Annotated in this window: 112 protein-coding genes and 5 pseudogenes (1 of these 117 cut by a window edge); 54 read left to right on the top strand and 63 right to left on the bottom strand. The window is 59.7% G+C overall.

From position 1 onward, the window contains the following. The 4 genes from GB927_RS25430 to GB927_RS25415 form a co-directional block, all read right to left on the bottom strand. Positions 1–655, bottom strand: partial view of an efflux RND transporter permease subunit gene (locus tag GB927_RS25430; RefSeq protein WP_256120017.1) — the beginning only. Its footprint begins 2,519 nt before the window's first position; 655 of the gene's 3,174 nt are visible here — the first part of the coding sequence; the start codon lies at positions 653–655; the stop codon falls past the left edge of the window. Beyond that, on the bottom strand, positions 652–2,058 hold the full coding sequence (locus GB927_RS25425; RefSeq protein WP_256120016.1) for an efflux RND transporter periplasmic adaptor subunit: 1,407 nt from the start codon (positions 2,056–2,058) through the stop codon (positions 652–654). Before GB927_RS25425 ends, GB927_RS25430 begins: the two co-directional genes overlap by 4 nt. After that, on the bottom strand, positions 2,055–2,456 hold the full coding sequence (locus GB927_RS25420; protein ID WP_439655529.1) for a FixH family protein: 402 nt from the start codon (positions 2,454–2,456) through the stop codon (positions 2,055–2,057). The genes GB927_RS25425 and GB927_RS25420 overlap by 4 nt, the downstream gene beginning before the upstream one ends. 93 nt (positions 2,457–2,549) lie before the next feature. Next, entirely contained in the window at positions 2,550–2,918 is a 369-nt protein-coding gene (locus GB927_RS25415) for a hypothetical protein (protein ID WP_256120015.1), read from the bottom strand. Between the two features lie 151 nt (positions 2,919–3,069). On the opposite strand from GB927_RS25415, the gene GB927_RS25410 reads away from it, so the two are divergent. The 4 genes from GB927_RS25410 (at position 3,070) to cueR (ending at position 8,295) form a co-directional block, all read left to right on the top strand. Then, positions 3,070–3,270: a heavy-metal-associated domain-containing protein gene (locus tag GB927_RS25410; protein ID WP_256120014.1), complete on the top strand. Its 201-nt coding sequence runs from the start codon at positions 3,070–3,072 to the stop codon at positions 3,268–3,270. Positions 3,271–3,797: 527 nt separating this feature from the next. Then, positions 3,798–5,048: an acyltransferase family protein gene (locus GB927_RS25405; protein ID WP_439655528.1), complete on the top strand. Its 1,251-nt coding sequence runs from the start codon at positions 3,798–3,800 to the stop codon at positions 5,046–5,048. Between the two features lie 283 nt (positions 5,049–5,331). Continuing rightward, the gene (locus GB927_RS25400; RefSeq protein ID WP_256120012.1) at positions 5,332–7,809 is read left to right on the top strand and encodes a heavy metal translocating P-type ATPase; all 2,478 of its coding nucleotides are present in this window, start codon (positions 5,332–5,334) and stop codon (positions 7,807–7,809) included. A gap of 45 nt (positions 7,810–7,854) precedes the next feature. Further along, the gene (cueR, locus tag GB927_RS25395) at positions 7,855–8,295 is read left to right on the top strand and encodes a Cu(I)-responsive transcriptional regulator (protein WP_256120011.1); all 441 of its coding nucleotides are present in this window, start codon (positions 7,855–7,857) and stop codon (positions 8,293–8,295) included. Between the two features lie 46 nt (positions 8,296–8,341). On the opposite strand, the gene GB927_RS25390 is transcribed toward cueR, so the two are convergent. Next, complete coding sequence (locus GB927_RS25390; protein ID WP_256120010.1) at positions 8,342–8,905, bottom strand: cytochrome c; 564 nt, start codon at positions 8,903–8,905, stop codon at positions 8,342–8,344. 800 nt (positions 8,906–9,705) lie between these two features. Here GB927_RS25390 and GB927_RS25385 point away from each other — a divergent pair. The 5 genes from GB927_RS25385 to GB927_RS25365 all read left to right on the top strand — a co-directional run bounded on the left by GB927_RS25385 (position 9,706) and on the right by GB927_RS25365 (position 15,297). Then, the gene (locus GB927_RS25385) at positions 9,706–11,169 is read left to right on the top strand and encodes a multicopper oxidase family protein (RefSeq protein WP_256120086.1); all 1,464 of its coding nucleotides are present in this window, start codon (positions 9,706–9,708) and stop codon (positions 11,167–11,169) included. 12 nt (positions 11,170–11,181) lie between these two features. Next, entirely contained in the window at positions 11,182–13,401 is a 2,220-nt protein-coding gene (locus tag GB927_RS25380) for a copper-transporting P-type ATPase (RefSeq protein ID WP_256120009.1), read from the top strand. Between the two features lie 457 nt (positions 13,402–13,858). Further along, the gene (gene dmeF, locus GB927_RS25375; RefSeq protein ID WP_256120008.1) at positions 13,859–14,803 is read left to right on the top strand and encodes a CDF family Co(II)/Ni(II) efflux transporter DmeF; all 945 of its coding nucleotides are present in this window, start codon (positions 13,859–13,861) and stop codon (positions 14,801–14,803) included. A gap of 30 nt (positions 14,804–14,833) precedes the next feature. Further along, the gene (locus GB927_RS25370; RefSeq protein WP_256120007.1) at positions 14,834–15,109 is read left to right on the top strand and encodes a metal/formaldehyde-sensitive transcriptional repressor; all 276 of its coding nucleotides are present in this window, start codon (positions 14,834–14,836) and stop codon (positions 15,107–15,109) included. Positions 15,110–15,117: 8 nt separating this feature from the next. Continuing rightward, positions 15,118–15,297 carry a DUF1289 domain-containing protein gene (locus GB927_RS25365; protein WP_256120006.1) on the top strand — a complete coding sequence of 60 codons (180 nt, stop codon included), beginning with the start codon at positions 15,118–15,120 and terminating at the stop codon, positions 15,295–15,297. Between the two features lie 274 nt (positions 15,298–15,571). Here the strand turns inward: GB927_RS25365 and GB927_RS25360 are convergent, their stop codons facing one another. The 4 genes from GB927_RS25360 to GB927_RS25345 all read right to left on the bottom strand — a co-directional run bounded on the left by GB927_RS25360 (position 15,572) and on the right by GB927_RS25345 (position 18,749). Then, complete coding sequence (locus GB927_RS25360) at positions 15,572–15,904, bottom strand: four-helix bundle copper-binding protein (protein WP_256120005.1); 333 nt, start codon at positions 15,902–15,904, stop codon at positions 15,572–15,574. Beyond that, positions 15,904–16,326, bottom strand: a complete 423-nt coding sequence (locus GB927_RS25355) for a DUF305 domain-containing protein (protein WP_256120004.1) — start codon at positions 16,324–16,326, stop codon at positions 15,904–15,906. Before GB927_RS25355 ends, GB927_RS25360 begins: the two co-directional genes overlap by 1 nt. Positions 16,327–16,720: 394 nt before the next feature. Further along, a complete protein-coding gene (locus GB927_RS25350; protein ID WP_256120003.1) occupies positions 16,721–18,085 on the bottom strand; it encodes a sensor histidine kinase in 1,365 nt (454 codons plus the stop codon). After that, a complete protein-coding gene (locus GB927_RS25345; protein ID WP_256120002.1) occupies positions 18,072–18,749 on the bottom strand; it encodes a winged helix-turn-helix domain-containing protein in 678 nt (225 codons plus the stop codon). Before GB927_RS25345 ends, GB927_RS25350 begins: the two co-directional genes overlap by 14 nt. A 197-nt stretch (positions 18,750–18,946) precedes the next feature. Between GB927_RS25345 and GB927_RS25340 the strand changes: the two genes are divergently transcribed. The 7 genes from GB927_RS25340 (at position 18,947) to GB927_RS25310 (ending at position 23,717) form a co-directional block, all read left to right on the top strand. Further along, on the top strand, positions 18,947–19,219 hold the full coding sequence (locus tag GB927_RS25340) for a hypothetical protein (protein WP_256120001.1): 273 nt from the start codon (positions 18,947–18,949) through the stop codon (positions 19,217–19,219). A gap of 122 nt (positions 19,220–19,341) precedes the next feature. Then, on the top strand, positions 19,342–19,767 hold the full coding sequence (locus tag GB927_RS25335; RefSeq protein ID WP_256120000.1) for a hypothetical protein: 426 nt from the start codon (positions 19,342–19,344) through the stop codon (positions 19,765–19,767). A gap of 87 nt (positions 19,768–19,854) precedes the next feature. Then, entirely contained in the window at positions 19,855–20,076 is a 222-nt protein-coding gene (locus GB927_RS25330; protein WP_256119999.1) for a hypothetical protein, read from the top strand. After that, complete coding sequence (locus GB927_RS25325) at positions 20,076–21,536, top strand: TolC family protein (RefSeq protein ID WP_256119998.1); 1,461 nt, start codon at positions 20,076–20,078, stop codon at positions 21,534–21,536. The genes GB927_RS25330 and GB927_RS25325 overlap by 1 nt, the downstream gene beginning before the upstream one ends. A 14-nt stretch (positions 21,537–21,550) precedes the next feature. Next, the gene (locus GB927_RS25320) at positions 21,551–22,909 is read left to right on the top strand and encodes a multicopper oxidase family protein (RefSeq protein WP_256119997.1); all 1,359 of its coding nucleotides are present in this window, start codon (positions 21,551–21,553) and stop codon (positions 22,907–22,909) included. A 29-nt stretch (positions 22,910–22,938) separates the two neighbouring features. After that, positions 22,939–23,415 (top strand): cupredoxin domain-containing protein, encoded by a 477-nt coding sequence (locus GB927_RS25315; protein ID WP_050747124.1) that lies wholly within the window; start codon positions 22,939–22,941, stop codon positions 23,413–23,415. A gap of 17 nt (positions 23,416–23,432) precedes the next feature. Continuing rightward, positions 23,433–23,717, top strand: coding sequence for a copper-binding protein (locus GB927_RS25310; RefSeq protein ID WP_256119996.1), 285 nt, complete (start codon positions 23,433–23,435; stop codon positions 23,715–23,717). A gap of 92 nt (positions 23,718–23,809) precedes the next feature. Here the strand turns inward: GB927_RS25310 and GB927_RS25305 are convergent, their stop codons facing one another. Beyond that, complete coding sequence (locus GB927_RS25305; protein ID WP_256119995.1) at positions 23,810–24,181, bottom strand: hypothetical protein; 372 nt, start codon at positions 24,179–24,181, stop codon at positions 23,810–23,812. 78 nt (positions 24,182–24,259) lie between these two features. On the opposite strand from GB927_RS25305, the gene GB927_RS25300 reads away from it, so the two are divergent. Continuing rightward, positions 24,260–24,475, top strand: coding sequence for a twin-arginine translocase TatA/TatE family subunit (locus tag GB927_RS25300; protein WP_256119994.1), 216 nt, complete (start codon positions 24,260–24,262; stop codon positions 24,473–24,475). 393 nt (positions 24,476–24,868) lie between these two features. Here GB927_RS25300 and GB927_RS25295 read toward each other — a convergent pair whose 3' ends face one another. After that, complete coding sequence (locus GB927_RS25295) at positions 24,869–27,844, bottom strand: Tn3 family transposase (RefSeq protein WP_256119993.1); 2,976 nt, start codon at positions 27,842–27,844, stop codon at positions 24,869–24,871. Between the two features lie 155 nt (positions 27,845–27,999). Between GB927_RS25295 and GB927_RS25290 the strand changes: the two genes are divergently transcribed. The 4 genes and pseudogenes from GB927_RS25290 to GB927_RS25275 all read left to right on the top strand — a co-directional run bounded on the left by GB927_RS25290 (position 28,000) and on the right by GB927_RS25275 (position 30,995). After that, a complete protein-coding gene (locus GB927_RS25290; RefSeq protein WP_006473461.1) occupies positions 28,000–28,593 on the top strand; it encodes a recombinase family protein in 594 nt (197 codons plus the stop codon). Positions 28,594–28,613: 20 nt separating this feature from the next. Further along, positions 28,614–28,919, top strand: coding sequence for an ArsR/SmtB family transcription factor (locus GB927_RS25285; RefSeq protein WP_369431717.1), 306 nt, complete (start codon positions 28,614–28,616; stop codon positions 28,917–28,919). After that, positions 28,912–30,129 (top strand): arsenite efflux MFS transporter ArsK, encoded by a 1,218-nt coding sequence (gene arsK / locus GB927_RS25280; RefSeq protein ID WP_256119992.1) that lies wholly within the window; start codon positions 28,912–28,914, stop codon positions 30,127–30,129. Before GB927_RS25285 ends, arsK begins: the two co-directional genes overlap by 8 nt. Positions 30,130–30,201: 72 nt before the next feature. Continuing rightward, positions 30,202–30,995: pseudogene (locus tag GB927_RS25275) on the top strand (TSUP family transporter). On the opposite strand, the gene arsH reads toward GB927_RS25275, so the two are convergent. From arsH to phnD, 10 genes are all read right to left on the bottom strand, one after another. Next, positions 30,996–31,772, bottom strand: a complete 777-nt coding sequence (gene arsH, locus GB927_RS25270; RefSeq protein ID WP_234189481.1) for an arsenical resistance protein ArsH — start codon at positions 31,770–31,772, stop codon at positions 30,996–30,998. It lies immediately after the preceding pseudogene. After that, positions 31,699–32,124 (bottom strand): arsenate reductase (glutaredoxin), encoded by a 426-nt coding sequence (gene arsC, locus GB927_RS25265; RefSeq protein WP_234189480.1) that lies wholly within the window; start codon positions 32,122–32,124, stop codon positions 31,699–31,701. Before arsC ends, arsH begins: the two co-directional genes overlap by 74 nt. 3 nt (positions 32,125–32,127) lie before the next feature. Then, positions 32,128–33,186 (bottom strand): ACR3 family arsenite efflux transporter, encoded by a 1,059-nt coding sequence (gene arsB / locus GB927_RS25260; protein WP_234189479.1) that lies wholly within the window; start codon positions 33,184–33,186, stop codon positions 32,128–32,130. Then, complete coding sequence (locus tag GB927_RS25255) at positions 33,186–33,713, bottom strand: arsenate reductase ArsC (RefSeq protein WP_234189478.1); 528 nt, start codon at positions 33,711–33,713, stop codon at positions 33,186–33,188. The genes arsB and GB927_RS25255 overlap by 1 nt, the downstream gene beginning before the upstream one ends. 15 nt (positions 33,714–33,728) lie before the next feature. Then, positions 33,729–34,169 carry a GNAT family N-acetyltransferase gene (locus tag GB927_RS25250; protein ID WP_256119991.1) on the bottom strand — a complete coding sequence of 147 codons (441 nt, stop codon included), beginning with the start codon at positions 34,167–34,169 and terminating at the stop codon, positions 33,729–33,731. Beyond that, positions 34,166–34,525 (bottom strand): ArsR/SmtB family transcription factor, encoded by a 360-nt coding sequence (locus tag GB927_RS25245; RefSeq protein ID WP_003518832.1) that lies wholly within the window; start codon positions 34,523–34,525, stop codon positions 34,166–34,168. Before GB927_RS25245 ends, GB927_RS25250 begins: the two co-directional genes overlap by 4 nt. Positions 34,526–34,669: 144 nt before the next feature. Next, on the bottom strand, positions 34,670–35,488 hold the full coding sequence (gene phnE, locus GB927_RS25240) for a phosphonate ABC transporter, permease protein PhnE (protein WP_234189476.1): 819 nt from the start codon (positions 35,486–35,488) through the stop codon (positions 34,670–34,672). After that, positions 35,488–36,303: a phosphonate ABC transporter, permease protein PhnE gene (gene phnE / locus GB927_RS25235; RefSeq protein WP_234189474.1), complete on the bottom strand. Its 816-nt coding sequence runs from the start codon at positions 36,301–36,303 to the stop codon at positions 35,488–35,490. The genes phnE (GB927_RS25240) and phnE (GB927_RS25235) overlap by 1 nt, the downstream gene beginning before the upstream one ends. Next, a complete protein-coding gene (gene phnC, locus GB927_RS25230; protein ID WP_256119990.1) occupies positions 36,303–37,142 on the bottom strand; it encodes a phosphonate ABC transporter ATP-binding protein in 840 nt (279 codons plus the stop codon). Before phnC ends, phnE (GB927_RS25235) begins: the two co-directional genes overlap by 1 nt. A 74-nt stretch (positions 37,143–37,216) precedes the next feature. After that, the gene (phnD, locus tag GB927_RS25225) at positions 37,217–38,170 is read right to left on the bottom strand and encodes a phosphate/phosphite/phosphonate ABC transporter substrate-binding protein (protein WP_046802475.1); all 954 of its coding nucleotides are present in this window, start codon (positions 38,168–38,170) and stop codon (positions 37,217–37,219) included. A 156-nt stretch (positions 38,171–38,326) separates the two neighbouring features. Between phnD and GB927_RS25220 the strand changes: the two genes are divergently transcribed. Further along, the gene (locus GB927_RS25220) at positions 38,327–39,148 is read left to right on the top strand and encodes a metalloregulator ArsR/SmtB family transcription factor (RefSeq protein WP_052760298.1); all 822 of its coding nucleotides are present in this window, start codon (positions 38,327–38,329) and stop codon (positions 39,146–39,148) included. A 6-nt stretch (positions 39,149–39,154) separates the two neighbouring features. Here GB927_RS25220 and GB927_RS25215 read toward each other — a convergent pair whose 3' ends face one another. From GB927_RS25215 to GB927_RS25190, 6 genes are read right to left on the bottom strand one after another with little or no spacing between them, the layout of a single operon-like run. Further along, a complete protein-coding gene (locus GB927_RS25215; RefSeq protein WP_046802477.1) occupies positions 39,155–39,817 on the bottom strand; it encodes a winged helix-turn-helix domain-containing protein in 663 nt (220 codons plus the stop codon). Between the two features lie 5 nt (positions 39,818–39,822). Further along, entirely contained in the window at positions 39,823–40,524 is a 702-nt protein-coding gene (gene phoU, locus GB927_RS25210; protein ID WP_046802478.1) for a phosphate signaling complex protein PhoU, read from the bottom strand. Positions 40,525–40,533: 9 nt separating this feature from the next. After that, complete coding sequence (gene pstB, locus GB927_RS25205; RefSeq protein WP_082129097.1) at positions 40,534–41,376, bottom strand: phosphate ABC transporter ATP-binding protein PstB; 843 nt, start codon at positions 41,374–41,376, stop codon at positions 40,534–40,536. 17 nt (positions 41,377–41,393) lie between these two features. Further along, entirely contained in the window at positions 41,394–42,341 is a 948-nt protein-coding gene (gene pstA / locus GB927_RS25200) for a phosphate ABC transporter permease PstA (protein ID WP_046802479.1), read from the bottom strand. Further along, positions 42,341–43,264, bottom strand: coding sequence for a phosphate ABC transporter permease subunit PstC (gene pstC / locus GB927_RS25195; protein ID WP_046802480.1), 924 nt, complete (start codon positions 43,262–43,264; stop codon positions 42,341–42,343). Before pstC ends, pstA begins: the two co-directional genes overlap by 1 nt. Before the next feature lie 55 nt (positions 43,265–43,319). Next, complete coding sequence (locus tag GB927_RS25190) at positions 43,320–44,417, bottom strand: PstS family phosphate ABC transporter substrate-binding protein (RefSeq protein ID WP_256119989.1); 1,098 nt, start codon at positions 44,415–44,417, stop codon at positions 43,320–43,322. A 303-nt stretch (positions 44,418–44,720) separates the two neighbouring features. Between GB927_RS25190 and phoB the strand changes: the two genes are divergently transcribed. The 9 genes from phoB to GB927_RS25145 all read left to right on the top strand — a co-directional run bounded on the left by phoB (position 44,721) and on the right by GB927_RS25145 (position 55,596). Next, on the top strand, positions 44,721–45,413 hold the full coding sequence (gene phoB, locus GB927_RS25185; protein WP_046802482.1) for a phosphate regulon transcriptional regulator PhoB: 693 nt from the start codon (positions 44,721–44,723) through the stop codon (positions 45,411–45,413). 239 nt (positions 45,414–45,652) lie between these two features. Next, positions 45,653–46,513 carry a periplasmic arsenite-binding protein AioX gene (gene aioX / locus GB927_RS25180; RefSeq protein WP_046802483.1) on the top strand — a complete coding sequence of 287 codons (861 nt, stop codon included), beginning with the start codon at positions 45,653–45,655 and terminating at the stop codon, positions 46,511–46,513. After that, positions 46,510–47,976, top strand: coding sequence for an arsenic sensor histidine kinase AioS (gene aioS, locus GB927_RS25175; protein ID WP_094542224.1), 1,467 nt, complete (start codon positions 46,510–46,512; stop codon positions 47,974–47,976). The genes aioX and aioS overlap by 4 nt, the downstream gene beginning before the upstream one ends. After that, a complete protein-coding gene (gene aioR / locus GB927_RS25170) occupies positions 47,966–49,294 on the top strand; it encodes an arsenic response regulator transcription factor AioR (RefSeq protein WP_256119988.1) in 1,329 nt (442 codons plus the stop codon). The genes aioS and aioR overlap by 11 nt, the downstream gene beginning before the upstream one ends. Before the next feature lie 155 nt (positions 49,295–49,449). Beyond that, positions 49,450–49,959: an arsenate reductase (azurin) small subunit gene (locus tag GB927_RS25165; RefSeq protein WP_094542222.1), complete on the top strand. Its 510-nt coding sequence runs from the start codon at positions 49,450–49,452 to the stop codon at positions 49,957–49,959. A gap of 12 nt (positions 49,960–49,971) precedes the next feature. Next, positions 49,972–52,509, top strand: a complete 2,538-nt coding sequence (locus tag GB927_RS25160; protein ID WP_094542221.1) for an arsenate reductase (azurin) large subunit — start codon at positions 49,972–49,974, stop codon at positions 52,507–52,509. 91 nt (positions 52,510–52,600) lie between these two features. Next, positions 52,601–52,984 (top strand): c-type cytochrome, encoded by a 384-nt coding sequence (locus tag GB927_RS25155; protein ID WP_094542220.1) that lies wholly within the window; start codon positions 52,601–52,603, stop codon positions 52,982–52,984. A gap of 77 nt (positions 52,985–53,061) precedes the next feature. Further along, positions 53,062–54,360: a molybdopterin molybdotransferase MoeA gene (locus GB927_RS25150; RefSeq protein WP_094542219.1), complete on the top strand. Its 1,299-nt coding sequence runs from the start codon at positions 53,062–53,064 to the stop codon at positions 54,358–54,360. A 786-nt stretch (positions 54,361–55,146) separates the two neighbouring features. Continuing rightward, a complete protein-coding gene (locus GB927_RS25145; protein ID WP_256119987.1) occupies positions 55,147–55,596 on the top strand; it encodes a hypothetical protein in 450 nt (149 codons plus the stop codon). 216 nt (positions 55,597–55,812) lie between these two features. Here GB927_RS25145 and GB927_RS25140 read toward each other — a convergent pair whose 3' ends face one another. From GB927_RS25140 to GB927_RS25105, 8 genes are all read right to left on the bottom strand, one after another. Continuing rightward, positions 55,813–56,058, bottom strand: a complete 246-nt coding sequence (locus tag GB927_RS25140) for a hypothetical protein (RefSeq protein WP_256119986.1) — start codon at positions 56,056–56,058, stop codon at positions 55,813–55,815. Positions 56,059–56,142: 84 nt separating this feature from the next. Further along, complete coding sequence (locus tag GB927_RS25135) at positions 56,143–57,153, bottom strand: Gfo/Idh/MocA family protein (protein ID WP_256119985.1); 1,011 nt, start codon at positions 57,151–57,153, stop codon at positions 56,143–56,145. Positions 57,154–57,181: 28 nt separating this feature from the next. Beyond that, positions 57,182–58,645, bottom strand: coding sequence for an aldehyde dehydrogenase family protein (locus GB927_RS25130; protein WP_256119984.1), 1,464 nt, complete (start codon positions 58,643–58,645; stop codon positions 57,182–57,184). 36 nt (positions 58,646–58,681) lie between these two features. After that, complete coding sequence (locus GB927_RS25125; protein WP_256119983.1) at positions 58,682–59,677, bottom strand: ABC transporter permease; 996 nt, start codon at positions 59,675–59,677, stop codon at positions 58,682–58,684. A gap of 2 nt (positions 59,678–59,679) precedes the next feature. Beyond that, a complete protein-coding gene (locus tag GB927_RS25120; protein ID WP_256119982.1) occupies positions 59,680–60,591 on the bottom strand; it encodes a tetratricopeptide repeat protein in 912 nt (303 codons plus the stop codon). Continuing rightward, on the bottom strand, positions 60,584–61,546 hold the full coding sequence (locus tag GB927_RS25115; RefSeq protein ID WP_256119981.1) for an ABC transporter permease: 963 nt from the start codon (positions 61,544–61,546) through the stop codon (positions 60,584–60,586). Before GB927_RS25115 ends, GB927_RS25120 begins: the two co-directional genes overlap by 8 nt. Beyond that, positions 61,543–63,132, bottom strand: a complete 1,590-nt coding sequence (locus tag GB927_RS25110) for a sugar ABC transporter ATP-binding protein (RefSeq protein WP_256119980.1) — start codon at positions 63,130–63,132, stop codon at positions 61,543–61,545. The genes GB927_RS25115 and GB927_RS25110 overlap by 4 nt, the downstream gene beginning before the upstream one ends. Positions 63,133–63,204: 72 nt before the next feature. Continuing rightward, positions 63,205–64,173, bottom strand: a complete 969-nt coding sequence (locus GB927_RS25105) for a substrate-binding domain-containing protein (protein WP_256119979.1) — start codon at positions 64,171–64,173, stop codon at positions 63,205–63,207. 215 nt (positions 64,174–64,388) lie between these two features. On the opposite strand from GB927_RS25105, the gene GB927_RS25100 reads away from it, so the two are divergent. From GB927_RS25100 to GB927_RS25045, 12 genes are all read left to right on the top strand, one after another. Then, positions 64,389–65,483 carry a substrate-binding domain-containing protein gene (locus tag GB927_RS25100; protein ID WP_256119978.1) on the top strand — a complete coding sequence of 365 codons (1,095 nt, stop codon included), beginning with the start codon at positions 64,389–64,391 and terminating at the stop codon, positions 65,481–65,483. Between the two features lie 65 nt (positions 65,484–65,548). Further along, on the top strand, positions 65,549–67,099 hold the full coding sequence (locus tag GB927_RS25095) for a sugar ABC transporter ATP-binding protein (protein ID WP_256119977.1): 1,551 nt from the start codon (positions 65,549–65,551) through the stop codon (positions 67,097–67,099). Further along, the gene (locus tag GB927_RS25090; protein WP_256119976.1) at positions 67,096–68,061 is read left to right on the top strand and encodes an ABC transporter permease; all 966 of its coding nucleotides are present in this window, start codon (positions 67,096–67,098) and stop codon (positions 68,059–68,061) included. The genes GB927_RS25095 and GB927_RS25090 overlap by 4 nt, the downstream gene beginning before the upstream one ends. Then, positions 68,061–69,026, top strand: a complete 966-nt coding sequence (locus GB927_RS25085; RefSeq protein ID WP_256119975.1) for an ABC transporter permease — start codon at positions 68,061–68,063, stop codon at positions 69,024–69,026. The genes GB927_RS25090 and GB927_RS25085 overlap by 1 nt, the downstream gene beginning before the upstream one ends. A 68-nt stretch (positions 69,027–69,094) precedes the next feature. Further along, the gene (locus GB927_RS25080) at positions 69,095–69,661 is read left to right on the top strand and encodes a DUF1349 domain-containing protein (RefSeq protein WP_256120084.1); all 567 of its coding nucleotides are present in this window, start codon (positions 69,095–69,097) and stop codon (positions 69,659–69,661) included. A 264-nt stretch (positions 69,662–69,925) separates the two neighbouring features. Beyond that, positions 69,926–71,065: an ABC transporter substrate-binding protein gene (locus tag GB927_RS25075; RefSeq protein ID WP_256119974.1), complete on the top strand. Its 1,140-nt coding sequence runs from the start codon at positions 69,926–69,928 to the stop codon at positions 71,063–71,065. 69 nt (positions 71,066–71,134) lie between these two features. Then, on the top strand, positions 71,135–72,016 hold the full coding sequence (locus tag GB927_RS25070) for an ABC transporter permease (protein ID WP_256119973.1): 882 nt from the start codon (positions 71,135–71,137) through the stop codon (positions 72,014–72,016). After that, on the top strand, positions 72,017–72,805 hold the full coding sequence (locus GB927_RS25065; protein WP_256119972.1) for an ABC transporter permease: 789 nt from the start codon (positions 72,017–72,019) through the stop codon (positions 72,803–72,805). Between the two features lie 12 nt (positions 72,806–72,817). Beyond that, on the top strand, positions 72,818–73,903 hold the full coding sequence (locus tag GB927_RS25060; RefSeq protein ID WP_256119971.1) for an ABC transporter ATP-binding protein: 1,086 nt from the start codon (positions 72,818–72,820) through the stop codon (positions 73,901–73,903). After that, positions 73,900–74,595 carry a GntR family transcriptional regulator gene (locus tag GB927_RS25055; RefSeq protein ID WP_256119970.1) on the top strand — a complete coding sequence of 232 codons (696 nt, stop codon included), beginning with the start codon at positions 73,900–73,902 and terminating at the stop codon, positions 74,593–74,595. The genes GB927_RS25060 and GB927_RS25055 overlap by 4 nt, the downstream gene beginning before the upstream one ends. Positions 74,596–74,649: 54 nt before the next feature. After that, positions 74,650–75,678: a proline racemase family protein gene (locus GB927_RS25050; protein WP_256119969.1), complete on the top strand. Its 1,029-nt coding sequence runs from the start codon at positions 74,650–74,652 to the stop codon at positions 75,676–75,678. Positions 75,679–75,882: 204 nt separating this feature from the next. Then, positions 75,883–76,566: a GntR family transcriptional regulator gene (locus tag GB927_RS25045; RefSeq protein ID WP_256119968.1), complete on the top strand. Its 684-nt coding sequence runs from the start codon at positions 75,883–75,885 to the stop codon at positions 76,564–76,566. Positions 76,567–76,624: 58 nt separating this feature from the next. Here the strand turns inward: GB927_RS25045 and GB927_RS25040 are convergent, their stop codons facing one another. The 4 genes from GB927_RS25040 to GB927_RS25025 form a co-directional block, all read right to left on the bottom strand. Beyond that, complete coding sequence (locus GB927_RS25040; RefSeq protein WP_256119967.1) at positions 76,625–78,271, bottom strand: choline dehydrogenase; 1,647 nt, start codon at positions 78,269–78,271, stop codon at positions 76,625–76,627. 215 nt (positions 78,272–78,486) lie between these two features. Continuing rightward, positions 78,487–79,794, bottom strand: coding sequence for a glucoamylase family protein (locus GB927_RS25035; RefSeq protein WP_256119966.1), 1,308 nt, complete (start codon positions 79,792–79,794; stop codon positions 78,487–78,489). Beyond that, positions 79,791–80,792 carry a 4-hydroxyproline epimerase gene (locus GB927_RS25030; protein ID WP_256119965.1) on the bottom strand — a complete coding sequence of 334 codons (1,002 nt, stop codon included), beginning with the start codon at positions 80,790–80,792 and terminating at the stop codon, positions 79,791–79,793. Before GB927_RS25030 ends, GB927_RS25035 begins: the two co-directional genes overlap by 4 nt. Next, positions 80,764–82,053, bottom strand: coding sequence for an NAD(P)/FAD-dependent oxidoreductase (locus GB927_RS25025; protein ID WP_256119964.1), 1,290 nt, complete (start codon positions 82,051–82,053; stop codon positions 80,764–80,766). The genes GB927_RS25030 and GB927_RS25025 overlap by 29 nt, the downstream gene beginning before the upstream one ends. Before the next feature lie 199 nt (positions 82,054–82,252). Here GB927_RS25025 and GB927_RS25020 point away from each other — a divergent pair, with 199 nt between their 5' ends. From GB927_RS25020 to GB927_RS25010, 3 genes and pseudogenes are all read left to right on the top strand, one after another. Beyond that, positions 82,253–83,161 (top strand): dihydrodipicolinate synthase family protein, encoded by a 909-nt coding sequence (locus GB927_RS25020; RefSeq protein WP_256119963.1) that lies wholly within the window; start codon positions 82,253–82,255, stop codon positions 83,159–83,161. 96 nt (positions 83,162–83,257) lie between these two features. Then, positions 83,258–84,826 carry an aldehyde dehydrogenase (NADP(+)) gene (locus tag GB927_RS25015; RefSeq protein WP_256119962.1) on the top strand — a complete coding sequence of 523 codons (1,569 nt, stop codon included), beginning with the start codon at positions 83,258–83,260 and terminating at the stop codon, positions 84,824–84,826. Between the two features lie 58 nt (positions 84,827–84,884). Next, positions 84,885–85,722, top strand: a pseudogene (locus GB927_RS25010) (IS5 family transposase). Positions 85,723–85,872: 150 nt separating this feature from the next. Here GB927_RS25010 and GB927_RS25005 read toward each other — a convergent pair. Both GB927_RS25005 and GB927_RS25000 read right to left on the bottom strand, forming a co-directional pair. Beyond that, positions 85,873–86,046, bottom strand: a pseudogene (locus tag GB927_RS25005) (DNA polymerase ligase N-terminal domain-containing protein); the annotation flags it as partial. Between the two features lie 83 nt (positions 86,047–86,129). Then, a complete protein-coding gene (locus tag GB927_RS25000) occupies positions 86,130–86,426 on the bottom strand; it encodes a hypothetical protein (protein ID WP_256119961.1) in 297 nt (98 codons plus the stop codon). A 180-nt stretch (positions 86,427–86,606) separates the two neighbouring features. Here GB927_RS25000 and GB927_RS24995 point away from each other — a divergent pair. Together GB927_RS24995 and GB927_RS24990 are read left to right on the top strand one after the other, a co-directional pair. Continuing rightward, positions 86,607–86,747 (top strand): annotated as a pseudogene (locus GB927_RS24995) (cold-shock protein); the annotation flags it as partial. A 302-nt stretch (positions 86,748–87,049) separates the two neighbouring features. Beyond that, the gene (locus tag GB927_RS24990) at positions 87,050–87,550 is read left to right on the top strand and encodes a hypothetical protein (RefSeq protein WP_256119960.1); all 501 of its coding nucleotides are present in this window, start codon (positions 87,050–87,052) and stop codon (positions 87,548–87,550) included. Positions 87,551–87,573: 23 nt separating this feature from the next. On the opposite strand, the gene GB927_RS24985 is transcribed toward GB927_RS24990, so the two are convergent. Together GB927_RS24985 and GB927_RS24980 are read right to left on the bottom strand one after the other, a co-directional pair. Continuing rightward, positions 87,574–87,780, bottom strand: a complete 207-nt coding sequence (locus GB927_RS24985) for a hypothetical protein (RefSeq protein WP_256119959.1) — start codon at positions 87,778–87,780, stop codon at positions 87,574–87,576. Between the two features lie 30 nt (positions 87,781–87,810). Beyond that, positions 87,811–88,062 (bottom strand): hypothetical protein, encoded by a 252-nt coding sequence (locus tag GB927_RS24980; protein ID WP_256119958.1) that lies wholly within the window; start codon positions 88,060–88,062, stop codon positions 87,811–87,813. A gap of 148 nt (positions 88,063–88,210) precedes the next feature. Between GB927_RS24980 and GB927_RS24975 the strand changes: the two genes are divergently transcribed. Next, positions 88,211–88,339, top strand: coding sequence for a hypothetical protein (locus tag GB927_RS24975; RefSeq protein ID WP_256119957.1), 129 nt, complete (start codon positions 88,211–88,213; stop codon positions 88,337–88,339). A 28-nt stretch (positions 88,340–88,367) separates the two neighbouring features. Here the strand turns inward: GB927_RS24975 and GB927_RS24970 are convergent, their stop codons facing one another. The 19 genes from GB927_RS24970 to GB927_RS24880 form a co-directional block, all read right to left on the bottom strand. Continuing rightward, positions 88,368–88,565, bottom strand: coding sequence for a hypothetical protein (locus tag GB927_RS24970; RefSeq protein WP_256119956.1), 198 nt, complete (start codon positions 88,563–88,565; stop codon positions 88,368–88,370). A 70-nt stretch (positions 88,566–88,635) separates the two neighbouring features. Continuing rightward, the gene (locus tag GB927_RS24965) at positions 88,636–89,601 is read right to left on the bottom strand and encodes a YihY/virulence factor BrkB family protein (RefSeq protein WP_256119955.1); all 966 of its coding nucleotides are present in this window, start codon (positions 89,599–89,601) and stop codon (positions 88,636–88,638) included. 385 nt (positions 89,602–89,986) lie between these two features. After that, positions 89,987–91,048, bottom strand: a complete 1,062-nt coding sequence (locus tag GB927_RS24960) for a LacI family DNA-binding transcriptional regulator (RefSeq protein ID WP_256119954.1) — start codon at positions 91,046–91,048, stop codon at positions 89,987–89,989. An 89-nt stretch (positions 91,049–91,137) separates the two neighbouring features. Further along, positions 91,138–92,019, bottom strand: a complete 882-nt coding sequence (locus tag GB927_RS24955; protein ID WP_256119953.1) for a PfkB family carbohydrate kinase — start codon at positions 92,017–92,019, stop codon at positions 91,138–91,140. Positions 92,020–92,026: 7 nt separating this feature from the next. Continuing rightward, positions 92,027–92,533: an SIS domain-containing protein gene (locus GB927_RS24950; protein ID WP_256119952.1), complete on the bottom strand. Its 507-nt coding sequence runs from the start codon at positions 92,531–92,533 to the stop codon at positions 92,027–92,029. Further along, positions 92,518–93,177, bottom strand: coding sequence for an orotidine 5'-phosphate decarboxylase / HUMPS family protein (locus GB927_RS24945; protein WP_256119951.1), 660 nt, complete (start codon positions 93,175–93,177; stop codon positions 92,518–92,520). Before GB927_RS24945 ends, GB927_RS24950 begins: the two co-directional genes overlap by 16 nt. 11 nt (positions 93,178–93,188) lie before the next feature. Beyond that, complete coding sequence (locus GB927_RS24940; protein WP_256119950.1) at positions 93,189–93,938, bottom strand: ATP-binding cassette domain-containing protein; 750 nt, start codon at positions 93,936–93,938, stop codon at positions 93,189–93,191. After that, a complete protein-coding gene (locus tag GB927_RS24935; protein ID WP_256119949.1) occupies positions 93,935–94,939 on the bottom strand; it encodes an ABC transporter permease in 1,005 nt (334 codons plus the stop codon). Before GB927_RS24935 ends, GB927_RS24940 begins: the two co-directional genes overlap by 4 nt. Before the next feature lie 28 nt (positions 94,940–94,967). Beyond that, complete coding sequence (locus GB927_RS24930; protein ID WP_256119948.1) at positions 94,968–95,927, bottom strand: ABC transporter substrate-binding protein; 960 nt, start codon at positions 95,925–95,927, stop codon at positions 94,968–94,970. A 249-nt stretch (positions 95,928–96,176) separates the two neighbouring features. Further along, complete coding sequence (locus GB927_RS24925; RefSeq protein WP_256119947.1) at positions 96,177–97,124, bottom strand: ROK family protein; 948 nt, start codon at positions 97,122–97,124, stop codon at positions 96,177–96,179. Positions 97,125–97,133: 9 nt separating this feature from the next. Continuing rightward, positions 97,134–97,841, bottom strand: a complete 708-nt coding sequence (locus GB927_RS24920; RefSeq protein WP_256119946.1) for a ribulose-phosphate 3-epimerase — start codon at positions 97,839–97,841, stop codon at positions 97,134–97,136. A 1-nt stretch (position 97,842) separates the two neighbouring features. Next, positions 97,843–98,646: an alpha/beta fold hydrolase gene (locus tag GB927_RS24915; RefSeq protein WP_256119945.1), complete on the bottom strand. Its 804-nt coding sequence runs from the start codon at positions 98,644–98,646 to the stop codon at positions 97,843–97,845. After that, positions 98,643–99,482 carry a sugar phosphate isomerase/epimerase family protein gene (locus GB927_RS24910; protein WP_256119944.1) on the bottom strand — a complete coding sequence of 280 codons (840 nt, stop codon included), beginning with the start codon at positions 99,480–99,482 and terminating at the stop codon, positions 98,643–98,645. Before GB927_RS24910 ends, GB927_RS24915 begins: the two co-directional genes overlap by 4 nt. Then, positions 99,482–100,555: a Gfo/Idh/MocA family protein gene (locus GB927_RS24905; protein WP_256119943.1), complete on the bottom strand. Its 1,074-nt coding sequence runs from the start codon at positions 100,553–100,555 to the stop codon at positions 99,482–99,484. Before GB927_RS24905 ends, GB927_RS24910 begins: the two co-directional genes overlap by 1 nt. 50 nt (positions 100,556–100,605) lie before the next feature. Further along, a complete protein-coding gene (locus tag GB927_RS24900) occupies positions 100,606–101,643 on the bottom strand; it encodes a hydroxyacid dehydrogenase (protein WP_256119941.1) in 1,038 nt (345 codons plus the stop codon). 12 nt (positions 101,644–101,655) lie between these two features. Next, a complete protein-coding gene (locus GB927_RS24895) occupies positions 101,656–102,780 on the bottom strand; it encodes a Gfo/Idh/MocA family protein (RefSeq protein ID WP_256119940.1) in 1,125 nt (374 codons plus the stop codon). 66 nt (positions 102,781–102,846) lie between these two features. Further along, a complete protein-coding gene (locus GB927_RS24890; RefSeq protein WP_256119939.1) occupies positions 102,847–103,863 on the bottom strand; it encodes a sugar-binding protein in 1,017 nt (338 codons plus the stop codon). Between the two features lie 87 nt (positions 103,864–103,950). Beyond that, positions 103,951–104,931: an ABC transporter permease gene (locus GB927_RS24885; protein WP_369431720.1), complete on the bottom strand. Its 981-nt coding sequence runs from the start codon at positions 104,929–104,931 to the stop codon at positions 103,951–103,953. Between the two features lie 39 nt (positions 104,932–104,970). Next, the gene (locus GB927_RS24880) at positions 104,971–105,714 is read right to left on the bottom strand and encodes an ATP-binding cassette domain-containing protein (protein ID WP_256119937.1); all 744 of its coding nucleotides are present in this window, start codon (positions 105,712–105,714) and stop codon (positions 104,971–104,973) included. 287 nt (positions 105,715–106,001) lie between these two features. Here GB927_RS24880 and GB927_RS24875 point away from each other — a divergent pair, with 287 nt between their 5' ends. The 4 genes and pseudogenes from GB927_RS24875 (at position 106,002) to GB927_RS24860 (ending at position 111,682) form a co-directional block, all read left to right on the top strand. After that, positions 106,002–107,201 carry an ROK family transcriptional regulator gene (locus tag GB927_RS24875; protein WP_256119936.1) on the top strand — a complete coding sequence of 400 codons (1,200 nt, stop codon included), beginning with the start codon at positions 106,002–106,004 and terminating at the stop codon, positions 107,199–107,201. A 764-nt stretch (positions 107,202–107,965) separates the two neighbouring features. Next, positions 107,966–109,462, top strand: coding sequence for an IS21 family transposase (gene istA / locus GB927_RS24870; protein ID WP_256119935.1), 1,497 nt, complete (start codon positions 107,966–107,968; stop codon positions 109,460–109,462). Further along, a pseudogene (gene istB, locus GB927_RS24865) lies at positions 109,459–110,217 on the top strand (IS21-like element helper ATPase IstB). The gene istA and the pseudogene istB overlap by 4 nt, the downstream one beginning before the upstream one ends. A 409-nt stretch (positions 110,218–110,626) precedes the next feature. Beyond that, positions 110,627–111,682 carry a Fic family protein gene (locus GB927_RS24860; RefSeq protein WP_256119934.1) on the top strand — a complete coding sequence of 352 codons (1,056 nt, stop codon included), beginning with the start codon at positions 110,627–110,629 and terminating at the stop codon, positions 111,680–111,682. A 211-nt stretch (positions 111,683–111,893) separates the two neighbouring features. Here the strand turns inward: GB927_RS24860 and GB927_RS24855 are convergent. Beyond that, positions 111,894–112,993, bottom strand: a protein-coding gene (locus GB927_RS24855; protein WP_256119933.1) for an IS3 family transposase whose coding sequence is annotated in 2 segments (ribosomal slippage) — positions 111,894–112,741 and positions 112,741–112,993 — 1,101 coding nt in all. Because the reading frame shifts where the segments join, the coding sequence is not laid out codon by codon here. On the opposite strand from GB927_RS24855, the gene GB927_RS24850 reads away from it, so the two are divergent. Further along, entirely contained in the window at positions 112,985–113,263 is a 279-nt protein-coding gene (locus GB927_RS24850) for a lipocalin family protein (RefSeq protein WP_256119932.1), read from the top strand. The two genes, GB927_RS24855 and GB927_RS24850, sit on opposite strands and share 9 nt — an antisense overlap. Positions 113,264–113,539 lie beyond the last annotated feature (276 nt).

Here is a 113,539-nt window from a genome sequence, read left to right as displayed (position 1 = left end):
TTCGCCCACCGACGTCGCGGTTGCTCGAACGCACGGCATTGGCGATGTCTTCGAGCGACACGCCCTGCGCCTTGAGCCTGATGGGATCGACCACGATTGAATACTGCTTCACGAAGCCGCCGACACTCGCCACCTCGGCAACACCCTCCGTCTTTGAGACGGCGAAGCGCACCGCCCAATCCTGAAGCGATCGCAGCTCCGCGAGCGACAGCTCCTTGGCGACGACCGCATACTGGTAAACCCAGCCGACGCCCGTGGCATCCGGCCCGAGGGTCGGCGTGACGCCCTCCGGCAACCGGCTTGCCGCGGCGTTCAGATATTCGAGCACCCGGCTGCGCGCCCAGTAGGGATCGGTCCCGTCTTCGAAGATCACATAGACGAACGAGACACCGAAGAACGAGAAGCCGCGCACGACCTTTGACTTCGGCACTGTCAGCATCGAGGTCGTCAGGGGATAGGTGACCTGGTCCTCGACCACCTGCGGCGCCTGACCTGGATAGTCCGTGAAAACGATCACCTGGACATCCGAGAGGTCGGGGATTGCGTCAAGCGGCAGGGAGCGCAGCGAATAGAGACCCCCGGCGACGGCGAGCGCCGCGCCGACGATGACAAGAAGCAGGTTGCGGGCCGACCACGCGATGAGGTTGGCGATCATGGTTTTACCTCCCCAGCCGTCATGGCGTTGAGGGCGGAGGTCAGGTTGCTTTCGGCGTCGAGCAGGAAGTTGGCCGCGACGACGACACGCTCGCCGACCTTGATCCCGTCCGTGATCGCGATTTCCGTGTTCCCGCGCAGTCCCGGTTTAACCTCGCGCGGCTCGAAGCGACCGTCACCGAGATCGACGAACACGATCTGCCGGTCGCCGGTGTCTATGACGGCGGTTTCCGGCACGCTCACAACCGGGGTCGGCGATCCGCTCTCGATTTCGACTTCCGCCAGCATATTCGCCAGCAGCACGCCGTCCGGGTTAGCGAGCTCGACGCGGACCTTGGCCGTGCGGGTTTCGCTGCGGAGTTCGGGATAGACGAGCGAGACTTCGCCGACGAACTGCTTGCCGGGCAGGCTGCGAACAGAGACAATTGCCTTTGCTCCTTCGCGTACCGCGTCGAGCTGGCTTTCGGGCACGTCGGCGACGACCCAGATTCCGGACGTATCGGCGATGCGGAACAACGGCTGCCCGGCGCTTGCCATCATGCCCGGCGTGGCCAGCCGTTCGAGGATCACGCCCGACACCGGGGTTTCGAACGTGATCCTGTCGGGCACTTTCCGGCTCTGGCGCATGGCGTCGATGACGTTGGTGGAGAGCCCGTAGTTTCTAAGCTTCAGTGCGCCGCCTTTGTTCGCCGTATCCTGCCCGAACACAAGCTCGGCTCCGGCTGCGGCGATGTCCTTCGAATAGAACTGAAATAGCGGTTCGCCCATTTGCACCTTGTCGCCCGTGGTGACGTCGGACACAGCCTCGATGAAGGCGTCGGTTCGCATGGTCACCACGCTGACACGGCGCTCGTCGAGCGTGACGGTACCTGGCACCCGGATCGTGCGCGAGATCGGCTTGAGCTTCGCCTCCACCGACCTGACGCCCGTCCGTTGCAGTTTGCCAGGCGAAACCTTGACGATTCCACCGTCAACGGCCTCGCCCTCAAACACCGGGATGTAATCCATCCCCATGGAATCTTTCTTGGGCACCTTCGAGGTGTCCGGCAGGCCCATTGGGTTCCGGTAGTACAGCACCTTGCGGATGCTGTTCACGGCGGCGGTTGCCTTGTCATTGAACCCTCCGAGGTCGTCGTAATTCACGTCCTCGCTTTGACGAACCTCAAGGAACGACCGGCCATCTGATGTTTGCTTCGGACCGGCGGAATATTCCGGCACCCCATCTGGGTGCCGGAAATAGATCACTTTGCCCGTTGCCTGCCTCTTTACAGGCGGCGACCCTGCGCTTGCCGAAACAAAACGTTCGACGTGCTCTCGCCCAATGCCGTTTATGCCGGCCGCATAGGTCCCGGCCCCGACGGCGATCAACACCGTCGAGGCGAAAAGGAATCTGCCGAGTCTCATGGCTTCGCCTGCAGAACCAGCTCGCCTTGCACCGTCTCTGGCTCACCTTGGACCTTTAGGGCCAGTCTAAATCGCCACCCTCCTTCCATGGAGAGGTTGGCCTTGAAGCGATAGACGCCAGGTTCTTTGGAGGGCAGCGGGTCCAATGTAGTGGTCATGGCCTCCATCCCCTCAGGGGCCATGTCGAGGCGGGTGGCGAAAATGACGGCATCGGACACGGGTTTGCCGGTCCGTTTATCTTTGAGGAGAACGGTTAGCACCGCCTCAGGACCCTGGGCCACTGACGTCTCAGCCAGATGGAACTCATAGTCCGCCGACCCAGCCGAGACGGTGTGAGGAAGAAGCGAGACGAAAAGAACAGCTGTCAGCAGCCGCATAGTGTGTGGGATGGTTTTCATTGATATCTCACCGGAGCACGCAGCAAGCGTCGCTCATGCGTTCACATTCAGGCAGATCGCAAGAACCTGCCTCATACGGAGAAGCCTGTGAGATTACGCCTTTGGCGGGCGAGCGGGTGGTTCAGCGATAGTTGATAGAAGGTCGGTATCGCTGGGGAGCGAGAACGTCAGGTTCCGCATGGTGACGAGAACCTTCCAATCAGCATTGGAGCCGAAATTCCCGACGAGGCTGGTCGAGCAGATCAAAGCGAGCAGGCATGGTTTGCCGCAATCAATCTTTTTGATCGGTTGCTCGTCTGGACAGCACGGCATGGCTGCGTCGCCATCCATCTCCATTGCTATCTGCGCGCTAGCACCGGGAGTCATCGCGGCCATTGCCATGCCGATGGTGGCTGGGGCGAAGAGAAGCCCCAATACAGCGAACAGCAGAAATACGCGCCGGAGCGCAGCGATGACAACCATATGCAGATTCTGTCACAGAGTGCGTTCGCTGTGAAGTAGGCTATTCCACGAACGGGCGCGACGGAGTAACGCGCAAAAATTTTCCAGCCTCTTGACCCTCCCATCGTTGGAAGCCCCACATTCCGACAGTCAATGCAATTGGAGACCTCCAATGATTAAGTTCGATGTTCCCGACATGACGTGCGACCACTGCGTGGGCTCAGTCGACAAAGCGATAAAGGCAGTTGATCCCGACGCAATCGCCAAAATCGATCTCGGCACGAGGACAGTGACGATAGAAACCAGCGTTGCCCCGGAGGTGATCAGCGCATCGATCACTGACGCGGGTTATACGCCGTCACTCTCGAATTGATCGATTGGACGAGTTGCGTCGACCCCGCAGCTCGTCTTCATCCTGGCGCGAGGGCTTTGCCACGACCGGCGGCAAGAAAAAATTTCGGCAAGGTGGCCAGTTGATTCCGCCCCATCGTCCGCGTTCAAAACGCCGGGCCCGGCCGAACATTGTCCGTAAAGCAAAGCGTGGTCTGGCAGTGATAGGTATCTTCGCAGCGTGTGTGATCGCTACCTTGGTCGCCCTGCATGCGCTTGTGACACGGTGACTGTTGGTTTGGTGCTCTGTTTACAGTTGCCGTGATCGCTGATCGACCTGCTCCGGCAGTCAGATGTTCGGTGGAAATGTCGCGCCGAGTAGGTTAACCGCCACTCCGCACGCTACCGCCAAGCCCACGGCGCTCGAACAGCTGACTAAAATTTAACGAAAAATTTAGCTTAATACTGTGGAAAAATTACCGCTTCTTCCGATGTCGAAAATACAAGCTAAGGTTTTGCTACCCGCCCATGGAGGCGCTGACTTGCTGTACACCCCTGAGTAAGAACACGATGGCCTCTAATTCCAGAGCGGACTTCGCTCATTCTATTTCTACGCAGAACTCTCCAGGCGATACGGCGATAAGCATACGCTCACGAGCAATCGGGCCGGACGTCCTGCGGGCGGTCGCGATACTTCTCGTAATGCTGGTACACCTTCCTGTGGAGGCGACACCGTCGTTTCTCCTTGGCGTCCGAACCTACGGGTGGTTGGGTGTTGACGTCTTCTTCGTATTGAGCGGATTCCTGATAGGAATCCAGATGTTCAAGGAGCTCTCTCGAACGGGTCGTTTGGACATCAAGTCGTTTTACATTCGTCGCGCAATCCGCATCTTTCCAGCTTTCTTCACTGTCCTAGGCCTGTATGCGCTTTTTCCCGTTCTGCGCGATGCGCCGACAATGCAGCCGTTTTGGAGCTTCGCCACATTTACGGTGAACTTCAACTTTGATCCACGTGTCGGGAGAGCCTTTTCCCAGGTGTGGTCCCTCTGTGTCGAGGAGCACTTCTATCTAATTTTGCCCCTCCTGGTCGTATTGCTGCATCGTCGGATCAACACAAAACAGGCGCTGGTGGCTGGGGCCGCCGCAATTATCGCCGGCATGATACTCCGGTACACACTTTGGGAAACACAGGTCGCCGTGCTCGTGGAAACCGGAAACTTCAGAGATGCTTTCTCTGTGTATCTGAGGGATGTGTACTATCCCACATACACACGACTTGATGGCCTTCTGTTCGGCGTGACCCTTGCCGGTCTTCGACACTTTTATGCCGACGCGTACCGGCGCTACGCGCCACCGAAGGTGGCGTTGCCTTTAGGAATCACTTTCGTCGCGACTTCCCTGGTCCTGTTCTCGCTACGCGGCCCTCTCGAAGGCGCGAACCTGTTCCTCGTATTCCAAGCGCAGCTGGGTGCAGTCGTCGGATTTCCGCTTGTCTCCCTGGGCATTGCCCTCATTCTAGGAGCTATGCTTGATCTGGACGACGTCATGGCGAGATGGCCATTTCCAGGCACGGCTTCCATCGCAACGTTGGCGTACAGCCTCTATCTCTCCCACAAGTCGGTTTACCACATAGACCGTGTCCTTTTTGGAGAGGAGAACCTGCAAGGAAATTTGGGCTTCCTCATCTATATCGCGACGAGCTTCGCGGTTGCAGCAACGCTTTGGTATTGTGTGGAGAGGACGTTCCTTTTGATCCGGGATCGCGTCATGCGACCGGGGTCTACCGACAGGAGCCAACTTTCGAAGCCGCAGTCATCTTAACGGGCACTGCGAGAAGCCATCCCTCTTGTCAGCGTGAAGCCAATCTCAGGATCGTAACGGGACGTTCAGTTGGCTACGAGACGGGCGGTCGAGCCGCCAATGATCGCCGGACATCGCGAGAATTACATGCTGGCACGTCCAAGGAAGCTGGCTGATCCAGAATCGATCCAAAACGGTCGGGAACGGCTCCATTGGTCAAGGGACCAATTTCTCAAAGAAACCCTTGACCTTACCATCTTTGGAAGCTTTACCTATCTATGCAGTTAGGAAAAGGATTCCTTCGATGACTGCGATTTCAAAGATTACACCAGCCTCTCCGCTACCCGTCTTCACCGATTTTGGCATCGAAGGAATGACATGTGCATCCTGCGTTCTGCGCGTGGAAAAGGCTATTGCCGCCGTGCCGGGCGTCGCATCAGCGAACGTGAACCTGGCCACGGAACGAGCGACCGTCCAGTTCACGGGCGCAGCGAAGACCCAGGCGGTCGTATCAGCGATTGAACGGGCTGGTTATGAGCCCAAACTTGTCGTCCAGGAATTCGGTGTAGAAGGAATGACGTGCGCGTCCTGCGTGGCACGCGTGGAGAAGGCCTTGAAAGCGGTACCCGGTGTGGTCGATGCCACTGTCAACCTGGCCACCGAAAGGGCGACTGTTCGCGCAGCAGGTGCTGCCGACATGGTCGCCTTGGAGGCTGCGGTTCAGAAGGCTGGGTATGAAATCCGCCGCATGCATCAAGCTGCGGTTACCGACGACGCTGAAGATCGTCGTGGTGAAGAAATCAAAAAGCTGAAATCCCTTACCATCTTCTCAGCGGCCCTGACCCTCCCGTTGTTTCTGCTGGAGATGGGGTCCCACTTCATTCCCGGCGTTCACGAGCTGATCATGAACACCATTGGCATGCGGAACAATCTGTATCTGCAGTTTGCCTTGGCGAGCATCGTGCTCTTTGGACCCGGCCTGCGGTTTTTCCGAAAGGGCGTGCCGAACCTAATCCGCTGGACCCCGGACATGAACTCGTTGGTCGTTCTGGGGACGACGGCAGCATGGCTCTATTCTGTCGTGGCCACCTTTTTCCCCGGTCTGCTGCCAGCGGGTACGGCCAATGTCTACTACGAAGCTGCGGCTGTCATCGTTACCCTCATCCTGCTGGGCCGGTTCCTGGAAGCCCGCGCGAAAGGTAAAACCAGCCAGGCAATCAAACGGCTGGTCGGACTGCAAGCGAAAACAGCCTTTGTCTCGCGTGGCGACGAATTCGCGGAGACCGAGATCACTGACGTTGTCGTCGGTGACGTCATCCGCATCCGGCCGGGTGAGAAAGTGCCCGTCGATGGTGTTGTCGTCGATGGGAGTTCCTATGTCGACGAGTCCATGATCACAGGCGAACCTGTACCGGTCGAGAAGACCACCGAAAGTGGGGTGGTCGGAGGGACCATCAACAAGGCCGGCTCCTTCACTTTTAAAGCGACCAAGGTCGGCGGGGACACCCTTCTGGCGCAGATCATCAAAATGGTTGAAGCGGCACAAGGATCGAAGCTTCCGATTCAAGCTCTGGTCGACAAAGTGACCGGATGGTTCGTCCCCGCCGTCATTCTGGCGACAGTTCTCACCTTTGCGGCATGGTATGTGCTCGGCCCCGCGCCTGCGTTGAGCTTTGCATTGGTGAACGCCGTCGCCGTGCTGATCATCGCCTGCCCGTGTGCCATGGGCCTCGCGACACCGACATCGATCATGGTCGGCACTGGGCGCGCTGCCGAGCTTGGAATTCTGTTCAGGAAGGGCGAAGCGCTTCAGAGCCTTCGTGAAGCCGATGTCGTTGCGCTCGATAAAACTGGTACGCTGACGAAGGGGCGACCGGAATTGACGAATCTGATCGTTCAAGATGGGTTCACCCGGCAGGAGGTTCTTGGGCTCATCGCCAGTCTCGAAGCCCTGTCTGAGCATCCGATTGCGGAAGCGATTGTGTCCGCGGCAAAAGAAGAAGGTATCGGCTCACAACCGGTATTTGCGTTCCAGGCTACCCCTGGGCTCGGAATTGAAGGCACGGTGAATGATCGCAAGGTCCTTGTTGGCGCGGATCGTGCTTTGCGGAAGGCGGGTGTCGATCTATCAGGCGTGAGCGACAAGGCTGCTAGTTTGGGCGATGAAGGGAAATCTCCCCTGTACGCTGCCATCGACGGCGAGTTGGCTGCGGTCATTGCGGTGTCCGATCCCATCAAGGACACAACTCCGGCTGCTATCAAGGCGCTGCATGCCTTGGGCTTGCAAGTCGCTATGATAACCGGCGACAACAAGCGCACCGCCAACGCCATCGCTCGCCAACTCGGCATCGACGAGGTGGTCGCCGAGGTCCTGCCCGAAGGAAAGGTAGATGCGGTCAAGCGCTTGCGCACCGGGAACCGCAAGGTTGCCTTCATCGGCGACGGCATCAACGATGCTCCTGCCCTCACGGAAGCAGATGTGGGTCTGGCGGTCGGCACTGGCACCGACATCGCAATCGAGAGTGCGGACGTGGTGCTGATGTCTGGCGATCTGAACGGCGTGCCGAAAGCTATCGCTCTCAGCAAGGCAACGATCCGGAACATCAAGCAGAACCTGTTCTGGGCTTTCGCCTATAACGTCAGCTTGATCCCTGTCGCTGCGGGAGTGCTGTACCCGGTCAATGGCACGCTGATGTCGCCGATTTTCGCGGCTGCCGCTATGGCGATGTCCAGCGTCTTTGTCCTCGGCAACGCGCTGCGCCTTCGCTCGGTTAATCCGTAATTTTAGGGTTGCCTACGGGCAGCCCCCTCAACAAGGAGACAAAAAATGAACATCGGAGAAGCGTCCAGGGCGAGCGGCGTCTCGTCCAAAATGATCCGCTACTACGAGCAGATCAAGCTAATCGCACCCGCCCACCGTTCGGAGTCCAGCTATCGGACCTACAGCGAGAACGACATTCACACCCTGAAGTTCATCCGCAGGGCCCGGGACCTGGGGTTCTCAGTCGAGCAGATGAAGACCCTCCTCACCCTCTGGCGCGATAAATCCCGCAGCAGCGCGGATGTCAAAGCCATTGCGCTTGAACATGTTGCCGAGCTTGAGAGGAAGGCTGCAGCTATCCAGGCGATGTCCAGAACACTCAAGCACCTGGCGCACAATTGCCATGGTGACGAGCGGCCCGACTGTCCGATCATCGACGAAATCGCCAAAGCCCCCGACAACGATCTTCCAGGAATCGACGCCAAGTTCGGTGTTCACGCGATTTGACGACGGGCATCCGAATGAGGGTTGTCGGCTCCTCAAAGAAGTCGCGCTACTTCGCGCGGAATTTCGAGTGGCACGACGTGCAGGTCTGCAACATCATATGAAATGCATGTTCCGCCGACATCGCGGATGCATCGATCTTTTTCCGGGAACCTAGAATGCCACCTTCCATCGGCTCACCTTCGCTCATCCGCATATCGTCCGTCATCGCGTTCGGGTGTTCGTCAGCAGCCTTCTCCAAGACCTCTGCATAGGTTTTGAGATCGGCAGCCAGCTTTTCAAACCGACCATGATCGGTCGCGAGTGCCTCGGTTACTTTCGAGCCTTCTGCGGCTCCGATCACGCCGAAATGATTGGTCAATCGCTCACCCGCCCGCTCGATAACCGTCCTCGCCGCTTCTCCGAAGGTAGCCGACGAATACGTATCGGGTGCCTTGAACATCGCGGCAATGGTTTTCGCCGCCACCGCAATTTCCTTCATGTCCCGCTGGCGATTGACGACAACGCTGCCCACGCCGGCTGCGGCATCCACAAGCGTGACGCAGAGCACAAGCACAGCGACAGTGCCCAGACATCGCGACATGCGGCTCACTTTCGGGATATTTTTTACCATGTATGCCTGTACCCCAACGCTCAGTTAAATCGTGAATTGAAATAGACCAGTGCCATAGCGGTTGCCATGCCCTTGAAATTGCGGGGACTTGCTACGCCATCATCGCGGGGAAATCTTGTCCAAGAGTTCACTTGGCGAGCTGTTAGAGGTTTTTAACCGAACGGAATTCTAGCCGCTGGATCGCCCTGTGTATAATCGAACAGTGGATCACGTCAGGGGCCTGCGGCGAGACGGAGATGAAACGCAACTCCAAAAACCCCTTGACCTTTCCACCGTTGGAAGGGGCAGCATCACTCTACGAGCACGGTGTTGACAGAGATCAATGTCGGCAAGGCTTGAACGAGTAACGTTCGATGCGGCGAAGGCGAGTTGAGCAATGAGCTGGTGTGACAAGAGATCGGACTTCTGGAGGGTTGTGGTAGCTCTGATCGCCGCCGCAATCTTCCTAAGCGCGCCTGCTTCGCACGCCGCCATTCATACGTGTGACAGCGCACATAGTTCAACCGTCGTGCATGAGCAGGATCACCACCATGCGGTGTCGTCTAATGATGCGCTCAATGACAAGACTTGCTGCAGCTCCGCTTGTCCAGTCTGCTCTACGACAATCGCCGATTCACTCCCAGAGATAAGAGCGCCGTTTTCCGCTCGCCCACAAATACATTGGCTGGTGCGCCTTTCAGGGCATGTCCCCTCACCTGGGTTTGAACCCCCTCGATCTGTTGCCTGACGGCCTCGTGCCGATGCGCGGCACAATCATCAACAACATGGTCGGCATGCCGACCGAGATCGAGAGAGACACCATGCATCGTCGACATTTTTTGAAAACGCTGGCCATCGGCGCAGCGGCAATTTCACCACTGGGTGCCGCCGTCGCCCGAGCCAGCGCACCCGTGACCGACTTGATTATCAGAAAACGTGTCCTTGAAGTGAACGGTAAGCCTGCAACCGTGTTCGGGCTCACGAACCGCAACGGCGGAGCAGGACTCGTCCTGGACGCGGAAACACAGTTCAATGTCCGCCTCCTCAATGAAACAGCAGAGGAAACCTTGATCCACTGGCATGGGCTAACGCCGCCATGGAGCATGGATGGAGTTCCTGACAATCCTGCGACCCTTTTGAACGCGAAAGAAACCAGACTGTACGATTTCCCCGTTGGCAACGGCGGCACCCACTGGATGCATGCCCACACGCTTCAGGAACAGAGCCTTTTGGCGGCACCTTTGATTGTACGAACCGCCGGAGATCGGGCAACTGACGCACAGGAAGTGGTGGTCCTCCTCCATGATTTTTCGTTCAAATCGCCCGAAGAGTTGTTGGCGGGTCTTCAGTCTGAAGGGTCTGGCCATGGCATGCCGATGGATCACGGCGACATGTCGACCATACTGACGAGCCAGCATGCCGGTCACCAGATGCCGGTGGGTGGTGATGCGGCCACGGCGATGCCGACGAGGGACATGCAGACCATGGACTTCAACGACATCGAATACGACGCCTATCTCGCCAACGACCGGACCCTTGATGATCCCGAGGTCGTTCAGGTAGAGAAAGGTGGCCGAGTCCGACTGCGCATCATCAATGGTGCCACAGCGACGGCTTTCACCATCGACACAGGCTCCGTCGACGGTGAGCTGATTGCGGTCGACGGAATCAATATCGTCCCAATCGTCGGACGTCGCTTCCCTGTTTTTATGGGCCAGCGCGTCGATGTCAGAGTGAAACTGCCCGCCGGACCGGGCACCTTTCCCATTCTGGCCCTGCGCGAAGGAGCTCAGGAACGAACAGGCATCGTCCTTGCCACCGCCGACGCCCAATTGGGCAAAATCGATGCCCTGGGCACGGAAAAGGGCCCGGTCCTTGACCTCGCATTGGAGAAGCAGTTCGTTAGCCTGACGCCGCTGGCGGTCCGCCCCCCTGATCGTCACTACGCTTTGATGCTCACTGGCGACATGGCGAAGTACACTTGGCAGATCGGAGAGTCGGAGCCGCTGAATGTCGCCAAGGGGCAGCGAGTACAGATATCGATGCACAACATGTCGATGATGGCCCATCCTATGCACCTACATGGTCACCATTTTCAGGTCGTGGAAATCAATGGAGAGAAACTGACAGGCGCGGTGCGCGACACTGTGGTCCTTCCGCCCATGACCCAGGTTACCATCGAATTCGATGCGAAAAACCAGGGTCGCTGGCCGCTGCATTGCCACCACCTCTACCATATGGCGACGGGCATGATGTCGTTCGTCACCTATGACGGCGCAATCTAACGGGAGGCTGACATGACGAGCGAACATCGTGGGCATGCCCACCATCGACACGAGCATGGCCACGATCACTCATCGAACGTGGTTCCATTGAAGCCTGCAACGTCCATCGATGCAGCCGAGGGTGTCGTCTACACCTGCCCGATGCATCCCCAAGTTCGTCAGCCAGGGCCGGGGAACTGCCCAATCTGCGGCATGGCTCTGGAACCGGAAACGCCGGAGGTCGCGACGGGGCCAAGCGCCGAACTGATCGACATGACACGCAGATTCTGGATCGGTTTAATCCTGTCTGTGCCGGTACTTATTCTGGAAATGGGCGGGCACCTGACGAACCTGCACATGGTGCTCGGGCCACAGACCTCGAACTGGGTCCAGCTGGTTTTGGCAACACCGGTGGTTCTTTGGGCCGGCTGGCCATTCTTTGAACGAGGTTGGCAGTCCGTCATCACCCGCCACCTAAACATGTTTACGCTCATCGCCATGGGCACCGGCGTCGCCTGGATTTACAGCGTGGTTGCGACGATCATGCCAGGTATCTTCCCGGAAACGTTTCGCTCAAGCGAGGGTGCAGTCGCCGTTTATTTCGAGGCGGCGGCGGTGATCACGGTTCTCGTGTTGCTTGGCCAGGTACTGGAGCTTCGGGCGCGGGAACAGACCGGGGGTGCTATACGTGCGCTTCTCGATCTGGCTCCAAAGACCGCAAGGCGCGTCAATGATGACGGTAGCGACGAGGATATTGGCCTCGACGCCGTATCGGTCGGAGACCGCTTGCGTGTTCGGCCAGGTGAAAAGGTCCCGGTCGATGGTGCCCTTCTGGAAGGTCGCAGCTCCATCGACGAGTCCATGATAACCGGCGAATCGATGCCGGTTACAAAGGAAGTTGGTTCAAAGTTGATCGGGGGCACGATGAACCAGACCGGTGGCTTCATCATGGAGGCCGGTAAGGTCGGCAAGGACACCATGCTTTCCCAGATCGTGAAAATGGTTGCCGAGGCTCAGCGTTCGCGGGCTCCTATCCAGCGTCTGGCAGACGAAGTTTCCGGGTGGTTCGTGCCGGTAGTCATCGCCGTGGCAATCATCTCCTTTTTTGTTTGGTTCTTCATTGGCCCTGAGCCGCGCTTCGCCCATGGGCTTGTTGCAGCTGTCGCAGTTTTGATTATCGCCTGCCCGTGCGCGCTCGGCCTTGCTACACCCATGTCGATTATGGTCGGCGTTGGCCGAGGTGCTGGGCTTGGTGTCCTGATCAAGAACGCGGAGGCACTTGAGCGGTTCGAAAAGGTCAATACGCTAGTAGTCGATAAAACCGGAACCCTAACCGAGGGTCGGCCAAAATTAACCGCCATCGTTCCGCGTGACGGCGTCTCCGAAACTGACCTTCTCCAGACGGCGGCGACGCTTGAAAGGTCGAGCGAACACCCGCTCGCCCTTGCTATTGTCAACGCGGCGACAGAACGCGGAATTGCCGTTGGGGATGCTCAGGACTTTGACAGCCCGGTGGGCAAGGGCGTGACGGGGGTCGTCAATGGCAAAAAGCTAGTCCTCGGCAGCCACCGGATCATGGAAGAAAACAGTATCGACGTATCCTCGGTCACAGTTCAGGCCGAAGAACTGCGAAACGAGGGCGCAACGGTCATCTTCATGGCTGCCGATGGGCATGTCGAGGGATTGTTTGCTATCGCCGACCCCGTGAAGGTGACAACCCCGGAAGCCGTCAAGGCCCTTGTCGCGGAAGGGGTCAGGGTGGTGATGCTAACTGGCGACAACAAGACGACGGCGCTTGCGGTGTCACGTCGTCTGGGGATTTCGGAAGTAGAGGCAGAGGTGCTTCCCGAAGACAAAAGCAAGATTGTTTCCCGACTGAGAAGCGAGGGCAAAATCGTTGCCATGGCGGGCGACGGTGTCAACGATGCTCCTGCCCTGGCAGCTGCCGACGTTGGCATCGCCATGGGTACCGGTACCGACGTTGCTATCGAAAGTGCTGGTGTCACCCTGCTGAAAGGCGACCTACAGGGAATTGTACGTGCCCGTCAGCTCAGCCGAGCAACGATGGCAAACATTCGCCAAAACCTGTTCTTCGCCTTTATCTACAACGCGGCGGGTGTGCCAGTGGCAGCCGGTATTCTATACCCGTCTTTCGGGCTGCTCTTGTCTCCGATCATCGCAGCGGCAGCCATGGCGCTGTCGTCGGTGAGCGTAATTGGCAACTCGCTCAGGCTTAGAAGCACGGCCCTGTAATGGCCCACCCTTCCTACGGGTCGCGCGCTCGTTGCGCGCGCTTCCATCTGGAATTTGCATCGCTTTCACCCATCTTAGCTGCGGCTCGGCAGCATGCGGCAAAATCGCGCTCCTCGCCGCGATCCCGGCGTATGCAGTAATCTTGATATTACAACGAAGGCGGATGTTTCACTCCGGATCATGGTGCTCCAGCTTGTCCGAGGCCTGACTGGCAAACCCGGAAAGATAGGCTTTTCCTCCTCGGGCGGCCAAATTTCCAGGTGGAGGTGAAAGCAAGGCGATAGGCGTTTTTTAACGCCCACTACGCGGCTGAGCATTCAGTCTCGCTGCGGGACACCCACGTTTCCAAGCGTCGGACAGACGCTGTGATTTTCGTGACCTAGACGTTTATGGGAAGGATTGCCAAAATTGAGCAATATGGTATACCCCCCTATATTAATATGATGGAGCTACAGTGATGAATTCATTCCACGGGCACAACCATGGCCGCTCGCTCGACGCCACCCATGAGCATTTCTTCCTCGGCGACAACCACGCGCGGAACGAACGGCGCACGTGGCTCGTGATCGCGATCACGGCGACCATGATGGTGGTGGAGATCGTCGCCGGCAACATGTTCGGATCGATGGCTCTCACGGCGGATGGCTGGCATATGTCCACCCACGCCGCTGCCCTCCTCATCGCGGCACTGGCCTATCTCTATGCCCGCAAACACGCCGACAACCGTCGCTTTTCATTTGGTACCGGCAAGCTCGGAGACCTCGCAGGCTTTGCAAGTGCTGTGGTGCTGGCGCTGATTGCGCTGCTGATTGGTTGGGAAAGCTTCCTACGCTTCCAATCACCCGTCGCAATCAATTTCAAGGAAGCCATCATGGTGGCTGTTGTCGGCCTGATCGTGAATCTTGTCTGCGCGTGGCTTCTACGGGGCGACCACCATCACGGGCATGACCACCATGGCCACGGGCACGCGGTAGCAAAGGATCAGAACCTTCGCGCCGCCTATGTCCACGTGCTGGCCGATGCCCTGACCTCGGTTCTGGCGATCGGTGCACTGGTCTTCGGCAGCCTCTACGGCTGGCGATGGCTGGACCCAGCGATCGGAATTGTCGGAGCCATCGTGATCGCCCGCTGGTCGTGGGGGTTGATCCGCGACGCAGGAGGCGTGCTCCTCGACTACATTCCACCAGGCGAAGACCTGCCGGAGGAAATTCAGGAGATCATCGGCAAGGAAGGCGCGGAGATCGTTGATCTTCACATCTGGCAGCTCGGGCCTGGCCACCATGGCGCGATCGTTTCACTTGTGGCCGATCACCCCAAAACGCCATCATACTACCGCGCAAAACTTGCCGCTATCCATGATTTGTCGCATGTGACAGTGGAGGTCGAAGCCCGCGCGGCCTAGCCTTCAACTGTGCATCCGAGGAGTACTGGCATGACTCACACCACCCGAGAGAAGCAAAAGCTGATAAACCGCGTGCGACGCATCCGCGGGCAAATGGAAGGCATCGAGCGGATGCTCGATGACGGAAAGGGCTGCGTCGAGGTCATGCAGTCCATTGCCGGAGCGCGGGGAGCGATGAACGGCCTCATGGGCGAGGTCATTGAAGACCACATCCGCATGCATCTTGCCGCAGAGGGGCTTACCCAGAAGGAACGGGATGAGGGCGCGGCCGAGTTGATCGACGTTGTTCGCGCCTATCTAAAATAAGGTTTGTCATGAAGAACAACTCGCCCTGCACCGATGTCTGTCGTTTCGACCCACGCAACACATGGTGCTTGGGCTGCGGCAGGACTGCTGATGAAATCAAGGCTTGGCGCAAACTGTCGCCCTACCGCCGCACGACCCTATCGACCGAGTTGAAACGGCGCATGAAACGCCGGGTTGAACGTTCATGAATTTGCCGCCCGCGTGAAGATCGGCAAGACAACTCCATCAAATGCTCAAGTGAAAGAAAACGCTCAAGTAGACGTGAGTTCTGTAGCGGTACACAAAGAAACTCAGATTTCTGCGAGCCTACCATGGACCCCAACGCACCGTAGTGAGTACCCGCAGCCAAGAGGAAATCATAATTCGTACCAACCTCTACATGCTCATGAACGTCGTCATCGTTGCGCGCTGCACGTCAATGAAGTGGTGGCCCCGACGAGGAGTCGTCGGGGCCACCTCAGGTCACGCGGCCATCTGCTCACAACTCTCCGCACATCTGCGGCATGCGTCCACGCAGCCCTGCATATCACCGACCCGTTCGCAATCATCGGCACACTGGCGGCAAATCTCGGCGCATTCTCGGCAAATGTGCTCATGGTGATCGCTACCGATGAGCATGAAATGAGCCGACGTCCGGCAAATTTCGGCGCACGCCATCATCAGCTTGAAGTGCGCAGGCTCGGTATGCTTGCCGCCCACATCCAAACAGTGCCCCATCGCCATAGATAAACATTCGCTGTAGCAGGCCAAGCAGCTTTCGATGCAGGCTTTCATCTCGGAGGATTGATGATGCATCACTTGACCTCCTTATCGACCCAGGACGTCAGCTCTTCGACCTCCTTCGTTTGATCGTCGATAATTTTCTGAGCTGCCGCTTTAGCCTCAGCGTTATCGCCGTGTTTCAGTTCGACCTCAGCCATGCTGATTGCACCCATATGGTGCGCAATCATGCCGCACACGAACGAGACGTCAGGGTCTTTTTTCATCATTCCCTGCATCATGTTCATGTTCATCATCTTCATGCCGTCCATCGAGTCTTTCTGGTAGTCAGTCATTTCGGGCATGGACATTTCGTGGCCTTGCATCGCGGTGTCACCCGGTTTGGCCATGTCGGACTTACATTTCTCCGGATACGCCATCTGTGCTGCGGCCGGGAACGAGCCGACTACGGTGGCCAGTAGGATTGCGGCGACGGATGATTTCAGAAGGGTTTTCATTTTGAACTCCTGTTTGTGAGAGGAAAACACGTCACAGCGACAGGGTTCGAGGGGGTGGGTCGATGGATTTGTCGAGCACGAGGGCGACATCTGTTTGAAGCCGTATTTCTGGGAGATATCGGATCGCAAGCGGTGGCCCAGGTGTCGAAACGTCCTGGATGACCGGGCAGCAATGAAGGTTGGTGCAGCAAGTGCCCGTGGGAAACATCTCCCGGTGGGAATCGCTTGTGCTAACCTCAACCTCGCTACACCCCATTTGGTGTGCCCCAGCGGGTGTAGCGGCCATGACGTGGAGCACCATCAGCAAAACACTGATCGCGCGCAGAACTTCCCGAAGTTGGGTTCGCACCTGCATTCAAAGCTCCCAAAACTCAAATGCAAACCCTGGTAGAGCTTAAAGGTTCCCGTTCTCCGCCTCTGGAAACTTTGTGACGACCTGGAGACCGGGCTCGTTATCCAGCAGTTCGGTATTTGCGCCGTGCAACTCAGCGATTGCCTTGACCAGGCTGAGACCCAATCCAGACCCGGTTGTCGTTCTGCTCTTTTCGAGGCGATAAAACCGGTCGAAAACGCGTTTCCGTTCTTCACGAGGAATCCCAGAGCCGTTATCTGAAACGCCCAAACTGATGGTGCGATGGCCACGCGAGAGTTCTAAAGCGATTTTCGACCCGTCTGGCGTATGCCTCATTGAGTTCGTCAGAAGGTTGGCCAACAACTGCCGGATGAGATCGGGATCACCATTTATAAGGCAAGCTCCACATCCGATACTCAGGGATAGCTCGTATCCAGCCTCGACAGCAATAGCCTCGTAGATTTCGTAAAGGTCAGTGACCAAGGGCTTCAGATCGAACACGGTGAAGTTTTCTGTTCGGATGCGCGCCTCGATCTGCGCGATCCGCAGGAGGGCGTCGAAGGTGTCGGCAATGGATTTAAGTTCGACCAAGGCGGTTTCGATCCCGCCTCTCATATCCCCGACCCCATCGGATTCCATGGCATCCTCAAGGACAAGGAAGGTCCGCCCAATCGGTGTCTTCAGATCGTGAGCAACGTCCGTGGTTACCTGTTTGAGGGTAGAAACGCTCAATTCCAGCCGCGCCAACGCGACATTGATCTCAGAAGAAAGGACGTCGATTTCATCCATCCGAGGTGAAACTGGAAGCCGTTTAGAAAGCTCGCCATGTCCAATTTCGTGCGCGGTGCGGGAGAGGACGAAGATGCGCTTACGAGTGCGATAGGCCAGGATCGCCGCTCCTGTCATACCGACGGCAAGGATGATCGCGGTCGCCCACCCGAAACTTATCAAAACTATCCGGGCCAGTTCGTCGGTGTCGCGGTAGCTGATACCAACGGTCAGGTCGTTTTCACCCAATGGGCCTCGGAACAACTTGTAGTGCGACGTGCTTGCGTGTTGGTCCTCCGGCCGGAGCAGCGAGAACCCTGCTGGCACATCTGCCAGCTCCGCGTTACCGGCGACCAGTTCGCCAGCGGGCCCTCGCAGTGTGTACATTGTCTCCTGGCCCCTGATGGCAGGGCCATGGCTCTCGATCATTTGAGCAGCGCCGCCGAGACCTCGCGCCTCATAGGCTGAGGCAATTTCTCGGTACCGTTCCATGACATTGGCATTCAGCCGATCATCCAGGAACCGCACCGCCATCTGGTAGGCCGCGATATTCGCTACGAGATAGGCAATCGCAAACAGTGCAATATAGATGATCGCGAGCCGGACAGCCGTGCTCTTGAATACGTTACCCGCGAGCATGCAACGTATAACCGGTGTTTTTGACTGTGTGCAAAAGTGGATTCGCGAATGGTTTGTCAATTTTCGCCCTCAGGCGGCTGATGTGGGTTTCCACAACGGAACTTTGCGGGTCGAAATTGAAGTTCCATATCTTTTCGAGGAACATCGTTTTTGTGAGAACCCTCCCCTCGTTGCGCATCAACAGTTCTAGCAACGAGAATTCGCGCGGTAGGAGTTCGATGCGCTGCCCGGCGCGACTGGCGGTTCTGGTGACCAGGTCCATCTCCAAGTCACCTACCCGCAACTTTGTCCTTTCCATTGCAATTGGCGGGCGTCGAACAAGGGCATTGATCCGAGCAGTCAGTTCTGAAAACGCAAAAGGCTTCACTAGATAATCATCACCGCCTGCTTCCAGTCCCTCGACCCTATCGTCCACACCGCTCATTGCCGTGAGAAACAACACTGGCGTTCGAACCGATGCTGCTCGTAAGCCTTTGACGAGATTCAGGCCATCCAGACCAGGGATCATTCGATCTACAACGAGAACATCGTACCCCGGGTCCAAGCCCGCCGCGAGCGCGTCACGCCCATCCCGGAGCCAGTCTACTGCGTGCCCTGCAGTGCTCAAACCCTTTTGAATGTAGGTTCCTGTGATCTGATCATCTTCGACTAGAAGTATTTTCATGCGGCAAAGAATTCTTCTTGAGTTTTGGCCCTGTAGTGAAACCGGTAGCTCACTTCAACGCTCTGAGATTCGGGCATTCTTGCGGCAGATATTGTGATCCCCGGTTTACAAATTTGTATAGTGCGGGACAGGTGGCCGAAAAACGAGCGATCTAAATTCCAAATGCTGCACGTAGCAGTTTAAACGAGGAATAGATCATGATGAAACAAATCGCCGTCACCGTTGTCTCCCTGCTGTCCGTCACCTCGGGTGCCTTCGCCAACACCATGCTCAGCGAAACCGCTTCACCCATCGCGAAGATTACGCAGGGACACGGCAATCCGGGAGAGTCGGCATCGTCGACGTCCGATCCCGACGTTAGCTTCAGGGTCCTGGACAACGGCAAGGTCGAACGTACCAACAGCCGGTATGGCTCGGTATCGATTATCGATCCGCAGGCAGACTACCTGAAGAAGAACCGCAGCAATTAACGGCAACGGCCAACACACGCTCGTCGGCTCGCGAGCTGCCGAGCGGGCTCCCATTTTTGGCGCGTGGTGGATATGCCACACAAACGGCGCGAATCCGTGATTGAGAGGAGCGTCGATTGACAATGTCCAAGGGTCTAGCGATCTATTTAAGTATGAGCGGAATTTTTCGATTCGCATCTGCAGCCGTAGCGCTGGCCTTCCGACTGGTGATCCTTGTGTCACTGGCTGGATATAGCTTGTCTACAGTCAACGCTGCAATGCATCCGGAAGTGCCGGTCGAAGCGACCCAGGTCGAGGCGGACCATTCAATGTCCCATGGCAGCGATCACGCTGCCATGGCCGTCGATGACCACCATGGCGACCAACACGACCATGCCGACTCCAAAAGCTCGAAGAAAAGCTGCTGTCAGGACTATTGTGGCGTCACGGCCATTGACTGCGGCAGCGCGACACTAGCCCATCCGCGTCTCGAACCGGTCCACGGCTTTATCGATGACACGCGCTATGTCGGTTTGGCACCACGTTTGCATCTGCCGCCTAATATCTGAGAAGTAGCCGCCCTTTGAGGGTGTTTCTGTGTCTTTGCGCGATTACGCGCTCTGACGCGCCTGTCATCTATTTCTCGGATTTTCACCATGAAACGTTTGTTCCTGGTGGCTGCTCTTCCGTTCGTTGTGAGCGGATGTGCATCCACGCTGCCCGAAGTCGTTGCCTCTTCCAATCATCCCGACACGGTAGTCGATGTCGCCCCTATCGCTTACCAGAACCCCGTCGGTGCCTATTCCCACCGCGTGCCGGTCGATCCCAAGCCGTGGCGTGGTCTCAACGATGCCCAAGCACCCGGCGGAGGTGCATGATGGTATCGCTGAAGATCAAACTGATCTCGACCCTGGTGCTTCCGATTTTCGCAACCGGCTGCGTAAGCACCGGGTATTCAGCGAAGGATGCGGGTTTCGCCAGCGCTTCCGCAAAGAGTTCCGAGGCGACCGGTAAGCAGACTGTGTGGGTACAGAACCGCCAGCAGGCGGAGCAGACACGCGAACGCGTAAAGGCGCTGATGGCCAAAAAGACCATCGACGTCGAGACCGCCGTCCAGGTCGCACTTCTAAACAACAAGGGCTTGCAGGCATCTTACGCCGATCTCGGCGACAGTGCGGCTGACGCTTGGCAGACAAAGCTGTCCGTCCTCCCGTCGTTCTCAGTAGGACTTTCTGGTATCGGCACCCCTGGTCTCGAAGCATACCGGGTTTTGGAAGGCGCCATTGCCGCAAACATCCTTGCGCTGGCCACCTACGACAAAAACATCAAACTGGCGGAAACCCGATTTCGGCAGGCACAGTTGAACGCGGCACTCGAAACGATCTCGCTGGCTTCAGAAACCCGCCGCGCATGGATCAATGCCGTAGCTGCATGGGAAAATGTTGTCTATCTCAACCAGGCCAAGGTTGCCGCCGACGCCGCCTCCGAGTTGGCGAAGAAGATTGGCGAAGCCGGATCGATGGCGAAAGCCGATCAGGCGCGTGAGCACGTTTTCTATGCCGAGTTGACAGGCGAAACTGCGAAGGCGCGTCTGGAAGCGAAACTCGCCAAGGAAGAGTTGATCCGGCTGATGGGGTTGTCCGGATCGGATATTAACTTCCAGATTCCGAACCGCCTGCCTTCGCTGCCGAAGGGCTTGATCAAGCGGGACGACATCGAAGCCGAGGCGATCCAAAAACGCATGGACCTGCAGGTCGCACGCCTGGAGCTTGATGCAACCGCTCAATCCTACAAGCTGGAGGATGTCACCCGGTTCGTCACCGACATTGAGCTGGTCGGCACACTGGAACAGGAACGGGAGCTTGAGGATGGGAAAATCCATCGCAGCATCTCGAAGACTGCGTCACTAGAGTTCACGATACCGATCTTCGATTCCGGTCAGGCCCGGATGCGGAAAGGCGAACTCGCCTACATGCGGGCTGCCAACCAGCTTGCGGAAAAGGCTGTCAATATTCGCTCCGAGGCTCGGTCCGCTTACGTGGCATATCGGTCGAACTATGACATCGCCCGTCACTACCGAAACAGTGTTCTGCCGCTTCGTAGTGCAATCGAGGAACAGTCCCTCCTCACCTACAACGGCATGATCACCAGCACCTTCGAACTGATCGCGGATACCCGTGAAAAGATCGACTCCACCATCCTTGCCGTCAACGCCAAGCGCGACTTCTGGCTCGCGGAAGCGAACCTTGCACCTGTCATCTATGGCGGCAGCACGGGGTCGGCATCGGCGGAGACCGAAGTCGCATCGGCTGAGGAAGCCGAAAGCGGCGGGCACTGAGAAAGGAAACGAAGATGTTCAATAGAAGACAGTTTCTTGGAGCCGGCGCGGCCAGCGCAGCGCTCGTCTCCTCCACATCCTGGGGGCAGACCTCCAACATGGGCCTGCCGGAAGCCGCGATCATGGACACGGCAGCCACCCAGACCCCAGTACGTCCGACCAGCGGGCCGGAATACACCCCCGTCGTAACGCTGAACGGCTGGACATTGCCCTACCGCATGAACAACGGCGTCAAGGAATTTCACCTTGTCGCGGAGCCTGTCGAGCGCGAGATGGCCGAGGGCATGACGGCCTATCTGTGGGGCTACAACGGCCAGTCCCCGGGACCGACAATCGAGGCGGTCGAGGGGGATCGTGTTCGCATATTTGTGACCAACAAGCTACCGGAGCACACGACCATCCACTGGCATGGGATGATCCTCCCATCAGGCATGGATGGTGTCGGTGGTTTGTCGCAGCCCCACATCCCCGTCGGCAAGACGTTCGTCTACGAGTTCGATCTCGTGAAGTCCGGCACCTTCATGTACCACCCGCACTCGGACGAAATGGTCCAGATGGCAATGGGCATGATGGGTTTCTTTGTCATCCATCCAAAAGACCCGAAGTTCATGCGCGTCGATCGGGACTTTGTGTTTCTGCTTAGCGGCTACGACATAGATCCCGGCACCTACGTTCCGCGTGTCATGGAAATGACGGACTTCAACCTTTGGACCTGGAACAGCCGCGTCTTTCCCGGCATCGACCCGCTGGTCGTCTCCAAGGACGACCGGGTGCGTGTGCGCGTCGGCAACCTGACGATGACCAATCACCCGATCCACATGCACGGTTACGATTTCGAGGTGACATGTACCGACGGCGGCTGGGTCCGGCCGGAGGCGCGTTGGCCGGAAGTCAGCATCGACATCCCCGTCGGTGCGATGCGGGCGTACGAATTTGACGCCAAGTATGTCGGCGACTGGGCAATTCATTGCCACAAGTCGCACCACACCATGAACGCGATGGGACACGAAATCCCGACGTTCATCGGCGTCGACAAGAAGGAGGTTGCCAAGAAGATCAGGCAATTCCGTCCCGAGTATATGCCCATGGGCACCGCCGGTATGGCGGATATGGGTGAAATGTCGATGGAGATACCGGAAAACACCGTTCCCATGATGACTGGATGGGGTCCCCACGGCCCTATCGAGATGGGGGGTATGTTCTCCGTGGTGAAGGTCCGCGAGGGCATCTCGGCGGGCGATTACAGCGACCCGGGCTGGTACGAAAACCCACCCGGTACACAGGCTTGGGAATGGACGGGAGCACTTCCGGATATTCCCAAGGCCAAGGATGCAAAGACAAAGCTCACTCCGAAGCACTCGGATCACGGCTGATTAGATACTCTCAACCAAAGGACAGAATTATGAAAACTGTACTCATTGGCCTCCTGCTGGCCACTCTCGCAACGCCGGTCCTCGCATCGGGCTCCCATGAAGGTGGCCACGGAGAAATGACCGTCGGGGAACCTGGCGACAAGTCCAAGGCGACGCAGACGGTCCGCGTCACCATGAAGGAGACGGACGACGGCAAGATGATCTTCACCCCGAACAACTTCAAGGTTCGCAAGGGGCAGACCATCGTGTTCGCGGTCAAGAACGCTGGCGAACTCGATCACGAGTTCGTTCTCGACCAGGAAGACAAAGTCATGGAGCACAAGGCCGTCATGGAAAAGTTCCCGGAGATGGAACATGACGACCCGAACGCGATCCGCCTCGCCCCGGGCAAGACCGGCGAGATCGTCTGGAAGTTCACCAACGATGGCGTCTTCAAAATCGCGTGCCTGGTCCCCGGCCACTATGACGCGGGCATGCACGGCGACGTCACGGTCGCCAAGAAGTAATCAGAAAGGAACCTAATATGAAAACCATCGCGAAGATCACCATCGCCGCCGCAATCGCGCTCGCCTCCGCCACTGGCGCATTCGCCCAGGAGTTTACGAACGGCACAGTGAAGAAGGTGGACGAGAAGGCAAAGAAGGTTACGCTCATCCACGACGAACTGAAAAGCCTCGAAATGCCGGCGATGACCATGGTTTTCCAAGTCGCCGATGAAGCGTTTCTGGAAAAGCTCAAGGTCGGCGCCAAGGTCCAGTTCGTTGCCGAGCGGGTCAATGGCAAGCTGACCGTCACCCAGGTAAAGTAAGGCTGCGAGGCCGCGCCTCGCACGAGGCGCGGCTGTTCGCTCACAGGAAACACTTCTCTTTGAATCCTGAGTTGCTACCGCATTGAACTCTACTATGACACAGGCTGGAAGCAGAGCGTCTTCCAGAGGTCCCCTTTCCAGTCGTCCGCCACAGCAGGCGTCTCCAGCTTGTAGAGAACGCTCCCCACCTTGACAGCTTTTGGCGCCGTGCACCGCACCCGAACCAAATGGTGCCCATAGTCGGCGAAGATCGTCTGGCCGCCCGGGTCTTGCTCGGTCAGCTCGACCTCGACATCGTAGTCAAACTGCAAATCGGCAGACGCTTCAGACATGAGAATGGCCAAGCTGATAATCCTGTTGTCCGGGAACTCGGCAACATGGAAAGGCTGTCGCTCTTGAGCTTCGCTGGCGGTTCCAAGCGTCGCCAGAGTGATCGCTGTCAGTATCGCGCCGAGCTGCCTCATGAGCCCACTCCAATGGGATTGGATCCCCCAGCTTTATACCACGAACGGTACTGCGCTAACAGTGACTCGACTGCAGATGTGACACAAGGAAATGGGCAGACCGGCGATGCCGTTCTGGTGGTGGTGCTGTTTGGCCGCCGCAAGATTCCGGAACTGATGGGCGACGTCGCCAAGGGCATCAAGAACTTCAAGAAGGGCATGTCCGACGAGGGGGCCGCCGCCGCCGACAAGTCGAAGACGCGAGACCGCAAGGCGGACGAGATCGCCGTATTGCCGCGCAACGCTTCGACATAGGGGACACCGAGGAAAATCTAGGAAGCATGGCGCGAAGGTTATCCAGATCGTCGGAAGTGCGCCGAGGCAAACGGCTTGGGACGACTCGAGTGCAGCGCACCGTCGGCTTGGTCGACAGCCACGGTCAACCGAGCGTCTCAGGCAAGCCCCGGCACGGTTGCGGGTCAGCACAACGCACGCCGGCGGCGTTTGCGTTCACCGCCAGACAATGCTTCACTACTTCAACGGGAATTGGTCAATGGCGCTGCACGCAACGAGGCTCGGGAGGCCCTACATATGGCGAAAAGTGCACAACAAATCGACGCAGCAGCCCGCAACCCGGACTTCGTCGGACAAGGGGGCAGAACAAGGTCTGTTCAAAATCCTGCGCTAAGCTCGAACGGACCCTGAACATCACGCGGCGCGGAGGATTTTTCTGGCAAGTCGCAAGGGCCTGAAGCCTTCGGACATCTGCTGCTCGGTGTCCCATGAATAGATGCCGGTGAGATTTATGTGCTCCCAACTGAGGGGCGAGACGTGTTTCAGCAACTCGTCGGGGTTATTTCGGCCTTGCTGGCGCAGATGAGCCGTTGCCCGGCTGAGGTAGACGGTGTTCCAATGGACGATGGCGCTGACCACCAGGTTGAGACCGGAAGCTCGGAAGGCCTGGCTGTCAAAGGAGCGATCACGGATCTCGCCGCGCTCATGGAAAAAGACGGCGCGTTTGAGCTTGTGAGCGGCCTCGCCCTTGTTGAGCCCGGCCTGGCAACGCCGACGCAGTGCCGGGCTGGAATACCACTCGATCATGAACAGGGTGCGCTCGATGCGGCCGAGTTCGCGCAACGCTTTGGCGAGATCGCTGGATTTCGACGATGCGGAGAACTTCTTGAGGATCGCCGACGGCGCGACGGTGCGCGTCGTGATCGACGCGGCAAGGCGCAGGAGTTCGTCCCAATGGTCCATGATGAGGGCGGTGTTGATCGGCACGCCGATATGATTTGCCAGCGCCGGATAGATATCGGCCTTCTCGAAGGTGTGCAGTTTCCGGTCCTTGATATTGCGAAGGCGCGGCGCGAAGCGCTTGCCGATCAGGCAGAACAGCGCAAAAACATGATCGCTGGCGCCGCCGGTATCGGTGAACAGCTCTTCGATCTCCAGAACCGTGTCGTGGTCGAACAGGCCGTCGAGCACATAGACGGCCTCGCTTTCGGTCGGGCTGATCGGCAGGATGCTGTAATAGCCGTATTGGTCGGAAAGCCCGCTGTAGAACTTCGAGCCCGGCTCGCTGCCATAATGCAGGTTGATGTCGCTGCGCCTTGCGGCCCGGTCACTGGCGCGGAAGAATTGCCCATCGGATGAGGCTGTCGTTCCGTCGCCCCAAATTTGCGCATGCGGATGGCGGGTATGGGCATCGGTGACGCAGGCCTGCGCGGCCCGATAGGTTTCGGAGCGGGCATGGAAGCTGCGCATCCAGCCGATCTGGTGGGCGCTGATCCCCTTCGACGCCCCAGCCATGCGTTTCGGGCCGAGATTCGTGCCATCGGCAAGCACGCCGGCCAGCATGGCGGCGATGTTTTGCGGCGCATCTCCCGTCCGGACATGAGTGAACTGGTCGGCAAACCCGGTCCACTCATGCACTTCCCGCAGGAGATCGGGCACCTCGACCAGAGGATACATCTCCGTGATTTCGGCATTGATGGCTTCCGCCGCGGCGGGAGCATCGCTGGTATGCGGCGTCACGATCAGCGTGCCGTTTTCCATCCTGACGCCATCGAGCTTGCCGAAACGGGCGCGCCAGGCCAGCCGTTTGAGGTTGACGTCCATCATCTCCCGGACGTCCGCGAGCCAGGCAGCGCAGTCGGTCTGGACACCGAGGCCAAGCTGATCTTGCCCCCTCAGGGCGACAAAGGTTGGCTTCGGCATGAGATCTTCGTCTATCGGCCGGAATGACCGGCTGCCCTCGACCCACACATCGCGCGAATGCAGCCGGTCCCGTAAATGAGCGAAGGTGGCGATTTCATAAAGCCGCCGATCCGGCTTGCCATCCTCGAAGACCAGTTTCCTTTCGTTCGCACCCAGATGGCCGACCGGCACGCGATCCGGCAGAACACGGCGTCCCTCCACATAAAGCATTTTCAGGGTCGCGACCGCCGCAAGCAGCGGATCGTGCCGACGGCGCGAGCGGAACGTGAATGCCTGAAGGAAAGCGCCGGCAAACTTGCGGATGTTTCCATGTTGCTCGGCCGCCAGCACCAGCGGCGAAGCGTTGGCGCTCTCCACCATCGCCTCGAGACCGGGCTTGATCTGCAGCAGCCGATGCCAGCCGACTTGCCGGTTTACCGTCTCGATCGCATCTTCATCGGCATCATTGGCGGCCTGCAAGGCAACGATCGTGTCGAGGAACAGTCGCAGCGCCTTGGACGTTTCCATGCGGGCGTTCATGTGACGCTGCTTTCTCCGGTTGTTCGCCTGGGAGAACAGCCGGCCCATCAGCTTGATGAACATGGTCATTGCATCGTCGGTGAGCTTCTGGCCGAGCTTGATAATCTGCACCACGATCGTCGCACGCCGGCGGCTGGCGCCAAATTCGCCGGCGAGCCAGGCCGGTGCTGCATCACCTTCCCGGACCATCTGGTCCCATCGTCCGGAGGGGATGCGGGCCTGTAAGCGTGGATCGATCCCGAGCGAACGCAGGAACATGATACGCTCCGTCAAACCGACCAAATTCCCCGCTCCCGGTGCATCGGGCGCGGAACGCAGCCAGTGAAAGCGCGTCTGACCTATTGCAGGATCAACGTCCAGCAGGGCATCGAGGGCTTCGAGCTTGTCCGGATCGAGATCCGAGATCAGCGCGGCCTCGGCACGGCGGCGGGCGATTGCGCGCGCTGCCAACCCCATGCGCTCGATCATGGTCACCACCGGCAGCAGAACCCGGCGCTCCCGATACATGGTGATGATTGCGTTTGCGATCACCGCTCCCTTGTCGGTCGTTGAAGCTGTTTCGATAGCTGCCAGGAGCGCCGCGCGTCGATCCTCGCCTGTCGGGCTTCTCATTTCGAGATAGCCCAACAGGCGCGCGACGTGGTTCATGCGTGTTTCTTCGCGGCGAGCATACAATTCGAATGACGCCGGGTCGGCTCCGACTTGCTCAGCAACATGGTTGAGCATCGGCATGGGAAGGGCTTCGTTGGCAATAAGCGCACGGCCGGGATAACGCATCAGGCAGAGCTGCAGCGCAAATCCCAGCCGGTTATGCTCGCGACGGCGAACCTCGATTTCGAGTCGATCTGCCGGGGACAGGGAATAATGACGGATCAGACTGTCTTCGTCAGTTGGAATACCGACAAGCTCTTGTCGATCATGAGGCTTGAGAAGCGTCCGCCGGGCCACCGTTCTTACTCCTTACAATATGCGCTGGTGGCCAAACCTCTGTCCGGAAACGGACGTTTGCGTACAGGGGTAAAACACCCTGTCCAGAAATTATCTTGACAAATTTATGAACAGAGGCGATATTTTGGACAGCCTATTCGGACAAAATTGCCCTCATGCCACGCACCTTCGCCTATGTCCGCGTCTCCACGACCGGCCAGACGACCGAGAACCAGATTCAGGAAATCGAAGCCGCCGGCTTCCAGGTCGAACCGCGCCGGATCGTCACCGAGACGGTTTCCGGCAGCACCGCCATCGCGCAACGCCGCGGCTTTTCCCGACTCATGGACAAGCTGGAATCCGGCGACATTCTGATCGTGACAAAGCTCGACCGCCTGGGGCGTGATGCGATCGACGTCAGCACCACCGTCAGAACACTGGCCGAAATGGGCGTGAGGGTCTATTGCCTCGCGCTCGGCGGCGCCGACCTCACCGGCTCGGCCGGCACCATGACCATGAATGTGCTCAATGCCGTCGCCCAATTCGAGCGGGATTTGCTGATCGAGCGGACGCAATCCGGTCTCAAGCGCGCCAAGTCGGAAGGCAAGACCCTCGGCCGACCCTTCACGCTCAGCGATGAACAGAAGCAGGGTGTCCGCAACGATCTCGCGACGGGCATGAGCGTTTCGGCGATAGCAAGGAAATTCGCGACCAGCCGGCAGACCATTATGCGGGTTCGAGACGAGGGGTCACGGTCCGTTCGACCTTAGCGCAGGATTTTGAACAGACCTTGTTCCGACCCCTGGTTGCTGGCCACGATGGCCTTGCCGCCGGCGTCATTGCGGAACGCATGGGTGTTTCGCCCACGAATGTCTCGTTCCACCTCAAGGAACTGGAACGGTCAGGCCTGATTATGCAGAGGCGGGAGTCGCGGTCGATCATCTACAGTGCGAGCTACGAAGCCCTGGCAGACCTAGTCAATTTCCTGATGGACGATTGCTGCTCCGGACATCCGGCCATTCGAGAGAATGTCGAGCGGTCCGGAGCGTGCTGTTCTACTGACACAACATCCCCCGAGGGCTCCGTCGTTGCATAAGAACCGCGTACCTGCGGGGATCGTCTCCGCTCTCGGCCTCACACAGATCATCGGTTACGGAACTCTCTACTACAGCTTCAGCATCCTCGCGCCGGGCATGGCCGCGGATCTCGGTCTTACGCTGGCTGAGGTGTTCGGAGTGTTTTCCGCGTCCCTGTTCATAGGCGGCCTTTCCGCCACCTATGTCGGTCGGCAGATGGACAGGATCGGCGCCGCAACCGTCATGACGATCGGCTCCGTGCTTGCCGCTCTGACATTGGCGCTCTGCGCATGGTCGCCATCCATCGCCATCTTTGCCGTCGCCATCATCCTGCTCGAGATATCGTCCGGAATGGTGCAGTACCAAGCTGCGTTCGCGGCACTGGTCGAGAGCGATCCGCGATCTGCATCCCGCAGCATCACCTATTTGACCCTGATCGGCGGCTTCGCGTCGACGATCTTCTGGCCCATCTCGGCGGCACTGTCCGGATACCTGTCCTGGCGCGAGATCTACCTCGTCTTTGCAGGCTTGAACCTGTTCCTCTGCATGCCGCTTCACTACTGGATCATGCGCGTAGGGAAAACGGCGGTGAACGTCGATCCGGCCGTCCGCACGCGCGAAACGGTCGTCGGCGCTGTTGCACCGCATGCGAGACGTCGGGGCATGATCCTCGTCTCATTTGCCTTCGCGTTGCTGGGCTTCACGCTGGCGGCGATTCTCGCCCACATGGTGCCGATGCTCGGATCGATCGGGCTTGGCGCAGCGGCCGTGGTGATCGGGTCACTTTTTGGTCCCGCGCAGGTGTTGAGCCGCCTGATCAACATGATCTTTGGGAAAAGCCTGTCTCCACCGGCACTTGCAGTTCTTTCCGCAGTGTTGATCGTACTGGGCGTCTTGATCCTGCTGGCGACCGGCAACTGGCTTCCAGGCGCCGTCGCGTTCGCGATCTGCCTGGGCTTGGGCTCCGGCATCAACAGCATAGCACAGGGCAGCCTGCCGCTCTATCTGTTCGGGTCGAACGGCTATGGTGAAGTCACTGGCAAGATGGCGGCAGCCCGTCTGGCCGTCGGAGCAGGCGCTCCCTTCGTCTTTGCGGCAGCCATGGAGCACATCGGCCTGAACTTTGCGCTGATAGCAAACGCTTGCCTCGGAGCGATCAGTATCGCTGCATTTGTCGCAGTGGCGGCGTCATCGAGGATGGAGCCTAAAATTGCTGCTAATAACACCTGACGCTGTGCTTGTCCTGAAATCAACGGAACTATACTAAATTAGCAATTTCCTGGATTGCATGAAGGGCGCCACGTGTCAGACACAGTAGACAGTCTCGGACGAAGGAAACTCGCTTCTGCGTTCGCGGGCGGCGGAATCATCGGTGTTCTGGGCGGCCTTATCGGACTGGGCGGCGCAGAGTTTCGTCTTCCCCTTCTGATCGGATGGTTCAACTTCGCAGCGCTCGAGGCCGTGATCTTGAACAAAGCTATGAGCCTCGTCGTCGTCGCGACCGCGCTGCCCTTCCGGGCTGCGACAGTTCCATTCAGCGCAATCGCGGATCACTGGTATATCGTTGTCAACCTGCTTGCGGGAAGCCTTGCCGGCGCGTGGGTGGGAGCCGCGTGGGCAACCCGCCTCCGGTCCGAGACGTTGTACAAGGTGATGGCGATCCTCCTGGTCGCAATCGCGATCGTCATGATGCCGTGACCGATCAACCGCTTCTCCAGGGGTGGGCGCAGGTGGTAGCAGGGATTGTCGTCGGCTTCCTGATCGGAGTTGTCGCCTCTCTCCTGGGAGTCGCAGGAGGCGAGCTTCTCATTCCGACACTCGTTCTGCTATTCGGCGCTGACATCAAGCTCGCGGGCAGCTTGTCGCTTGCGGTGAGCCTGCCGACCATGATCGCCGGCTTCTCTCGTTATAGTCGCGACAGCAGCTTTTCGGTCCTTGGACAAAACAGGACCTTCCTTCTGGTGATGGCCGCCGGATCCACGATTGGAACCTTCGTCGGGGGCCTTCTACTTGGGCTGGTCGCAAGCGCGGTGCTCCTGCCCGCGCTCGCAGTGATCCTTCTAATTTCAGCCGTTAAGGTGTGGCGGCATACGTAATCAGATCGATTTCAGCGAAACCCGCTTTTCAAGCTCCGCCGCCTGTTCCTTCCGTTCGCTGTAGCGCTCTGTCAGATAGGGCGAAGCATCCCGGGTCAGCAGCGTGAACTTGACCAGTTCCTCGCACACATCGACCACGCGGTCGTAATAGGAGGATGGTTTCATCCGGCCATCGGCGTCGAATTCTTGGTAGGCCTTGGCAACCGAGGACTGGTTGGGAATGGTGATCATTCGCATCCACCGCCCCAGAATCCGCATCTGATTGACGGCGTTGAACGACTGGCTGCCACCGGACACTTCCATGACGGCCAGCGTCTTGCCCTGTGTCGGCCGCACGGACCCGATCGACAAGGGGATCCAGTCGATCTGCGACTTCATGATCCCGGTCATGGCGCCATGGCGCTCGGGACTGACCCACACCTGGCCTTCCGACCATTCCGATAGCTCACGCAGCTCCTGTACCTTCGGATGGCTGACGGGAGCCTCGTCGGGAAGCGGTAGTCCCTTCGGATCGAAAATCCGCACTTCGCACCCCAGCCTCTCCAGCAGCCGTTGAGCTTCCAACGCAAGCAGACGACTGTACGACACCTCGCGGAGCGATCCGTAGAGGATCAATATCCGGGGTTTGTGCGTCGAGAAGGCCGGACGAAGGGCATCGAGATCTGTTTGATGCAGATGCCGCTCCTGCAATGCGGGAAATGTATTAGACAATGCGCTTTCCTTCCTCGTCGAGGATCTGCTCGCCGTCTTCCTTGCTGAACGGACCCTTGAACGCATCCGCTGGCAATATATCGAGCACGACCTCAGATGGGCGCGACAACCTTGTCCCCATCGGTGTGATAACGAAAGGCCGGTTGATCAGGATCGGCGTTTCGATCATCGCATCGAGAAGCTGGTCGTCGCTCAGCTCCGTATTATCAAGGCCGAGCTCAGCGTAGGGTGTGCCCTTCTCGCGGATGGCGCCGCGAACAGTGAGACCCGCATCCGAGATCATTTTTGCGAGCTGCTCGCGGCTGGGTGGGGTTTTCAGATATTCGATGACAGTGGGTTCGATACCAGCATGCTGAATGAGCTCAAGCGTGTTACGCGAGGTGCCGCAAGCAGGGTTGTGATAGATTGTGACGTCCATGATCTAAGTCCTTTGAGAAATCTCGTTGCGGGAAACGGCAGGGGCCGATTCGTACCAGCCCTTCGAACGGTTCACGATCCAGACGACCGAGAGCATGACCGGCACTTCGATCAGCACGCCAACGACGGTGGCGAGCGCTGCACCCGACTGGAAGCCGAAGAGGCTGATCGCGGCAGCGACGGCAAGTTCGAAGAAGTTGCTGGCGCCGATCAGTGCGGATGGTCCGGCGACGCAGTGCCGCTCGCCCGACATGCGATTGAGGATATAGGCAAGTCCGGAGTTGAAATAGACCTGGATCAGGATCGGGACTGCCAGTAGCGCGATGATCGTTGGCTGAGCAATGATCTGCTCACCCTGAAAGCCGAAGAGCAGGACGAGGGTTGCGAGAAGTGCCACGAGTGAAAGCGGCTGCAGGGTCTCCAGCATCCGGTCGAGGCGAGCGGATGTTCCGCCTGTGGTCAGACGGCTTCGCAGAACCTGCGCGATGATGACGGGCACGACGATGTAGAGCCCGACGGAAATCGCCAGCGTATCCCAGGGGACGGTGATGGCGGACAGACCGAGCAGAAGGCCGACGATCGGCGCGAACGCAATGATCATGATGGCGTCGTTGAGCGCCACCTGGGAGAGCGTGAACAATGGCTCGCCCCGCGTCAGGTTCGACCAGACGAACACCATGGCGGTACAGGGGGCCGCAGCGAGGATGATCAATCCGGCGATATAGGAATCGATCTGGTCGGCTGGCAGATAGGGCCTGAACAGCCAGCCGATGAACAGCCAGCCAAGAAGCGCCATCGAAAACGGCTTCACCGCCCAGTTGATGAAGAGAGTGACGCCGATACCGCGCCAGTAGCTGCCAACCTGCGCCATCGAGCGGAAGTCGATCTTGATGAGCATCGGAATGATCATCAGCCAGATAAGAATGGCGACAGGAATGTTCACCTTCGCAATTTCAGCTGCACCGATGACCTGAAAAACGCCGGGGATGAAATGGCCGAGCGCAATCCCGACCACGATGCACAGTGCGACCCAAACGGTCAGATATCTTTCGAACGTCGACATCAGGCGGACTTTCCTTGCGCATTGGTGGTTCCCTCCATCGTCCCGATCTGCCGCAGCCGTGTTTCGAGGGCCAGGCGATCGATCGATGCGAGAGGGAGACTGAGGAATGCCGTGATACGGTTCTTCAAGAACCGTGCGGCCTGGGCAAATGCGCGCTGGATTTCGACTTCGGATCCCGTAACGGCGGCCGGATCCTCGACACCCCAATGGGCTGTCATCGGGTGACCGATCCATACCGGGCAGGCTTCACCGGCGGCGCTATCACACACGGTGAAGATGAAATCCATTTGCGGCGCACCCGGTTCGGCGAACACGTCCCAGCTTTTGGAAGAAAAGCCCGTCGACGGGTAACCGAGCGCAGCGAGCTCTTTGAGTGCGTGCGGATTGACTTCGCCCTTTGGCTGACTGCCAGCAGAATAAGCATTGAAGCGGCCGCCACCTTCCTTGTTGAGGATGGCTTCGGCGAGAATAGAACGAGCGGAATTGCCCGTGCACAGGAAGAGCACGTTATAGGTCTTGTCGGTCATATCTGTGATCCGTGGTTAAGTCGGCGGTCGGATAAATTTCATGATGGTCGCCGATGATGGGCAAAGAGAGGAAAGCTGCCGGGTCGCGAGCACTGCTGCCGGCAGATTTTCCCGTTGAACCTGGATAAACTCGAGGCGGGCGAAAAAAGACGATGCGTTTGTGGTCGCAAGAAAAACATCACTGCCCGCCTCGACAGTCGCCAGAACCGCCGAGACGGCCGCACTGCCCAGACCTTCTCCTCTCAGACCAGGCAGAACAACAACCGACCTGAGAAGCTGGTCACCCTCACATGCCTGGAGACCCGCAAAACCGACTGCCTTGCCGTCATCGGAAACGATCCTGAAAAAGGCGCGTCCCTCGTCTTCGGTGTCATCCGTCGGCAAATCGGCACTTAGAAGCGCTTGTCTGAGATCGAGATCGCTCCCGTCCACGCGTTCGATACTGAGCGCACTCATGCCAGACTGTCCTGTGAGGCCGGAGTACAGCAAGGCGTAAGTTCGGCAATGAGTGGAGCACACAATTCGGCCGAACCGCCGCAGCAATCCTTCAAAAGGAACAGCGTCATGTCACGAAGCTGTTCGATTTCGGCGCGATACATGATGATCCTGCTATGCCTTTGCGAAGACACGAGCCCTGCCCGCGACAGAATGTTCAAATGCGCCGACATGGTATTTTGCGGCACCACAAGCGCACGCGCTATATCGCCGGCCGGCAGTCCTTCCGGCGCGTGTTGTACGAGCAATCGAAAAGTCTCAAGACGGGTTGGTTGCGCGAGCGCCGCAAGGGCGAGAATTGCCTGTTCCTGTTCCATATATCCAGATTACTGGAAATGTGGACGAAGTCAACAGTTTTGTCGGTCTAAAACCTACCTACCGTTTCATCAAGACGGGAGCGAAGCTATGCCACACCGATTGGACCGGTCGCGCGTCGCGCATGAAGTACCTTTATTCCAAGCTCACACAATCACCTTCCGTACCGCGGCAGAAATCCATTCGGACAGGACTACTGTAGCGAGAATCATGATGAAGATCGTCGTCACTTGGGGCCACGCCAACATGTTGAGGGAGGACTGAAGCTTGAGGCCGAGCCCGCCGGCGCCAACCAGGCCAAGGATAGCTGATTCCCGAATGTTGATATCCCAACGAAACACGGTAATCCCGAGGAACGATGGCAGGACTTGAGGCACAATCGCGTAGTCGATCACCTGCATGCGGCTTGCGCCGGTTGATGATACGGCTTCAACCTGCGTCTGGTCGATTTCCTCAATGGTTTCATAAAGAAGTTTGCCGACGAAGCCTATCGACCGCAAAGCGATCGCGATGATGCCTGCGAGCAGGCCAGGCCCGAGAATCGAGACAAGAAGCAATGCCCAGATCAGCGAGTTGATGGAGCGTGAGGCGACGATTAGAAAAAGCGCGATTGGCCGAAGCACGAGCAGGCTCGGCGTCGTGTTGCGTGCAGCGAGAAACGCGATCGGAACGGCCAGCAAAGTGCCGGCCAGCGTTCCGAGCGTTGCCATATTAAGCGTGTCCCAAAGAGGAGCAATAAGCTCGCTCAAATAGAACAGACGAGGCGGAAAGGCGCGGCTGAGAATGTCGCCGCCTTGGCGGGGAGCATCGTAGATGAAGGCCCAAATCGTGTCTTTTGTCATGATCTGCCAGCAGAACACGAAAAATGCTACGAGCATCAGCCAACCGATCCACTGGATTAGCTCGCGCCTTGGTGTGAGCTTACGCCATGTGTTGTTGCCGTCGAGAGAGTGTGAAACTGGCATTATTGAACCCGCTTGCGGATAAGGCTCGAGCCGAATTCGGCGAGCATGACGATGACGATGATGAGGATCAGCACGGCACCCGCGCTATCGTATTCGTATCGATCGATCGACGTGTTGAGCGTTGCACCAATACCACCTGCCCCAACTATACCGATGACAGCGGATTCACGAAAATTGATGTCAAACCGGTAAAGCGAAAGTCCGATAAGTCTCGGCATCACTTGCGGTTGGACTGCATAATTGACGAGTTGCAGCCACGATGCCCCGGTGGCACGGATGGCCTCGACCTGCCATTCATCGATTTCTTCGATAGCATCTGCAAGCAGCTTTGCGATGAAGCCGATCGTCGCGAATGTGAGTGTCAGGAAGCCGGCAAAGGGGCCGAAGCCGAACATCGCGACCAACAGGATCGCGATGATGATTTCCTGGAAAGCGCGCGAAGTAGCAATAATCGAGCGACACGCGTAGTAGACTGGCGCTGGCGCGAGATTACGTGCGCCTCCCATGCCAATCGGAATGGAAACAAGAATCCCGGCAATTGTGGAGGTCACAGTCATCGTCAGGCTCTCTTCAAGTCCCTGTGCGATGTCGCGCCAGCGCGTGGAGAAATCCGGGACCAGAAAACCTTGGAGGAAACGCCAGCCGCGCTCGAGACCTTCGTAGGCACGGGCCCAGTTTACGTCGATGGTTGCCACGGCAGCAACGACGTAAATCAGCAAACCACCATAGACCAACCAACGCATAGCCTTGGATTTGAGGAACATTGGAGGTCGCCGCCACCTTGCCGGATAGCGCGTCGAAACGACCTCGGCCATCAGAAGGCTCCCGCCATGCGCTCTTCCGCCCGTTCGCGTTCAACCAAGGCCAGACGCTCGTCTTCGGCGTCATCCTGAGCTTGCATTTGCATGGCAACCCAGTCCTCTTCGCCGTAGATGCGGGTGAGTGCAGCTGTGTCGAGTTGATCAGGCGTGCCGTCGAAGACCACTTCACCGGCGCGCAGGCCGACGATCCGTTGCACGAACGCCTGGGCCAGCAGAACGTCGTGTATGTTGATGACGGCCGGCAAATTGCGCTCCCGGCAAATCTCGACGATCAGCCGCATGATCTGCCGTGAGGTCTTGGGGTCAAGCGAAGCTGTCGGCTCATCGACAAGAAGCAGCTCGGGGTCTTGCTCCAACGCTCGTGCAATCCCGACGCGCTGACGCTGACCGCCTGAAAGAGCATCGGCGCGCTTGTCGGCGTGAGCCGTCAAACCAACGCGATCCAGAAGCGCAAATGCGTTCTGTACGTAGTCGGCGGGGTAGCGACGTAAAAAGCTGCGCCAGAAGGGCACATAGCCGAGCCGACCGGAGAGCACGTTTTCCATCACGGTCAGCCGCTCAACCAGAGCATATTCCTGGAAGATCATGCCAATACGACGGCGAGCGACCCTGAGATCAGACCGCGACAACGCGGTAACATCGCGTTCGCCAAGAAAGATTTTGCCGGCCGTTGGTTCGATAAGACGGTTCACGCAGCGGATGAGGCTTGACTTACCGGCGCCTGAGGGACCGATCAGCCCCACGACCTGGCCGGCAGGAATCTGCAAGTTAATCCCGTTCAGCGCCTTGTCACCTGTTTTGTAGGTTTTCGTGAGCCCCGTAATCCTGAGCATGATCGTTCCCCGCCTTCACACATGAGTAAGCGCCGGGTCGCGAATACGACCCGGCGCCTATTGGTCAAACGTGCTTATTTGCACTCGTAGGTGACGCCGTTGGCTTCATCGATCTGACGAACGACAGACCAGTTTTCCTTGAAGGAGATCGGAATGAAGCTTTCCTGCGGCGGCTCCGAGGTCTGGAACTCCTTCAAGAGCGCCGAACCTTCCCAGTCATAGGAGAAGAAGGCATCCTTGATCTTTTCCTGCAGTTCCGGGGTCAGATTGTGGGCCACGCCATAACCCGTGGTCGGAAACGTCTGCGACTTGAAGATTGAGACAATATGGTCTGCCTTGACGACATCACGGGCGATCATGCGCTTCATGACGGAATTGGCGACAGCCGCAGCCGGGTAGTCCTTGTTGGCGACGCCGAGGACCGAATTGTCGTGCTTGCCGGAGAACACCGGCTCAAAATCCTTACCTGCCTCGAGCTTGTACTCGGACTTCAACAATGCCGAGGGTGCCTTGAAACCAGAATTGGACGTCTCAGCGGTGAAGGCCAGTTTCTTGCCCTTCACGTCTTCGATCTTCTCAACCCCAGAGCCTGGATAGGTGATGATCTCCATTTCATAGCCGAAGGCGCCGTCCTTCGAAGCCATCATCGCGAACGGCCGGAACCCGGCGCAGGCGACAGCGATCGGATTCGAGCCAGTATTGAAGCCGGAAACGTGCAGGCGACCGGCGCGCATGGCTTCGATCTGAGCCGCATTTTCCTGAACCGGGAAGAACTGAACCTTCTTGCCTGTCTTTTCCGCGAGGTGATCGAGGAAGCCTTTCCAGACATCGGCGTAAACGGCCGGGTCTTCGACCGGGGTGTAGGCGAATACCAGCGTATCCGGGTCCACAAGCTGGCTGGCATCGGTCGGAATGTCGGCGACCATATCGCCGTCGGCGTCCGCGTAACGAGCGTCGAGTTTGAAATCCGCCTGGGCAGGCATTGCAAATGCTACGGATATCGCCAGTGCGGCCACGAGCTTTTTCATCAGGTTCTCCATCGATCCAAAACAGACACCCGCTTATTCGGCACTTGCGCTACAGAAATATGACAGAACTGCACATTTCCAGAAATACGGATTTATTGGCGCCCGCCAAGGGAACGCAACTTGCTCAACTGAACGAAAATCTATATATCCAGACTTATGGAAAAATCAGCTATCGTAGAGGCGTTTGCAGCCATCGCGCAAACCACCCGACTTGATGCACTGCGTCTTCTTCTGGATCATTCGCCGGAGGGATTGCCCTCAGGCGACATCGGAAGACTGCTCGACATACCTCAAAATACGATGTCGTCTCATCTTAACGTGTTGAAGCGCGCCGGACTGGTCCAAACCCAACGCGTTGGCACCACGATAATTTATCGGCCGAATACCGAACTTGTCTGGAGGCTTGTCGAGTTTTTGGCGACTGACTTCACCCCGTTGGCTGGCAGAACCTCTTTGACGAGAATCGAGCCAGACCAACAGGTCCCAAGAATATTTAATGTGCTTTTCCTATGCCGCGCAAATTCTGCCAGATCGATCATGGCGGAGGCCATTCTACGCAAGATGGCGCCAATGCGGTTTGCGGCGTTCTCTGCGGGAAATCTTCCCGCAAATGCGGTGCATCCAATGACACTCGCAACACTCCGGAAGATGGACTGTCCGGTCGAGAACCTAAAACCCAAAAGCTGGGACGAGTTCAAGGGTCTTAACCGTGTCTCTATGGATTTCGTCTTCACCGTTTGCGACACACTGACGGGGGAGCAATGCCCCTCCTGGCCCGGTCAGCCTTTTACAGCGCACTGGGCTATCGACGATCCTGCGCTTGCTGAGGGAACTGAACTGCAAAGGCTTGCCGCCTTTCGCCGGGCAGCAGACGCTATCGCCAACAGGCTCTCAGTCTTCACGGCACTTCCGATTGAGTCGATCGACAGGATGTCCCTTCAGACGCAGTTGAAGGCAATCGGAAACAGTCCACGCTGATCGCTATTACTGCAGGCCGTAGCCGCAGCCGCGCACAGTACGGATTGCGTCTCCCTTGCTTCCGATGTTCAAGGACTTCCGCAATCTTTTGATGCTGACATCAACGATGCGTTCGTCCCGGCTCGTGTCGTTCCATACCATCTCGAGAATTTCGCGCCGCGAAAAGAGCCGAGACGGTTCTGTCAGCATCGTCTGCAGGAGACGATATTCCGTCGGACCAAGGTGAATCTCCCGTCCCTTACGCGAAACCCTGTGCGTTTCGAGGTTCAGGGATATCTCGCGATGGTTCAAGATCCTGGTCGTCTTCGAGCATGAACGCTCAAGGAGCGCATTGCTGCGAGCCAGAAGTTCCTGAACGGAAAAGGGGCGCGGCAAGTAATCGTCGGCTCCGGCATCAAAAAGGGGCTTGGGCAGCGCCTCTCCGCCCAAGACAATAATCGCCAACTGCCTTCTTCGCACATGGGCTCGCATTTTCATAAACGACTGACGGAGATTGGTCGCACGGCTTACCGAATCGACGACGACCAGATCTGGTTGTCTCTCCGCGACCATACGTTCACACTGCTCGGCCAGTCCACATACCCCGGCGATATAACCTTCCTCGCGGAAGCTTGCTTCCAGGATCGAGCCAACGCCAATATCTTCCTGTACGATAACGACGCTCGGCATGAAGCCTACTCCATCGCAACAACAGTTTCGGCGCGAGGGCGATCAATCGAAACATCATCGCCCGTCACGATGTACTCGACGGTCTCAGCGAGATTGGTAGCATGATCTCCGACCCGCTCGAGGTTCTTGGCGCAGAAAAGGAGGTGAGCGCACAATGTGATCGAGCGCTGGTCTTCCATCATGTATGTCAGGAGTTCTCGAAAGAGGCCGTTATAGAGTACATCGATGTGCTCGTCCTGGAGGCGGACTTGAGATGCCGTCTTCGCGTCGTTGTTCTGGAAAGCATCGAGCGCGCCAGCCAGCTGCATTTTGGCGGCTTCGGCTAGTGTGCTGAACCCGGCAGAGACAACGCCCCTGTTAAGTGAGGCATCCATGATTGCTGCGCGCTTGGCGATGTTCTTCGCGAGATCGCCTACACGCTCCAGGTTTGATACCATGCGCATCGCGCCGACGATCCGTCTCAGGTCGTTCGCGACGGGTTGGCGCCGAGCAATGATTTGCACAGCCGCCGTTTCGGCGGTTCTCTGCATCGCATCGAGTTGAAGGTCGGCTCTTACGACCTCATCTGCCAGTGTCTTGTCATTGCCGATGAGAGCATTGACGGACTTGTCGAGGAGCGCGGCAGCAATTCGCCCCATATCGGATACTTGTCCGGTCAGGTCCTGTAGTTCTTCGTCGAAAGCTCGAATAGTGTGATCCATCGTCATGTTTCCCCCTCAACCGAAGCGTCCGGTGATGTACTGCTGCGTTTTCTCATTCTGCGGATTTGTGAAGAACTCATTCGTCGCGTTGTACTCGGTCATCTCGCCGAGGTGCATGTAGGCGGTGTATGTCGATATCCGCGCTGCCTGCTGCATGTTGTGCGTGACGATGACGATCGTGTACTGGTCTCGCAATTCAGCGATAAGCTCCTCGATTTTTGCGGTGGCGATCGGGTCAAGGGCCGATGTCGGTTCGTCGAAGAGAATGATCTCTGGGTTGGGGGCAAGCGTACGAGCGATGCACAGACGCTGCTGCTGACCGCCGGACAGACCATAAGCCGATTGATGGAGGCGGTCCTTTACTTCATTCCAGAGAGCGGCACCCTGGAGAGCCTGCTCAACCCGCTCATCAAGCAGGGCTTTCTTTGCGATACCGCGAACCCGCAGACCCGCCGCCACGTTCTCGTAAATTGACTTTGGAAAGGGGTTCGGTTTCTGGAAAACCATCCCGATGCGCAACCGGATCAGGATCGGATCGATTCCGGTCGAGACCAGATTTTGTTTTTCTGGCAGCAGTTCGATCGCACCTTCATACCGGTTGCCCGGATAAAGATCGTGCATGCGATTGAACGATCGCAGCAATGTGCTCTTGCCGCAACCGGACGGCCCGATCAAGGCGGTCACCTGCTTGTCGGCGATCGGAAGGTTAACCTTCTTTAGAGCGTGAAAGTCCCCGTACCAGAAATCCAGATCCCTCACCTCAGCGCGCAGTCGTTCTGGATGGATCAATATGTTGCGCTTGGAGCTGGATTGCAGTCCCGCTTTCGCAGGCCTCACGGCAGTGGTTGTATCGTTCATTTTTTGTCCGATCTCAGTTAAAGGCCGAGCTTGCGTCGAAGCCGGAAGCGTATCCAGATGGCGATGGCATTCATGCCAAGCGTCATGAACATGAGCACCACGCCAGTGGCCGCCGCGTTGACGTGGAACGCTGCCTGCGGCCGCGATATCCAATTGAACATCTGGATGGGCATCACGGTGAATGGCGCATTGAGCCAGTCAAAGTTGATGAAGGGAAAGCTTGCGCCGACGGGAGAAGGCGGCAGGAAGGCGATAAATGTAAGGGCGCCGATCGTTATGATCGGTGCGGTTTCCCCGATAGCGCGAGACAATCCGACGATTGCACCAGTTAGAATCCCAGGTCTTGCAGCCGGTAGAATGTAGTGCCACATCGTCTGCCATTTGTCGGCCCCGAGGCCGAAGGCACCTTCGCGGATTGTCTGCGGTATCGCCCGGATGGCTTCTCTCGTTGCAACGATGACGATCGGGAGGATCAGCAATGCCAGCACCATACCGGCGACAAGCACCGTACGGCCGAGATCCGCGAGATAGACGAAGAAGCCAAGTGCGAGCAAACCGTAGATAATCGACGGCACGCCGGCGAGATTCGTGACGTTGATCTCGATGACGTCAGTCAGCCAGTTCTTCCTGGCGTACTCTTCCAGATAGAGGCCCGCACCCACACCGAGCGGAATTGCCAGTAGCGCCGTGACGAACATGACGAGGCATGTCCCGACCCAAGCCGAAAGAATGCCTGCGCTTGCCGGGCGCCGCGACGGAAACTCCGTCAGGAAGGCGTAGTCGATGCGTCCAAGGCCATCATAAAAGAGATCGGCGATGAGCGCGATCAAAAATGCCATCACCACGAACAGGATGACTAGGCCCATGCTGGCAAAGACAAGGTCGTTTCGCCTTGCGCGACTGACAAGTAGAGCCTGCGGATCCTTGTCCTGAAGTACGATAGGGCTGTCGGCGCTGATAGTCATCAGTAAGCCTCCCGGAAGCGACGGCGAAGAAAGAAGCCGATGATGTTGAAGAACAGCGTCAGGACGAAGAGTGCGAGGCCTGCTGCGAAAATGGTTTGGTAGGCTAGCGAGCCGTGAGGCAGGTCACCGAGACTCATCTGCACGATGTATGATGTAATTGTCGCTGCACCTTCACGAGGATCGGCCGTCAGATTCGGATTCTGACCTGCAGCGATAGCAAGAACCATTGTTTCGCCAACCGCCCGTGACATGCCCAGAAGATATGCGGCAGTTATGCCGGAGAAGGCTCCTGGAATGATCACCTTGAAAGAGGTCTGCAGCCTTGTCATGCCCAAGGCATAGGCCCCTTCCCTCAGCGAAGCAGGAACCGCTCGCATGGCATCTTCGCTGATCGAGACGATGTAGGGCATGATCATGATGCCGAGCACGATCCCCGGAGCAAGGAGATTGAAACCCGTCAGCCCGGGTATGAACGTCTGGAGGAGCGGCGTGATAAACAAAAGAGCAAAGTAACCGAAGACGACAGTCGGGACGCCACCAAGCAATTCCAGCACCGGCTTTACGGTTTCGCGGACGGCCGGGCGCGCATACTCACTGAGGTAGACGGCGAGGCTAGTTCCCAAGGGGATGGCAATCAGGATCGCGATCCCCGCGGCCCAGAGTGTCGCTGTAAGAAGCGGCAAAATGCCATATCGCGGCTGCGAAAAGACCGGCGTCCATTCCGTATCCGTGAGGAAGGTCCACAAGGACACTTCAGTGAAGAAATTCCAGGACTCACTTACGAGCACGTAAATGATTGCCGCGGTCACAAACACCGAGAGTGCGGCGGACAAGAAAAGCAAGACGCGCATCGTCAGGTCGATGAAACGTCGGCGTTTCAGAAATGCTTCGCTTGGATGATAGGCGTCGAGCGTCGTTGACATCTTGTTCTCCGGAATCAGCAGCCGCGATTGCGCGCGGCTGCTGGAACGATCGGGATTAGTTCGCTGCGTCTGCGACGAGATCGGTAACGGTGACGCCAACCTTGGACCCACCTTCGAAGTGGCTGCCGGTGACGCGCTTTTCGAACTTCTTCAGAGCAAGGCCAGCTGCTTCGGCAGGCAGGGCGACGTAGCCGACCTCGCTGACCAGTTCTTCCTGGTTCTTGGCGTCGAACAGGAACTCGGCGAATGCGCGCACATGTTCCTTCTCGTCGGCCGCCTTCTTGGAAGCGTAGTAGAACAGCGGACGGGTAAGCGGCTGGTAGGTGCCATCGGTTGCTGTCTCGATCGACGGCGCTACACACGAACCGTCGGCCTGCTTGATTTCGACAGCCTTCACCTTGCCAGCATTCTCGGTCAGATAGGCGAGACCCAGGAAGCCGATCGCATTCTTGTCGCCGCCGACGCCCTGGATCGTGATGTTGTCGTCCTCTGTCGCGGTATAATCACCGCGGCTGGCATGCTCTTTGCCGTTAATGGCGAACGTGTAGTAGTCGTAGGTTCCGGAATCCGTGCCGGCGCCGAAGAGGCCGAGCTTGGCGTCAGGGAATTCGCCGCGGACCTGGTTCCAGTTCGTGACCTTCCCCTGTGCTTCGGGTTCCCAAATCTTCTTCAGTTCCTCGACGGTCATGCACGTCGCCCAGTCGTTCGCCGGGTTTACGATCGTTGCGAGAGCATCGATTGCGACAGGCAGCTCGATGAATTCCACGCCGTTCTGCTTGCACAGCTCGATCTCGTCGGACTTGATCGGACGGGAAGCGCCGGTGATGTCGGTTTCGCCGCGGCAGAACTTCTTGAAGCCACCGCCCGTGCCAGAAGACCCGACGGTCACCAGCGTCTTGCCGGCTTGAGCCTTCTGGAACTCTTCAGCCATGGCTTCGGAAATGGGGAATACGGTGCTCGAGCCGTCGATCAGCACTGTCGGCGCCTGCTGCGCAAAAGACGGGGCAACGAGGAGGCTGAGAGTAACGATCGAAGCTGCGGAAGAGGCGAAGGCGGCGCGCGCCGGGCGAAAGGTTTTCGTGTTGTGTGTCATGACGACCCTCTGTGAATTCAGAAAAGCTGAACGCGACATCCGCGAACGCAGGGCGGTCATAGTATTGTTGGATGACAGTTTTATGTCAATCAAGTATAGTATGGTATATCCGGATAGATTGATATTTGAGCTGGAAGGTTTTTACTTGATTAACACATGATTTGACGAAAGATTATCCTGAATTTAACCGTAGAGATGCGTCGCTCATGATGCACCCATGATGGCGAGAGGTTTGCAGGATATCCCGAAATCCTCACGATGACAATCATATTTCCAGATTTCTAGATATTTTGCGTTTGTCACAAAACTGAAGCGTCACTGTAATAAATCGCCTGACAGCCGCGAAACTAAGGAGCGAAGCTGATGTCCCCAAAGGTCATGATCGTCGAAGACGAGGAAGCGCTGAGTGTTCTGCTCCGCTACAACCTCGAGGCCGAAGGATACCTTGTCGAGACAATCGGCCACGGCGAAGAGGCTGACATAGTTCTTCAGGAAAGCGTGCCGGATCTGCTAATTCTGGATTGGATGCTTCCCGGTGTATCCGGAATCGAACTTTGCCGCCGTCTACGCGCCAGACCAAACACGGAGCGGCTCCCCGTCATTATGCTGACGGCACGGGGGGAGGAGACAGAGCGTGTGCGGGGATTGGCGACAGGTGCGGATGACTATCTGGTGAAGCCATTCTCGACTCCGGAACTTATGGCCAGGGTGAGAGCTCTGCTGAGGCGTTCCAAACCAGCATTGATCTCGTCCATTTTGCGCTATGCTGACATCGAGCTTGACCGGGAAAGCCATCGTGTCCATCGCGAGCGCCGTGAAGTCAGGCTCGGTCCGACCGAGTTCCGTCTCCTCGATTTTCTCATGGCGTCGCCGGGGCGCGTCTTCTCCCGAGCACAGCTCCTTGACGGCGTTTGGGGTCACGATCTCTATGTAGACGAAAGAACGGTCGACGTTCATGTCGGCCGGCTCAGAAAAGCCCTTAACTTTGCCAACAAGCCAGACCTGATCCGGACCGTCAGAGGCGCCGGTTATTCAATGGATACAGGTTTGAATTAAAATTTCACCGCTCCCGGTCTGTGTCTGCACCCGTCCCGGATAGTTGCAAAAAGGTGGTAGCGAGCGAAATCCTGAGATCCATGCAACCAGCACCTCAATCCCGGAGGAGCGGTTGGACAATCTGTCTGATGACAGTACAATTGATTTAGGCTCTGGAGGAGAGCTGAGGGAGGTCGTCGGTGTCAAATCGAGACCACACGCGCGGTCGGTACGCCGACAAGTGTCGTATCTCGCGCCGTATGGCGATAGGCGGAGCTTTGTCCGCGATATGCTTCGCCGGATCGCCTGCGGGAAGCGAGTTGCTGTCCGTGCCGCCGCGACCTGGTGTGATCCGGTTTGGGTTGACACCCGTCTTTCTATCGAATGACCTGGAAGTGCTGGACGAACTACAGGCCTACCTAGTCCGCGCTGTCGGTCAAGAAGTACAACTTGTCACACAGCGTACCTACCAGGAAGTCACTGCCCTCCTGGTCTCGGGGAATCTTGAGGCCGCCTGGATTTGCGGCTACCCGTTCATGAAGTTCCGGGAGGAGCTGGAGCTGGTTGCCACGCCATTGTGGCGTGATAAGCCGCTTTACCAATCCTACCTCATCGTTGGTCGACATCGTGACATCCAGGCCTTTGATGACTGTCGTGGGGATATTCATGCGTTCTCCGACCCCGATTCCAATTCCGGCTACCTCGTCACGAAAACCTATCTGGCCGAACGCGGCGTCTCCGAGGAAGGCTTCTTTCGCAAGTCATTTTTTACCTACGGCCACCGCAATGTGATCCGGGCAGTGGCTTCCGGCCTTGCCGATTCCGGGAGCGTTGATGGGTACGTCTGGGAAGTCATGGAACAGACCGAACCGGAACTGCTCTCGAAAACGAGGGTGCTGGTGAAGTCTGACTGGCACGGCTTCCCGCCCATCGCAGCCGCCGCACGACAGCGGGAAAGCCAGCCGGTTGCCAGAATAAGAAACGCGCTCCTGCAAATGCACAGCGACGAGCTGGGCCGAACGGTGCTTGAGCGCCTCCAGCTTGACGGGTTCACTCAGGTTCCACCCGAAAGCTACGAAAGTATCGCGGTCAACATGGAACGAGTTCGGAGGCTGGGGTGAGCCTCATCGAGCGCGTTCGCGGCATTCCCTTGACGGTTCGGGTCCCGGTAATGGTGGCATCCCTGATGATCGTCGTCAGCCTCATCATCTCTGAACGCGTATTGGCTCGCCTTCATGACATGCAGGAACAGCATCTGAACGGCGTCGTGGGAACCTATTTCGATGGCTTGTCTACCGCTCTTATCCCGGCTGTTTTGCGGCAGGACGTATGGGAAACCTATGACCTGCTCGACCGCACCCGTACGATGTTTGCGGCCGTGTCTCCGATCGAGACGGTCGTGACTGGACGTGATGGCATGGTACTGGCTTCCAGCGATCCGCACGCTATTCCGGTACTTTCCGAAGTTCCCCCGGCCTTCGCTGACCGAGGCAATGACGATGAAATCCGCATCGAATGGCAGTCGAACACCGGGTTCGGGATCAGGCAGCTCCTTTATCAGGGAAAGTCGATCGGGACCGTACACGCCTCTTTCGACATCACCCATCTTGTCGCGGAAAGGCGCCAGGTTCTCCAGACGCTTCTTGCGACGAATGCTGTGTTGGCATTCGTGTTTGCCGCAGTTGGATACGTCTTGACCAGACGTATGGTCAGGCCGGTGGCGACATTGGCACAACACATGCGCTCTGGTGCGGCCGGACAGCCCTATACCATTCCAGCTGAAGAATTTCCGTATCGCGCGGGTGAACTCGCCGATCTGTTTCATGGCTTCAACGCTTTGGTACAAGCCGAGCAGCAGCGCAGCGCACTCACGCGTCGATTGGCCGAGGAGGAGAAGCTTGCCAGTTTAGGACGGCTCGCATCCAGCATGGCCCACGAGATCAATAATCCGCTCGGAGGACTGTTCAACTCCATCGACACGTTGAAGCGACATGGGGCAAACGAAGGCGTACGGAGCACCAGTGTGTCCCTTCTGGAACGTGGTCTCGGCGGTATTCGCGATGTTGTACAGGCAGCACTGGCAACATACCGGCCGGACCGCTCCGGAAAGCCTCTCGTCCTACAGGATCTGGAAGATGTGCGCCTACTGGCTGGCCCCGTCATTTTGAGCCGTAGACAAACGATGCACTGGGTGAGCAGCCCATCCAATCTCACCCTATCTGCCCTGCCCGGCTCGACTGTGCGGCAAGCACTTTTGAACCTCGTGCTAAATGCAAGCGCCGCCGCGGGCGATGACGGCACGATTTTTGTGGAGACATGCCTCAAGGAAGACGGCTCGACGTTGATCCTCTCCGTTGCCGATACGGGGCCGGGCCTGCCGAAGGCCGCAACCAATGTCCTTACATCGCCAGATCCATGGCCCGCCGCTCAGTCAGCTGGAGGGCTTGGCCTGTGGATGGTCCGGAAGCTGGTGGATGAAGCCGGCGGACATATCCGTTTGTCGAGGACCGAAGCCGGCCTGACCGTCATTGAATTACACTTGCCGATATTGATTCCTGGGGAGGAAACTAGCCATGCAGCGTGAAACAGGGCGCATCGCCATACTCGAGGACGATCCCATCATGGGAGAGTCGCTCATCCAGCGACTTTCGCTTGAGGGCCACAAGGTGAAATGGTGGACGAAGGGAGAGCAGGCTATGCGCGAGCTCGCCAGCGGATCTGAATCGTTCGACCTCGTCGTTTGCGACATCCGCCTTCCAGACATGAATGGTGAAGAGGTTTTCCGCCAGGCCAGCCGCGATACCGCAACACCCTTTTTATTCATGTCTGGCTACGCCGATATAGATCAGGCGGTGCGTCTGATGCGCAGTGGTGCGGTCGACTTCATCACCAAACCGTTCGACATGACGACTTTCCTCGATCGCGTCTCATCAAGCTTAAGGAGCAAGCGGCAGGATGAGCCCAATAGCTCCCTCGGCATCTCCCGCGCCATGCGCGAGGCCGAACAGATGTTGCGGCGTTATGCCTCTCATCCCCTCCCCGTTCTCATTCAGGGAGAGACCGGCACTGGCAAGGAAGTCAGCGCCAGGTTTCTGCATCAGTTATCAAAGCGTGCGCTCGCCCCTTTCATCGCCGTAAACTGCGCAGCCATTCCAGCCGAACTGCTGGAAAGCGAGCTTTTCGGCCACGAGAAAGGAGCATTTACGGGTGCTCACCAACTTCATCGCGGCTACGCGGAACGTGCCGGCGAAGGTATTCTCTTCCTCGACGAGATCGGTGATATGCCGCCTGTTCTGCAGGCGAAACTTCTTCGTCTCATCGAGGATGGTTGGTTTCATCGGGTCGGCAGCGAAACATCCATCCCGTTCAAGGCACGCATTGTCTGTGCCACCCATCAGGAGATTGGCAGCGACGGCAGTTCCTTTCGAAAGGACTTGTTCTTTCGTCTTTCCGCCCTTCCAGTCATGCTTGCACCACTGCGTGAGCGACAGGAAGACATCCTGTGGCTCGCTCAGCGCTTTCTCGAGGAGATCATGCAGATCAGGGAGACCTGCGTTCGGGGCATCAGTACGCTTGCCGAGGACGCAATGCTTGAACACTGTTGGCCCGGGAATGCCCGCGAGCTCCGCAATCGGCTGGAACGCGCCGCTGCTCTGTCGGAAAATCTGCTCGTGATGCCGGCGGATCTATTCCCCGAAGTTGCCAAAGTATCTGATACGCCGCGGATCGGAACACTCTCCGATGCGCGGGACGCCGCAGAGCGCCGACAGATCCTGCGGGCGCTAAGCGCAACCGGCGGACAGATTTCTCAGGCCGCAGGACATCTCGGCATTTCTCGTACAACTCTCTGGGAGAAAATGACGCGTTTCGGAATAGAAGCTAGTGAACGTTCGGCCAACTGAACAGCCGTGGTTACTGGCCGTTTGGAAAACCGAACCCCCACGTGGAAGATACGCGAAAAAGGCGCGCTAAATCAGCCCTCTACTTGTTGGCACAGCTATTGCAACGCTCCCTTCGACATTCAATGGAGGAGGATCGCATGTCACGCTGTCGAAACATGGTCGATATCGGTCGACGCCAGTTCCTGCGCGGAGGGGCATTGGCCGCCGCGGGCGCTAGTGTGGTCGTCACGGGCGTCGGCGCGCCACAGGCAAGAGCCGCTACCGCTGCGGCCGGCGTGGACTATCCCGCCAATCGTCTCGCCAACATCTCGGACCTCAAGCTGAACGAACCTTTCGACGTTGCCTATCCCGATGAAGATGCCTCGGGCGTTCTTCTCAAACTCGGGACGCGCGTTGAAGGCGGGGTCGGTCCCGATGGCGACATCGTCGGCTTTTCTACCATCTGTCCCCACAAGGGCTTTCCGCTGAGCTATTCCGCCGACAACAAGACATTCAACTGTCCCGGCCATTTCTCGGTGTTCGATCCTGAAAAGGGGGGCCAGCAGGTCTGGGGCCAAGCGACGCAGAACCTGCCGCAATACGTGCTCCGCATCGCCGACAATGGCGACATCTTTGCCGAAGGCGTCGATGAGCTCATCTACGGCCGTCTGTCCAACGTTCTATAAGGGAAGAAGATCATGGCCTTCAAACGTCACATTGACCGTCTGCCGATCATTCCCGCGGACGCCAAGAAGCACAATGTCACCTGCCACTTCTGCATAGTCGGCTGCGGCTATCACGCCTATACCTGGCCGATCAACAAACAGGGCGGCACGGATCCGCAGAACAACGTCTTCGGCGTCGATCTGTCCGAGCAACAGCAGGCGGAAACCGATGCCTGGTATTCGCCGTCCATGTACAATGTCGTAAAGCAGGATGGCCGCGACGTTCATGTCGTCATCAAGCCGGACCACGAATGCGTGGTGAACTCCGGCCTCGGTTCCGTTCGCGGAGCCAGAATGGCCGAAACGAGCTTTTCCGAAGCTCGCAACACCCAGCAACAGCGCCTGACGGATCCCCTCGTCTGGCGCTACGGACAAATGCAGCCGACGAGCTGGGACGATGCGCTCGATCTTGTTGCCCGCGTGACGGCGAAGATCATCAAGGAGAAGGGTGAGGACGCTCTGATCGTTTCGGCCTTCGATCATGGCGGCGCCGGAGGCGGCTACGAAAACACCTGGGGCACGGGCAAGCTCTATTTCGAGGCCATGAAGGTCAAGAACATCCGTATCCACAACCGCCCGGCCTATAACTCGGAAGTCCACGGTACCCGCGATATGGGCGTCGGCGAGTTGAACAACTGCTACGAGGATGCCGAACTGGCCGACACGATCGTCGCGGTCGGCACCAATGCACTGGAGACCCAGACAAACTATTTCCTCAATCACTGGATCCCGAACCTGCGCGGCGAAAGTCTCGAGAAGAAAAAGCAGATCATGCCGGACGAGCCGCATGAAGCGGGCCGCATTATCATTGTCGATCCGCGCCGCACGGTGACCGTCAATGCGAGCGAGGAAACGGCTGGCAAGGACAACGTCCTGCATCTCGCGATCAAATCCGGCAGCGACCTGGCTCTATTCAATGCCCTGTTTACATACATCGCCGACAAAGGCTGGGTTGACCGCGAATTCATCGACAAATCGACCTTGCGGGAAAGTGTAGCACGGCCGCCGCTTTATCCCGCGCGAGGCGGATCGGACAGCAAGCCTGGACATTTGTCCAACTTCGAGGATGCCGTCGAAGGATGCCGCATATCCATGGAGGAAGCCGCAAAAATCACGGGGCTGGACCAAGCCCAGATCATCAAAGCCGCCGAATGGATTGCCATGCCGAAGGAAGGCGGCAAGCGTCGACGCGTCATGTTCGGCTACGAGAAAGGCCTGATCTGGGGCAACGACAATTACCGCACCAACGGCGCGCTGGTGAACCTGGCACTCGCCACCGGTAATATCGGCCGTCCCGGCGGCGGCGTCGTTCGCCTCGGCGGGCACCAGGAAGGTTACGTGCGCCCCTCCGACGCCCATGTCGGTCGGCCGGCGGCCTATGTCGATCAGCTGCTGATCGGCGGTCAGGGCGGCGTCCATCACATCTGGGGCTGCGACCACTACAAGACCACGCTGAACGCGCATGAGTTCAAGCGGGTCTACAAGAAGCGCACGGACATGGTGAAGGACGCCATGAGCGCTGCGCCCTATGGCGACCGCGAGGCCATGGTGGATGCCATCGTCGGCGCCATCAACCAGGGTGGTCTGTTCGCCGTCAACGTGGATATCATTCCGACCAAGATCGGCGAAGCCTGTCATGTCATCCTGCCGGCGGCCACGTCAGGCGAGATGAACCTCACCTCGATGAACGGTGAGCGGCGTATGCGGCTGACCGAGCGCTACATGGACCCGCCCGGTCAATCCATGCCGGACTGCCTGATTGCCGCGCGGCTTGCCAACACCATGGAACGCGTACTGACCGAGATGGGTGACACCACCTATGCCGGCCAGTTCAAGGGCTTCGACTGGCGGACAGAAGAAGACGCCTTCATGGACGGCTACAACAGACACGCCCATGGCGGCGAGTTCGTCACCTATGAGCGCTTGAGCGCCATGGGCACCAACGGCTTCCAGGAGCCGGCCACCCGTTTTGCAGACGCCAAGATCGAGGGCACGCAGCGGCTCTATACCGATGGCGTGTTCTCGACCGATGACGGGAAGGCGCGCTTTATGGATGCGCCGTGGCGCGGACTGCAGGCACCGGGCAAGCAGCAGCAGAAGGACAATTACAAGTACCTGATCAACAACGGACGCGCCAATGTCGTCTGGCAATCCGCCTATCTCGACCAGGAAAACGACTTCGTCATGGATCGTTTCCCCTATCCGTTCATCGAGATGAACCCGGCCGACATGGCGGAAGCGGGGCTCAAGGAGGGCGATCTCGTCGAAATTTACAATGATGCCGGCGCGACCCAGGCCATGGCCTATCCGACACCGACAGCCCGTCGCGGAGAAACCTTTATGCTGTTCGGTTTCCCGACCGGCGTACAGGGCAATGTGACCAGTGCCGGGACGAACGAGCTGGTCATCCCGAACTACAAGCAGACCTGGGGCGATATCCGCAAGATTTCGGATGCTCCGCGGAACGTGGCTCACCTGACCTTCAAGTCGAAGGAATACCAGTCGGCTTGAGGACACCAGCGAGTGGCCCCTGCCACTCTTCCCTCCAGACGTGGGCGGCCACTAGCGCCGCCCACTCCTTCAAAACATATGGACAATTCAAATGCGGAAACTGTTTTCGATAGTCTCATTGTGTCTGATTGCAACATCCCCGGCCATGGCCGAGGGCGAAGCGGAAAAAGGCGCGGTCGTTTTCAAGAAGTGCACCGCCTGCCATGCTGTCGGCGAGGGTGCGGCCAACAAGGTCGGTCCTGAACTGAATGGCATCATCGGCCGCAAGGTCGCAGGCGTCGAGGGCTTCAACTATTCGCCCGCCTTCAAGGCGAAGGCCGAAGAAGGCTGGACCTGGGACGAGGCTCACCTAACCGAATATCTCGCCAATCCCAAGGCCTATATCAAGGGAACCAAGATGGCCTTCGCCGGCCTGAAGAAGCCTGAGGATGTGGCCGACCTCATCGCCTATCTGAAGACATTCAGCACCCAGTGAAGCTCTGGTGTCGCGACCTCGGAAAAAGAGGTCGCGATCTCCACAGCTGTGCCCGTGATCTTTGCTGGGAGGCCTCAATGAATTTTATTCTAACGGACCGCGCCGCGTTGTTCGACCGCGCTGCGCTCGACTGCGGGCAAGCCTACGCTGCTCGCCCCATGCTGTCGGTTGCCGATGCGGTGAGCCGCGCCATCAGCCTCTGTCGGCCCGTGACCGCCAGCGAAAATCTAGAACTGTTCTCTGCTGCGGGAAGAGTTGTGGCCGCCGACATCCGCTCGCCCTGTGCCTTGCCGCGCTTTGATCATTCGGCGATGGATGGGTTTGCGGTCCGCTCGGCAGATTTTTCCGGCAGTGGTCCCTGGACCTTTCTGGTCGCAGACAGAGTGGCAGCCGGAGATCAGGCCAGCAGCCGCAGTTTCGAAAGTGCTGAGGCCGTGGAAATCTTCACCGGCGCGATGATCCCGGCCGGTTTCGACGCCGTGATCATCCGTGAAAAATGCTCGCGGCACGATCGCGAGTTCACCACCGCCTACCGGCCCCGCCCAGGCGAGAACATCCGCAGGGCGGGCGAAGACGTCGACCAAAACTCTCTGCTGTTCAAGGCCGGGACGGTTCTGACAGCACACCGGATTGCGCTGCTCGCGGCCGCAGGCTTGTCTCGGATTTCCATCGTTCGAAAGATCCGACTCGGGTTCATCACAACAGGCTCTGAACTGAAAGAGCCGGGTGAGCACCTGGCAGCTGGCCAGATCTACAATTCCAACCGCTACCTTCTCGCCTCCATGCTGTCGCATCCCTGGCTTGAAGTCCGCGATCTCGGGGCGACGCCGGACACGATTGAGGCGACCACCGATATCATTCACAGCGCTGCTACGGAGCACGATATCGTCGTGACGTCAGGCGGGATGTCCAAGGGTGGCGAGGATCATGTGCGGGACGCGCTAACACGCAGCGGCGGGTCGCTCGGCGTGCTTGATGTCGCCATGCGGCCGGGTAAGCCGGTTTCCTTCGGCACGCTGGGGTCGGCGCTCTTTATCGGGCTTCCTGGGAATCCCATGGCCGCCGCCGTGACACTTGACAAGATTGCGCTGCCGGCGATCAGGGCTGTGGCCGGGATCGAGCGTTTGGATCCCGTCTGGATGCCGGCGATCTCCGACTTTGGGTTGCGCAAGAAGGAGGGCCGAACGGAATTCGTCGCCGTCCGCCTTCAGAGTCGCGACGCTTCTGGCACTCCCCTGCTTGCAATGCTGGGCCGCGGATCGTCGGGAAGCCTGTTGCCCATGGCCCATGCCGACGGTCTGGCAATCCTGCCACCGGAGCTCGTAACCCTAGAACGGGGCATGCCCTTGCGTTTCGAGCCATTTGCCATCGGGTAATCTCTTAAAAAATCTCATCACGCCACTCGAAGCGTCAGATTCGCTGCTCTTGAAGGGATGTGAACTGTCGACCCGGTAGTCGCAAACAGTATCTGTTTGAAATCTTCAGAGGAAGATGTGAGCCTCCAAGGGTGGCAAATCAAGGCTTCTAGACCCATCGGCGACCCGGTCGACGCCGTGATCTGTGTCGAAAGAGGAGCTGGTAGCCGCTGGAGCGGGCTTGTTTCCGCTGCCGCGAAACCACTGGCTTGTGGTGCAGGAGAATCGCACTACATCGCTACCTACGGCTGAACATTCTGCTGTCGGATCCGCATTAAGCCAAATCTCAAACCCATTGATAAGCCTTCCTAGTTGCCGAATGCGAACGCACGCCTCCTTGGTGTTTGGCTCGGCCTACCCGTGGATCCACTCGGCCGACTGTGTACGGTCAGCCCTGAAGAGTTTGAACGCTTTGTCCTTGAGTGCGCCGATGGATATCTCGCTCAGAAAGTTCCCAGGGTTAGCGAGATTCAGCAGCGCGGCGGCGCCGGCGACAAAGGACGCGATATCGTAGTGCGGCTTGGTGAGCTGGGATCTGCAGATCGCTGCTGGAACCTCTACCAATACAAGAGGTACAGCGGCGCGCTTGGTGACATCTGCAAAGTGCTTTACTTCGACTCAATAGGTATTTCACCCTGCCGGACGAATATTGGTTCGTCGCTCGCGGGGGAGTTACTGGAGGTCTTCACGATCTGTGCTACTATCTATTGATTATTATCTGAAATTAACCCGATTTTTTGTTTCACCTTGACCCGCGTTCACCCAGAAAACTGCGTTTTCACAGAAGCCCTTGTGCCGCGTTACTCGGGCAGCGCCGCATGTAAAAATGGGTCAAATCAGACCGATATTCAACAAGCACGTTCTCTTGGACCGCCCATAACGGACGATTTGGCGGCGTTGGCCACTAAGATTCTCGCCAGTGAAGGCCGCTTTGATGGCCCGAACCCGTCGTTGACCGCGTTGGATTTCAGGGATATCGCCTGTGTTCTAGCCGAGATTTCCGAGCGGACAATTCTCCGCAGCACGCCGGCGAATGAAGAATTCGAAGTGCGCCTTGCAGCGAGCGACCTGCCGCCGGCGGTAATCGCCATAACGCTGAGCCCGTACCGCGCAACACAAGCAGGGAAGTTACCCGAGCGGCTCCCACGCTTGCCACCCTACTGGGACGCCAACCGGCTTCCGCAAGACAAGTCCTGACAGGCTGAAAAACTCGGGCGGGTGTGCATGTATCGTCGTAGGTACAGCAGACGCCTGCACCCACGGCGGCATGGCTGCGCGTGGTCTTATCGAGACCGGCACTCTTCAACGAAATTTTTGAACGATCTGAGCCGGGGACCCCCCGAAACTGTGTATGGCCGGCGTGCAGGCCCAACTCACCTTCACTGCGGCAGGCACATCCGCGAACGGAGAAAATCATTCGATATCGTTGACCATTGTCTGATGCACGTTAACGTAGTTGTGGGCATCTTTCGGCAGGCTATACAGCCAGTTCCTGCAGTAGGGGCAGTAGATGTGTTTCGTACCTGCATGCAGGGCACCTATGGCAGGCTTGATACAGATCGCCTTGAAGCCAGTGATCGGAATGCGGGCGCGGAGCAAGAAGGCGCTGGATGTGTAAATTTCTGGCATCCCCTGCAATGCCAGCAATCGATCCGCCAAGGGGCTTCTTCAGGAACGCCATATCCTATTCCCGTTCAACTACGACATCCGCAGGATTGTGAAACTGTCCGTGATTGTGTTCAGCTAGCCACCGATGCGGATTCGCGCGCCCATGGCTGCCGACTGCTTTATCGCGTCGAGCGCTCGCATTCCGGACACGGCGTTCGAAATCGGCCAAGGCTGTTCGATTTCGCCGCGCACGGCCCGCGCGAAGGTGCGCACTTCATGTTCATATTGGTTGGCGGGCGGAAAACGGATCGTCTCCACATTCTGGTCATAGAGATCGTCGCGGCCGCGCAGGCGGATGACGGTTTCCTGCTGTGCGGACGGCCAGACGGACACCGGCAACTCCATCCATCCTTCGGTGCCCGTCACCATGATCCAGTGCGACCAGGCCTGGAGCAGCGCGCCCGAAAAGAGGAGATTGCGGTGCCCCGGAAATTCCAGCATGCCGGCGACGGCGATGTCGACGCCATCGGGGGACTGCCGCTCGAAGGTCGCGGTGGCGGCGAATGGCTCGTCTTCGAAGAGAAAGCGTGCGGCCGTGACCGGATAGATCCCGACATCGCCGAGCGCGCCGCCGCCCAGTTCCGGTCGAAAGCGAATATCTTCCGGATTGTCGTTCATGACGCTGTAGGTGGCGTGAATCTGCGTGACGCGGCCGAGCCTGCCACTGCGGATGATGTCGCGTGCGGCAAGCCAGCGGGGGTGGTAGCGCACCATAAAGGCCTCCGAGACCTGGAGGCCGGTGGCCAGCTGGGCGGCCTGGAGACGTTCAGCCTCTTTTGCATGGAGCCCGAGCGGTTTTTCGCAGAGCACATGCCGGCCGGCCTCCAGCGCTTCGATGGCCTCATCGACATGGCAGTTGTTGGGCGTGGGAATGTAGACGGCCTCGACGGCATCGTCGCGCAGCATCTCGCTGAGCGATGCATAGTGGTGCGGGATGTCGAGTGTGGACGCGACGGAGGCCGCGCGCTCCGGGTCACGCGAGGAAATCGCGACGACCTCGCATTCGTCCACCGCCTTCATGGCGGGGATAACCCAATCCCGTGCGATCTTTGCGGTCGAGAGAATACCAAAACGAACTGGCTTCATTGATAATGTCCTTGAGGTCAGATGGTGCTCAGCGCGCGGCGCGCAGGCGCATGAAGGTCGACTTGGTCTGCATGAACTCCAAGAGGCCCTCCGTGCCGTTCTCGCGTCCCAGCCCGCTCGCCTTGGCGCCGCCGAAAGGCAGCTGGGGCACGGTTTCGAGATAACAATTGACATAGACGAAGCCGCTTTCGAGCGCGGCGGACACATGCATGGCGCGATCGAGATCCTTCGTCCAGACCCCATTGGCCAGGCCATAGGGTGTGGCATTGGCGAGTGCGATCGCCTCCGCCTCATTTTCGAAGGTCGTAACCCCGAGAACGGGACCGAAAACCTCTTCGTTGAAGATGGTCATCTCGGGCGTAATGCCGGTGAAGATCGTCGGCTCGACGAAATATCCCGCATCGAGCCTCGGGTCCGCGGGCCGGCCGCCGCCCGTTACAAGTGTCGCACCTTCCCGTTTCGATGTTTCGATGTAGGAGAGCACCTTGGCGTGGTGCTGTTCGTGGATCATGGGGCCGAGATCGGCATCGGCATCCTTCGACGTACCGAGCTTCAAGGCGCGCGCTTTGATGGCAAGGCGCTCGACGAAATCGCCGGCAATCGACTTCTCGACGAGAAGGCGGGCGCCGGCGCAGCATTCCTCTCCCTGGTTGATCGTGAAGGCGGCGAGCGCGCCATCCACGGCCGCGTCGAGATCGGCGTCGGCGAAGACGATGTTGGCGCCCTTGCCACCGAGTTCGAGCGCCACCTTCTTGAGCGTCTGCCCGCAGAGCCCGGCTATCTCCTTGCCGACATTGGTCGAGCCCGTGAAGGAGATCATGTCGATATCGGGATGGAGGCAAAGCGTGCGGCCGACTTCGTCGCCATTGCCCGGCAGGACGGAAATCACGCCGTCAGGAATTCCGGCCTCCTTGGCGAGGCGGGCATATTCCAGCGTCGTGCCCGGCGTGAAGGTCGAGGGCTTGATCACCACCGAGCAGCCGGCAACCAGCGCATAGGGCAGCTTCTGGAAAAGCGTGACCGTCGGGAAGTTCCAGGGAAGGATCATGCCGACGACCGGCAGCGCTTCATAGGTCACGAGGCCGAGCTTCTCGGCGCCCTCATGGTTGACCACCCTGCCCGGGATGTTCCAGGCCAGCGTCGCGGCAAAGCGTGCGAGTTCCACCGACCATTCAATCTCGCCGCGGGCGGCTGCCATGGTCTTGCCCGCCTCGTCTGCCTCGATGACGCTGAGGTGATCGAGTTCGGCCATGACCAGATCGGCGAAACGCTGGATGATCTTGCCGCGCTCGATCGCCGGCATTTTCGACCAGACACCCGACTTGAACGCCGCCTTGGCGGACGCGACAGCCCGGCCGACATCCTCCGGCGTGGCGAGGCAAACGCTTGCGACCGGTTCACCCGTCGCCGGAGAGTATCGGTCATAGGTCCGGTTTTCCGCGGGCCGCTCGACCGCGCCGTTGATCCAGAGTCCGTATTGACGATGAGACATTGCAAACACCTGTATGGTTTCAAGAATTCGATAGGATCATTCGGCGGGCGCCGGCACGCCACGGGCCGGCTGTTGCGCGCGCCGCCGGGAGAGCAGGAACGCGTGGATACGCTCGTTATAGGCAACCACCGCCACGGCCAGCACGAGGCCGATCACGATGCGCTGCCAATAGGGGTTGATGCCCATGAGGTTGAAGGCATTGGCGAGGAAGCCGATGATCAGCACGCCACAGATGGCGCCGACGAGATGGCCGCGGCCGCCCATCAGCGAGATGCCGCCGACCGCAACGGCGGCGATGGCGTCCAGCTCCCAGCCCATGCCAGTGCGGACCGCATCGCCCGATTGCATGCGGGCGGTCAGGATGATGCCCGCAACGGCCGCAAACGTGCCGCAGAGCGTGTAAGCAATCACCTTGGTCGCGCCGACCTTGATGCCGCTGAGCACCGCCGCCTCCTCGTTGCCACCGATCTGGTAGATGGCACGCCCGGTCCGGGTATTTCCCAGGAAAAGCATCGTCGCGACAGCGAGGACGGCGAAAATGATGACCGGCACCGGAATGCCGGCGATCAGGCCTTCGGCAAGCTGAAAGAACTCTTTTGGCAGTGTGCCAAAAATCGGACGTGAATCCGACAGCCACATGGCCAGGCCCCGCACGATCGCCATTGTCGAAACCGTCACGATGATCGGCTGAAGGTGAAGGCCGGCGATCAGGATGCCGTTGATGAAGCCGACCGCCGCCCCGGCGAACAGCGCGAGATTGATGCCCAGGATCGGCGGATGGGTGTTGGCGATGCCGGCGACGAGAACCGTTGCCAGCGCCACCACCGCACCGACCGAAAGGTCGATGCCGCCGGTCAGGACGACGATGCTCATGCCGATCGCGACGATGCCGAGCATCGATGTCTGGCGCAGCACATTGCTGATATTGGCGGCATCGGCAAAGCCATCGGCAACGATTGTGAACACGGCAACGAGGGCAATGAGCACCAGGATGATCGGCTGGCTGGAGATGAATGCGCGCATATTTGCCATGGTCATTGCCCCGCCACGTCTACCGACATGGTCGTGTTGAGTTCGATCAGCGTGAAATTGCTCTCCAGATCGATATCGAGAAGCTGCTTGCCTGCAGCCTTTGCCTTGAGCGTGAACACCACCTCAAGCGGCTCGCCGGCCATGGAAAACTGGAAGAAGCGCTTGCCCCAATAGTCGCTGGTGCCACCTGTGGCAGGCTTCACCGACACGATGTCGAAGGCCGACACGAAGCTGCTGTTGAGCGCGATGGAGAAGGTGCCGGCGGGCACCGCCTTGGGATCGACGCGCACCGACATCGTAAAGGGTTTCCCGACCACTGCGGGCGCGATGTCGATCGCGATGAGATCGGATCCGCCGGCCGATTGTGAGTCGGTTGCATTTGCCGTGGCCGCCGCGATGGTGTCCGCATATCGTTTGGCGTCCGCCGTCGCGGAACTATCGGGATATTCTGCCGCAAGAAGCGCGTACACATCGGGGAACTGCGCCACGTCGCCGGCTTCTTCGAGTGCTGAAGCGAGCTTGGACAGCACGGCGAGGCGATTGGCCTTGAGAGTTTCGCCCGCGCTGAGGGTCGTCAGCAGTTGCTGGTACTGTGCGATGGCTTCCTCGCGGCGGCCGAGGCCCATCAGCGAATTGGCGATGCCGATGCGCGCTGCATCGTAATAGCCACTTTCCGGAAACTGCTGCACGATCTGCTGGTAGCCTTCGAGCGAGCGGCTGTAGACGCGGGTCAGTTCGTAATTGTTGGCGAGCGTATAGGGTCCACGCGCCTGGTCCGCCTGGAAAAGCGTGGGCGCGAGGAGGTAGGCGCCGCCGTTCATGGCAGCAAAGAGGAACAGCACGAGGAAAAGCGGTGCCATCCATCGCCGGAGGGCAGTGTCCTGCACGGGTGCGGTGACATATGGACTAGCCATTGGATGCCCTCCTGGCAAAGATCGCGCCGATGAAGGGGCCGGCACCGGCCATGATGACGGCGGCGAGGATGACCGCGCCCTTGGAGACATTCTGCCACTCCGGCGCCACGCCCAGCAGGTTGAAGAGATTGGACATGACGCCGATGACCAGCGCGCCGACAAGCGCGCCCCAGACCGAGCCCCGGCCGCCCTGAAGGGCCGTACCGCCGATCACCACGGCTGCGATCGCGTCAAGCTCATAGAGAACACCGGCCTGCCCGGGCTCGCCCGACCCCATGCGCGCGGTGAGGATAAGGCCAGCAATACCGGCGAGTGCGGCACAATAGACATAGGTGAAAAGCTTTACCCGCCATACCGACACGCCACCGTAGTAGGCCGCCTTCTCGTTGGCACCGACCATGTAGATCATGCGCCCGATGGCGCGAAAGCGCATCACGTACCAGGTGACGAGAACGATCGCGAAGAACAGGACGGCCGGTGCTGGAACGCCGCCGAATGTGCCGCGCGCGAGGAACGCGATGAAGGCCGGATAATCCGCATAGATCGGCTGGCCGGCACTGTAGACCAGGCCCGAACCGCGAAAGACGGTCATCGTCACCAATGTCGCGACGAAGGGCTGGAAGCCTAGCAGCGCGACGAGGGATCCGTTGACGAGGCCGGCAACGAGCGCGGCAGCGATGGGCACGAGCACGACGATACCGAGCGGATAGCCTGCCGTCGCGAGCGAGGCGGCGAGCGTGCCGACGAGTGCCACGACAGAGCCCACCGAAAGATCGATGCCGCCCGAAATGATGACAACGTTCATCCCGACGGCGATGATGCCGATGAGGGAGGTGACGCGGATCAGGTTGACGATGTTCTCGATCGTCCAGAAATAGGGCGAGGCAAGCCCTGCTACGACAAGCAGAACGGCCAAAACCACGAGATTGCTGTTTATGGAAAGACGCTCCTTCATCGCGCATCTCCCACGCGCGCCTGGGGAGCCTCTGAATGCCCACCCATGACATTGATCATAATCTCGGCCATGTCGAACTGGGCGCGCGCCTGCTCGCCGGTCACGCGGCCTAGATTGAGGCAGATGATGCGATCGCAAACGTGAACCAGCTCCTCGATGACCGAGGAGACGATGATGACGCTCGCACCGTTCGCCGCAAGCTGGCGGATCAGGTCGAAGATCGCCCCCTTCGCGCCGACATCGATGCCGCGGGTCGGCTCGTCGAGCAGGAAAATATCGACCTTGGCATCGAGCAGCCGGGCCAGGATGACCTTCTGCTGGTTGCCGCCACTGAGTTTGCCGACGGGCACCTCGGTCGAGCTGTATTTGACCTGGAGACGCTGGCAGAGATCCTTGACCGCAGCCACTTCACGGCCCCGCCGTAGCGCAAGAGGCCCCGCATAGCGCGCCAGAGACGAGAGCGTCACATTGTGCCGTATCGGCATCGACAGGATGAGGCCATCGCTTTTGCGATCCTCGGGACCAAGGCCGATACCGCCCTCCAGCGCCTGTCGCGGGCCGGAGAACATTGCACGCTTGCCCTCGGCACGGATCGTTCCCGCGCTTGGCTTGTCGACGCCGAAAATGTTGCGCAGGATTTCCGTGCGGCCGGAGCCCATGAGGCCGGCAAGGCCCAGGACCTCGCCCTTGCGAAGCCTGAAGGAGACGTTCTTCAGGAGTTCCTCGGTCGACAGGCCATCGACCTCGAGCACGACGTCGGCATCCGGCGCCACGCCCCGATCCCACTCGCGCTTTTCGAGGCTGAGCTTGCGGCCGAGCATCATTTCGACGAGCTGGGACTCGGAAAGGTGTGCAACGTCGGACTCGCCGACCATCTGGCCGTCGCGCAGCACGACAACGCGATCGCAGACTTCGAAGATTTCGTTGAGGTGGTGGGTGATGAAGATGATGGAGGTGCCCGCCTTCTGAAGCTTGCGGACGATCTTGAAGAAGTGCTCGACCTCCTCGCGATTGAGAGGCGCGGTCGGCTCGTCCATGATCAGCAGGCGGCAGGGCCGGGTTATAGCCTTGCCGATCTCCACCAACTGCTGCTCTGCAACGCTCAGGTCGCGGATCGCCACATCGATCGAGCCCGGATAGCCGAGGTCACGCATGATCTCGACAGCGCGTGCGCACATGTCCTTCCAGTCGAGCAAGCCCCAGCGGTTGCGGACCAGATTGCCGAGAAAGAGGTTCTCGACCACGCTGAGATGGGGGACGAGCATCAGTTCCTGGTAGATCGTGCTGATACCCATGCGATGGGCAACCGAGGTGTCACTGAGCTCGACCGGCTTACCGTCGATAGAGATCGTGCCCGCATCCGGTTTCACCGCGCCCGCCAGGATTTTCATCATGGTGGATTTGCCGGCCCCGTTTTCGCCCACCAGCGACAGGATTTCGCCGGCCCGGACCTGCAAGCCGACATCCGACAGCGCCTTCACACCCGGATAGGATTTCGAAATGCCGGCCATCGTCAAAAGCACGGCAGGCTCGCCCTTCGGGACGGCCTTCAGATGCGTGCTCTGACCGTTGGTTCTGTTTACCATCAACAATTCACCTTCCTGCGAGTTCGCGGGCGGCCGGCATAGACCGGCAGCCCGCGCCTCCAGCGGAAATCCTCAGCGCACGTATTGAAGGTCGGCGTTGTAGAACTCGTCGACGTTGTCCTTGGTGACGATCGGCGTTTCTGTGGTGATCCGTTTGGGAATAGGCTCGCCCTTGAGCACCCGCACCGCCATGTCCAGGCCGATCGCGCCGCCGGTGGCGTAGATCGACGTTGCCTGCAACCAGCCGTCCTTGATCGCCTGGAACGCTTCGCGCTGTCCGTCGACGCCGATGAGATAGACGTCGCCGGGCTTGTAGCCGGCTTCCTTCAGCACGTTGATGGCGCCGAGGATCATGGGGTCATTGTGGGCATAGATGACCTGGAACTGGTCACGATAACGCGTCAGCCAGTCTTCAACGATCGGAATTGCCGGGGCGAGGTCGTAGTTGGCAGGCCGCGCATCCAGCAGCTTGATATCAGCCTTGCCTTCGAGCTGAGCCGCAAAACCCTGGTGGCGCTGGATCGTCGGCGTGGCGCCGGGAATGCCTTCCAGTTCGAGGTAGCTGAACTTCTCCCCGACGGAACCGAGCACGTGCTTGCCCAGGCCTTCGGCAAGCGAGAGATTGTTGCCGCCGATGAAGACATTGTAGTCCTCGCCGACGATCTCGCGGTCGAGCACGACGAGCGGAATACCCGCTTTCTTGATCGCCTCGACGGCCGGCACGAGCGCCTGGGCTTCGCGCGGGCTCATCATGATGAGGTCCACGCCGCGGGCGATGAGGTCTTCGATGTCGGCGATCTGCTTCTCGTTGGTGCCCTTGGCGTCGGTGTAGATGAACTCCTTGATCAGCTCAGGATATTTTTCCGCCTGCGCCTCGGCGCTGGTCACCATGAAGGCCCGCCACGGATGGTCCATCGTGTCCTGCGAAAAACCAATGGTCCACGGCGGTGCGCCGTAGGGGTTATCGGCAGCCGCCGACGGGGCCACGGCCACAAAGAAAGCCGAAACGGCAAGCGTCGTCATTTTAAGCAGTTTTTTCATTGCTCCACCTCATTTTTGTTGATTGTATGATTGCATCCAATCTCCAATTTCATCGTATGTCAAGCAGTCCGGTCATTTATTTCACGGGGAAGTGATGCCTGCGAGCAGGCCACGCCAGCGTCCTCGCGTCACCAATTTCGTATATTGACATCAATATATTGGATACTATTCTCTCGCCCGTACGGCTGAGCCGACCAACAAGAGGGAGCTTTCAGATGGGAAAAATTTGGAAATCGACGACGGCAGCAATGATACTGGCGATCGGTCTTGGCGCGTCAGGCGCAAAGGCTGCGGAGAGCTATTTTCCGGAATGCTTTGCGGCCTGGGACGCCGATACGAAACAGCTGTCTGCCGTGACGCCGCGCGAAGGCCCGTATCGCATCGCGCTGGTCAACGGCTTTGCCGGCAACGACTGGCGCATCCAGATGATCCGCGCTGCGGAGTCCTACGTTAAGCGGCCCGAGATTGCCGCAAAGATCAAGGAATTCACCGCTGTCAGCGTCGGCAACGACGTCGCGGCACAGATTGCGGCGATCGAGAATTACGTTGCGGCCGGCTACGACGCGGTGCTGTTCATCGCCGTCAACCCGGAGGCCTTTGACGCCGTGATCGGCCGTGCCAACCAGGCAGGCACGCTCCTCGTTTCGTTCGACAATGTCGTCTTCAACGACAACCACCTCATCGTCGATATCGACCACGGGGACATCGCCGCCAAGAAGGCACAGGCCATCCTCGACGACCTGAAGGCGAAGAACGTCACCGAAGGCAAGGTGCTCTGGGTCCGCGGCCTGCAGGGAAATGCAACGGAGAAGCAGCAGACCGAAAGCTTCACGAAGGTGTTCGAGGGAACGCCCTTTGAAGTGGTCGAGGTCGTCGGCAACTGGGATGTCGGCACGTCGCAGCGCGTGACGGCGGAAGCGGTTGCCGCGCACGGCAAATTTGTCGGCGTCGCCAATGCCTATGGCAGCATGGGCTCTATCCAGGCGCTGCTCGATGCTAAGCATCCCGCCGTCCCCTTCGGTTCGGACACGATGAACGGCGCCGTGCGCATGCTCGCCGAAAACGGTTTCACCGGCGTTGCGATCGGCTCCTCGCCTTCGGTTTCGGCAGTGGCCATTCTCGCTGCCCTCTCGACCTTCGAGGGAAAAAAGATGCCGCAGCGCATCAAGCTGCCGCCGCCGTCGCTGCCGTCGACAGACTGGAAGGACGGCGTCGCCTATTTCTCGCAACTCCCGGCCTCCTTCGACACCGCAACGGGTTTCAAGGAATGCAACCTGCTCTTCACCGCGGATGAACTGACCTCCAAGTGAAGCGCCGCCGGCGGGCTGTGCCTAAGCCCGCCGGCTTTGACCGGAACCGACGAGAAGAGACTGGAATGACGGTGAATGCGATACGATTGAGGGGCGTCGGCAAATCCTACGGGCCGACCCGGGCGCTTGCCGATGTCAGTCTCGATATCGAGGCGGGCACGGTACATGCGGTGCTCGGGGAAAACGGGGCGGGCAAGAGCACGCTCATCAAGATTTTGACCGGGGTCCTCGCGCCCGATACAGGCACTGTCGATCTCTTCGGCGAGCGTCTCGACCATGACGGCCCGCAATCAGCCGAGACACTCGGGCTCGCAACGGTGTTTCAGGAGCTTTCCCTCGTCCCGCACCTTTCTGTCGAGGACAATCTGTTTCTGTCCAATCCGCCACGGTCGAAATTCGGCTGGATCGACCTGCGCCGGCAGCGTGCGGAATCGCGCCACTGGCTTGATCTGGTCGGATTGGGCGACATCCATCCGGGCACCCATGTCGGTCAGTTGTCCCTTACCCAGAAACAGTTGCTGGAAATCGCCAAGGGGCTCGCCAAGAAGCCGCGCATCCTTCTCCTCGACGAAGCGACGGCCTCCCTTCCCGGCAACGATGTCGACCGGCTCTTCAACATCATCGCCGACGCGCGGCGCGAGGGCCTCACGGTCATCTACATCTCGCACAGGATGACCGAGATCGAGCGCATTGCCGACCGGTGCAGCGTGCTGCGCAATGGCCAGTTGATAGAGACATTCGACGCGCATGCGCGCTCGCATGACGAGATATGCCGGATGCTGGCCGGCCGCGAGATCTCGCAGGTTTTCCCGCCCCGGCGTCCTGTGCCGGCCGATGCGCCCATCGTGCTGGACGTCTCGGGGCTTTCAGCGGTCGACAAGGTGCGCAACATCTCGTTTGCGCTCCGGCAAGGTGAGGTGCTGGGGATCGGCGGCCTCGAAGGACAGGGCCAGAAGGAACTTCTTCAAACCCTCTATGGCGCCATTCGCACCGCGGCGGGGTCGGTGACACTGGATGGCAAGCCGTTCAAACCGGCCGGTCCGGCGGCGGCCATTGCCGGCCAGCGACCGGTGATGCTTCTTCCGGAGGATCGCAAGACGGACGGCTTGCTGCTGGCGGAATCGATCCGCGACAACATGCTGCTTTCCGTGACGGGAAAGCTCAGCAGATATGGGCTGCGCGACCAGGTTGCCGAAACCGCCTGTAGCCGTGCGATCACCCGGAAACTGGCCATCAAGATTTCATCGCCCGACGCACCTGTTTCGTCGCTCTCCGGCGGCAACCAGCAAAAGGTTCTGCTCGCGCGGCTGCTGCTCAATGAGCCCGCGGTCTACATTCTCATGGATCCGACGCGAGGCATCGACGTCGGTACCAAGCAGGAAATCTATGCGCTCATTCGCGAGCTCGCGGACCGCGGCGCGGCCGTTCTCTTTCTCACCACCGATTTCGAAGAGCTCATCGGCATGTGCGACCGCGTGCTCGTTCTCTACGGCGGCGCCATCAGGCGGGAACTCGAAGGCGACGCCATCAACGAGGTCAATATCATGGAAGCGTCGCTCAACATGACGCGTCCCGAGACCGCCCGAAACCCCGCGGATACGGAAATCCGGCCATGAAAATCCTGACATCACGACACATGCCGGTCCTGCTTGGCGCAGCGGTTTTCATCATCGTGCTGGCGGCCTATCTCGCCGTGCATCCACGCGGCATTTCCAGCTTCGTCATCCAGTCCTACGCCAATTCGGCAGCGCCGCTCGCCCTTGCCGCGCTGGCGCAGACCTTTCCGGTCCTGACCGGCGGGCTCGATCTTTCGGTGGGAGGAATGGTCGCGCTCACCAATGCACTCGCCTCGGAACTGGTGCAGGGTTCGCCCGTCGAAATCGCCTTCGGCGTCCTGACCGTGCTTGCCGCAGGCGCGCTCTGTGGGGCGCTCAATGGCGCGCTCATCGTCTATGGTCGCCTCCAGCCGATCATCGGCACGCTAGCCACCGGTGCGGTCTTCAGCGGCCTTGCGCTCTTCATCAGGCCCTTTCCCGGTGGCGACGTGGATACCGGGCTTGCTTACGCGATGACGGCCATCCTGTTCGGCGTCCTGCCCGTCTCGACGCTGCTGATAGCGATCATCGCCTCCTGCACCTGGGCTGCGATATCGCGGGCATCCCTCGGGCGCGGCATATTCGCTGCCGGATCGGCGCCACAGGCTGCGCGGCTGTCCGGCCTGCGCATCGAGCGATCGATTATCGCCGCCTATGTGCTTTCGGGGCTGCTTTCCGCGCTTGCCGGTCTCTATCTCGGCTTTCAAACCCTTTCGGGCGATGCCACGATCGGCGTGCCCTATACCATCAACTCCATCGCCGCGATCGTCATTGGCGGGCTGTCACTGCGGGGTGGTGCGGGTTCGCCGCTCAGCGCGATCTTCGGCGCACATGCGCTACGCGCGATCAGCGCCGTGTTGCTTTTCACCGGTGCCCCGCCCCTCGCGCAGCCGCTTTTCGAAGGCATGGTGCTGATCACCGCGGTGGCGGCAGCATCCCTCACGCTGGTCCGCGACCCCAACCGCCTGAAGGCATTCCAATGATGAACGTGTTTTCCGTGGCTTTTCGCGTCGAGAGGCCGATCTGGATCGCCTGCCTCTTCGTACTCGCCCTGAGCGTCGCAATCGGCATCATGTATCCGGCGACCGTCTCGGTGAATTACTACATGCAGCAGTTGCAGATCGCGGCCTTCGTGGGCATTCTTGCCAGCGGCGCGATGGTGGTCCTCCTGCTCGGCGAGATTGACCTCTCCATGCCCTGGACTGCAACCGCGGCCGGCATGCTCGCTTGCGGGGTTTTCAGCAGCGGTGCGGCCTGGGCCAACGACGGCACCGCAATCTCCTTCGCCCTGCTAATGGGCCTGGCCATCGGCGGTCTCAACGCTTTCGGCGTTGCCATCCTGCGCGCGCCATCCATGGTGTGGACGCTCGGCGTCAACGCCATCCTGCTCGGATTGACCGTGGTCTATGCAGGTGGCTACAGCCCGCAGACGAATGCTTCCCCCCTGATGCGCCACCTCGCCGTCGGGCGCGTGTTCGACGTCGTGCCGGTGGCCGCGCTGGTCTGGATGTTCGTCGGCGGCATCCTCGTCCTCGTCCTGCGACTGACGCCGCTTGGCGCATGGATCTATGCGATGGGCCGCAGCCCTCGCGTCGCCTACCTTGCCGGCATCCGAACGCGCGCCGTGGTTTTCTTCGCCTTCCTGTGGGCCGGGCTCTGCTCCGCCGTCGGGGGCGTCCTGCTTTCGGGCTATTCAGGCCAGGCCTTTCAGGCCATGGGCGATCCCATGCTGCTGCCAAGCATCGCTGCCGTCGTCGTCGGCGGCACGAAGGTGACAGGCGGCGAAGGCAGATATCTCGGCACCGTCGTGGGCGTGCTCGCGCTCACGCTCCTTTCCAACGTGCTTTCCCTGATGCAGGCGCCCGAGGCGCTGCGACTGATCATCTACGGAACCACGATCATCCTGATGCTGCTCGTCAGCAACAAGCGGGCACAGGCGCACCCATAAACCTGCCCGGAACGAAACCATCTACCCGCCCCATCAACACAAGGAGAAGCCGCATGGATGCGTTTGGAATGAAGCTCGAATGGTACAGCGAACCGTCATCCTGCTCTTACCAGGATGGCACTCTGGAGGTCGTCACCGGCGACAAGACGGATTACTGGCGGGAAACCTTCTACGATTTCTGGCGTGACGACGGCCATTTCCTGTCCCGGGACGTCGAGGGCGATTTCAGCGCCGAGGTCACGGTTCAAGGCGACTATGAGATTCTCTACGATCAGGCCGGCCTGATGATGCGCCTGAGCGAAAGCCACTGGATCAAGACAGGCATCGAATTCACCGACGGGCGGATGTTTTTCTCCGTCGTCGTTACCAACAACCAATCCGACTGGTCTTTGGTGCAAGTGCCTGTCGATCCCAGCGGAATCCGCATTCGGCTGACCCGCCATCGCGAGGCGATCCGGGTCCAATATCTCAACAGAGAGAATGGCGTCTGGACACCGGTCCGCCTCGCCTATTTCCCACCGACGAAGACGGTTCAAGTCGGCGTCATGTGCTGCTCGCCGCAGCGCGCCGGCTTCACCGCCCGCTTCAAGGACTTCGTTATCGGGCCGCCGATCGCGCGTGAATTGCACGATTGAAAACCCACCAACCGGCCCCGGCGGGATCAACAATGCCGCCGGGGCTGAGCTATTGCATTTCGAATTGCCTTATTGTTATATTATATCCAATCTTCACTTTTCGCATACTCGGAGGAGCCGGAACCCGTCCGGCGCCAAGCCGCTACATCGCCGTGCGCATCGGTTCCTGGCCAGATTTCGGGGCAAGGGTCTCGTTAAAAAACCGTTGACACCATTCATAATGTATCCAATATATTGTCTCCTATAAATAAGGGGAATACGATCATGGGACCGAAATACGCAACTCCAAACTTCAGCGAAGCCCGCCGGGCGCTTCTGATCGGCGGCGCAGCCGCCGGCCTGACGGTCAGCTTTGGAAGGCTCTTTTTCACGCCGGCCTCCGCCGCAACGGGCGGCACTCTTCAGGTCATGGCGTGGGAAGGCTATGACTTGACGAACGAGCTCAAGACGTGGCGCGAGGAAAACGGTGTCACCGTCGAAACCACGTCGATCGCGTCGCAGGATGACGTGCATACCAAGTTCATCGTCGGCAATCCGCCACCGCTCGACCTTGCCGAATACAACCAGGCCTATAGCGAGCTCTACATCGATCAGATCAAGATCGTCTCGCCGCTCGATGTTTCGAAAATCCCAAACTACAACGCCGACAACCTGTTCAGCGTCTTCTTCGACAAGCCGACATGGTTCAAGGACGGGACGCTCTATGGCTCCCCCTACATCTGGGGCTTCAACACGCTCCTCTACAACTCCGCCGAGATGGAGGAGCCAAAATCCTACAAGGACCTGCTGAAGCCGGAGCTCAAGGGCAAGATCGCCATCATGGACGACGCCACGGGCAACTGGCCGCTGATTGCCCGGCTGGCCGGTTTCGGCGAGAAATACCCCGCGCTTACGAAGGATGAGCTGAAGACCGCGTTCGACAGTTTCGTCGCCTTCCGCGACCAAGCCCGCCTGATTGCCATCAACCAGGGCGATGTCGCGAACTTCATCGCATCCAAGGAGGTGCTCGCCGTGGTCGTGGCAGACCCGCAGATCATCCAGCAGGTCACCGCGCAGGGCGTACCGCTGAAAATGGCTGTTCCCGAAGAAGGCCCGGTCCTGTGGGTCGATGCATGGTTCATCCCGGTCTCGGCGGACAATGTGGAAACCGCGCATGCCTTCATCAACCAGTCGCTTGACCCGCAGGTGCAGGCAAATGTCTGCATGAGCATCCACCAGGCCCCGGTCTCGAAGAAGGCGGTCGAGCTTCTGGACGAAGCCGCCCGCCAGCGCATCGACTATTCGAAGATCGACCAGATCTTTTCCGCAGGACTTCCCGGCATTCCGCCCGTCGAGGCGGAGAGCGAGGTGGCAAGCTACGACGACTGGATCCAGGCCTGGCAGCAGTTCAAGGCCGGCATGTAAGCGCACCGGCATTCCGGGCTGCGTCTTGCGAAGTGGCCCGGAATGCAACGGTATCAGGAGTAAATTTCGGTGGTCAGTTCACAAAAAACGGGCGGGTTCCTGGCGGCTCCGGCAGTCACCTATATGGTGATTTTCTTCGTCGCCCCGAGCCTGCTGCTGTTTTCCTATAGTTTCTGGACGGCAAGCTCGTTCCGTATCGTGCCGGACTTCGTCCTGACGAATTATCTCTCTTCGATACAGTCCCTGCTGTTTCTCAAGGTCACGCTCAACGCGCTGCTCATCGGCCTCGTCACCGCAACGGTCTCGGTGCTTCTGTCGCTGCCGATCGCCTACTACCTGACCTACGTCACCCGCTCCAAGCTGATCTTCTACCTTATCCTCATCACCTGGTTCTCCAGCTATCTGGTGCGGATATATGCGTGGCGCACGCTGCTCGGCACGAACGGCCTTCTGAACGCGGCGCTGCTGCAACTGGGCATCATTTCAACGCCCATCGAGGCCTTTCTCTTCAGCCCCTTCGCCGTGGGCGTGACCCTCGTGCATATCTATCTCCCTTTCGCGGTCCTGATGGTCATTTCCGCAATGAGCGAAATCAAGAAGGAGCTGATCGAGGCGTCACGCGACCTCGGGACAAGCCCGATCGGCGCCTTCATGAGGGTCGTAGCACCCAATGCCGCGCAAGGCCTGATCGGTGCCTTCATGCTGACCTTCATTCTTGCCGCAAGCGACTATGTAACACCGCAGATGGTGGGTGGTTCCTCGGGCCAGACCACCGGCCTCCTCATCGCCGACCAGTTTCGCAAGACCGGCAACTGGCCGCTCGGCGCGGCACAGGCCTTCATCATGTTTGCCCTGTCGATCCTGATCTACCTGATCATCACGGCACTTGCCCGTGCTTCAGGCCTCACCCGCTCCCGCAAGAGCACGACGATCTTAACGCAGGACAAGTAGATGATCCTCCGCATCACCGTTTACCTGATCCTGGCGTTCCTGCTCATCCCGCTGGCGCTGATTGTTCTGTTCAGTTTCAACGCGAGCCCCTCCTTCACCTTTCCCATCACCGGCTACAGCATGCGGTGGTATGCCCAGATCTTCTCGGATCCGCAGCTCGGTTCGGCCTTGTGGAAGAGCTTCTGGATCGCGACACTGACGGCGATCATCACCTTCCTTCTCGGCGCCGCCGCGTCGCTCGCCTGGCTGCGGCTGGGGCGCAAGGGCCGCACTGTGCTTGAAATCCTGTGCATCACCCCGATTGCCCTTCCCGGCCTGTTCCTCGGCGTGTCGCTGCTGGTGCTCGCTTCCCAGGTCGGGGTGCAGCTCTCGATGATCACCATCGTGCTCTCCCATGTGGTCCTGGCGCTTCCGATGCTGATGATTGCCATGCGCGCCAGGCTCGCCTTGTTCGATCCGAACCTAGAGGAAGCATCGCGCGACCTCGGGGCCTCCCAGGTCCTCACGTTCCGCCGGGTCACCCTCCCCCTCATCGCGCCGACGCTCATTTCCTGTGCCGTGCTCAGTTTCGCGCTTTCGTTCGACGAATTCGTCGTCACGGCCTTCGTATCGGGCACCGAGACGACGCTGCCGATGTATATCTGGTCGATGATGCGCCGCACGGTCACGCCGCTCATCAACGCGATTTCGACGCTCGCAATGGTCTTTACCATCGCCATCATTTCCATCGCCCTTGCCATTGCCGCGATGAAACGCGCGACAAATCTCTCCAGCCGCGACGTCGCTTGAAGGAAAACGCCCATGTCCCCAATCATCGAAATCACGGATGGCAACAAGGCCTTCGGCAGCTTCAAGGCGCTTCAGGACATCAATCTTTCCATCGCCCAGGGCGAGATCGTCACGCTGCTCGGCCCGAGCGGCTGTGGGAAGACGACGCTGATGCGCATCTTCGCCGGCTTTGAGAGCCTGACAAGCGGATCGCTCAAGATTGACGGAAAGGACGTCTCAAATCTTCCGCCGGAAAAGCGCCCGGTCAACATGGTCTTCCAGCGCTACGCCCTCTTCCCCCATCTGGATGTCTTCGAGAACGTTGCCTACGGCCTCAAGGTGAAGGGCATCGGCAAGGACGAGGTGCGGGAACGGGTCCGCAATATGCTGCGCATCGTGCAGATGGATCACCTCCAGCAGCGTTTTATCACCGAGCTGAGCGGCGGCCAGTGCCAGCGCGTTGCACTTGCCCGTGCGCTCGTCAACGGGCCGAAGGTTCTCCTTCTCGACGAGCCGCTCGCCGCACTCGACCTGAAGATCCGGCAACATATGCTGACGGAGATGAAGCGCATCCATGCGGAGACCGGGGCGACCTTTATCTATGTGACGCACGACCAGGACGAGGCTATGATCCTTTCGGATCGCGTCGTGCTGATCGACCGCGGGCAGATCGTTCAGGTCGATACGCCACAGGATATGTATAACCGGCCCAATTGTCTTTTCTCCGCCAAGTTCCTTGGTGAGACCAATATCCTGCATGGAACCATCGTCGAAGACGCGTCCGGCAAAAGCGCGTTCAGGTCTGCGGAGGGTAGCTTCCACTACCAGCCCACGAACCAGATCGCCTCGAAAAGCGCTGCCATCATGTCGGTGCGCCCGGAAGCGATTTCGCTGTTCGCCGAAAACCCCGCGCGGGATAACGCCATCCCAGCGACCGTGACCGACGTGCTCTTCACCGGCAGCCGGTCCTTCTACCATCTCGTCAGCGACGGAGGAGAAGCGCTTCGTGCCCAGGTACAGAACACGCCGGGTCTGAACCGACCGAATGTGGGTGACCGCGTGCATGTCTGCTGGCCCCACGACGGGTCTGTCGTGCTGCCAGCATCCCCCAGCCATTGAGCATTGAAGACATGACTCCCAACTCCTCCATCATAAAACGCCACACGGTTACCGCGACGGTCCTTGAACTGATCAGGGACCGCATTGTCGAAGGGGTCTATCCCGGCGGCCAGCAGATCCGCCAGGAGGCCATTGCCGAGGAATTCGGCGTGTCGCGAATTCCCATCCGTGAGGCTCTGGTTCAGCTGGAGGCGGAAGGCTTCGTGCAGATCCACACGCACAAGGGCGCCGTCGTCGCCCAACTGACCGTCGAAGACGCCATCGACATCTTCGAGGCGCGCCTCGTCCTCGAGCCCAGCATTCTTCGTCAGGCTGTGACGAAGGCGACGGCGGAAGACATCGAACGGGTGCGAAAAGCGCTGCACGAATACGAGCGCGGGGTCGCCAACGACGCGTCTCCAGCCCAACTCAGCCAATTGAACTGGGCGTTTCACAAGGCGCTTTCCAGCGCGTCGGGACGATGGCGGTCACTCGCCGTCCTCTCATCTCTCTACAAGTCGGCAGACCGATATCTGCGCTTGCAGATCGACAATGCCGAGGCCCGGCGAAACGCGCTTGAAGATCACCGGGCAATCGCGGCCGCGTTCGTGCAGCAGGACGCGGCGCTGGCGCAACGCCTGCTGGCCCGGCATATTTCCGGCGCACGAGACGATGTTACGAAAAGCCTGAATATGCTGAAAAAGGCGCCGTGATCCACGCCGACACCTCAGGACGCCAGCGGCATTCATTTGAAATAGAGGAAAGACATGCAACTTGATCGCGTTATTACCGTCGTAGGCGCCCATGCGGAAGGCGAAGTTGGCCGCGTGATCACCGGCGGCGTCTTGCCACCCAAGGGCAAGACCATGTTCGAGCGGATGCAGAACCTCGAGCGCGATGGCGCCTGGCTTCGAAACATGCTGCTCTTCGATCCGCGCGGCAGCGTCAATGCCGCAGTCAACCTGATCACGCCCCCATGCCGCGACGATGCGGATCTCGGCATGATCGTGATGGAATCCGACTATTTCGTCCCCATGTCCGGCTCAAATCTGATCTGCACGGTAACGGTGGCGCTTGAAGCCGGCATGATCTCGATGATCGAGCCACAGACGATCGTCCGGGTCGACACGCCTGCGGGCCTCGTGGAAGTCACCGCGGAATGCAGGAACGGCAAGTGCAAGCGCATCACCTTCCGCAACATCCCCTCGTTCGTGATGCACCGCGACGCGACGATCGATGTCCCGGATCTCGGCACGCTGCGGGTGGATGTCGCGTACGGCGGCATGATCTATTGCATCGTGAACGCTGAGGACCTGAACCTGACGCTTGATCGCAGCGAAGCCCGCCTGCTTGTGGACCTGGGTGAAAAGATCAAGGCAGCGGCGGCAAGCCAGTTGCCGTCCATCCACCCCGAAAATCCGCAGATCCACACGATAAACCAGGTCGAATTCGCCGGCCCACTGCAGGTTTTGGGGGGGGTGAAAACTTCGAAGAACGCCGTGGTGGTCTCGCCAGGTCGGCTCGACCGCTGCCCGTGCGGCACCGGCACATCAGCCCGCATGGCTCTGCTTCATGCCCGCGGAGACCTGGCGGTCGGCGAGACATTCCGCCACCTCTCGATCCTCGACACGGTATTCGACTGCGAAATCCTCGAAACCGGCACGGCCGGCCCAATCCCGGCCGTCACGCCCCAGGTCTCCGGTCGGGCATGGCTTACGGGTGTCAGCCACTACGGGGTGGATCCGGAGGATCCGTTCCCGGAAGGCTACCGCCTGTCGGACACATGGTTCGCCTGAGGCCCCGCGAAAATCGAATCCAGTTGCGCCGACAAGCCCGCCTGTCGGCGCAATCGGGAAAGTGGCTCCCGTGCGCCATTTCGCATGTTTTGCGTGTGGATCCGCTGTTGAAATCGATCTATCCGTTAAATTCCGTCTGCCGGTTGCTTGCTTAACGAGGGCTTTGTATTCAATATACGGGTCAGCATCGTAAATGAGTCCGTGATGAAAGCCTCCCCTTCTATCAAGCGCCGCACCGTTACCTCGTCCGTCCTGGACCTGCTTCGTGACCGGATCATATCCGGCTACTACGAGGGTGGTCATCAGATCCGCCAGGAAGCGATTGCCGACGAAGTCGGCGTCAGCCGCATTCCGGTGCGCGAAGCGCTGGTTCAGCTGGAGGCGGAAGGCCTCGTCGTCATCCATACGCACAAGGGCGCGGTGGTGGCTAAGCTTACGCCGGAAGATGCCGTCGACATTTTCGAGGCGCGCCTGATCTTCGAACCGTTCATCCTCGCCAAAGCGATGGAAAAGGCGACGCCCGACGACGTCGAGCGCGTCCAGAGCGCCTATCGCGACTACGAGAAAGCGCTTCTGGCCGGCGAAAGCCCGGCGATCCTCAGCCAATTGAACTGGGCATTCCACATCGCGCTTTCCTACGCCGCCGACAGGCCACGGTCTCTGTCCGTGCTCTCCACGCTCTACAATTCCGCTGACAGGTATCTCCGGCTCCAGATCGACGCCAAGGCGGCACAGACGAAGGCCCTGGAGGAACACAGCGCGCTTGCCCAATATTTCGCAGATGGCAACAGCAGCGCCGCGCAAAAACTTCTCAAGAAGCATATCGCCGATGCCCGCGATGACGTTATCCGCGGCCTTCAACACCGCGGCACGAAGGTCGCGTCCTAATCTATTGTCACGACGGGTGCCCGCGCCATCTGCGCGGACACTTTCCTGTCGAGACCGATCAGGCGGCTTCCTTCTGGCCCTCATAGGCGATGAACTGCGGCGCAAGAGCCGGAATACCCTTGATCCGGTCCGAAATCTTCTCGGCGACCATCATCGTCGGGCAATGCAGGTTGCCGTTGGTGATCCGCGGCAGGATGGATGCATCCACTACGCGAAGGCCTTCAAGACCATGCACCCGGCCTTCATCATCGACGACGGCCAGGTCATCGTTGCCCATGCGGCAGCTTGAGCATGGGTGGTACTGGGTGCCCATATTTTCCTGCAACCAGGCGAAGACATCCTCGTCGCTCCACTTGCGCAGACCGGGGAAAATCGCTTCTCCCCTGATCTTGTCCCAGCCACGCTGCTGAATGATCTCATCCGTATGCCGAACGCCGTCGATCAGGTTGCGGCGATCTTCTTGGTCCGAAAGATAATTGAGCACGATCGACGGATGTTTGCGAGGATCCCCGCTCAGCAGCGTGACCGCACCCTTGCTGTTCGGCCGGCCGAGGCAGACCTGATATTGGAAGCCCTCCTCGATATTGACCTTGCCGTGCATGAGTTCACCCAGCATGGGCAGGAACTCGTGCTGGATGTTCGCATAATCGACGCTGTCGCTGCTTTTGAAGAAGGAGCCGACTTCCCAGAGGTTTGTCGTTCCAAGGCCGCTGCGCAGGAACATCCATTGCGCGCCGATCATCGCCATCTTGAACAGGTTCATGTCCACGGCCGGCGAAACGCCCTTTCGCGACGCCCGATACTTGATGGAGACGGCGACGTGGTCCTGGAGACTCTTGCCAACGCCCGGCAGGTCCGACACCGACGTGATGCCATGTTCCGCGAGTTCATGGGCGGGGCCGACGCCGGACAGAAGAAGCAGTTGCGGGGAGTTGAAGGCACCTCCGGCAAGGATGACCTCCCGCGCCGCGCGCGCTTCGACAATCTGCCCCTTCTGTTCATAGCGAACGCCGGTGGCCCGCTTGCCATCGAACAGAACCTTGTGAACCAGCGCACCGAGTTGCAGTTCCACGTTCCCGCGCTTGATCGCAGGCCGAAGATAGGCACGTCCCCCGCTTGCCCGGATGCCGTTGTCGATATTGGCTTGGTAGGCATGCACGCCTTCCTGGCGGAAGGCATTATAGTCCGCATTCAGGGGATGGCCGGCCTGCTGTCCGGCCTCGAGAAATGCCTGGAAGGGTTCGAGTTCCGCCTTGAGCGTGGTGATCGCGATCGGCCCTTCGCCGCCACGATACTGGTTGGCGCCCTTGTCGTAGTTCTCGAGTTTCTTGAAATAGGGCAGGCAGTGGGCATAGGACCAGTTGCTCAAACCATCCTCGGCCCAGCGATCGAAATCGCGCGGATTGCCGCGAACATAGACCATCCCGTTGAGCGAGCCGGAACCGCCCAGCATCTTCCCGCGGATATGGGGCACCATCCGGCCATTCAGCGCGGCTTCCGGCCCGGTATCGAATTCCCAGGTGCGGGCCTTGTCTGTTAACGGATAGGACATGGCCGCGGGCATGCGCACGTAGATCGAATTGTCATGAGGCCCGGCCTCCAGGACAAGGACCCGGACGTTGCGGTCCTCGCCGAGGCGGGCGGCGACGACTGATCCGGCAGCACCCGAACCCACCACGATGTAATCGTATGTTTTAGTTGGCATTTCACGTCCCCAATTAACAATTCCGGTCAGGCTGGCCGCACCCGGCATGATTGACGTCGCCTTTTGTCGTAAACCGGTGGCATCCGCTATTTGTCACGGCGCGACCCGCTAAACCAACAAGCATGAGCCATTATTGGATCCAATCTATTATATTCCGAAAGCTGCGTCTAGTGTAGACGCGTGGAAATCGCAGCGCGACGAAGCCCGGAAAAAGATCAGATGCGCGTGTCGCGAAAACCAAGGCGACGCAGGCCGCGCTGCACATCGGGAGCGCCCGTGAAGAGGCGCCAAAACAGCCCCGATCGATAGTTTTCGATCATCGCGACGATAGGGCCTTGGTTGATCGCAAGATGCCAGGCTGAAATCCAGTTCTCACCCGGTGCAAACGCATCGGCAAAACCATATTTCGACCAGAGCCGGCCATCCTCGTACGAAAGAAATGAACGAAGGGCCGCTTCGGCTTCCAGCGGGAGAAAAGGGAAACTCGAAAGAGCAGCAGTCGGCGACAGCACCCCATGATCGTTTTCAGGGCAGCTGACCAGATAGCCGCGCGGCCCATCAGAAGCCGTCAGGCCCCATCCGTGCACATCATAGCCGCCGTGACCTTTCGGATTGCGTTTGCAGTGCTCGAAATTGATGCGCGCATGCGCGACGACCTGCTGCCAATGATCGACATAGTCGTCTCGAAGGTTTCGAGGGTCCAGGGCGCAGAAGGAATATTGCGACAGGAAGAGCGGCCCGCCATAAGGCATGCCGGCCGGAAGGGTATGACCGTAATAGGACTGTCCGTTTCGATGCCTGCCTTCGTTCGCCCAGCCGACATGGTAAACTTCCGGATCGATCGGCGAAGATTCGGAACCTGCCGCCAGCACGTAAGCGATCAGCGCCTCGTTCCAGCCCGTGATGGGCGTGTTGAGGTGCCATTCGTGCTTAGGGCTCCAGTGCCAGTACAAGGACGGCCGGGCACCGGGGCGAACGAAACCAGACCAATCGACGGCATCGCAGACGCGATTGATCCGCTCCCGTAAATCGCCCTCTTGCGGCGTATCACCGGAAAAGAACTCGCGGGCACAGATAAGCCCCTGGATAAGAAGGCTCGTCTCGACAAGATCGGCGCCGTCATCCTTCGGAATCAATTGCACGACCTTCAGTGTCGTCGCCCGAACGAAATGTGGGAAGGCGCCTTTAAACCGTGGAATCTGCTCAAGGCTGTCCAAGATCCTGTCGATACGGCGGCATGCTTCCGGGTGCGCAATCCATTGCCTGAAGGCCATGACCAGGATTGCCAGAATTCCGAAACCGACGGCGCCGATGGAAACAAGGTCATATGGGTCTCCCTGCTTTACAGGGCGGCGATCGTAGGGCAGCGACGTCGCGTCGTTGGCGCCTTCGACGAAGTAATTTGCATGCGCCAACTGGACAATGTCCAGCACATCCGAAAGCGCGCTTTCCCTTGGAATACCGGGAAAGCCGCCCGGATAAGTCGGCTGGTGGGACGTAAAACCGGAAGAATGACGATTCATGCGATCTGGAAGCCATGGCGAAGCGGGTCGTGGTCGTCGACAAAGATCGTGTTATGCCCCGTCACACGCGCCCAACCAGATACACTCGGAAGAATGCCGGAGAAAGACCCCACATTCGCCGCAGCCTCGACGCGGCAATTGAACATCGTGCCGATGATGCTTTCATGGACGAATGTTTCGCCGACATTGAGGCGCTGGCGCGCCACCAGTTGAGCCATTCGTGCCGACGATCCCGTTCCGCACGGTGACCGATCAATTGCCTTCTCCCCGTAAAAGACGGCATTGCGCGCATTCGCTTTGGCATCACGCGGCTTGTCGCACCACATGACATGCGAAACGCCCGCGATCCGCCGATCATCCGGGTGGGCCGGACTGAGCTTTGCCTGCGCTGCAGCGCGAACCTTCGGGCTGAGCTTGACGATCTCGCTTGCACTCATCCGGTCAAGTCCCGGCCAGTTCGCCTGAGGCTCGACAATGACATAGAAATTCCCGCCATAGGAAAGATCGACCGTCAACGTTCCAAGGCCTTCGACGTCGATTTCGACGTCTTGCGCATGCAGATAGCTGGCAACGTTGAAAAGCCGCACCTGCTCGACCTTGCCGCCCGACTTTGAATATTCGATATCGACGCGCCCGGCCGGAGTTTCGAGTGACAGCTTGCCGCTTCGCTTGGGCGTAACCACACCGGTTTCCAGCGCGGCGGTGACCGTTCCGATCGTGCCGTGGCCGCACATCGGAAGGCAGCCGCTCACTTCTATGAAGAGCACGCCCACGTCGCAGTCGGGGCGGGAGGACGGATACAGGATCGTCCCGGACATCACGTCATGTCCCCTCGGCTCAAACATCAGCGCACGACGGACCCAGTCGTGATCACGAAGGAAAAGCTCCCGTTTCTCCGCCATCGAGACATTCGGGAGAAAGGGCGCTCCCCCGGCGACGACGCGCACAGGGTTGCCGCAGGTGTGGGCGTCAATGCAGAAAAACGTATGGCGAGTCATTGAGACGCGGATCCCCTTGTATGGCGAAGCGATTGGCAGAAAACGGCGTAAGATCGATGGATGGCGCCGTTCCCGAAACAAGTTGCGAAACGAGCTTGCCGGTGGTGGCAGCTTGGGTGAGCCCGAGATGCCCGTGACCGAACGCGTAGATGACGCGCGACGACCTGTAGGACCGACCGATCACAGGCAGAGAATCCGGTGTGGCCGGCCGATGCCCACTCCACTGCGACCCCGTGCACCCCTTGATGCCCGGCAGATATTTCGCCGCGAGCGTAAGCAAAGCCTGGCATCGTTTCATGTTTGGCTTGGCACTGAGCCCGCCGAATTCGGCAGCACCCCCAAGTCGCAGGCCGCTGCTCAAGGGCGTCGCCACGAACTTCCTGTCCGCAAAGATGATCTCACGCCTTAGCGTGACCGGAGCATCTTTGATGGTGGTGTTGTAGCCGCGCTCGCTTTCCAGAAGGACACGATCGCCAAGATGTGCCAGAAGCTGAGCCGACCAAGCACCCGCAGCGATAACGAGCGTCTCGAATTGAAGGTCTCCGCTGGCTGTGTGGGCAACAACCCGGGTTTGCTCGGGGATAATACGTTCGACATTCTCGCACAGAAACGTCACGCCCTGGGATATCAGCCATGTGCGCAGCCCATCCAAAATCACTTTCGGATCAGATATCTGCCCCCATTGAGGCGTGAGGAGACCACATGCCACGAGCGGGCCAAGAGCAGGTTCGAGTTCCCGAACTTCGGAGGCCGAGAGTTCGATCACTTCGATCCCCCATCCTCGCTTCGTCTCCCACTCCAGCCGATCGCGCGCCAGACCATCGGGCTTTTCATAGACGGTAAGCGCACCGGTGCGGCTAATGTGCTGCGCCATTCCTATATGGCGAAGCAGAGCGGCAAGATCGTCATAGGCGCGCTCATTGATCGAAGCCAATGCCCCGGCAATCCGTGGCAATGCTTCAGAACGACCGGCACGCGCGAAGGCGGCGAGCCATGGAAACAACCGAACCGCATGCCCTGGGCGTACCGCCAGAGGACCGAGAGGATCCAGGAGCCATCCGGGAACTTTCTTCCAAAGCCCCGGGATCGACGCCGGCATCACCTCGGTAACGGCAACTCCGCCCGCATTGCCCGAGGATGCGTTACCGCCATGGGCGTCGCGATCGATGACGGTAACGCTGGCTCCCATCCGGACCAACGCATATGCCACCGAGAGGCCGACAATCCCCGCGCCAACAACTGCGACCTTTTTTGACGGCACTATTCCCTCGCCTCAGCGCTCGACATTGGTGCTCAACAGAGCCATGGGTATAATGTAGATTGGATCCAATTATTGACACGGTCAACCTGAAATCTGACGGACCAAAAAAGTTTCAAGGGCGGAGTGGACAGCATGATTGTTTGATTGTAGATTGGATCCAATCTTTCTTTCAAGACCAACAGGACAGGATGGTTAGACTATGGCGAAGTGGACAGGCGTTTTTCCGGCAGTGACGACAAAGCTGACCCAGGACGGCAAGGTCGATATCGAACAGACCAAGGCGAGCATCGACCGCCTCGTGAAATCAGGCGTTTCGGGCGTTATCGTTCTCCCGATGCTCGGTGAAAATGCATCGATGAGCATGGAAGAACGCGAAGCCGTCATTCGGGCCGCCGTCGATGTGGTGAAAGGTCGTGTTCCCGTCCTTTCAGGCCTCGCCGAAATCACGCTGGAAAATGCGAAGAAGAACGCGAAGCTCTACGAATCCTTCGGAGCGCAGGGCCTGATGGTATTCCCGAGCCTTGGCTACAAGACGGACAACCGTGAAACCGTCGAATGGTACAAGGGCATCGCCAGCGCCTCGTCGCTGCCGATCATGATCTACAACAACCCGATCGCCTACGGCGTCGACTGCACCGTCGAGGTTCTCAAGGATCTGGTCGATGTGCCGGAGATCGTGTGCATCAAGGAAGAGACCGGCGACATCCGCCGTGTTACCGACATGTATGTGGCTTTCGGCGACCGGTTCAGCATCTTCTGTGGTGTCGACGACCTGATCGTCGAAAGCTCGGCGCTTGGCGTAACGGGCTGGGTTTCCGGCATGACGAATGTCTGGCCCGCCGAATGTGTCGAACTCTTCAACCTTTGCGCTGAAGACCGTTATGCCGAAGCGCGCGCCCTTTACAGGATCCTGACGCCGTCGTTCCATCTCGATACGCATGTCAAGCTTGTCCAGTACATCAAGCTCGCCGAGAACCTCGTCTACGGCGCTCCGGAATGGACCCGCGCTCCCCGGCTGCCGCTCGTCGGCGCTGAGCGTGATTTCGTTGTCTCGACCGTGAAACATGCAATCGCCGTTCTCGCGGGGCGCGCCAAGAAGGCCGCTTGATTTCATCCGAGCAGACGCCCCTCGCCCGCCATATGCCGGGCGAGGGTTTACGCGTGGATTTATCCTGCGCGACATTGCCGAACATCTGGAGACTACATGACCATCACCGGTGAGCTTCTGATCGGGCTTGAGAACCGTCGCGGCGGAAATAGCCAACTCTGGGGCGTCGAAGCCACCTCCGGCGAGCGGCTCCAGCCAGGTTTTGGTGGCGCCGAACTCGGGGATCTGGAGGATGCCTGCGCATTGGCGGCATCGTCTTTCGACGCCTACCGGGAGACGACCCCGGATGACCGCGCCCGCTTCCTGGAACGGATCGCGGATAACATTCTTGCCATCGGCGACGAGCTGATAGAACGCTGCATGGCAGAAAGCGGCCTGCCGCGGGCGAGAGTGGAAGGCGAACGCGGCAGAACGGTCGGTCAATTGAGGCTTTTTGCTTCTGTGCTCCGCGACGGCGGATACCTCGACATCCGCATCGACAAGGCGCTTCCCGAACGCACGCCGGCGCCCCGTCCCGATATCCGTCTTCGGCATATCGGGCTCGGTCCGGTGGCTGTGTTCGGTGCCTCGAACTTTCCCTTGGCCTTTTCGGTCGCGGGAGGCGATACGGCCTCCGCGCTGGCCGCAGGTTGCCCGGTCATTGTAAAAGCCCACTCCGCCCACCCCGGCACATCCGAACTGGTCGGCCGCGCCGTCCAGAACGCCGTTCGAGACTGCGGCTTGCCGGAAGGCGTCTTCTCGCTGCTATTCGATTCCGGCCGGCAGATTTCGCAGGCGCTGGTCGCGGATCATCGCATCAAGGCCGTGGGCTTCACCGGCTCGCGAGGGGCGGGAACCGCATTCATGCAAATCGCGGCCTCGAGACCAGAGCCCATTCCAGTCTACGCAGAAATGAGCTCCATCAACCCCGTTGTTGTCTTCCCAAAAGCGCTCGCGGCGCGAGGGGGCGAGATCGGCCGGGACCTGGTGGCCGCCTTGACGCTGGGCGCAGGCCAGTTTTGCACCAATCCAGGCCTCGTCATCGTATTGGAGGACAGCGGCTATGCCGCGTTCACGGCATCTCTGGCGGACACGCTGAAGCAGTCGCAAGCTGCAACAATGCTGACGCCCGGGATTTGCAAGAGCTATCGCGACGGCATCGAGGCGCTGGAAGCGAACCCTTTTGTCAAAATGATCGCCAAGGGTGCTCCGGGCAACAATTTTCAGGGCCAGGCAGCTGCCTTTGAGACGGATGCCGCAAACTTCCTCGCCCATAAGGAACTACACGAAGAGGTCTTCGGCGCGGCCACGCTTGTGGTGCGGTGCGCAACTGTTGGAGAATTGCGGGCGGTCGTTTCCGCGCTCGAAGGCCAGCTTACGATCTCGATGCATGCGGACGAAGGCGACTATGAGGAAGCCCGCCGCTTCATCCCGCTGTTCGAGCGGAAAGCAGGCCGCCTGATCCTCAACGGGTTTGGAACCGGCGTCGAGGTTTGCCATGCCATGGTTCACGGCGGCCCCTTTCCTGCAACCTCGGATTCCCGGGCGACCTCCGTCGGAAGCCTGGCGATAGCACGCTTCCTTCGGCCGGTGTCATATCAATCTTTTTCGTCGAAGCTTCTAGCAGCTGAGCTCACAGAAGAAAATTCATGCGATTCACAGTGCGGTAGAGATTCCGAGTTGTAGTCAGAGCCCGGAGAGCTCCAGCAAGCACTATAATGACGCTGCTTGTTTACTAGCGCTCGTGGACAAAGGCTTACTGTGGGATCGGTTTTTGATTCAAGGCTTTCATTTGGAGGTAGACTTGGGTGAACGGATCGGTTTGACGGACGAGGAGCGGGCGGTGATCGGCCCGCTTCTTCCCCTCGAGCAAGGACGCGGATGCCGCCCTGCTCAGGACAATAGGCGCTATTTCGAAGGCATGATGTGGATGGCGCGCACGGGTGCACAATGGCGACACCTGCCTGATGAATACGGCAAGTGGTACAGTGTCTTCCGCCGATATCGACGCTGGGTCGAGACCGGTGCGTTCGAAGCAATGCTCGAAACTCTGGCTGAACTGGTCGGGCGGGATCGAAGCGCCGACATGACCGACAGCACAATTGTCCGGGCGCATCATTGTGCGGGCGGCATAAAAGCGGACTCAGGAGACCGAGGCGCTTGGTCGATCGCGCGGCGGCTTCACCACTAAAATCCATGCCCGCTGCGATGCGAAAGGTCGACCGCTCGGCTTCGTCCTGACACCCGGGCAAACGCATGATACCCAAGGCTTTGCGCCCTTGTTCCGCATGATCTCCGATCGGATCGAGGCTTTCCTCGCCGACAAGGGTTACGACGCCGAAGCCATTCGCGACGAAATCGCCAGTGCCAGGGTCGAGGCTGTCATCCCATCAAAAAGCAACAGGCGCGAGCCGATCCCGCACGACAAAGCCAAGTACAAATGGCGCAACCAGATCGAACGGCTCTTCAACAAGCTCAAGAACTTGCGGCGCGTTGCTACCCTCTATGGCAAGACCAAGAAATCCTACCTTGGCTTCGTCACCATCGCAGCAGTTAGGATACCCTTTGTCCACGAGCGCTAGCAAAGTACCCGGATCCGCTGACAACCACTCGACGTTGATTATCGAAGGGCGAAAGGCTCTTGGACGGATACGAACCAGCGACGTTTCTTTCCTCAACCTGAAATCCCACGTCTTTACCTTGATTGCGTTGAGATGCAGATTAGGATCGACAGATTTGAACACGCCGTCCAGTTCAAGGCGGAGATCGTAATGCAGGCGTGTGGCGTCGTACTTCTGGATGATAAAACGCAGGCGGTTCGAGGATTTGACGGTCGTCGAGCCACTCGGCTCCTGCGCCTGCTTGAAATCCCGCTTCTTCTTTTAGGTCGAGAGCTTGTCAGCCATGACGCGCCTCACCAGATCCTGCGATCGATCTGCGAGGAGATCATCGGCACGGCTGCCGCGCCGGGCGCGCCGAGACGGAGACGCTACACGAGCCGGCCGAGGAGATAGGTCGTGGTGGCCGTGGCCAGAACCCTGAGCCATGGGTGTACGTCACCTCGCGAAGGCCGCGCACCCATCCCGTCGGTCTGCTTTCGAATTAAGGCCACCCGAGCGCGCAGATCGGCCAATTCCTGCCAAAGGGCTGCAATCTGCTGCTCTGCCGAGATAGGTTTCTCGTCTGCAACGCCCGAATCCTCGACAGGGCTCTCCTCCTCCAGCTCGGCGAGATGTTCGCGCAGCTGGGCCGGGCTGTCGAAGCCCTTCGCTCGTATATCGGTCATTGCGTTTGTCTCCCGCGACGTCGATGCTCACGGCACCCGAGAATGGTTTGCCGGCGCCGACATGAAAACACACCTGCGCCATCGTTGTTCCGTGCACGCATCAGCAGCGTGGTTGCGATCAAGATCGGCAACGAATATGGTCGGCGCGGCGCTCCCGCCGTTCCGTCTATGACGGCTTACATGCCAACCGGCACGGTCAAGTTTTTCACCCAGGACAAGGGCTTTGGCTTCATCACGCCGGACAACGGCGGAACGGATGTCTTCGTCCACGTTTCGGCCGTGCCGTCATGTGGCCCGCTTCGCGACGGGACGAAGGTCAGCTCTCAGCACCCGCCAGCCTTCCCGTATTGCAACATAGGCGCGGCCGAGCAGGCGGAGCTTCTCTCCCTCGGAAAGGGTGTGCACGTCCCCGGGCAAGACGACGAAGTCCTCGATGCTTTTCACCTGTCACCCCAAATGCGCTGCGCCTGCTGGCGCCGCGTTGTCACTCCGAGAGAGCTAACGCTCATTTTGAGCCAAACAAGTCGGATGCCCGATCCAGATCGACCGGATCTGCATCGACATGCTGCTCGAAACCTTTTGCTGTCCATCGACATTACCTGTTCGAAACCGGAGAACAGTGCGTGGCCAGAGCATATGGAAACCCATCCGATCCCGAGACCAAATGGTCGGACACCGAAATCCTCGCCAAGGCGCACGACCTCGTCCAAACCTTTCTGAACTTTCTGCGGCTGGAGCGGCCGGGAAAGGACATTCTCGACGCGCGTTGCCTGCCGGCAAGTAAGTCTTCTCTCATCAGCGCTTTCAGGCTCGTGATCGCCACGGAGGCACGCGGCGACGTGCGAGAGGCGCTGTCGTCCGCCGGTCATGTCCTCGCCCAGTTCCAGGACCGCGTCGGAACGCGCATCTCCGTGACGCCGGCCTGTGCGACGAACGTCGGTCCAATGCGCACAACGGCAGCGAACGTGCTGGAGGACGCCCTTCGCCAGGTCGACGAAGACACCCGTCGGCTGCGCGATCTCCTGGCCAAGGCGTCGTCGATCGCGGAGAGCCGGTTCCAGCGCAGACATGCGCGCACGCCCTTCCAGGACGATGGAACATATACCTGGTACGGGCATGGCTGATACCGCAAGCGATGGAACGTCAGCTATTCCACGCCGCCGAGCTCGCGGAACGCGCGCCACTGGTCGTCGGTCGAAACTCCATCTGTAAAGACGCGAAACGCCTTTCCCTGAGCCTTCAACGCTTGCGCGGTTTTCAACGCGTCGGGGTAGAGCAGTGTCGGCTCGTCACGCCGGTCCTCTCCGAAGGGGTCCACCGAGCTCAGCGCGATAACCTGAAACCTTGTCGCCATGATCATTCCTTTCGAATGCGCCGAGATGGATCAGCCTTCATTTCCATCGGAGACAAAGTCTTTCGGGAGCTCTTCGCGGGCGGCCCGATGCGCCAGGGCCCGATCGATCCACCTTTCCCTCAAGACGACGTCAATCGCGAAGGCGACGTCCTCGGCGCCCCAGCCAGCCTCCTGCATCTCGCGCATGAAAGCGGTCAACTTCTCATCGATGATGCTGTGCAGCTCACCGTCTGTCGTTGTCGTGCCTTGGTTCACCATCGTCACCTTGGAATGAGTTGCCATAGACCAGACAACGCCGCTTCTGCCGGTAGGTTTCGTCGCTGGCAACGCCGGACCTGATTATAGCGATTTTCCCCTCCTGTGGAGCCGCAAGAGCGGGCTGGACTCCTGACGGCGCGAATGCTTCATTGCTCGCCCGGAGGACACGAGTATGGCGTATGAATGGGATGCGGGCCGTGCGCGGCGGGCGCAATTGATCAAGTCGGTATCGATGATAGCGCTAACCGCGTCGGTGATCAGCGTGCCCGTCGCGGTGCTGCTGACGGCCTCGCCGTTCTAGAGTTACAAAAACTGCACCTGCACGCTCGTCAGCTCAGGATGTTGGCGCTGTACCCGGCGGCTATCGAGTAGGTGCCGCAAGACGCCATGCGCGCTTCGTCGGAGGCGAGGAAGACCACCATCGGCGCGACGTCGCGCGGATCGATCAGGCGGACGCGGAACTGTCGTCTATTGGGATATCCGAAGCCTCCGGGAACGAACATCGTCCCCCTAAGGATTTTGCTCATGCTGTTTCAATCCATACACGAGATCCGTACAGGTAGCGCGGATTGTAAGGTCCTGGTCTTTCATAACTGATCAGGCCTCCTCGCCGATCGTGTCGGCCATGTACGCCCCGCGGCGACCCATCTCCTGCGGCGGACCGGTGGTGCTGTCGCGTGCCGTCTGGTGTTCTAGTTCGGCGTTGAGTTCAGCGCCGAGGATGACGATGATAACGGATACCCATACCCAGACCATGAAGCCGATCGAGGCGCCTAGAGCACCGTAGGTTGCGTTGTAGTCGGCGATGTGCCCGAGATAGAAAGTGATGGCGAGGGCGGCAGCAAGCCAAGCGAAAGTCGAGAAGACCGCGCCCCAACTCAGCCAACGCAGCTTTGCGGGTTCCCGGCTTGGTCCAAGTCGATAGAGCGCTGTGATCGCGGCGCCGATCAACGCCAGCAGCAGCGGCCAACGCGCCAGGCGGATGATCAGTTCTGTCCATCTACCGAGCCAGAGGTAGTTCAGGATCGCCGGAACGACGCCAGCAAGCGTGATGATTAACACGACTAGAGCAAGACTGGCGAATGTGAAGAAAAGGGAGGTGAGGTTCAGCCGGATCAAGCCGCGTTTCTCGTTCTCACCATAGGCGACGTTCATCGCCTCGAACAGCGCCTTCAGCCCGGCGTTGGCGGACCAAAGTGCAATCGCGAGACTGCCGAGCAATGTCAGGGAAAGGCTCGCCGGCGGCGCAGAGGTCAGGCTCCGCAATTGCCCAAGGATCAGTTCAAATGCCTGTTCCGGCATAGCCGACCCGAAGAAGGACAAGCGGTCGATGACAGATGCGGGATCGGCGACCAGCCCATAGAGCGATACGAACACGCTGATGGCGGGAAAGATCGACAGAAGCAGATAGAAAGTCACGCCGGCTGAGATCAACAGGATCCGGTCAGAGGCGAGGCTGTCATAGAGCCGCCATGCCACATCGCGAAGTCCCAGCGCGGGGATTTCGCCAGGTGCGTCCGCGTTGCGCCCTTTCGGATCGGTCGCTCCAGAATCTGCTTTCATGCCTGCCCGTTCCGTCCGTCATTCTAACAGTCCAGTAACGCACGGAAGCCAAAGGAGTTTCGGGTGTTCGAACTCGTCGTCAGCGACAAATCGAGGGAATGCCATGCGCCGGGGGCGAGGCCGACGGCAAGGGCGGTGGCGCCCGTGCCGTCGACTGGGCTACTATCGCTTAGAGCGGAGGCGCTCCTGCTCGATTTTGCAGCGCCACATTCGTAAAACGTGGCGCTTTTGATGCGCGAGCGCCTGGAATGTCTCTACAATCCAGCGCGCGTCGATGCTTTACCGCGACATGTTCTCAATAAAAAGGGACCTGATGTTTCGCGCGGATCGGAGTTCCGAAGCGCGCATTCTCGGCCGCCTGTGGCGAGACCACCAATTCGCGTGCTTACGGAGGTGGCCCGACTGATCGGCGCGCTACAAGTTCCGCCGGTAGTTTTTGAGAGCGGCGAACGGTGGGATCTTCAATCTTCTTCAAAAGGAATTCCACCGCCATCGCACCCAGTTGTGCGACTGGCCGACGTATTACAGAGAGCGGTGGGTTGAAAACACGCGCCCAGGGAACATCGTCGAACCCTATGATCGAGAGATCCACACCGATGGTAAGGCCGAGGTCGCCAGCCGCCGATACCACGGCAAGCGCCATTTCCTCGTTCGTTGCCAGAATGGCCGTTGGCCTCGTCTCTTGGCTGAGAATGTTGATCGCCGCCTCACGCGCAATGTCCATATTGCTTTGGCTGTAGCGGATCCACTCCGACCGAATCTCAAGTCCGCATTCGGTAAGCGCCATCTCTGCACCACAGACGCGGTTGCGTACTGTTGTCACGACCTGCGCTGGCATGGTGCTGCTGTGAGTCTCTACATTCGCGGTCGCGACAAGCAGCCCGATCCGGTTATGGCCAACGCTGGCAAATTGCAGGATTGCAGTATGTGCGGCTTCAAAGTCGTCCGTCGTCACAAAATCGATCTTGCTGGAATTGACGTCGCGGTCGAGCAGCACAACCGGCACTTCCGGCTCGCTTTCGACCAGCAGATGGTCGATTTCATCCGGTGAAGAAGGCACGACGATTAGGCCATCCACTCGCTTCTCAATCAGTACCCGCACGGCATTGCGCTCGCGCTCGATATCGTCATCCGTGTTCAAAACGAGGATCTGGTAACCCGCCCGCGACGCCGTTTCAATGATGGCTCGGATCGCGCTGTTGAAGAAGGAGTTGGCGATATCGGCGACGACGACGCCGATCGTCAACGTACGCCCGGAGCGCATGGAGCGCGCCAATTCGTTGACGCGGTAATTTAGTTCGTTGGCTGCTGCCATGACGCGCTGACGCGTCACCTCCGTCACCAGCCCGTACCCACCGAGCACGCGCGCAGCGGTGGCGCGCGAGACATTGGCCCGTTCGGCAACGTCGATCAGCCTTGCCGCCTTGTCGATCGGCGCTTGCGCCATGCCTGTCCCCCTCTTGCCGCTTGCGGCTGCGATAGCACAACATAAGTGCGTCTGCGCGTGGAATATCGACACAATCGCCGACCAAACGATTAGGGCAGAACAAGCTCGGCTCCGGCCTGCCGGCAGGTCGCCGCCGCCACAACCATGGCCTCAGAAAGGCAGGCCTGCCACTTCGACGCGGATTGCGGCCGGCCGTTTCGGGCCAGCGATGCGATGACACTGGCGAGCGTCGCATCGCCTGCCCCCATCGTGTCGACGATCGGGCTTGGCAACTCGACCACCGGCACATGGACGGCAAGGCCCGATCGCTCGACCACCCGAGCACCCTGTGCGCCATGTGAAAAGAGCAGCGTCTCGGCGCCAAGCTCGAAGAGATGCGAGGCAACCTTCTGCCAGTCCGCATCGTAGAGCACCTGCAAGTCCTCATCGCTGAGCTTGACCAGAGACGCCGTCGGCAGCAGCGCCTCGAAGCCCTGCCGATAGCGTGCAATGTCCGGGATCAGGCGCGGGCGCGGATTGGGATCGACGATGCGGATGCGGGGCGTACTTTGGAATGCCGCAGCAAGTGCGGCCGCCTGTACGGCATTGTCGAACGGAAACGAGTTGACGGCGACGACGCTGGCGTCGGCGAGCGCGTCGCTCACCGCCACGTCGAACAGGATGCGGCGCCGGAACATTGCGGGGCCGAAAGCATAGCTCGGCTCGCCATTCTTCCGGGTCGAGGTCACAACGCCGGTCGGATCGACGCTGGGCGTATTGATGATGCGCACAGCCCGATCGCGGGCGTAGCGCCGGAGATAGTAACCGTCCCGGTCCTGCCCCACACGCGTGACGAGGGTCGAGGGTAAGCCCAGCTTTGCGACGCCGGCCGCGAGATTGAGGCCCGCGCCGCCGGCGAAGCGACGCGGGTCCTCGGTCTCGAAGCGGATTTCGTCGATGATACAGTCACCTATCGTGACGATGGAATGCATCCGGCGCTCACTGGAGATTGGTGTGCCTGTAAGACATTGTGGCATGGGCATCCGGCAGCGCGCGCGCCATTTCCAGCACCACGGCATCCAGCAGCAGCAGGCTCGTCTGCTCGAACAGGCTGCCACCGAACTGCGCGGTCTCCACGACCGGCACCGGCAGGACGACGTCGGCGATCTGCGAAAGCGAGCCCTTCGGCTTGTGCGTCAGGGTCACCACCGTGGCACCCTCGGCCTTTGCGATCTTTGCGTAGCTCAGGCTGACGGGCGTCTCGCCGGACCCAGAGATGATGAGCAGCCCGTCGCCCTTGCGGATGGACGGCCCCGTCACCTCGCCGACGAAATGCACGTTTCGGCCGAGATGCATGAAGCGCATGGCGGACATCTGGGCGGCGAGCCCCGAACGGCCCTGGCCGGAAAAGAACCATCGCCGGCTGGGATCTCCAAAGGCCTCCACGACCGCCGCGAAGGCGGCCGGATCGATGCGCTCCAGCAGTTCGGTTATTTCCTGTCCCACGGCCAGCCAAGCTCCGGCTCGGGCAGACGTTCCTTGATCCATGATGCTACCTTTCCTGGATTGTCAGATTCGGTGATCGCACTGCCGACCACCAGAATTTCGGGTTTGACCGCAATGACGGCGTCAAGCGTCGCCGGGCCGATTCCGCCGGCAAGCGACACGCGGAAGCCACGCGCGTGCATGGCCGCGACGGCTTCGATATGGCTGGTCGAGGTATCGCCCGCGAGCCGTGCGTCGGTCGGCGAATGCACGGCAACATAGGCGAAACTTTCCGGTAGGCAGATATCGGGGCGCAGCAGAACAGGCTTGCCGGACTCGGTAATCGTATCGATGATGACATTTGCGCCGAAAGTGGTGGCAACGGCGCCAACGGCCTCGAAAGTGGCTTGCGAGGCGCAAGACAGCACCGTCATGAAGGACGCGCCGGCGCTGAAGACCATGTTGGCCTCGAAGGCGCCGCCATCGACGGTCTTGGTGTCGGCAAGCACGGGCACGTCCGGGCACAGTTCGCGCACCGTGGTGATCGCGGCCACGCCGAAGCGTTTGAGAACCGGCGTACCCACCTCGATGATATCAGCCACGCCTCTGAGGGCGGGCAGGATTCCGAAATGCTCGGGCTTGTCGAGCGCGACTTGAAGCAGCATGAAAATGTCCTCTAGGCTTGCGAAAGGCCGGTAATCGCCTTCAAAAGGCTGTCAGGCGTGAAACTGGAAGAGGGCGCATCAGCGACCACACGGCCGAGGCGCAGCACGGTGATGCGGTCGGTGACATCCAACACATGCGGCAGCGTGTGTGAGATGAAGATGACGCCGAACCCCTTGGCTTTGGCTTGTCGGATGACTTCCAGCACCTCGCCGGCCTGGCGGGCGCCGAGATGGTTGGTCGGTTCGTCGAGGATGATCACCTTGTTGGCCCAGGCGACCGCCCGGCCGATCGCCACCGCCTGGCGCTGCCCGCCGGAAAGGCGCGATACCGGCCGGCTCGTCGCCGGCACCGCGATGCCGACACGCTCCAGCTCGGCATGCGCCTGCTTGCGCATCGCCGCCTCGTCGAGAAACCCGAACCTTCCAAGCAGGTCCTTGCGAAGGATCTCGCGCCCGAGAAAGACGTTGGCGGCAACCGTCAGGTCCGGCGCGATGCCGGAATCCTGGTAGAGCGTCTCGATGCCGGCTTCGAGCGCGTCGTGCGGCGATTTCCAGCTGCGGCGCTCTCCGTCGAGATAGATCTCGCCGCTGTCCGGCTCATGGGCGCCCGAAAGCACCTTGACCAGCGTCGACTTGCCCGCCCCGTTGTCGCCGACAAGGCCGACGACTTCGCCGGCATTCAACGCGAAATCCACGTGGTCGAGCGCAACCACGCCGCCATAGCGTTTTCCCACGCCGCGCACTTCATAAAGCGCTGTCATCGACGGCCTCCCCTCGCACCGAGCCCCTGCACGCCGACGGCGAGCGCAATCAGCGCGGCGACGACGATCTGCTGCCAGTTGGGCTGGACGCCGATCAGGATGAGGCCGCTCAAAACCGCTGTGGTGATCAGCGCGCCGACCACGACGCCCGAGAGCTTGCCCGTGCCGCCTTGCAGGCTGACGCCGCCGATCACGGTCGCAGCGATGGCATTGAGCTCCCCGCCGCGACCCGACAAGGGCGATCCCGAGCCGAGGCGGAAATAGACGAAGGCACCGGCAAGTGCTGCAAGGATACCGGAGATCAGGTAGATCTTGATCAGATGTCGATCCACGGAAATGCCGGCACCGCGCGCGGCAAAGGGGTTGGAGCCGATCGCGTAGGTCCAGCGGCCGAAACGCGCCCGCGACAGGAAGGCCCAGGACAGTATGATGATCACGAAGACCGCGATGACCGGCACCGTCAGCGCGCCGAGATAGGTGGCGTTGCCGAGCAGGATCACCTCCTTTGGCGCGCCGGCGATCTGCGTGCCGCCGGTCAAAACCAGGCTCATGCCGGCTGCCGCGCCCATCGTTGCGAGCGTGGCGACGAAGGGAACGAGCCGGCAATAGGTGATCAGCAGGCCATTGATGAAGCCGACGACGACGCCGACACCGATCGCCACCGCCATGCCGAGCGTGATCGCCAGCCACGGATCGACGCCGCCTTCATTGGCGGCGCGGATGACCAGTGCCATGGAAACGCCGGCAAGACCGAGGACCGAGCCGACGGACAGGTCGATGCCACGCGAGGCGATGACGAAGGTCTGGCCGATCGCCATCAACACCACGGGGGAAAAGTCCTGCAACACATTGGCCATCGCCCGGATCGAGAAGAACCGGGGATTTGCCGCCGAGAATGCGGCGATCATGATGCAGAAGAGGAGAAGCAGGATGACATCCTGCCTCACCATCACTGTTTTCAGCCAATGCGGCCGGGCTTGCGCTTCCATATCGCGTGACATCTTCTTTTGCTTGCTGGGAGGACCGAGCTCAGTCGGAATAGATGGACGAGCCGGTTTCCGCGAAATTGTCCTTGGTCATGACGACGTTCGGGATGACGACCGATTTCTCGATCTTGTCCGCCCCCTCGCCCGTGACCTTGGCCTTCGCATATTCCAGCGCCAGTTCCGCCTCCCTGGCCGGTTGCTGGGCGACGAGCGCGGTGAACACGCCTTCCTGGAGCGCATCGACCTGGGCCTTATAGGCGTCGTAGCCGACGAGCTTCACCTTGCCGACCACGTTGCTGTTGCGAAGTGCTGCGACCGCCCCGGTACCGCTCGTGCCATCGATGGCGAAGATGCCGACGAGGTCGGGATGGTTGAGCAGCACGGTGTTGATGGCCGAGGTCGCATTCGCCGGCTGGCTGTTGGCATATTCGCGCCCGACGATCTCGATCTTCGGATAGTTCGCCGCCAGCTCCTCGCGAAAACCCTGTTCGCGCAGCGTGTTGGTCGTGGCACTCGGCGAGCCGGACATGATGAAGACCTTGCCCTCCCCGCCGATCTGTTCGGCAAGCGTCTTGGCCGCCTGCCGGCCGCCGTCGACATTGTCGCCGGTGATGTGAGACGTCAGATAGGCCTGGTCGGTGACGGTCGTATCGACGGTGATGACCGGGATGCCCGCAGCTTCCGCGCGCTGGACGCTCGGCTGCAAGGAATCCGGGTCGGTCGGCACGAGGATGAGGACATCGATATCCTGTGCCAATGCGGCATCGACGAAGGGCAACTGGCTCTGCGGCGAATATTCGGACGCACTGCCCTGCCAGATCAGCTCGATGCCGAGTTTTTCAGCGGCGGCACGCGCGCCCTTCTCCATCGCCAGGAAGAACGGGTCTGATGCAATGCCCGGAATGAAGGCGACAGTCAGCTTTTCCTGCGCCTGAGCGACAGTGGCGGCGAACGCGACGGTGGACATCGCGGCAATAGCAAAAAGACGACGAAAACGGCTCATTTTCTCTCCTCCCTGGAAATGAGATCGATCTCTTTCTCAAAAATACCATTACTTAGGGGAAAGTCAATCAGTGAGGAAAGGAAGGTCTGTGTGGCGAGGCAAGACGGTCGCGATGGTGCTCCGTCTGCAGATCTGTTCGTCGCCGCTTACCCGCACGTCGTGTCGCAGAGTTCACGAAGCGCCTTGGCGTTCGCACCCGCCGATGTGTTTCGGCAAGTGTTTTTCACCGCTGTTGGGCACGAGCCTATGCTAGCCCTGCTTAATAAGGGCCAGATCGGCCACCCCGACGAGGCCGGCGTCGTCGCCGAGCATTGCAGGCACGACCGGCACCTCGCGGAAGGGCGCCATGGCGTCCTTGCGGATGCGCGCGCGGATGCCGGGTTCGAGCAGGTCGAAAGCGACCGATACGCCGCCGCCCATGACGATCATTTGCGGGCTGTAGAGATGCAGCAGGCTGGCGAAACCCGAGCCGAGCAAATCTGCCTCCTCGGCAACGAGGGCGAGGCAGCTGGCATCGCCTGCCCGCGCGCCCTCCACGGCGTGGCGACCCTCGACTGTTTCGCGCGCGGCTATCCTGCCGAGATAGGAGCGAGGATTTCCGGCCGCGGCCGCACGGGCGCGCTTGCCGAAGGCCGTGCCGGCGGCAACCGCCTCGAAGCAGCCGACGCGGCCGCAGGAGCAGACCGGCCCCTCCCCAACCAATGTGAAATGGCCGACATGGCCGCCCATCCCGCGTGCGCCATGCATCAGCCGGCCATCGACGACAACGCCACCGCCGATGCCGGTGCTGACCGTGACATAGACGAGATGATCGAGCCCGCGCGCCGCACCATGCTGCCATTCGCCGAAGGCGGCGGCGATGCCGTCATTCTCGACGATGGCCGGGAGGCCAAAAATCTCAGACAGACGGTCGCGCAAGGGGAATTGCTCCCAGCCGGGAAGGGTCGGAATATGGTCGATAATGCCGCTCACAGTATCGAGCGGGCCCGGCGCGCACATGCCGACAGCGCGGATCGGCGCACCGCCTGCCGCCTGCGACACCTCTTCGACAAGCGCGCCAAACTGGCGCATCACCACGTCCGGGCCGCTGACATCCGTCCGTACCGCGGTGCGCGACAGAACTTTGCCGGCTCGCACCAACGCTGCACGAACCTGCGTGCCGCCGAGATCGAGACCTATGGTGAAATCGTCCTTCATGCGGGCCTCTTATCGTTCCACCGGTTGCGCGTGTAGCCAGGCCATGCGTTGAACCAGATCCGCAGCCTCGAAAGCGAGCGAGCCCATGACGACGGTCTCGGCGCCGGCCCGGGCGAGATTTGGCACCGTATGCTCGCGAATGCCGCCGTCGGCGCACAGCAGGATGCGGCCCGCCGCACTCCGGTTCGCGATCAGCGCGCGCGCCTCGCCGAGCCGGCTTTCGGCTTGCGGGTCGAGCGCCTGGCCCTTCGCGCCGACCCGTGTGCCGAGCAGCGTCAGCAGGCCGATGCGCTCGATAAAGGAGGCTGCGGCCGATACCGGTGTTTGCAATTGCAGCACGACGCCGGGAACGAGCCCGAGACGGTCGATGAGGTCGAGGCCCGCCTCGAGATTTCCATTCTCCGCATGAATGCTGATCGCATCGACGCCGGCATCGGCGAACTGGCGGATCTGGGCCTCGAGGATGGCATCTGCTGCCATCAAATGGATATGCAGCGGTTTTGCCGAACAGCGGCGGCAAACGGCGACAAGATCAGGGAAGAACAGCAAAGCGGGCGAGAAATGGCCGTCCGCGACGTCGATATGGTAGATGTCGGTGAAGGGGTCGATCCGAGCAATCTCCGCACCAAGCCTGGCGAGATCGGCTGACCACAGCGACATTTCGGCCATCAGCCGATCCTTGGGCAGGGTTTCGAGCCAGTCGGAAGGCGGCCGCATCTCAAAGCTCCCTGAGGAACGCCGCAAGTGCGGCACGGAAATCAGCGCGATAGGCGCCGGCATCGTCCGCCTTCGGCGTGATCTCCACCAGCCGTGCGCCCGGGATCATCGACGCGAGCGACTGCGCATGGCCAAGCGGATGAACGACGTCGCGCCCATGGCCGATCACCAGCGTCGGCACGGCGACGGCCGAGACCTCCGCCTCCGTAACACCGGGACCGTCCATCGAGATCGCCCTGAGCAGCGCCGCGGTGACGTCGATCGGCTCGCGGGTGAAGAAGCCGCGGATCGACGCGAGATTGTCCGGTCCGGTCCGCTCCAGCTCTTCGGCCTGCGGTGACGCTTCATATTGCCGGCGTGCCTCGTCCGGCGGATAGCGATCGAGAAGCTCGCCGGCAATGCGGTTCGGCGCCATGTTTTCAGGGTTGGCGGCGCAGATCCATGCCGGGCGGGCGATCACCAGCGCCCGAACCAGGTCTGGCCGGCGCACGGCAAGCCGGAGCGCGATCGCCGCTCCCATGGAAATACCGCCCACCACCGGCCGCTCGATACCGCTCGCGTCAAGATAGCCGGCAACGTCGCTGGCGAAGGTGGCGATCGAAAAGGCCGTCTTCGGGCCCGCGTCCGAGGCGCCGTGGCCACGGCATTCGAGGGTAATGCGACGAAAGCCAACATCCTCCGGAAAGACCTGACCCGGCTGGGCCTGATCGCCGCAAAGGCCATGCTGGAAAACGAAGGGCATGCCTTCGCCCTCCTCGTAGACCGCAAGGCTCACCCCATCGGCAGAATGGCGGGCTGGATTCATGCGCCTCGGCCCTCCGAGGCAAGGAGGGGTGCCAAGAAAGCGGCAACGCCCGGTGCTTCCGCCGCCGAAAGCCCGTGGGTGATCACGTCGCCGTCGAACCCTGCCCTCTTCAGCGCGGCCACGTAACGCGGATAGTCGATGACGCCCTTGCCCGCGGTGGCGAAGGAACCGTCCGGGTTGCGATCCTTCGCGTGGGCGATGGCGATGCTATCCTTCAGCAGATCGATCGCTTCGTCGATGATGCGGTCTCGCGTATCCGTGTCCTCATGCTCGAAGAGGTTCGCCGGATCGAGCACGATGCGGATGCGCTCGCTCGCCATCGTGTCGATCAGCCGGCGCGCCTGAGCTGCGGAGTTGATGACATTGGCAAGCTCCGGCTCGACGCCGATGAAGACGTCGTGCCGTTCGGCAATCGCGAGCAGATGGCCGAACTCGGCGATCATGTCCTGCCAGGCCTCGGCCCCCTGATTGTCCGGATGGTCACGCCACTGGTCGGCGGCGTCGCGGCTGCCCGTGCAGACGGTCAGGAGATTCGAGCCAGCCCGATGTGCCACACTAGCGATTTCTGCGAAACTGCGCCGTCCCGCTTCGCGAGTGCCGATATCCGGGTGGATCATGTTATAGGTGGCGGAGATCGCCGCAATGGCGACGCCGCTCTTTGCCGACGCGTCGCGGATCGCCGCGACCGCGGTATCCGGGATCGTCTCCGGCAGCGCGCCAAGACCGGAGCAGGCGAAGTTGTACTGGACCGACGCATAGCCGGCATCGCGGGCGGCGGCGAGCACGGCGTCCGGCGTCGTCCCGGCAAATGTCTTGGCGAAGATACCGGTTCGCATCACACACTCCCCTGCGCATCGGCGAGGTTTACCGGCGCCTTGTCGCGCACCGACTGCATCACTGCCGCCATGGCGCGCACCGAGGCGATGCCGTCCTCAATGCCTGCGCCGGTTAGCGGCCCGCCATCAAGGATCGTGTCTGCAAAGCCCTCCAGCTGGCGCCGGTAGAATTGACCGTCGGCGCCGAGTACGCGGCTGGTCGCCCCGGTCTTTTCGCTGAAGATGTCCACCTCGCTGCTCTTGAACAGCCAAGGATTGTAGGTCTTGCCGAGAATGCTGCCGTACTCGCCGTAGATCTGGAAGCCCTCGTGCCAGTCCATGCGCACGGCAACTGTCAGGTCCAGATGGCCCATGGTGCCATTGGCGAACTCGACGTCGATGAACCACGAATAGGCGCCGAACCGTTGGCGCAGCCGCGCATCGACCGAAAGGATGGGACCGGCAAAATAGCGGGCGGTGTCGAGCAAGTGGCTGCCATGGGCGAGCATGAAATACTGCTCTAGATCGGCCTTCGGGTTGCGCGACGGCTTCTTCGCATTGGCGCTGCGGATCATGTAGGGCTGCACCGCGTCGGTGACGGCATAACGATGGGTCGAATCGCAATACCAAGCCTTCAGTGCGAGCATCTCGCCCATCTCGGCGTCGATGAAGGTCTTGGCGCTTTGCAGGCCGGCGTCGTAGCGCTTCATGTGACCGACCTGGAAGACCTTGCCGCTTTTCTCGACGACGGGGCGAAGACCCTCCACATCCTCCACCGTCATGCCGAGCGGCTTTTCGCACAGCACATGTTTGCCGGCTTCCAGCGCCCGGGTCGCGGCTGCGACGTGGAAGGCGTCGGCCGTCGCGATGATGACGGCCTCGACGTCCGGATCTGCGAGCATCTCGTCGTAGTCGGAGAAATCCTTCTTCGGCGCGTGGGTCGCAGCCATGCGGGCGCGCAGGTCGTCGGCGACGTCGCAGATGGCGTAAAGCTCGACATTGCGCGCTTTGACGGCGCTTTCGAAATGCCCCGCCTGCGAGATCGGCCCGCAGCCGAGAATGCCGACCTTCAGCAGCGGCTTACCCTCGTTCATCAGCTTGTCCTTTCAATACTGGCCGGCGCTTTCAAGACCGGCCCTGTTCATCAGCTCTTCGACACAGGCATGCTGCGGAAGCGCACGGCGGTCTCCGGCTGCGCCACCTTGCAGACGGCGGGCGGCAGGCCACGGGCGATCAGCTCGATATCGGCAGTGATCGATGCACCCATGGCGCCCAACGTCGATTCCATTGCGCCGGCCTGGTGGGGCGACAGGATGATGTTCGGCGTCCGTCGCACCGGGTCGTCGGCCGCGACCGGTTCGATCGGGAAAACGTCGGTCGCAACCCGGATCCGGCCCGAAGCGGCGGCCTCCAGCATGTCGGGGAAGTTGGCGACCGCCGCACGGCTGAGCAGCAGCAGGCACGCCCCCTGTTTCATCAGCCCGAACGCGCGTCTGTCGAGGAAACCGGCATTGTCGGAGGTGACGCCGGCGAGCACGAAGACGAAGTCGCTCTCCGCAAGCAGCGCGTCGAGCGACACCGACCGGCAGCCGGCCTGCTCGATCAACAGGCCGGGCACCCAGGGGTCGTAGACGTCGATCGTCGATGTAAACGGTTTCAACAAGGGCAACAGCGCGCGGGCGAGATCGCCGAAACCAATCAGCCCGACCCGCGCACGCATCAGCGGCAGCGCATTGCGGTTGGCCGCAAATCCATACTCTTCCTTGCCCTCCCGCATTAGTCGGTCGGCCTCGGTGATACCGCGGCCGAGATCGATAGCCATGGCCAGTCCGATCTCGGCGACCGGTTCGGCAAAGACGTGGCTTGCCGACAGCACGCGGATGCCGTGCTCGAAGCAATGGCGATAGTCGATATTGGGCAAGAAGTTTCCCTCGCTGTTGACGAAGGCCTTGAGATTGCAGCAGCGCGCCAGCCGTTCGGCCGGCATGTCGAAAATGCCCATCGCGACATCGGCCGGCACGACGTGTCTTTCGAAACCCTCGTCGCTCAGCACATCGCCCTCATGGATGACGACATCGCCGAGCGCACGAAGCCGGGCAAGATGAGCGTCCGTGAAGACGTCTTCGACGAGGCGCGGATGTGCCATGATGAAGGTGCGGAAGGGAGCGCCGTTACCAGTCATAGAAGTCTCACGTCAAATATCTGTCCAGCGACCATCTTCGGCGCCCGAGCGAAGTGCGGCATCGACGAAACGCAAACCGCGGACACCATCACCGATGCCGGGCAGTAGCAGGGCATCGGCCGCCGCGGCGCGTCCAGCGCGGCGCGCCTCGATCTGTTCAGCCATGTCGATATAGAGCCGCGCCAGCGCCTCGATGAATCCTTGGGGATGACCGGGCGGCATCAGTCCCTTGAAAGCAGTTCCGTGCGAGGCGCGGTCGATCACCATGCGCCGGCCGCCGAGCGGCGCAAAGGTCAGCTGGTTCGCCGCCTCAACCGTCCAGCCGAGGGAGCCCTTGTCGCCGTGCACATCGATCTTGAGCCCGTTGGTTTCGCCGATCGCCACCTGGCTTGCCCAGAGCAGTCCTTTCGCGCCGCCGCCAAAGCGCAGCTTCGCCGTCACATTGTCATCGACGCGGCGGCCGGCGACGAAGGTATCGACCTCGGCCGAAAGGGATGTTGCCGTGAGGCCCGTGACGAATTCGACAAGATGGAACGCATGGGTGCCGATGTCGCCGAGGCTGCCGGCGCCGCTTCTCGCCGGGTCGGTTCGCCATTCGGCCTGTTTGTTGCCGGTCGCCTCGGTGGCGGTCGCCAGCCATTCCTGCGGAAAAGCGACGCGGACCAGACGCACGGCGCCGATCTCGCCGGCCGCCACGACCGCACGCGCTTCGCGCACCATGTCGAAGCCGGCATTGGTATAGGTTACACCGAAAAGGGAGGTGCTGTCCTCGGCCACCTTCTGGAGCGCGTGCGCCTCATCCAGCGTGGCGGTCAGCGGCTTGTCGCAGAGGATGTTGATGCCGGCACTGAGGAAGGCGCGACAGGCGGGTGCATGCAGGTGGTTCGGCGTTACCACGGCGACGAGGTCGATGCCGTCGCGGCTTGCCTCGCGCTGCGCCATCGTCTCAAAATCTGCATAGCAGCGATCCGGGTCGAGTCCGAGATCGTTCCCGCTTTCGCGTGCGCGCACCGCATCGCTCGAAAATGCGCCCGCGACCAGCGAAAAGCGTCCCGTCATCGCGGCGGCAGCGCGGTGTGCGGCGCCGAAGAACGCACCATTGCCACCGCCGACCATGCCCAGTTTCAGCGTTCTCATGTTCCTGTCCTGTCTGGAATGAAACGGGCCGACGTTGACCGCCGGCCCATCCCCTTTGAAGCGTGCTTACTTGGCGGCAACCTTGCCGCAGGTGGTCAGCGCATCGGCCGGGGTGCAGGTCTCGGTGCCGGTCTGGATGAACGGCTCGAGCTTTTCGCCCTTGGTCAGCTTGTCGAGGGCAATGATGGTCTCGTAGCCCATGTCATAGGGACGCTGGCCGATGTTGTAGTGGCTCAGGCCTTCGGCGAGCAGCGGAAGCTGCGGACCGAAGTTGTCGCCGAAGACCACGACGAGATCCTTCTTGTCGAGACGTTCCTTCAGCGGCTCCATCGCCTGCTTGTAGGCCTGCGGCGCATACTGCGCCCACCCGCCAACCGCAACGAAGGCGGAGAGGTCGGGATGGTTGGTCATGACGTCGCGAACCTGCTGGGCGGCAAGCGCGATGTCGTCATTGTTGTAGACCGGGCAACCAGCCGGCTCGGTCCAGCCGTTCTGGCCGGTGAGCGTGTCGACCGGCTTGTCCTTCGAGGCACCGGCGAGCGTGTCGCGGATGCCTTGAACGCGCGCCTTCAGGTTTTCAGATGCCGGCGCGCCCGACTGAATGCAGACCGTACCGCCCTCTTTCTTGTTCTCCAGCACCTTCTTGGCGAGTTCCACGCCGAAGGAGTAGTTGTCGGTGCCGATATAGGTGGCGCGCAGGCCGGCGTCTTCCGGCAGCACATCGGTGTCGAAGGTGACGACCGGGATACCCTTGTCATTCGCCATCTTGAGGATGCGCGCCATCGCCTTCGGGTTGCCGGCGGAAATGCCGAGCCCGTCGACGCCGCGGGTGATCATGTCCTGCGCGAGCTGAACCTGCTTGGCTTCGTCATATTCGGTCGGGCCGACATAGGTGCAGGTCACGTCGCCGAGCTTCTTGGCGGCTTCCTTGCAGCCGGCGTCGATCGGCGGGCTGAAGGCGTTGTTCAATACCTTGAAGACCAGCGCGAATTCCCGGTCTGCGGCATTCGCCGTCGAGGCAAAGGCGCAAAGCGCGATCGCGGCAGACGACAGGGTCAATTTCAGGCTTCCTGACAGCGACATGGTATCTCCTCCTTGGTTCGCTGATAAAGACGTCTTTCTTCACGGCGAGGCACTCCTCCACGCCCTGACTGTGTGCGGGCGCAGCCGTCAGCGGCGCAGCGACCGAATGCGTTCGAGAAGTACTGCGGCAAGAATGAAGCCGCCAACGAAGGTGCCCTGCCAGAAAGGATTGACGCCAGCGATCAGCAATGCGTTGCGGATCACCTCGATCAGGATCGCGCCGATCGCGGCACCGAGTGCAGTCCCGAAACCGCCGGTGAGGGACGCGCCGCCGATGACGGTCGAGGCGATGGTTTGCAACTCATAACCCGTGCCGATGGCGTTGGTGACCGCGCCAAGCCAGCCAACGAGGAAGATCGCGCTGACAGCCGCCATCAGGCCGCTGAAGGCATAGGCCGAGATCTTGATCGCATCGACCGAGATACCGGCAAGACGGGCGGCACTCTCGTTGCCGCCGATGGCAAAGATGTAGCGGCCCCAGCGGGTCATGGTCAGAAGGCAGTGCAGCACGATGACGAAGACGACGAGGGCGTAGACGACGTTCGGAACGCCGAGCGTGTAGCCGCCGCCAAGCGCCAGGATCGATTCCGTCGCGGTGCCGAACTCGTAGAACACCTGATTGTCGCTGACGACGAGCGCAAGACTTCGTCCGATCGACAGTGTCGCTAGTGTCACGATAAAGGGTGGCAACTTGGCGAGCGTTATGACTGCGCCGTTGAGCCCGCCGAAGACCAGGCCGACGAAGAGCGTCCCGAAGATGCCGACCGGCAACGGTGCGCCGGCATTCAGCAGGATGCCGAGCGTCACACCGCTCAGCCCCAAAATCGAGCCAACGGAAATGTCTATCCCGCCGCTGATGAGCACGGGCGTCATGCCCAGCGCCATCAGACCGATGAAACAGGCATTTTGCAGGACGTTCATCAGGTTACCGGACGTGGCGAACTTTCCGGAGATCATCGACACGGCCAGTCCGAGCACGACGATGGCAATCGCGATCCACATTTCCTGCGTCAGCATCAGCCGGCGTAAAAGCGACCGGTCGTGGCGTTTCAGGAGGTCGACATTCATGTCGGGGGCGTTCGACTGGGACATGGTTCTCCTTCCTCCTTAAGCGGCCTGGATGGCGCCGGTGATGAGGCCGGTGACCTCCTCCGGGCTCGATTGGTCTATGCGTTTGTCGGCGACCTTGCGACCGCGCCGCATGACGACAACCCGGTCGCAGACGTCGAAAACATCGGGCATGCGATGGCTGATGAGGATGACCGAGAGGCCCTGTTCCTTCATTCGCCGGATCAGTGCCAGCACCTCGGCCACCTGCCGCACGCTGATGGCGGCGGTCGGCTCGTCCATCAAGACCAGCTTGGAATTGGAAAGCCGGGTACGGGCGATCGCGACGGCCTGCCGCTGGCCGCCGGACATGCGATCGACGAGATCGGCGGGCCGTGTCTCGGATTTCAGCTCCTGGAAGATTTCCGCCGAGCGCGTGTTCATCAGCTTCTTGTCGAGCACGCGGAACGGCCCGACCTGCCGCATCGGCTCGCGTCCGAGGAAAACGTTGGCTGCGGCTGTGAGATTGTTGCAGAGCGCCAGATCCTGGTAGACCACCTCGATGCCGTGCCGGCGGGCATCGGCCGGACCGGAGAGACGGACCTCCTGGTCCTCGAAGACGTATCGGCCGGAGGTCGGCTGGAAATTGCCGGCGATGGTTTTCACCAATGTCGATTTGCCGGCGCCGTTGTCGCCCATCAGGCCTAGCACTTCGCCGCGGTTGATGTCGATCGACACGCCGTCGAGCGCCCGGATGGCGCCGAATTCCATGACGATCTTTTCGAGACTGGCAAGCTTGCTCATCCAACCTCCTCCCTGAGCCTGGATAGATATCTTTCTTAAAGTAATAAATATGAAGGGTTGCTCCTTGTCAACGGTTAATCTTTTCGAGGCCTTCCAACATGAATTGCGTCAATATAGCTGACATAATTTGCATTCGCCTATATTTTAGGCAGCAAACTGGAAAAGGCGAGGAAGCGCCCGATGGGCATTTCCTGGAGAACAGAAAAGATATTTTTTACAAAAGATATAAATGCGATTATTTCAGGGAGGGAATGTGGATCGCAGATCGGGAGGTGGTGGATTTCGAGATGGCAGACCAGACGCTTGCCAAGGAAGTCAATGAGCGGCAAATCCTTCGCTTCCTGCGACTGAGTGGGTCGGCGAGCCGCGCCGAGATCGCCCGTCATCTCGAGGTGACACCGGCTTCGGTGACGCGGCTCGTTAACGGGCTAACCCTGCGCGGGCTGGTGCGTGAGGTGCAGCCGCTCGCTAAAATGCGCGGCGCAGCCCGTGATGCCGGCCGGCCAGGCGTTGCGCTCGCGCTCAACCCTGGCGCCGTTTACTTTCTCGGCGTCGAGATCGGTGTCGGCATTCTCCGCTATGCGCTGATCGATCTGACGGCAAGCAGTGTTGCAACATCCGATGTGCATGTCAGCAGAACGATCACGCCGGAGGAGGTCGTGGACGGGATTGCCGCCCATGTCGCGATGCTGGAGCGCGACCTGCGTTATGCTGGCCGCGTCCAGGGCGTCGGTGTCACCGTGCCTGGCGTTGTCAATCTGGAAGGTTTTGTCATCAATCTGCCGATCCTCGGCTGGAAGGGCGTCGATCTCCTGACGCCGTTGCAGGCAGCCATTGGACGGCCCTGTTTCGTGGAAAACGACGCGGGCGCGGCGGCGTTCGGCTCTGTCTATACCATGCCGGAACTCCAGACCGGTTGCTCGGTCTTTCTCGTCATAGGTCGAGGATGTGGCGGCGCGGCGGTGATGAACGGCCGCCTCCTGCGCGGTGCGAGCGGCGCGACAGGCGAGCTTGGCCACATGCGCATCGCGCGTGACGGCGCCGTATGCAGTTGCGGTCACCGTGGTTGTCTTGAAAGCCGTGTCGGGCTCGACGCATTGGCGCGGTCCTATTGGGGAACGGACGATCTCGAAGAAGCCCAATTCGAGGCACTTTCCGCCGAGGTGGCCGAGCGGTTTGTTTCCGGCGAGCCCACCGCCGTAGCTTCCGTTACCGATCTTGCCGGATGGCTGACGCTAGGCATCGTTAGCCTTGCCAATATCTTCAACCCTTCGACGATCTTCCTCGGTGGCGCGGTAGGCCCGGTTCTTTCTCTCATCCTTGAGGAGCTGCGCCGCGACGTCGCTTCCGGCATCGTTCCCGGCCTGCCCGCACCGGACGTGCGCCTTTTCAGCCTCGAACCCTATGAATGCGCCATAGGTGTCGCCGCCATCGCCCATCAACGCTGCTTCGACAACTCCCGTATCGAAATCGACATGGCTGGATGAGATAAGCCGCTCTGATTGAAACTTGGGAGCAGCGACATTCCAGCGAAGTCTACCCATTCGATGCCAGCCGACAAACACTAGAGAAAGTAGAAGGCCTGGCCGAACAAGTCGCGAAGAATAACAAGCCATCGCCTGCACGGAGGGCTGTGTTCTCGCAGAGATGTTAAAATCCAACTGGATTTTTCATGCTGTCAACTCCTTGATTCGTGTGTCGTCGAGCAATGTCTGGTATGGGCTTTCTCGAAGAGACACTCGCACTGGCACAGAATAGGAACTCATTCGGTGGCCATTCATTTCAAAACGTGAAGTTTGTCTCTGTTTATCCTACGATCCAGCGCCGTGCCGAGGCTCGTGGAGATTGCCGTGCCGATACCTAAACAAGTTCGTTGGAAACGCCTGTCTTATAGATACCGCTGGCGGTAGATTGCGGCGTTCATTCGGTTCCATTTTTAAGATGAGTTCAACTCAGGTCGTATAGGACCGCTCCACCGAGGCTTTAGCCAAGGCGCTGGCCTGCTGGTGCGGTCCAATGGATCTAAATCTGGACTCCGTCACGCGGGCCTATGCGCTTTGGGAACAGTCCGAATGTACAGCCGATAGCGTCACCCAACCGGCGTTGAGCAACAACAGAGCATGGAGACCTGAAAGCGGCGGTGCAAAAGTCGGCCACGGTAGCGGCGGCATAATGCTGCCGCGGGCGGAGTAAAATCCGGCCACCTATTTCCTTTCTGCAATGAACGCAGGAGGGACAGGGGATCTACACCGTGGAACTTTATCTGAGGGTTCGGCTGGCTGTTTCCGAAGGGATGACGCAGCGTCAGGCAGCAAAGCATTTCAACATATCGCGCGACAGCGTGGCCAAGATGCTGTCGTATTCGACACCGCCCGGCTATCAGCGACGTTCGCCGATCCGGCGTCCGAAGCTGGATGCATTCGTTTCGACGATCGAGCAGTGGCTGGAAGCTGACATGGTGATGCCGCGCAAGCAGCGGCATACTGCCAAACGGGTGTTCGACAGGCTTCGTGACGAGTGCGGCTTCACCGGCGGCTACACGATCATCAAGGATTATATGCGCGAGCGGGATCAACGCCGCGAGGAGGTGTTCGTGCCGTTGTCGCATCCACCGGGCCATGCGCAGGCCGATTTCGGCGAGGCGACGGTGGTGATCGGCGGCGTCGAGCAGAAAGCTCGCTTCTTTGTGCTGGATCTTCCTCATAGCGACGGATGCTATGTGCGTGCCTATCCGGCGGCAGTGGCCGAAGCCTGGGTGGATGGTCATGTCCACGCCTTTGCGTTCTTCGGGGCCGTGCCGCAGTCGATCGTCTATGACAACGACCGTTGCCTGGTGGCAAAGATCCTGCCCGACGGCACACGCAAGCGGGCAGCGCTGTTCAGCGGCTTCCTGTCCCACTACCTGATCCGGGATCGCTATGGCCGTCCGGGAAAGGGCAACGATAAAGGGAATGTCGAGGGTCTCGTGGGCTATGCCCGTCGCAACTTCATGGTACCGATCCCACAGTTCCCGACATGGGATGCGTTCAATGCTTTTCTGGAAGAGCAGTGCCGCAAACGCCAGCGCGACAAGCTGCGGGGCGAGAGCGAGACGATTGGCGAACGGCTGCAGCGCGATCTTGCGGCCATGCGTCCCTTGCCGGCATCGCCGTTTGATGCCTGCGACCAGGCCAGCGCTGTTGTGACAGCCCAGTCGCTGGTGCGCTACAAAACGAACGACTATTCCGTACCGGTAGCCTACGGCCATCAGGACGTCTGGGTCCGGGGCTATTTCGATCAGGTGGTGATCGGCTGCCGCGGCGAGATCATCGCGCGTCATCCGCGATGCTGGGAACGGGAAGACGTCGTCTTCGATCCCGTCCATTACCTGCCGCTGATCGAGCAAAAGATCAATGCGCTGGATCAGACAGCGCCACTCCAGGGCCGGGATCTGCCGGACGAGTTCGCGACGCTGCGCCGGCTGATGGAAGGCCGCATGGCAAAACATGGGCGGCGGGAATATGTGCAGGTTCTCCGTCTTCTGGAGAGCTTCGACCTTGCCGACCTGCATGCGGCCGTGAAGCAGGCCATCCAGCTCGGCGCGATCGGCTTCGACGCCGTCAAGCATCTGATCGTGTGCCGCGTAGAACGCCGGCCGCCGCGATTGGACCTGTCGATCTACCCGTACCTGCCGAGGGCGACGGGCGAGAAGACCTCTGCAAAGGCGTATATGCGCCTTCTGTCGCCTGATGCAGGAGAAGCGGCATGAGCACCGAAGCACCCGACATCCTCCTCGCCCATTATCTCAAGGCCCTGAAGCTGCCGACCTTCCAGCGCGAGTAACAGAAGCTGGCCCGGTTATGCGCCACCGAAGGCGTCGATCATGTCGGATATCTCTTTCGGCTTGCCGAGCGGGAGATGATCGAGCGGGACCGGCGCAAGGTCGAACGCCGGATCAAGGCGGCCAAGCTCCCGGTCGTCAAAAGCCTGGATAGCTTCGACTTTACCGCTATACCCAAGCTGAACAAGATGCAGGTGCTGGAGTTGGCGTGATGCGAATGGATCGAGCGCCGCGAGAACGTCATTGCTCTTGGCCCCAGCGGGACGGGCAAGACGCATGTCGCGCTCGGGCTCGGCTTGGCCGCCTGCCAGAAGGGCCTGTCCGTCGGCTTCATAACAGCGGCTGCCTTGGTCAGCGAGATGATGGAGGCGCGTGATGAGCGACGTCTGCTGCGCTTCCAGAAGCAGATGGCAGCCTACAAGCTGCTCATCATCGATGAACTGGGCTTCGTGCCGTTGTCGAAGACCGGGGCGGAGTTGCTGTTCGAGCTGATCTCGCAACGCTACGAGCGCGGCGCCACTCTCATCACCAGCAATCTCCCGTTTGATGAATGGACGGAGACCTTAGGATCGGAGCGTCTGACCGGCGCTCTTCTCGATCGCATCACCCACCACGTCAATATCCTCGAGATGAACGGCGACAGCTATCGTCTCGCCCAAAGCCGCGCCAGAAAGGCCGGCTAAACCCTCCTTGAAAATCGCCACGCATGCATGAGACCCCCGCTCGGGCTACGCCCTCCCGGAGGTCTCATGCATGCGCCACAAGTGGCCTGGTTTTACTCCGCCGCCTGGCCATAATTTGCTCCGGCGTTGACATGAGAGGGTGCATGGAAGGTTATCTTCCCGCATGATCGGTTAACGACAGCGCAAATTGGAAGATCGCTGATCTCATCCGAACTCTTAGAGACGTCAGAGACTTGGAAATCCTCGTCCTCGGTCGCCAGTGCCTTGTCCATGACATAGGAAACCGAACTGCCACTCATCTGGCTCACTACTAACAGATCAGACAAGCTCTCCGCGGAGATTGGATGGAAATGGATGGACAAATAGTGCATAACAGCGTTTCGGGAATTGGATGGGATCGGATGAGTAAATGGAATTTTTAAATACGGTGCCGGTCCGGATCACGCCCGAAGTCCTGTCGCTGATCGCCGAAATCGACGAATTCAAGGGTGCTTGGCGTGCGATCGGCCGGATCGCGCCCGAGCGGTTGTCCAGCCTCCGGCGTGTGGCCACGATCGAAAGCGTCGGTTCCTCCACACGTATCGAAGGCGCACGCCTCACCGACCGAGAGGTCGAAAAGCTTTTGGCAAACATCCGCTTGGGGTCGTTTACGACACGCGACGAGCAAGAGGTTGCCGGCTATGCGGAGGTGATGGAGACGATCTTCAGTGCTTACGAAGCTATTTCGTTCACCGAGAATCATATCCGTCAGCTCCACCGCGATCTTCTTGCGCATTCGACAAAGGACGAGCGGCATCGCGGCGCCTATAAAACCCTCTCAAACAACGTGGAAACGTTCAACGAACGGGGCCAGAGCCTCGGCATAGTTTTCGAAACGGCATCGCCGTTCGATACGCCGCGTCGAATGGAAGACCTGATCGCCTGGCTGGATGAGCAAGGGCAAGAAAAGCGGCTTCATCCACTTTTGGTCGTCGCGATCTTCATTGTCGTTTTCCTGGAAATCCATCCATTCCAGGATGGCAATGGCCGCCTATCACGAATTCTGACCACCTTGTTGCTCCTGCGTGCCGGCTACGCTTACGTCCCCTACAGCTCGCTCGAAAGCATCATCGAGCAAAGCAAGGAGAGCTACTACATCTCGCTTCGGCGCACGCAGGGAACGATACGCAACGCCGAGCCCGACTGGAATCCCTGGATCGAGTACTTTCTGAGAGCGCTGCATCAGCAGAAGACGCGACTTGAGAAGAAAATGGAGCGCGAGCGTATTATCCTCGCCGACATGCCGGAATTATCCGTGACATTACTCGAGTTGGCACGAGAGCACGGGCGAATTACGGTCGCGGAGGCTGTACGGATCACCGATGCAAGCCGTCACACCATTAAGGATCATCTCAGGACGCTCGTAGATCAAGGGCACCTCGTCCTGCACGGTGCCGGCCGCGGTGCCTGGTACGGTCTTTCATAATGAAGGGGTGTCAGGCCCATCTGAATGGATTTGCTCTTGAAGGGAATCGAACCTAAGGCCGTGTTGCTCGCAGAACCTCAAAGGCCTTGAATTTCTGGCGACAAAGCCAGTGGAGGGGATGCCGATTGCATGCCCTATACCGTTTGGTCCAGTGACCTGAGACCCATCGTCCCTCCAATTTTCAGGAGAGTCTTGGGTTTTCAATCTGACCTTATGCGGCCTGTTTTTCCATAGCCATTTTCATTGCGAATTCGCTGGGTGTGATGTTGCCCAGTGAAGAATGCGGTCTGTTGCGATTGTAGTCCTCCTTCCATGCTGTGATTTCGATCCTCGCCTGCGTCAGTGACGAGAACAGTGTTTCGTTGAGGCATTCGTCACGGAAGCTGCCGTTGAAACTTTCTACGAAGCCATTCTGCATGGGTTTGCCCGGTGCGATATAATGCCATTCGACATGCGTGCTTTGGCACCATTCCAGAACGGCCATGCTGGTCATCTCCGTGCCGTTGTCGGAGACAATTGTTCGTGGCTTGCCTCGTTGGGCGATGACGGCATCGAGTTCCCGCGCAAGCCGCCGGCCTGAGAGCGACGTGTCGGCGACCAGCGCCAGGCATTCGCGGGTAAAGTCATCGACGACGGCCAGAATCCGAAAGCGACGACCATCTGTGAAAGCGTCGCTGACGAAATCCAGGCTCCATCGCTCGTTGGCACGCGAGGGCAGCGCCAGAGGGCGTCTCGTCCCCAAAGCCCGTTTGCGTCCACCACGTTTGCGTACCGTCAGCTTCTCTTCGCGATAGAGACGCCGCAGTTTCTTCAGGTTCATGATGATGCCCTGCCGACCCAGCATGACGTGGATGCGGCGATAGCCGAAACGACGGCGTTCGGACGCCACCAGCTTCATTGCCTCACGGATATCAGCGTCATCCGGTCGAATGCTACGATATCGCACACTCGACCGATCAACGGACAGAACCTCACACGCCCGACGCTGGCTCACCCCATGTTGTTTGCAGACATGAGCCACAGCATCCCGCTTCACATCGGGCGTCACCACTTTTTTGAAGCGACATCTTTCAGAATGGCATTGTCCAGCATGGTCTCGGCCAGCAGCTTCTTCAGCTTGGCGTTCTCGTCTTCCAGAGCCTTCAGCTTGCGGGCATCGGATACCTCCATGCCGCCGAACTTCGCCTTGTATTTGTAAAAGGTCGCCTCAGATATCCCGTGCTTGCGGCAGACATCGGCCGTCCGCATGCCGCTCTCCTGCTCTTTCAATATCCCGATGATCTGCTCGTCCGTGAACCGTGAATGCTTCATTCCGTCCGTCTCCTTGATACGACGGACTCTACCAAAATCTGGAGGAAGTTCAGGGGCTCAGGTCACCGTTATCCGCTGCTGATCAAATTCAACTACTGGGTCCTCTACAAGTCCCCGGACAATTCTTGGTTCATTAGCGCTAGTCCGTCGATGAAGGAACTTTGGATCTACTCTCGAGCCGTTCCTTCGAAAAAGAGGCTAGAGCGGATGGTGCGAAAGGCGAGCGAGCTCGGCTATGATGTTAGAAAGCTCGAGTTCCCGGCTCAATGACTTTTTAAAGCTTGCCGGTTGAACGGCGATCACTTGATCGGCGATGTCTTGGCCGTCCCTTGCGACAGCTCCATCGTGGGGAGCTAACGCTTAACCGAGAACCCGCTGCTCAGCACATCTAGCGTTGCGTCGTTATCGGATTGCTCGCATATGCCCGCGTGTAAGTTTGCGGACATCCGCGTTGCTAGGCGTCACGATCGACGCATCGCTTGAAGGCGGCGTTGTCACTTCATTACAAAACTTGCTCCGTCACCCATGGTAACTGAGCCTTTCGAG

The organism is Shinella lacus (assembly GCF_010994755.1).
Taxonomy (GTDB): domain Bacteria; phylum Pseudomonadota; class Alphaproteobacteria; order Rhizobiales; family Rhizobiaceae; genus Shinella; species Shinella lacus.
Note: the sequence above shows the minus strand (reverse complement) of the source record. Positions and strands in the feature narration are given on the sequence as shown.

What these genes read in the sequence shown, in the direction of transcription:
- GB927_RS24925 (WP_256119947.1), bottom strand. Translation starts at nt 97,124, where the DNA reads ATGAAGGACGATTTCACCATAGGTCTCGATCTCGGCGGCACGCAGGTT.
- GB927_RS24920 (WP_256119946.1), bottom strand. Translation starts at nt 97,841, where the DNA reads ATGCGGCCGCCTTCCGACTGGCTCGAAACCCTGCCCAAGGATCGGCTG.
- GB927_RS25290 (WP_006473461.1), top strand. Translation starts at nt 28,000, where the DNA reads ATGCCACGCACCTTCGCCTATGTCCGCGTCTCCACGACCGGCCAGACG.
- GB927_RS25325 (WP_256119998.1), top strand. Translation starts at nt 20,076, where the DNA reads ATGGTATCGCTGAAGATCAAACTGATCTCGACCCTGGTGCTTCCGATT.
- GB927_RS24880 (WP_256119937.1), bottom strand. Translation starts at nt 105,714, where the DNA reads ATGAGCAAGCTTGCCAGTCTCGAAAAGATCGTCATGGAATTCGGCGCC.
- GB927_RS25015 (WP_256119962.1), top strand. Translation starts at nt 83,258, where the DNA reads ATGACCATCACCGGTGAGCTTCTGATCGGGCTTGAGAACCGTCGCGGC.
- GB927_RS25080 (WP_256120084.1), top strand. Translation starts at nt 69,095, where the DNA reads ATGAAGCTCGAATGGTACAGCGAACCGTCATCCTGCTCTTACCAGGAT.
- GB927_RS24940 (WP_256119950.1), bottom strand. Translation starts at nt 93,938, where the DNA reads ATGACAGCGCTTTATGAAGTGCGCGGCGTGGGAAAACGCTATGGCGGC.
- arsH (WP_234189481.1), bottom strand. Translation starts at nt 31,772, where the DNA reads ATGCGTTCAAGGGTCCGTTCAGCAAGGAAGACGGCGAGCAGATCCTCG.
- arsC (WP_234189480.1), bottom strand. Translation starts at nt 32,124, where the DNA reads ATGGACGTCACAATCTATCACAACCCTGCTTGCGGCACCTCGCGTAAC.
- GB927_RS24915 (WP_256119945.1), bottom strand. Translation starts at nt 98,646, where the DNA reads ATGAATCCAGCCCGCCATTCTGCCGATGGGGTGAGCCTTGCGGTCTAC.
- GB927_RS25165 (WP_094542222.1), top strand. Translation starts at nt 49,450, where the DNA reads ATGGTCGATATCGGTCGACGCCAGTTCCTGCGCGGAGGGGCATTGGCC.
- GB927_RS24975 (WP_256119957.1), top strand. Translation starts at nt 88,211, where the DNA reads ATGGCGTATGAATGGGATGCGGGCCGTGCGCGGCGGGCGCAATTGATC.
- GB927_RS25100 (WP_256119978.1), top strand. Translation starts at nt 64,389, where the DNA reads ATGGGAAAAATTTGGAAATCGACGACGGCAGCAATGATACTGGCGATC.
- GB927_RS25075 (WP_256119974.1), top strand. Translation starts at nt 69,926, where the DNA reads ATGGGACCGAAATACGCAACTCCAAACTTCAGCGAAGCCCGCCGGGCG.
- GB927_RS25085 (WP_256119975.1), top strand. Translation starts at nt 68,061, where the DNA reads ATGAACGTGTTTTCCGTGGCTTTTCGCGTCGAGAGGCCGATCTGGATC.
- GB927_RS24935 (WP_256119949.1), bottom strand. Translation starts at nt 94,939, where the DNA reads ATGTCACGCGATATGGAAGCGCAAGCCCGGCCGCATTGGCTGAAAACA.
- GB927_RS25255 (WP_234189478.1), bottom strand. Translation starts at nt 33,713, where the DNA reads ATGACCGACAAGACCTATAACGTGCTCTTCCTGTGCACGGGCAATTCC.
- phoU (WP_046802478.1), bottom strand. Translation starts at nt 40,524, where the DNA reads ATGACGATGGATCACACTATTCGAGCTTTCGACGAAGAACTACAGGAC.
- dmeF (WP_256120008.1), top strand. Translation starts at nt 13,859, where the DNA reads ATGAATTCATTCCACGGGCACAACCATGGCCGCTCGCTCGACGCCACC.
- GB927_RS25410 (WP_256120014.1), top strand. Translation starts at nt 3,070, where the DNA reads ATGATTAAGTTCGATGTTCCCGACATGACGTGCGACCACTGCGTGGGC.
- aioX (WP_046802483.1), top strand. Translation starts at nt 45,653, where the DNA reads ATGGCGATAGGCGGAGCTTTGTCCGCGATATGCTTCGCCGGATCGCCT.
- GB927_RS25090 (WP_256119976.1), top strand. Translation starts at nt 67,096, where the DNA reads ATGAAAATCCTGACATCACGACACATGCCGGTCCTGCTTGGCGCAGCG.
- GB927_RS24910 (WP_256119944.1), bottom strand. Translation starts at nt 99,482, where the DNA reads ATGCGAACCGGTATCTTCGCCAAGACATTTGCCGGGACGACGCCGGAC.
- phnE (WP_234189474.1), bottom strand. Translation starts at nt 36,303, where the DNA reads ATGGCCGAGGTCGTTTCGACGCGCTATCCGGCAAGGTGGCGGCGACCT.
- GB927_RS25385 (WP_256120086.1), top strand. Translation starts at nt 9,706, where the DNA reads ATGCATCGTCGACATTTTTTGAAAACGCTGGCCATCGGCGCAGCGGCA.
- GB927_RS25365 (WP_256120006.1), top strand. Translation starts at nt 15,118, where the DNA reads ATGAAGAACAACTCGCCCTGCACCGATGTCTGTCGTTTCGACCCACGC.
- GB927_RS25415 (WP_256120015.1), bottom strand. Translation starts at nt 2,918, where the DNA reads ATGGTTGTCATCGCTGCGCTCCGGCGCGTATTTCTGCTGTTCGCTGTA.
- GB927_RS24850 (WP_256119932.1), top strand. Translation starts at nt 112,985, where the DNA reads ATGCTTCATTCCGTCCGTCTCCTTGATACGACGGACTCTACCAAAATC.
- GB927_RS24890 (WP_256119939.1), bottom strand. Translation starts at nt 103,863, where the DNA reads ATGTCGCTGTCAGGAAGCCTGAAATTGACCCTGTCGTCTGCCGCGATC.
- GB927_RS25400 (WP_256120012.1), top strand. Translation starts at nt 5,332, where the DNA reads ATGACTGCGATTTCAAAGATTACACCAGCCTCTCCGCTACCCGTCTTC.
- GB927_RS25305 (WP_256119995.1), bottom strand. Translation starts at nt 24,181, where the DNA reads ATGAGGCAGCTCGGCGCGATACTGACAGCGATCACTCTGGCGACGCTT.
- GB927_RS25060 (WP_256119971.1), top strand. Translation starts at nt 72,818, where the DNA reads ATGTCCCCAATCATCGAAATCACGGATGGCAACAAGGCCTTCGGCAGC.
- GB927_RS24980 (WP_256119958.1), bottom strand. Translation starts at nt 88,062, where the DNA reads ATGGCAACTCATTCCAAGGTGACGATGGTGAACCAAGGCACGACAACG.
- GB927_RS25420 (WP_439655529.1), bottom strand. Translation starts at nt 2,456, where the DNA reads ATGAAAACCATCCCACACACTATGCGGCTGCTGACAGCTGTTCTTTTC.
- GB927_RS25370 (WP_256120007.1), top strand. Translation starts at nt 14,834, where the DNA reads ATGACTCACACCACCCGAGAGAAGCAAAAGCTGATAAACCGCGTGCGA.
- GB927_RS25155 (WP_094542220.1), top strand. Translation starts at nt 52,601, where the DNA reads ATGCGGAAACTGTTTTCGATAGTCTCATTGTGTCTGATTGCAACATCC.
- GB927_RS25115 (WP_256119981.1), bottom strand. Translation starts at nt 61,546, where the DNA reads ATGAAGGAGCGTCTTTCCATAAACAGCAATCTCGTGGTTTTGGCCGTT.
- GB927_RS25245 (WP_003518832.1), bottom strand. Translation starts at nt 34,525, where the DNA reads ATGGAACAGGAACAGGCAATTCTCGCCCTTGCGGCGCTCGCGCAACCA.
- GB927_RS25190 (WP_256119989.1), bottom strand. Translation starts at nt 44,417, where the DNA reads ATGACCGCCCTGCGTTCGCGGATGTCGCGTTCAGCTTTTCTGAATTCA.
- GB927_RS25220 (WP_052760298.1), top strand. Translation starts at nt 38,327, where the DNA reads ATGGAAAAATCAGCTATCGTAGAGGCGTTTGCAGCCATCGCGCAAACC.
- GB927_RS25095 (WP_256119977.1), top strand. Translation starts at nt 65,549, where the DNA reads ATGACGGTGAATGCGATACGATTGAGGGGCGTCGGCAAATCCTACGGG.
- arsB (WP_234189479.1), bottom strand. Translation starts at nt 33,186, where the DNA reads ATGTCGACGTTCGAAAGATATCTGACCGTTTGGGTCGCACTGTGCATC.
- GB927_RS25315 (WP_050747124.1), top strand. Translation starts at nt 22,939, where the DNA reads ATGAAAACTGTACTCATTGGCCTCCTGCTGGCCACTCTCGCAACGCCG.
- GB927_RS25050 (WP_256119969.1), top strand. Translation starts at nt 74,650, where the DNA reads ATGCAACTTGATCGCGTTATTACCGTCGTAGGCGCCCATGCGGAAGGC.
- GB927_RS25065 (WP_256119972.1), top strand. Translation starts at nt 72,017, where the DNA reads ATGATCCTCCGCATCACCGTTTACCTGATCCTGGCGTTCCTGCTCATC.
- GB927_RS24970 (WP_256119956.1), bottom strand. Translation starts at nt 88,565, where the DNA reads ATGAGCAAAATCCTTAGGGGGACGATGTTCGTTCCCGGAGGCTTCGGA.
- GB927_RS25020 (WP_256119963.1), top strand. Translation starts at nt 82,253, where the DNA reads ATGGCGAAGTGGACAGGCGTTTTTCCGGCAGTGACGACAAAGCTGACC.
- GB927_RS25405 (WP_439655528.1), top strand. Translation starts at nt 3,798, where the DNA reads ATGGCCTCTAATTCCAGAGCGGACTTCGCTCATTCTATTTCTACGCAG.
- GB927_RS25330 (WP_256119999.1), top strand. Translation starts at nt 19,855, where the DNA reads ATGAAACGTTTGTTCCTGGTGGCTGCTCTTCCGTTCGTTGTGAGCGGA.
- GB927_RS25120 (WP_256119982.1), bottom strand. Translation starts at nt 60,591, where the DNA reads ATGGCTAGTCCATATGTCACCGCACCCGTGCAGGACACTGCCCTCCGG.
- GB927_RS24895 (WP_256119940.1), bottom strand. Translation starts at nt 102,780, where the DNA reads ATGAGAACGCTGAAACTGGGCATGGTCGGCGGTGGCAATGGTGCGTTC.
- GB927_RS25110 (WP_256119980.1), bottom strand. Translation starts at nt 63,132, where the DNA reads ATGGTAAACAGAACCAACGGTCAGAGCACGCATCTGAAGGCCGTCCCG.
- GB927_RS24965 (WP_256119955.1), bottom strand. Translation starts at nt 89,601, where the DNA reads ATGAAAGCAGATTCTGGAGCGACCGATCCGAAAGGGCGCAACGCGGAC.
- GB927_RS25380 (WP_256120009.1), top strand. Translation starts at nt 11,182, where the DNA reads ATGACGAGCGAACATCGTGGGCATGCCCACCATCGACACGAGCATGGC.
- GB927_RS25360 (WP_256120005.1), bottom strand. Translation starts at nt 15,904, where the DNA reads ATGCATCATCAATCCTCCGAGATGAAAGCCTGCATCGAAAGCTGCTTG.
- GB927_RS24900 (WP_256119941.1), bottom strand. Translation starts at nt 101,643, where the DNA reads ATGACTGGTAACGGCGCTCCCTTCCGCACCTTCATCATGGCACATCCG.
- GB927_RS25310 (WP_256119996.1), top strand. Translation starts at nt 23,433, where the DNA reads ATGAAAACCATCGCGAAGATCACCATCGCCGCCGCAATCGCGCTCGCC.
- GB927_RS25320 (WP_256119997.1), top strand. Translation starts at nt 21,551, where the DNA reads ATGTTCAATAGAAGACAGTTTCTTGGAGCCGGCGCGGCCAGCGCAGCG.
- GB927_RS25030 (WP_256119965.1), bottom strand. Translation starts at nt 80,792, where the DNA reads ATGACTCGCCATACGTTTTTCTGCATTGACGCCCACACCTGCGGCAAC.
- GB927_RS25125 (WP_256119983.1), bottom strand. Translation starts at nt 59,677, where the DNA reads ATGGCAAATATGCGCGCATTCATCTCCAGCCAGCCGATCATCCTGGTG.
- GB927_RS25335 (WP_256120000.1), top strand. Translation starts at nt 19,342, where the DNA reads ATGTCCAAGGGTCTAGCGATCTATTTAAGTATGAGCGGAATTTTTCGA.
- phnC (WP_256119990.1), bottom strand. Translation starts at nt 37,142, where the DNA reads ATGCTCAGGATTACGGGGCTCACGAAAACCTACAAAACAGGTGACAAG.
- GB927_RS25130 (WP_256119984.1), bottom strand. Translation starts at nt 58,645, where the DNA reads ATGTCTCATCGTCAATACGGACTCTGGATCAACGGCGCGGTCGAGCGG.
- GB927_RS25150 (WP_094542219.1), top strand. Translation starts at nt 53,062, where the DNA reads ATGAATTTTATTCTAACGGACCGCGCCGCGTTGTTCGACCGCGCTGCG.
- GB927_RS25355 (WP_256120004.1), bottom strand. Translation starts at nt 16,326, where the DNA reads ATGAAAACCCTTCTGAAATCATCCGTCGCCGCAATCCTACTGGCCACC.
- GB927_RS25045 (WP_256119968.1), top strand. Translation starts at nt 75,883, where the DNA reads ATGAAAGCCTCCCCTTCTATCAAGCGCCGCACCGTTACCTCGTCCGTC.
- GB927_RS24905 (WP_256119943.1), bottom strand. Translation starts at nt 100,555, where the DNA reads ATGAACGAGGGTAAGCCGCTGCTGAAGGTCGGCATTCTCGGCTGCGGG.
- GB927_RS24860 (WP_256119934.1), top strand. Translation starts at nt 110,627, where the DNA reads ATGGAATTTTTAAATACGGTGCCGGTCCGGATCACGCCCGAAGTCCTG.
- GB927_RS25350 (WP_256120003.1), bottom strand. Translation starts at nt 18,085, where the DNA reads ATGCTCGCGGGTAACGTATTCAAGAGCACGGCTGTCCGGCTCGCGATC.
- GB927_RS25040 (WP_256119967.1), bottom strand. Translation starts at nt 78,271, where the DNA reads ATGCCAACTAAAACATACGATTACATCGTGGTGGGTTCGGGTGCTGCC.
- GB927_RS25250 (WP_256119991.1), bottom strand. Translation starts at nt 34,169, where the DNA reads ATGAGTGCGCTCAGTATCGAACGCGTGGACGGGAGCGATCTCGATCTC.
- GB927_RS25345 (WP_256120002.1), bottom strand. Translation starts at nt 18,749, where the DNA reads ATGAAAATACTTCTAGTCGAAGATGATCAGATCACAGGAACCTACATT.
- GB927_RS25105 (WP_256119979.1), bottom strand. Translation starts at nt 64,173, where the DNA reads ATGAAAAAACTGCTTAAAATGACGACGCTTGCCGTTTCGGCTTTCTTT.
- GB927_RS25000 (WP_256119961.1), bottom strand. Translation starts at nt 86,426, where the DNA reads ATGACCGATATACGAGCGAAGGGCTTCGACAGCCCGGCCCAGCTGCGC.
- GB927_RS24960 (WP_256119954.1), bottom strand. Translation starts at nt 91,048, where the DNA reads ATGGCGCAAGCGCCGATCGACAAGGCGGCAAGGCTGATCGACGTTGCC.
- pstA (WP_046802479.1), bottom strand. Translation starts at nt 42,341, where the DNA reads ATGACTATCAGCGCCGACAGCCCTATCGTACTTCAGGACAAGGATCCG.
- phnD (WP_046802475.1), bottom strand. Translation starts at nt 38,170, where the DNA reads ATGAAAAAGCTCGTGGCCGCACTGGCGATATCCGTAGCATTTGCAATG.
- phoB (WP_046802482.1), top strand. Translation starts at nt 44,721, where the DNA reads ATGTCCCCAAAGGTCATGATCGTCGAAGACGAGGAAGCGCTGAGTGTT.
- phnE (WP_234189476.1), bottom strand. Translation starts at nt 35,488, where the DNA reads ATGCCAGTTTCACACTCTCTCGACGGCAACAACACATGGCGTAAGCTC.
- cueR (WP_256120011.1), top strand. Translation starts at nt 7,855, where the DNA reads ATGAACATCGGAGAAGCGTCCAGGGCGAGCGGCGTCTCGTCCAAAATG.
- aioR (WP_256119988.1), top strand. Translation starts at nt 47,966, where the DNA reads ATGCAGCGTGAAACAGGGCGCATCGCCATACTCGAGGACGATCCCATC.
- GB927_RS24945 (WP_256119951.1), bottom strand. Translation starts at nt 93,177, where the DNA reads ATGCTGCTTCAAGTCGCGCTCGACAAGCCCGAGCATTTCGGAATCCTG.
- GB927_RS24955 (WP_256119953.1), bottom strand. Translation starts at nt 92,019, where the DNA reads ATGCATTCCATCGTCACGATAGGTGACTGTATCATCGACGAAATCCGC.
- GB927_RS25340 (WP_256120001.1), top strand. Translation starts at nt 18,947, where the DNA reads ATGATGAAACAAATCGCCGTCACCGTTGTCTCCCTGCTGTCCGTCACC.
- GB927_RS24930 (WP_256119948.1), bottom strand. Translation starts at nt 95,927, where the DNA reads ATGAGCCGTTTTCGTCGTCTTTTTGCTATTGCCGCGATGTCCACCGTC.
- GB927_RS25135 (WP_256119985.1), bottom strand. Translation starts at nt 57,153, where the DNA reads ATGAAGCCAGTTCGTTTTGGTATTCTCTCGACCGCAAAGATCGCACGG.
- GB927_RS25390 (WP_256120010.1), bottom strand. Translation starts at nt 8,905, where the DNA reads ATGGTAAAAAATATCCCGAAAGTGAGCCGCATGTCGCGATGTCTGGGC.
- pstC (WP_046802480.1), bottom strand. Translation starts at nt 43,264, where the DNA reads ATGTCAACGACGCTCGACGCCTATCATCCAAGCGAAGCATTTCTGAAA.
- pstB (WP_082129097.1), bottom strand. Translation starts at nt 41,376, where the DNA reads ATGAACGATACAACCACTGCCGTGAGGCCTGCGAAAGCGGGACTGCAA.
- GB927_RS24885 (WP_369431720.1), bottom strand. Translation starts at nt 104,931, where the DNA reads ATGAATGTCGACCTCCTGAAACGCCACGACCGGTCGCTTTTACGCCGG.
- GB927_RS24875 (WP_256119936.1), top strand. Translation starts at nt 106,002, where the DNA reads ATGGCAGACCAGACGCTTGCCAAGGAAGTCAATGAGCGGCAAATCCTT.
- GB927_RS25215 (WP_046802477.1), bottom strand. Translation starts at nt 39,817, where the DNA reads ATGCCGAGCGTCGTTATCGTACAGGAAGATATTGGCGTTGGCTCGATC.
- GB927_RS25035 (WP_256119966.1), bottom strand. Translation starts at nt 79,794, where the DNA reads ATGAATCGTCATTCTTCCGGTTTTACGTCCCACCAGCCGACTTATCCG.
- GB927_RS25160 (WP_094542221.1), top strand. Translation starts at nt 49,972, where the DNA reads ATGGCCTTCAAACGTCACATTGACCGTCTGCCGATCATTCCCGCGGAC.
- GB927_RS24985 (WP_256119959.1), bottom strand. Translation starts at nt 87,780, where the DNA reads ATGGCGACAAGGTTTCAGGTTATCGCGCTGAGCTCGGTGGACCCCTTC.
- GB927_RS25425 (WP_256120016.1), bottom strand. Translation starts at nt 2,058, where the DNA reads ATGAGACTCGGCAGATTCCTTTTCGCCTCGACGGTGTTGATCGCCGTC.